Here is a 111,908-nt window from a genome sequence, read left to right on the forward strand (position 1 = left end):
ATAATCAGCCATATTGCGCCCGATGGCCGATACGGCCTGTCCAAACGATGACAGTAACAGACCAGCAAAATCGTCTTTGCGCCTTCGCGCCCTTGCGTTGAAACAACCCCGACCATGACGAAACCCGTTCTCTATTCCATCGTCGAATCGCCGGCCCATCCGGATTTTTCGGATCTGTACGCTCGTCTGGGCTACGAGGCGCTGCGTTTCACATCCATGCGCCAGGCCATGGCGAAGCTCAAGCGCACGCCGCCCGAGGTGGTGGTGGCCGAGTTCTTCTACGGCTGGGGCAACAACTATGCCGGCGTGAACATCAGCAATCTGGACGTGCTGCTCTACAGCCTGCAGAAATACGCGCCGCGGGCAAAGGTGATCGCGATGGTGGAAAAGGCCGAGCGACAGTACGTGGACAAGCTGAACGCCATCTTGCCCCTGCACGGGGTCCTCGTCCACCCCGTCCCGGTCGAGGCGATGGAAGCCCTGCTGGAATGAGATGAGCACCGGCGCCCCCTTCTGGCTGAACTTCGCCGATCCGGAGGATTTCCCGGCGGTGGAGTTCGCCCTGCGCGACCCGGACGGGCTGCTGGCGGTGGGCGGCGATCTCACCGTCACGCGCCTGCTGGCGGCCTACCGCCGGGGGATCTTCCCCTGGTACAGCGACGATCAGCCGATCCTGTGGTGGTCACCCGATCCGCGCATGGTGCTGTTTCCGGAAAAACTGCATCTCTCGCGGAGCCTGCGCAAGACCCTGCGGCATAACCGATTCCGGCTCACGGTGGATCACGACTTCGAGGCCGTGATCCGCGCCTGCGCCGAGCCCCGTCCGCACCAGCCTGGCACGTGGATCACCCCCGAGATGCGCGCGGCCTACCTGCGCCTGCACCGCACCGGCCACGCCCATTCGGTCGAAGCCTGGCTGGACGGCGAACTGGCCGGCGGGCTCTATGGCGTGGCCATCGGCCGGGTGTTCTTCGGCGAATCCATGTTCACCCGCGTCACCGATGCCTCCAAGGTGGCCTTCGCCGGCTTCACCCGCTTTCTGCAGGCCGCCGGCTTCGGCCTGATCGACTGCCAGGTGCACAGCGAACACCTGGCCAGCCTGGGCGCCGAGCCAATCCCCCGCCCACGCTTCACCGATCTGCTGACACGGCTTTGCAGCGCCCCCTCCCCGGTGACACAATGGCGAAGACGGCTGCCGGAGACCGCCTCCTGCCTGAGCGCCGCGGACGTGCCGCGATGAACGACGAAAACCGCCTCTTCCAGACCCTGAACCGCCTGCGCTTCTTCGTGAGCCTGCCCCACGAATGCGGCTACCTGCCGGAAGAGGAAGCCACCAGCCTGTTCGTGGACCCCACCCTGCGCCTGGACATGGCGCTCTATGGCGAACTCTCCCGGGCCGGCTTTCGGCGCAGCGGCGAACACGTCTACCGGCCCCACTGCGCGCGCTGCCGCGCCTGCATTCCGGTGCGCATTCCCGTGGCCGACTTCCGGCCCGATCGCAACCAGCGCCGCTGCCGCAAGCGCAACGCCGACGTGACACTGACCATCCGCAACGCCGGCTTCGAGCCGGAACACTTCCGCCTCTACCGCACCTACATGCAGGCCCGCCATCCCGGCGGCAGCATGGACGACGACGATCCGGCCATCTACCGCCGCCTGATTGGCGCAAGCTGGTCCGACACCTGCCTGTTCGAATCCCGCCTCGGCGACAGGCTGCTGGCCGTGGCCATCGTCGATCGCCTGCCCGACGGCCTCTCGGCCGTCTACACCTTCTTCGATCCGGCCGCAGCAGAGCGCAGCCCCGGCACCCTGGCCATCCTGCAACAGGTGGAACAGGCCCATGCCGAAGGGCTGGATTACGTCTATCTCGGCTTCTGGAACCCCCGCTCAGACAAGATGGCCTACAAGAGCCGCTTCCGACCGCTTCAGTTCTACGACGGCCGGGCCTGGCGAGACGAAGCCCCCAAGGAGTAGGAGCGGCGCAAGCCGCGAAAAAACAGGGCCGAGGGACGAGTGGCGAGGGACGAGGTTTTCGAAACCAGGCATAAGCGTTTTTCCTCGTCCCTCGGCCCTCGCCACTCGTCCCTGCATGTTCGCGGCTTGCGCCGCTCCTACAAATATTCAACAGGTTACAGCTTATATTTCATGTTGTTTCACGATTCGGCTATCGCGCCTTCTGCACCTGGCTAAAGCCCCCGTCCTTTCCCGCCGCTAGATCGGATGAGGCCGGCATTTGCCGGCATGGCTTCCCGGAGGATGCCATCATGCTGAGCTTCATCTATCGCCTGGCCCGCGAGTACGAGCGGGAACACGGCCATTCCCCCAATCTCCTGCGGCTCAATCCCGGCCATTTCGCTCTGCTGCGCGCGGAGCTGGAACGGATCCCGGATCTCGGGGCCCTGCGGCGTTTTCTGGGCATGGAGATCGTCATCGACGGGGATCTCGTGCATCCCCACGTGAGCTGGAGCGCCGTGGACTGGGGCCGGGCGCTGGCGGTTTGAGGTGTCTTGCCGCCCGGGCTTGAAAAGCATCGGCGGCGAACCCATCGAGGGGCTCAGAGCCGCGCATGGCGAGCCGAGTGGATCGCGCGGCTTGGCTTCGGCAGGGTTTTCAGGCATCATTCGCGCCTGCGATTTTCACCGAGTACCCCGACAGGATGGCAAAAGAAGAACACATCGAAATGGAAGGCACGGTCATCGAGACCCTGCCCAACACCATGTTCCGCGTGAAGCTGGACAACGGCCACGTGGTCACCGCCCACATCTCGGGCAAGATGCGCAAGCACTACATCCGGATCCTCACCGGCGACCGGGTCACGGTGCAGCTGACGCCCTATGATCTGAGCAAGGGGCGGATCGTGTTTCGGGGGCGCTAGGCGCCTTCTGTCGCGGCTTGCGCCGCTCCTGCAGCCAGGCAGAAAAAAGCCCCGAATTTCGGGGCTTTTTTGATGGGTATCGCGGCTTGCGCCGCTCCTACAGGTTCTCTGCGGTTCAGGTCGTCACGGCCTTCTTGCCCTTCATCTCGAAGGCCAGTTCCTCGTCTTTCACCGTGATCCGCAGGTGCCCGCCGCCGGCCAGTTCGCCGAACAGCAGGGCCTCGGCCAGGGGCTTCTTGATCTTCTCCTGGATCAGGCGGGCCATGGGCCGGGCGCCCATGTCCGGATCGTAGCCGTGCACGGCCAGCCAGGTGCGGGCCTCCTCGTCCAGCTCCAGGGTCACGCCCTTCTCCTCGAGCTGGCCTTCCAGTTCGAACACGAACTTGTTGACCACCTGGCTGATGGTTTCCGGGCCGAGCTGGCGGAACTGGATGATGCCGTCGAGCCGGTTGCGGAACTCGGGCGTGAAGCTGCGCTTGATCACTTCCATGGCGTCCGAGGAGTGATCCTGCCGGGTGAAGCCGATGGAGGCGCGGTTGAGCTGATCGGCGCCGGCGTTGGTGGTCATCACCAGGATCACGTTGCGGAAGTCGGCCTTGCGGCCGTTGTTGTCGGTCAGGGTGCCGTGGTCCATCACCTGCAGCAGCAGGTTGAACACGTCCGGGTGGGCCTTCTCGATCTCGTCGAGCAGCAGCACCGCATGGGGATGCTTGTTGATGGCCTCGGTGAGCAGGCCGCCCTGGTCGTAACCCACATAGCCGGGCGGCGCGCCGATCAGGCGCGAGACGGTGTGCCGCTCCATGTACTCGGACATGTCGAAACGGATCAGCTCGATGCCCATGATCCGCGCGAGCTGACGGGTGACCTCGGTCTTGCCCACGCCGGTGGGACCGGCGAACAGGAAGGAGCCGATGGGCTTTTCCTGGTTGGCCAGCCCCGAGCGGGACAGCTTGATGGCCGCGGCCAGGGATTCGATGGCCTCGTCCTGCCCGTAGATCACCATCTTCATGTCGCGCTCGAGGTTCTTCAGCACCTGCATGTCGTCGCTGGAGACGGTCTTGGGCGGGATGCGGGCGATCTTGGCCACGATGGCCTCGATGTCCTTCACGCCGATGGTCTTCTTGCGCTTGGAGGGTACCTGCATGCGCTGGTTGGCGCCGGCCTCGTCGATCACGTCGATGGCCTTGTCGGGCAGGTGCCGGTCGTTGATGTAGCGATCGGCCAGCTCGGCGGCGGTGCGCAGGGCCTGGTGGGTGTAGCGCACCGCGTGGTGTTCCTCGAAGCGGCTCTTGAGTCCTTCGAGGATCTGCACGCACTCCTCCACGCTCGGCTCGGGCACGTCGATCTTCTGGAAGCGCCGGGCCAGGGCGCGATCCTTCTCGAAGATGCCGCGGTATTCCTGGTAGGTGGTGGAGCCGATGCAGCGCAGGTCGCCGGAGGCCAGGACCGGCTTGACCAGGTTGGAGGCGTCCATGGCCCCGCCGGAGGCGGCGCCGGCCCCGATGATGGTGTGGATCTCGTCGATGAACAGGATCGCGTGGGGCTCCTTGCGCAACTGGGCGAGCACCGCCTTGAGGCGTTTCTCGAAATCGCCCCGGTACTTGGTGCCGGCCAGCAGGGCGCCCAGGTCCAGCGAATAGATGACCGAGTCGGCCAGCACCTCGGGCACCTCGCCCTCCACGATGCGCTTGGCCAGGCCCTCGGCCAGGGCGGTCTTGCCCACGCCCGCCTCGCCCACGAACAGGGGGTTGTTCTTGCGCCGGCGGCACAGCACCTGGACGGTGCGCTCGATCTCGGCCTTGCGGCCGATGAGCGGATCGATCTTGCCCTGGCGGGCCAGTTCGTTGAGGTTGGTGGTGAACTGCTCCAGCGCGTTCTGCTGCGGGCCCTCGCCGCCTTCCTCGTCCTCGTTCTGCTGCTCGCTGCTCTCCTCGTCCTGGATCTTGGAGATGCCGTGGGAGATGTAGTTGACCACCTCCAGGCGGGAGATGTTCTGCTTCTTGAGGAAGTAGACCGCCTGGGACTCCTGTTCCGAGAAGATGGCCACCAGCACGTTGGCGCCGCTCACCTCGCGCTTGCCCGAGGACTGCACGTGGAACACCGCCCGCTGCAGGACTCGCTGGAAACCCAGGGTCGGCTGGGTCTCCCGCTCGTCGTCCGGCGGCAGCAGGGGCGTGGTCTCGTCGAGGAAGTTGGTGAGATCCCGCCGCAGCTCGTTGAGATCGGCGCCGCAGGCGGTGAGGATCTCGGCCGCCGAGGGGTTGTCGAGCAGGGCCAGCAGGAGGTGCTCCACGGTCATGAATTCGTGGTGCAGTTCCCGGGCCCGCTTGAAGGCCTGATTGAGCGCGCTTTCCAGTTCTTTGTTCAACATCGTTTACCTGCCTTTGCCGTTAGCTGTCGGCTTCCATCGTGCACAGAAGCGGATGCTCGTTCTGCCGGGAATAGTCGTTGACCTGGGCCACCTTGGTCTCGGCAATGTCCCGGGGATAGATCCCGCACACCCCTTTGCCCTGGGTGTGCACGTTGAGCATGATGTGAGTTGCCTTTTCACGATTCATGCCAAAAAACGCCTCGAGCACGTGCACCACGAACTCCATGGGGGTGTAGTCGTCATTGATCAACACCACCTTGTACATGGGCGGGCGCTTGAGCTTCGGCTTGGCCTCCTGCAGGGCCAGATTGTCGTCGTAACGGCCGGGAATGGACTTGTCGCTCATGGTTTCGATTCTAGCTGAACGGGGTGAAAACTGCCCACCTGCGCGATCTGTGGATTCCTTCACAGGCCGGCCGGCGGGGATTGTCTATATTTAGCACATCCGGCGGGATCGTCCGGATACGAAAATAGCATTAACCCTGTGATTCTAAACCTTTTTTCCGGAATGTACAGGGGGAGTTCCCAACCCAGACAAGGAGGCACGGAAGGTATGTCTATCGGTACTGTCAAGTGGTTCAGCAACGCCAAGGGCTACGGTTTCATCGCTCCCGCCGACGGCGGCGAGGACATCTTCGCCCACTTCTCCGCCATCGAGATGGAAGGCTACAAGACCCTCAGAAAGGGCCAGCAGGTGGAATTCGAATACATTCAGGGCCCCAAGGGCATGCACGCCACGGAAATCCGTCCCGTGCCGGAATCCGGTCAGGATTCCCCCTGACAGGCTTTTCTGCCCGCGCCGGTCTGCTCTCATCCTGTGACAGCGGGCACCGGAAATCATTCCCCGCCCAACGAAAAAGCCCCGCTCTCGCGGGGCATTTTTCTGCCGAGGGGCAAGCCGCTGCCGCTCACATGTGCGCGATGATGGCCTCGCCGAAACCCGAACAGCTCACCTCCGTGGCCTCGGGCATCAGCCGGGCCAGGTCGTAGGTCACGGTGCCGGCCCCGATCGCCGCCGACATGCCCTGGACGATGCGGTCGGCCGCCTCGGTCCAGCCCAGATGGCGCAGCATCATCTCGGCCGACAGGATCAGCGAACCGGGATTGACCTTGTCCTGGCCGGCGTATTTCGGTGCCGTGCCGTGGGTGGCCTCGAACAGGGCCACCGTATCGGACAGGTTGGCGCCCGGCGCGATGCCGATGCCGCCCACCTGGGCCGCCAGGGCGTCGGAGATGTAGTCACCGTTGAGGTTGAGGGTGGCGATCACGTCGTACTCCTCCGGGCGCAGCAGGATCTGCTGCAGGAAGGCGTCGGCAATCACGTCCTTGATGACGATTTCCCGGCCGGTATTGGGGTTTTGGAACCGGCACCAGGGACCGCCGTCGATCTCGGTGGCGCCGAACTCGGCCTTCGCCAGCGCATAGCCCCACTCCTTGAAGGCCCCTTCGGTGAACTTCATGATGTTGCCCTTGTGCACCAGGGTCACCGAGGCGCGATCGTTGTCGATGGCGTACTGGATGGCCTTGCGCACCAGCCGCTCGGTGCCCTCGCGGGAGACGGGCTTGACGCCGATGCCGGAGGTCTCGGGAAAGCGGATCTTGGTCACGCCCATCTCGTTCTGCAGGAAGTCGATGACCTTCTGCACCTCGGCGCTGCCGGCCGGCCATTCGATGCCGGCGTAGATGTCCTCGGAGTTCTCGCGGAAGATGACCATGTCGGTCTTCTCCGGCGCCTTCAGGGGGCTGGGCGTGCCGTCGTAATAGCGCACCGGGCGCAGGCAGACGTAGAGATCCAGATCCTGGCGCAGGGTCACGTTCAGGGAGCGGATGCCGCCGCCCACGGGGGTGGTCAGCGGGCCCTTGATGGCCACGCTGAACTCGCGGATGGCCTGCATGGTTTCGTCGGGCAGCCACACGTCGGGGCCGTAGACCCGGGTGGCCTTCTCCCCGGCGTAGATTTCCATCCAGGCGATCTGCCGCTTGCCGCCATAGGCCTTCTCGACCGCCGCATCGGTGACCTTGCGCATCACGGGGGTGATGTCCACGCCGATGCCGTCGCCCTCGATGAAGGGAATGATGGGCCGTTCGGGCACGTTCAGGGCCCCTTCGGCAGACACGGCGATCTTCTCGCCCTCTGCCGGCACTGCAATCTTCTCGTATCCCATGAAAACTCCGGAAATGCGTGTGGAAAAGGCAAAGTGGGCGGATTATAGCAGCAGGCGGGGACGGCCGTGGGCCGCTACAATGTGCCGCCATGGCCCGTCTCGTTCTCCTGCACAAGCCTTTCGGGGTTCTCTGCCAGTTCTCCGGCGATGACGACACGCCCCGGCTGGGCGACTTCGTCCCGCTGCGCGGCGTCTATCCCGCCGGCCGGCTCGACAAGGACAGCGAAGGCCTGCTGCTGCTCACCGACGACGGCCGCCTGCAGCACTGCATCAGTGACCCGCGCCACAAGCTGCCCAAGACCTACTGGGTGCAGGTGGAAGGCATTCCGGACGAGGCGGCCCTGCAGCGGCTACGCGAGGGCGTGGAACTGAAGGACGGACGCACCCGGCCCGCCTGCGTGGAACGCATGGCGGCACCGGACGTGCCGCCCCGCGACCCGCCCATCCGCTACCGGGCCGCGATCCCCACGTGCTGGCTCCGCCTGACCCTCCGTGAGGGTCGCAACCGGCAGGTGCGGCGCATGACCGCGGCGGTCGGCTATCCCACCCTGCGCCTGATTCGCTATGCTGTCGGCGACTGGACGCTGGACGGGCTCGCGCCCGGCCAGTGGCGCTGCCTCGACATCGATCCGGAGTCCGTCTGCCATGCCCAGCCCCGCCCATCCCGCCGTCCATCTCACCGTGGCCGCCATCGCCGAGCGCGACGGCCGTTTCCTGCTGGTCGAGGAACGGGTCGCTGAGCGCCTCGTGCTCAACCAGCCGGCGGGCCATCTGGAACCGGACGAGGATCTGCCCGCCGCCGTGGTTCGCGAAACCCGGGAAGAGACGGGCTGGCGGTTTCGCCCCACGGCGCTGGTGGGCATCTATCACTGGCGACATCCCGATTCGGGCGAACTCTATGTCCGGCACGCCTTCAGTGGCGAACTCGAGGCGCAGGAATCCGCTTCGCCGCCCGATCCCGACATCCGGCGCTGCCTCTGGCTGACCCGCGAGGAACTGGCCGCCCACCCCGAACGGCTGCGCAGCCCGCTGGTGCTGGCCGCGATCGACGACTACCTGGATGGACAGCGTCATCCCCTGGACCTGTTCCGCCACCTCGAAACCTGACCCCGCTTTCCCCCACCCGTAGGGTGTGCTTGCGCAGCGAGCGCACCAAATATCTGCGGTCGGCACATGAATGTTTCCATGAAAATGGCACGAAGCCCTCCGGGACAGAGCGTCGGTTCGTGACCGTCGGCCGCAGGGACGCGGCCGTCGAGCCTACAGGGATGTATTCACGGCGCGTCACGAACCGACGCTCTGTCCCGGAGGGCGGGGTTGGGGGTTGGCTACTCATCGGCTCCGAGCAACTCCGGTGCGCTCGCTGCGCGAGCACACCCTACGGGTTGCGCATGACGCCACCGACCCGCCACCCGAAAGGCTGCTGTTCTGGTAAAATGGCAGTCTTCCATCTCCAAACCGTTCGCGATGTCCTCCCCATCCGCCCAGCACGTGGTCGTCGGCCTGTCCGGCGGCGTCGATTCCTCCGTGGCCGCGCTGTTGCTGCAGCAGCAGGGCCATGCGGTGCAGGGCGTATTCATGAAGAACTGGGAAGGCGACGACACCGAGGACTACTGCGCTGCCGAGGCCGACCTGGCCGACGCCCGGGCGGTGGCCGAGGCACTGGGGATCCCCCTGCAGGCGGTCAACTTCGCCGATCAGTACTGGGATCGGGTCTTCGCCTATTTCCTGCGCGAATACCGCGCCGGCCGCACCCCCAACCCCGACATCCTCTGCAACCGCGAGATCAAGTTCCGCGCTTTCCTGGATTACGCCCTCTCCCTCGGCGCGGAGAAGATCGCCACCGGCCACTATGCCCGGATCGGCCGCGATGCCGACGGCCGTTACACGCTCCTGCGGGGGCTTGATCCGGCCAAGGACCAGAGCTATTTCCTCTATACCTTGGGACAGGCACAGCTCTCCCGCAGCCTGTTCCCCATCGGCGAGCTGGAAAAGCCCCGGGTCCGGCAACTGGCGGCCGAACGCGGCCTGGTGACCAGCGCCAAGAAGGACAGCACCGGGATCTGCTTCATCGGCGAGCGCCACTTCCGGGATTTCCTCAAGCGCTACCTGCCGGCCCAACCGGGCGAAATCCGTCTGCCCGAAGGGGAACGGCTGGGCCGTCACGAGGGTCTGATGTACTACACCCTGGGGCAGCGCCAGGGGCTCGGCATCGGCGGTGTGCGCGGCCACGCAGGCGCCACCTGGTACGTGGCGGGCAAGGACCTGGCCAACAACGTGCTGTGGGTGGTGGACGGCCATGACCACCCGCTGCTCTTCAGCCGCGAGCTGCGCGCCATCGATCTGCACTGGGTGGCCGGCGAGCCGCCCGCGCTGCCGGCACGCCTCACCGCCAAGACCCGCTACCGGCAAGCCGATGCCCCCTGCCGCATCGAGACCATCGAAGACGGCCAGGCCCGGGTCCGCTTCGACGAACCCCAGTGGGCCGTCACCCCGGGCCAGTCCATCGTCTTCTACGACGGCGAAACCTGTCTCGGTGGCGGCATCATCGACTGGACCGACAACCCGCTGCATCCGGCATGAGCACACTGCGCGACAGAACCCTGGCCCTTGCGGGCCTCTTCCAGGCCGCCAGCCTGGTGAAGGAAGTGGCCAACCGCGGCATGGCCGACCGCCACGACGTGGAGATGACCCTGCGCACCCTGTTCGTGACCGAGCCGCAGGACACAGACGACGTCTACGGGCGCGTGGAATACCTGCGCACCGGCCTGCAGACCCTCATCGACCAGCTCGAGGGCCACAGCGGCAAGCGGGATCTGGACATCGCCCGCTACGTGGTCGGCCTGCTGCACCTGCAGCGCAAGCTGAAGAAGAATCGCCCCATGCTCGCGCGGGTGGCCGAAGGCATCGAACGGGCCCGCCGCCAGAGCGAGCACTACGCCATCGACCACCCCAACGTGATCGCCAACCTGGCCGACACCTACTCGGAAACCCTCAGCACCCTGCATCCCCGGATCATGGTCTCCGGCGAGAGCCAGCACCTCACCCACCCCGACAACGCCAACCTGATCCGCGCCCTGCTCCTGGCCGGCATCCGCTCCGCCGTCCTCTGGGACCAGCTCGGCGGCAGCCGCTGGCAAATCCTCCTCCGACGCCGCCGCTTCGTGGACGAAGCCCGGCGCATCCTCGACGAGGAAATCCTGCGGCACTTCCATTGAACTGACAGCGGTGGAAGTAACGCAGAGGACGCAGAGACGCGGAGGACGCCGAGAGAAATCTTCTGAGTCAGCTTGAACATGGTTCAGGCAATTTCTCGGTTTCAAGCATACTCCTTTGATTTTATTGTCGATTCTGAAGTTGTTTGCTATTCCTGATCAGAGATCTCCGCGCCCTCTGCGTCTCTGCGGCCTCCGCGTTCTTTCCAGTCACCACGACCCTTGCCCCGTTTCGCGTATAATCCGCGCCTGTTTCGGCTCCGTCCGACCCCGAAGGAGATCCCATGAGCAACAGCTTCAACGCCCGTGACCGGCTCGAGGCCGGCGGCAAGTCCTATGAAATCTTCCGGCTCGATGCCGTGCCCGGCAGCGAGCGGCTGCCCTATTCCCTGAAGATCCTGCTGGAGAACCTGCTGCGCCACGAGGACGGGGTGAGCGTCACCGCCGACGACATCCGGGCGCTGGCGGCCTGGGCGCCGCAGGCGGAGCCGAGCCGGGAGATCGCCTATACCCCGGCGCGGGTGCTGATGCAGGACTTCACGGGCGTGCCGGCGGTGGTGGATCTGGCCGCCATGCGCGACGCCATGGCCGAACTCGGCGGCTCGCCGCAGAAGATCAATCCCCTGCAGCCGGCCGAGCTGGTCATCGACCACTCGGTGCAGATCGACGCCTTCGGCACGCCGAAGGCCGAGGAAATCAACGAGGAGAAGGAGTACACCCGCAACCGGGAGCGTTATGCCTTCCTCAAGTGGGGACAGAAGGCCTTCTCCAACTTCAAGGTAGTGCCGCCGGACACCGGCATCGTGCACCAGGTGAACATCGAATACCTGGCCCGGGTGATCTTCGGCCAGGAGAAGGACGGGGTGCTGCAGGCCTATCCCGACACCCTGGTCGGCACCGACTCCCACACCACCATGGTCAACGGCCTGGGTGTGCTCGGCTGGGGCGTGGGCGGCATCGAGGCCGAGGCGGCCATGCTCGGCCAGCCGGTCTCCATGCTGATCCCGCAGGTGGTGGGCTTCCGCCTCACCGGCCGCCTGCCGGAAGGCGCCACCGCCACCGATCTGGTGCTGACCGTGGTGGAGATGCTGCGCCAGCACGGCGTGGTGGGCAAGTTCGTGGAGTTTTTCGGTGAAGGGCTCGATCACCTCTCCCTGGCCGACCGCGCCACCCTGGCCAACATGGCGCCCGAATACGGCGCCACCTGCGGCATCTTCCCCATCGACGACGAGACCCTGAACTACCTGCGCCTCACCGGCCGCAGCGAGGCGGAGCTGGCCCTGGTGGAGGCCTACGCGAAGGAACAGGGCCTGTTCCGCGAGCCCGGCGCGCCCGAGGCCGAATACACCTCGGTGGTGGAACTGGACATGAGCAACGTCGAGCCCAGCCTGGCCGGGCCCAAGCGGCCCCAGGACCGGGTGCCCCTGAAGGACGCCAAACCCCGCTTCAACGAGGCACTGGCCGCCCTCAAGGCCGAGCGCGACATCGACAGCCGGCCCGCCAGCACCACCATCGACGGCCAGGAAGTCACCCTCACCGACGGCGCCGTGGTGATCGCCTCCATCACCTCCTGCACCAACACCTCCAACCCCTCGGTGATGCTGGGCGCGGGCCTGGTGGCGAAGAAGGCCGCCGAGAAGGGCCTGACCGTCAAGCCCTGGGTCAAGACCTCGCTGGCCCCCGGCTCGCGGGTGGTCACCGAATACCTGAAGCAGGCCGGCCTGCTCGACGATCTGGAAACGCTCGGCTTCAACGTGGTGGCCTACGGCTGCGCCACCTGCATCGGCAACTCGGGCCCGTTGCCCGCGCCGGTCTCGAAAGCCATCGCCGAAGGCAACCTCTCGGTCTGCTCGGTGCTCTCCGGCAACCGCAACTTCGAAGGCCGGGTGCATGCCGAGGTGCGCATGAACTACCTGGCCTCGCCGCCCCTGGTGGTGGCCTACGCCATCGCCGGCACCCTCGACATCGATATCCAGAACGACCCGCTGGGCGAGGACGCCGACGGCAACCCGGTTTATCTCAGGGACATCTGGCCCAGCCAGCACGAGATCCAGGAAGCCATCCACACCAGCGTCAACCGCGAGGAGTTCACCGAGGCCTACCACGAGGTCTACGCCGGTGCCGAACGCTGGCAGGCCCTGGCCTCGCCCGAGGGCGAACGCTTCGCCTGGGATCCGGCCTCCACCTACATCAAGAACCCGCCCTACTTCGCCGGCATGACCCGCGAGCCCGGCGAAGTGCAGGACATCCGCGGCGCCCGGGTGCTGGCCCTGCTGGGCGATTCGGTGACCACCGATCACATCTCCCCCGCCGGTGCCATCAAGCCCGACTCGCCGGCCGGCCAGTATCTGCTGGCACACGGCGTCAAACCCGAGGACTTCAACTCCCTCGGCTCGCGGCGCGGCAACCACGAGGTGATGATGCGCGGCACCTTCGCCAACATCCGCCTGCGCAACCTGCTGGCCCCCGGCACCGAGGGCGGCGTGACCCTGCACCTGCCCGACGGCGAACAGATGTCCATCTTCGACGCCGCCATGAAGTACCAGCAGGAGCAGGTGCCGCTGCTGGTGATCGCCGGCAAGGAATACGGCTCCGGCTCCTCCCGCGACTGGGCCGCCAAGGGCCCGCGCCTGTTGGGTGTGCGCGCGGTGATCGCCGAGAGCTACGAGCGCATCCACCGCACCAACCTGGTGTGCATGGGCATCCTGCCCCTGCAGTTCCGCGAAGGCGAATCGGCGCAAAGTCTCGGCCTCAGCGGCCGCGAGGTGTTCGACATCGAAGGCCTTGGCGACGGCACCGCGAAGGAGGTTACCGTCACCGCCACGGCCGAAGACGGTAACAAGACCACCTTCACTGCCCGCGTGCGCATCGACACCCCCAAGGAAGTGGAGTACTACCGCCACGGCGGCATCCTCCACTACGTGTTGCGCCAGCTCGCCGGCGCCTGAACCGACACGGCTCCTGCAGGCCGGCGCAAACGCGGCGGCGCCGGCCTGCACCGTCCTGTCCTCGCCTGTCGGGTGATCCGGTTCACGCTTCGGCAATCCATTCGGAAAGTCGTACCTTTTTCGTGAACCCCGGCACTCAAGTCGCTGTCCATCCGTCCGATAGTTCGTGTGGACACTGCCCGAAACCGATCGAATACCGACAGGAGAATGCTTCATGAACAAACCGGCCCTTGGCCCGCAAATCGGCTCCCACCTCGGCAAGCCCATCTACAAGACCGTGGAAAACGACGGCGTGACCTACATCTTCGACCGGCTGGCCGAATGCGACAGTGAAGGCTGTCCCCTGGATCAGCTCGCCAGCAACGAAATGCTGGTGCAGCCGGGCCTGATCTACCGCAAGGTCTCCTGACAGGCCGTCAGGCGAGCCGGGCGGGGCGCCAAGCCTCGCCACGGTTCATCCACGCCTGTAAAATAGCCGGCTCCTGCAACCCACGGAGCCGTCATGGAACTCAGTCCGCTTACCGCCGTCTCGCCCGTCGATGGGCGCTATGCCTCGAAAACCGCCGATCTGCGGCCGATCTTCAGTGAATACGGCCTGATCCGCCATCGCGTGCTGGTCGAGGTGCGCTGGCTGCAGAAGCTCTCGGAACATCCGGGGATCCCGGAAGTGCCGGCCTTCTCCGCCCATGCCAACGCCATCCTCGACGATCTGGTGGAGACGTTCTCGGAGGAGGACGCCCAGCGGGTCAAGAACATCGAGCGCACCACCAATCACGACGTCAAGGCCGTCGAATACTTCATCAAGGAAAAGATCGCCGGCAATGCCGAGCTGGACGCGGTCAGCGAATTCGTCCATTTCGCCTGCACCTCGGAGGACATCAACAACCTGGCCTACGGGCTGATGCTGCGCGAGGGCCGCAACCAGGTGCTCCTGCCCCTGTTCGACGAGGTGATCGCCGCCCTGCGGGAAATGGCCCACGAACTGGCCGACGCCCCCATGCTGGCCCATACCCACGGTCAGCCCGCCTCGCCCACCACCGTGGGCAAGGAACTGGCCAACGTGGCCGCCCGCCTGTTGCGCCAGCGCCGCCAGGTGGCCGACGTGGCCCTGCTGGGCAAGATCAACGGCGCCGTGGGCAACTACAACGCCCACCTGGCCGCCTACCCCGAGGTGGACTGGCCCGAATTCGCCCGCGAATTCGTCGAATCGCTGGGCCTGGAATGGAACCCCTACACCACCCAGATCGAGCCCCACGACTACATCGCCGAGCTGTTCGACGCCATCAGCCGCTTCAACACCATTCTGCTGGACTTCGACCGGGACGTGTGGACCTACATTTCCATGGGCTTCTTCCGCCAGAAGACCATCAAGGGCGAAGTGGGCTCTTCCACCATGCCCCACAAGGTCAATCCCATCGACTTCGAGAACTCGGAGGGCAACCTGGGGATCGCCATCGCCCTGTTCGAGCACCTGGCCCGCAAGCTGCCGGTCTCCCGCATGCAGCGGGATCTCACCGACTCCACCGTGCTGCGCAACCTGGGCGTGGGCTTCGCCCACACCGTCATCGCCGTGCACTCCACCCTGCGCGGCCTGTCCAAGCTGGAGGTCAACACCCCGCGCCTGAGGGAATTCCTCGAGGCCAACTGGGAAGTGCTCGCCGAGGCCATTCAGACCGTAATGCGCCGCTACGGCATCGAAAAGCCCTACGAGAAACTCAAGGAACTCACCCGCGGCCGGCGGGTGGACGCCGCCGCCATGCAGGACTTCATCGACGGCCTGGAAATCCCCGCAACCGAAAAGGCCCGCCTCAAGGCCATGACGCCGGCGGACTACACGGGCAACGCGGAAGAACAGGCCAGAAACATCTAAGGCGAGGGCAAGGTAGGTGCTATCCTGTAGGAGCGGCGCAAGCCGCGAAAACATCTCCCTTCGCGGCTTGCGCCGCTCCTACATTAAACAGGCTGTCGAAAAACCTTCCTCTTCGCCGGGTGGGCCAATCGATTGCAACGTCCCAGAGAAGTGATGTCATCGACTTGAAATCCGGGTTTACAAAAAACTTTTCAGCTTTCCCCCCATCCCGGTATCCTGACGTGCATGCCTGATCGCGCCCTCATCCTGCTTGGCGGACTGACGCCGGCCCGGTTCCTCGCCGAATACTGGCAGAAGAAACCCCTGCTGGTGCGTCAGGCCCTGCCGGGTTTCCGTTCGCCCCTCTCCCCCGACGAGCTGGCCGGGCTGGCCTGCGAAGACGGCGTGGAGGCCCGCCTGATCCTGGAACGGGACGGAGCACGGCCCTGGCAGCTCGAACACGGCCCCTTCCCCGAGGCCCGGTTCGCCAGCCTGCCGGAAAGCCACTGGACCCTCCTGGTGCAACGGGTCAACCAGTGGCTGCCCGAAGTCGCCGCCCTGCTCGATCACTTCGCCTTCCTGCCCGACTGGCGGCTGGACGACGTGATGGTCTCCTACGCGGCCGATCAGGGCAGCGTCGGCCCCCACACGGATCAGTACGACGTGTTCCTGATCCAGGGCCTGGGCCGGCGCCGCTGGCAGATCGATGCGACGGTCGGCGACGATGCGCCCCTGCTCGAGCACCCGGATCTGCGCATCCTGCGCGAATTTTCGCCCACCGAAGAATGGATCCTCGAACCGGGCGACATGCTCTATCTGCCGCCCGGCCTGGCCCATTACGGCGTCGCCCTGGGCGACGGCTGCATGACCTTCTCGGTGGGCTTCCGGGCGCCCACCCACCGGGAACTCGTCACCGCCTGGGTGGACGACGTGATCGCCCTGCTGCCGGACACCCTGCGCTTCGCCGATCCGGATCGCGCCCCGGCCACCCATCCGGGTGCCCTCCCCGCCGCCGACCGGCAGCGGATCCGCGAGATCATCCGCCAGACCTTCATGGACGATGAAACCATCGACCGCTGGTTCGGGCGCTACATCACCGCACCGGCCGGCGAGGCGCCCGCCACGGCGACGCGCGTGGCGCGCCTTGTCGGTGCGCTTCGCGACGGCCTGCCGGTGCGGCGCAGCGAAATGGTCCGCCTGGCATTCCTGGCAGAGGACGATCGCTTCCTTTTCTTCTGCAATGGCGAGGAGATCCCCGTTCCCGAACCGCTGCGTCCGCTGGCCATCCACCTCGCCGACGGCCGGCGGATCGACGCCAGCCTGCTGCCCCTGCTCGAGGTGCCCGCCGCGCGGGAGTGGATCACCCCCTTGCTGGAACAGGGCCTGCTGGAATTCGACGATGACAATGCGGATTGAAACCGTCGCGTTCGATGCCGAACCCGGCATCCGCCGGGTCCGCGAACAGGTCTTCATGCGGGAACAGGGCGTCCCCGAAGAACTCGAATGGGACGGCGAAGACGCGCATGCCATTCACGTGATCGCCCGCAACGACGATGGCGAGGTGATCGGCACCGGCCGCCTGTTGCGCAACGGCCACCTCGGCCGCCTGGCCGTCCTGCCACCCTGGCGCGGCCAGGGCGTCGGCAGCGCCCTGCTCCAGGCCCTGCTCGAAGCGGCCCGCGGGCTCGGTCTGAAGCAGGTGTATCTCCACGCCCAGCTCCAGGCGCTCGGCTTCTACGCGCGCCATGGCTTCAAGGCCACGGGCAACGTGTTTCCCGATGCCGGCATTCCCCACCGCTCAATGCGCCGGCCCCTCGACGCGGAGGCAACGCCGTGACGCCGCACGACAGCCCCTCGGGCGGGCCCGTGTCGCTCGAACGCCGTGCCGAGCACTACGCCACCGCGCTCGACATGCTGCGCCGCACCCGCCACAGCGTGCACATCTTCTCCCGTCAGCTCGACGGCAAACTCTACGACACCCGGGAATTCGCCGACGCCCTGGCCCGTCTGGCGACCCGCCAGCCGCGGGTGCGGATCCGCATCCTGGTCCAGGAGATCGCCCCGCTGATCGCCCACGGCCACCGCTTCATCGAACTGAGCCGGCGGTTGACCTCGACGATGGCGATCCGCCACGTGCATCCCGACTATCGCCGCTTCAACCAGGCCTTCATGGTTTTCGACGATCGGCGTATCATCCATCGGCAACTGGCCGATCGCTTCGAGGGCATCGCCTGCGACAACGATCCGGAGCGGGCCCGCCATTGGCTGACGTTCTTCACCGAGGTCTGGGAAGTGAGCCGGATCGATCCCAATCTGCGGAGACTGCATCTGTGAATCCCCTGCGCCTGCTGTGTCTGCTATGCCTGCTGCTGGCCCTGCCGGCGAACGCCGAAGAAGGCCTGTTCATGCAGACCGTGCGGCTGTCGCACCAGAGCGCCGACAACATCGTGCCCCTGGTCCGTGGCCTGCTGCCGAAAGGCGCCGCCATCGAAGGCCGGGGAGACACGGTGGTGATTCGGGCCCGCAAGGCCGAACTGCCCGCCCTGGTGGAACTGGTCGCCCAGCTCGACACCCCCCTGCACCAGTTCGAAATCCTGGTGTCCACCAATCCCGACGTGCTGCGGGAAAACCTTCCCGCCCCGCCGCCCCCCTCCCCCCCGGCGGAGCCGTCCGACGACCGGATCACCATCCGCAAACCGGCAGATCGGGAACCCGGCATCCGCACCTATCGCACCCGGGGGCGGAAACTGGCGCCGGACACCTACGCGGTGCAGGTGGTGGAAAACCGCTGGGCCGTGATCCGCACCGGCAAGGCCATTCCCGTGGCCAGCCGCCAGCGCAATCCCGACGGCACCGTGACCGAAATCATCGAATACCGGCAACTCGACAGCGGCCTGCGCCTCAGGCCCCGGCTCGTCGGCGGCAAGGTGCTGCTCGACATCGAACCTTTCGATGAAACGGAATCCCGCCGTGGCGGCGGCCGCCTGCAACGGCGCGGGGCCGCCACCACCGTCGCCGTCCGCCCCGGGGAATGGATCGCCATCGGCGCCGTGAGCGGCACGCCTCGGCAACGCCCCGCCGGCAAGGTGTACGGCACCCGGCGGGATCATCCCGACGACTACGATCTGTTTGTGCGGATCGATGTGATCCCCGGCACCTGATCCTCATTCAGCAAGCAACCGCCTCATGACCGATTCCGTCCACTACACGGTTCTCCCGGCCCGGCCGGAAGCCCACCTGTTTCGCCTCACCTGCCGTATCCCGGCCCCGGATCCGCTGGGCCAGCGCCTGAGCCTGCCGGCCTGGATCCCCGGCAGCTACATGATCCGGGACTTCGCCCGGAACGTGATTCGCCTCACCGCCCGCAGCGAAGGCCGGCCGGTGCCGGTGGAGAAGCTCGACAAGAGCACCTGGCAGTGCGCGCCGACCACCGGCGCGCTGGAGATCGAATATGAGGTGTATGCCTACGATCTTTCGGTCCGCAGCGCCCACTTCGATCACGACCATGCCTATTTCAACGGCACCAGCCTGTTCCTGCAGGTCCACGGCCGCGAAGCACAGGCCCACACGGTGGAACTGCAACCTCCGCCCCATACCGATCAATGGCAGGTCGCCACCAGCCTGCCGCGGGACGGCGCGCCCGAATGGGGATTCGGCCGCTACCGGGCGGCCGACTACGACGATCTGATCGATCATCCGGTGGAGATGGCCGCCTTCCGGCGGATCGACTTCCACGTCGCCGGCCGCCCCCATCACGTCATCATCAGCGGACGGCACCGGGTGGACGCGCCGCGCCTGGCCCGGGATCTGCAGCGGATCTGCGAGACCCAGATCGCCCTGTTCGGCGAGCTGCCAGCCGACATCGAACGCTATCTGTTCCTGGTCATGGCCGTGGGGGACGGCTATGGGGGGCTGGAACACCGCAGTTCCTGCAGCCTGCTGTGCAGCCGCGACGATCTGCCCCCGCCCGGCATGGACAGAATCACGGACGGCTACCGGCAGTTCCTCGGCCTGTGCAGCCACGAATACTTCCATCTGTGGAACGTCAAGCGCATCAGGCCGGCGACCTTCGTGCCCTACGATCTGTACCGGGAAACGCCGACCCGCCAGCTCTGGGCCTTCGAGGGCATCACCGCCTATTACGACGATCTGATGCTCGCCCGCAGCGGCGTGATCCCGCCCGAGAGCTATCTGGAATTGCTGGGGCAGACCATCACCCGGGTCCTGCGCGGTCACGGCCGGCACCTGCAGAGCGTGGCCGAATCCAGCTTCGACGCCTGGACACGCTTCTACAAGCAGGACGAGAGCGCGCCCAACACCCTCGTCAGCTACTACACCAAGGGCAGCCTCATTGCCCTGGCGCTCGACTTCACCCTGCGCCGGGAAACCGCTGGCAAGTACTGCCTTGATGACCTGATGCGCCGCCTCTGGCACGACTACGGCAAGACCGGCGAAGGCGTGCCCGAAGGCGGGATCGAAGCCCTGGCCAGCGAACTGGCCGGCACGGATCTGCAGGACTTCTTCGCCCGATACCTCCATGGCACCGACGATCTTCCCCTGGCCGATCTCTTTCGGCTGGCCGGGATCCATTTCGGCCTGCGCCCGGCCCGCAGCGCCGACGACAAGGGCGGCACGCCACCGAACCCCGACGAAGCCCCGCCCGTCGCCCTCGGCGCCCGCCTCGCCCGCGATCCCGCCGGCGCCCGTCTGACCCACGTCTTCGAAGGCGGCGCCGCCCAGGCCGCCGGACTTTCCGCGGGCGACATCATCATCGCCCTCGACGGCCTGAAAACGGAGCGCGAATCAATCGAAAAGCGCCTCGCCCGCTATCCGATCGGCGAGACGGTCGAGGTGCATTACTTCCACCGCGACGAACTGCACCGCACGGCTCTGGAAATCCGCGAAGCCCCCGCCGACACCGCCTGGCTGGCCATCGAAGCCGAGGTGACGGCCGAACAGCAGGCATTCCGGGAAGCCTGGCTGGGCATCCGGCGAAACGATCAGGCCGGATGAAGCCGGCCTGTCCCGCACCAAACGTCCGCCCCTCTGCAGGAGCGTCGCAAGCCACGTCAGCAATGCCATCGCCGGTTCAACCACTCGCTACTGCGTGGCCATGATTTTTCCCGCTCTCCCTTCTCTTACGTAGAAATTGTGCTGACACAAACGGCGCCGGTGCGGAGCGAATGTAGGCCGGCTCAAGCGCAGCGGAGCCGGCAAAAATCGTGTCATCCCGAGATGGCGGCTCCGCTACGCTTGAGCCGTATATGGTCTCCTCCCGTTTTGCAAGACGTTGTACCAAACTTCGACAGGGACAGGATTGCGCTCGTATATCCGGCCTGTTTGTGAGGCTTTTTGCGCCTCTGGCCTCGATGAGATCTGCGCGTATCGTCCTAATCGCCCTAGCGGCTTGTCCCAGCCTACGGCTCAAGCAGGTTTTCGATACGCCGGTCTGACCTGTTTGTCATCGCTCGCCACAGCGTCTTCGCAATCGTCGGCAGGCTAACTCTCCAAATCGTTCCTCGCGGGCCCTGCCCGCCTTCAGACCGGGCGGTAATCCGCCCGGTATTCCGTCTTGTTCCTCAATACCGCCCACCCCATCCGGGCCATCTTGTTGGCCAGCGCCACCACCGCCTTGTTGTAGCCGCGCTCCGCCCGGATCCGGTTGATCCAGCGGCTGAGCCGGTCATCCTTCCCCGCCGCCGCCTTCACCACCGACCGCGCTCCATGCACCAGCAGACTGCGCAGATAGCCGTCTCCCCGCTTGCTGATCCCCTGCAGCCGTTCCTTCCCTCCGCTACTGTGTTGGCGGGGCACCAGACCCAGGGATGCGGACACATCCCGTCCCCGCCGCCAGGCCCGGCCGTCGCCGATCTGGCTGTAGAAAACCGGCGCCACCACCGGCCCGTAACCCGGGATCGCCCGCAGCCGCTTCACCGCCTCGTTCCGGCGGCTGTAGCCTTCCAGTTCCCGGGTGTAAAACGCAATGTGCGCGTCCAGCTCCTGAAACCGCCGGTAACTCTCCCACAACAGCTGCCGAAACCACTCGCTCAGGCCATTCTCCGCCTCCGACAGCACCTCCGGCAGGCGACGCCGCAGCGTATTCACCCCCTTGGGCAGAACAATCCCGTATTCCCCCAGCAGACCCCGTATCTGGTTGACCAGCGCCGTGCGGTCCGCAAGACAGCGCTCGCGCAGACGGTGCAGCGCCTGGATGTCCTGCTGCTCCGGTGTCTTCACCGACACAAACCGCATTTCCGGCCGCACCACCGCTTCGGCTATCGCCAGCGCGTCGTTGTAATCGTGCTTGTTCCCCCGCACAAACGGCTTCACGTACTGCGGCGGAATCAGCTTCACCTCGTGGCCCAGTGCCTGCAGCTCCCGCGCCCAGTAGTGGGCGCTCGCGCAGGCTTCCATCCCCACCAGGACCGGCTCCAGGTTCGCAAAATACGCCAGCACCTGCCCTCGCCTCAGCATCCGCTTGCGCACCACCTTGCCCCGCTCGTCGCAGCACACCACGTGAAACACGTGCTTTGCCAAATCCAGTCCAACCGTCGTAATCTTGCTCATGGTCTCCTCCTCCTTCTTCGATGGATGGTGAAGTGCTTCCATCTTGGCGCATCGTGACGCCGTTTTTAAGGGGGGGAGGAGACCATCTCATCGCCCTACGGACGGGAGGTAAAACCGCTTTGAGACGATGAATAACCAATCCGCAGGCGTCCTCTCAGTCCGCCAGCAGGGGATCCAGCTCGTCGTCCATGTCCAGCTCGGCCAGATCGTCGAAGCCGCCCACGTGGCGGTCGCCGATGAAGATCTGCGGGACCGTGTTGCGGCCGGTACGCTTGATCATCTCGCGCAGGGCCGCCTGGTCGCCCTCCACGTTGATCTTGGTGATGGCCACGCCCTTCTTGGTCAGCAGCTTTTCGGCGCGCTGGCAGTAGGGGCAGGTTTCGGTGCAGTACATCACGACTTCAGGCATGGCGTCCTCCAGAAGAGACAAACGGTTCAAGGGATGTTCGGTTTCATACGGGGTGAATGCTGTTCACGTCCAGGCTGGCGAAATGGGGTTCCAGCCAGCGGTGGAGCTGGTGATCCACCCGTTCGATGAGCTGGGCTTCGGGCAGGGCCTTGCGCATCACCGAGGTGGCGATCAGGTTGATCCGCACCCGATCCGGCGTGTAGTGCTGGGCCAGTTCGTGCAGGGCGTTGGCCGCCCCGGGGCGCACGGTGGGCAGGGTGAAGGCGGTCACCTGCACGGTCTGAAAACGCAGGCTGGAGAAGATGGCGCGCAGGCGCCGGGTGATCTCCTCGCGCACCAGGCCGCTGACCAGCCAGCCGGTGCTGCGCGTGGCGTCCAGCAGATCGCTTTCCACGGCGTCGGTGTGCTCCTGAAAATAGTCCAGGGCCGGAAAGTAGCCCAGCCGGGTTTTCTGCACGTGGGCAATCACCTGGCGGGCCAGTTCCTGGCCGAGCACGTATGGCGAGGCGACCGAGTGCTGTTCCACCAGTCGCGCCTCCACCCGCACCCGCAGGCCGATGGCGACCCGCGCCATGTGCAGGTTCATGCGCCCCTGCCGGCCAGCATCGCGAGCTGCTCGAGCATGGGCCGGGTGACCGGTTCGATCTTGCGCCGCATCACGGTGCCGATGGCATCGGTGCGGGCGAAGATGGGATTGACCAGCGGCACGCCGACCCAGGACAGGGCGCGCATCGCCACCAGCAGCGGCTCGCTCTCGGGCAGGGCTGCCCGCACTGCGGCCCAGGGACCGGCGGTTTCGGCCTGCAACGCCTCACGGGCCGCGGCCACCAGGTCGGCCATTTCGACCGACGGGGACGGACCGGGGCGCACCGGCTGAAAGTAGCGTTCGATCCCCTCCAGCAACAGCACCACCACGTCCTGGGTCGCAGGCTTCTTGACCACCGTCGTCACGGTTTTCACGAAGGCCTGGCCCGCCGGCGACAGCACCCGCACAAGCTGACGGGCCACGGGATTGTCCAGCGCCGCGAGCGTTTCACGCCACTCGACAAGGCGGGGATGGGCCGCCGCGTCCATGGGCAGATCGTCGGGCACCGCGCGCAGAAAACCCACCAGCAGGGCATTCTTGCGCTGGCCCTTCGACCACAGGCTGTCTCGGGCCGCGGCATCGATAAGCCCCGGCTGCAACACCAGTTCCACCGAGCGGATCATGTCGCGCGGATCTTCCTCGAAGGGCAGGAATTCCACCAGGAACGCGGCCAGTTCGGGCCCCATCTTCCCTTCCACCACGGCCTGCTTCTCGAGCATCCGGCGGGCGTTCTCGGCGCTCGGCATGGCCCACCAGGCGCGCCGGGCCAGCTCGTCGGTCAGGCCGGCCGCATGCACCACCGCCACCACCGCTTCGGGCTCGCCGAGTTTCAGCAGCCGCTCCAGGCTGTCGTCCCGGGCCTGGCCCATGCGGGTCCAGCGGCGCAGGAAGATGGGATAGCCGCCGGGCGAACCCAGCACGTGGCTGGAGATCACTTCCTTGACCTTCTTGATGTACTGCTCGTCGCGGCAGTTGGGATTGAGCGGCACCCTGGCCTCGCCCTTCGGCGAAAGCCCATAGACGATCATCTTTGACTCGTCGATGCGAATGGCCTCGATGTCCTGGTTGAGCAGGACGTTCAGCCGCAGGCTGTCTTCGTTGCTGAGATCCATGACCGCGGTATCGTTATTCAGTTGAGCTGGATGCGCTGGCCCCAGGGCACCGGTTTGCGGCCCTTGATCAGCCAGATCACCGGAAACGGCGGGGCGTGGGCCGGAAACGGGCCCTCGGCATCGGTGAAATAGACCAGCAAATCCGGTTGCCGGTCAAGCCGTTCGGCCCATTCGAATACCGGCCGGAAATCGGTTCCGCCGCCGCCCTGAAGATCCGCCGGTTTGGCAAACTCTTCCCACGGTTCGTATTCCCACGGTCCCTTGCTCGCCAGCTTCGAATCGCAGGCCTGGAGGGTGATCCGGGCCCGCATCATGCTCTTGATGGCGTCGATCTCGGAGATGAACTCCTGGATCTCGCCATCGGAGATGGAGCCGCTGGTGTCCACCGCCACCACGAGGTTGATCTGGGCACTGCGCAGGCTCGGGTAGATGGCCGGATCGCCGCGCCGGGTGGAGGGCCGGGTGTAACTGTAGTCGTCTCGGGCCACGGCGGTCATGTAGCGGGCCAGCAGGCTGCGCCAGGGCAACTCCGGCTGCAGCAGGAAGTCGATCAGGCGCGCCATCTCCCCGTCGAGCTTGCCCGCCTGCATGGCCTGCTGGGCGGCGCCGGCCATGCGCTGTTTCCACTGCACGCTGAGATCCTCGCGCTCCTTGTGGGTCAGCGGCGGAGGTTGCGGCGCGCCCTGGCCTTCCAGGGGCGCCTCGCTCGGCTGCTGGCGGCCTCCACCCTGATCCTGTTCGGCGTCCTGCCGGCTGCCCTGCCCTTCGCCGCCCTGTTGCGGGTTGCGCTTTTCCTTGCCCTGATCGGGCTTGTCCTGCGGCGGGGGCGATTCCTTTTCCGGGGGCTGCTCGCCCTGGGGATTTTCGCCGCTTTCGTTTTCCTGATCGTAGACGTGCTGATCCATCGGCTCCTGGTTTTCGAACTCGTCCAGCAGCGGATAGATCTCCTCGGCGGTCATGCCTTCGTAGCTGCGTTCCACCCAGGCATTGGGCGGCGGCACGAGGCCGTCCTTGACCAGAATGGGATTGATGGCCAGGTCACAGGCCAGATCCCAGCGGTGCTTGATGCGATGCTGGCGCCGGGCGAAGTGGGACAGCGCACAGTGCAACGCCTCGTGGGCCAGCACGAACTGGGTCTGCTCGATGGTCAGCTCGGCGATGTAGTCGGGATTGTAATAGAAGGTTTTGGCATCGGTGGCGGTGGTCTTGCACCACGACGCGTCGGCCATCTCCATCGGCAGGCGCAACACCAGCGCGCCGAGAAACGGCTTGTCGATGATCAGCCGCGTGCGGGCTGCCGCCAGTTTGGTTTCAATGTCGTCAGTCATGATGAAACAAGTGACGAGGGACGAGTGGCGAGGGCCAAGGGAATCACTTGCAAGGCCAGGCTTTGCCTGACGCTCACTACGGCCATCCCCACCCTCCTCGTCACTCGGCCCTATCCATACAACATGATGTCGGCTACGGCGTTCGACCACTGGGCGAACTGGGGCACGCTGAACAGTTCCTCGCCGACGGCGCGGTGCATGTCGGAGACCAGCATCACCCCCATCTCCTTCTGCGGGAACACGCCGGCGTAGTCGAGGATGTGGCCGTAGACGGTCGGGGCCTCTTCGCTGCCCTTTGCGCGAATGGCCCGGCCCACCAGCGAGGAAGCCACGGCGTATTGAAGGTCGATTTCCTTCGGCGCCGGCACCTTTTCGCCGCGCAGGATGGCGTCGATGTCCGGGAGCTGATCCAGGTTGTCGATGAAGGCGTTGAGTTCGATGCCAGCCGCCGGCCCCACGCAGGCCTGCAGGGCGCCCAGCCGCAGCTCGCTGTTATGCTCGAACTTCTGCAAGGCCCGGTGGGCGAACTCCCAGGAGCGCGGCGAGGGGAAGGCCACCGGGTTGTGGGCCGGATCGAACTCGAACAGCAGCTCGGGCCGGAAGCGCACGAAGGCGATCACCCGGTCGTCCACGCCGTTGCGGTAGGCCCAGGCCACCCAGTCGTCCACGTTGACCTCGAATTCGAAATGAGAGAAGCGGTTGGCCAGCGGCGCGGGCATGGTGTAGGTCACGCCCCGATCGCCCTGGCGGTTGCCGGCGGCGAAGATGGCCCAGCCCTCGGGCACCTGGTAGTCGCCCAGGCGCCGATCCAGAATGAGCTGGTAGGCGGCGGCCGAGACGCTCGGCGGGGCCGAGGTGATTTCGTCAAGAAACAGGATGCCCTGTTCCCCATGCCGTTCGGCGTCGGGCAGCATGGACGGCACCGCCCACTCCACCCGCTCGCCCTCGCGGAAGGGGATGCCGCGCAGATCGCTCGGCTCCATCTGCGACAGGCGGATATCGATCAGCGGCACACCGTGGCGTTCCGCCACCTGGGCGACGATCTGGGACTTCCCCACCCCCGGCGGCCCCCACAGCATCACGGGCGTATGATGGCCCTCCAGGGTGGAGGTGAATTCCTTGTCGAGAACGGTGGCAAGCTGGGCTGGACGCATTTGAACTACTCTTGTTTGGAAAATACCGGTGGAAGGAACACGGAGGGCACGGAGGCACGGAGATCACTGAGACAGTCCGGTCAATATTTATCCGGCTTTCGTGAAACGGTTTCTCCGTGTTCTCCGTGCCTCCGTGCCCTCCGTGTTGATTGCACTAACTGCCGGACAGGCTCAGAAACCGGCCTTGGCGTACCATTTCTTCGCCTCTTCCGGATCCTGCTCCACGCCGTTGCCCTGTTCGTACATCATGGCCAGGGTGGTCATGGAGCCGGCCAGGCCCTGTTCGGCGGCCAGGCGGAACCATTTTGCGGCTTCCGCCGGATCCTTTTCCACGCACTCGCCTTCCAGGTACATGAAGCCCAGGCCGTGCTGGGCCAGGGCATGGCCCTGTTCGGCGGCGGCGCGCATCCACTTCACGGCCAGTTCCTCGTTGCGGGCCATGCCGAGGCCGTTCTGGTAGATGATGGCCAAACGGTGCTGGGCCTCGGGGTTGCCCTCCTCGGCGAAGGGGGTCAGCAGGGGGACGGCACGGGAGAAGTGCTTGGCCTCGAAGGCGGCCATGGCGCTGGCGAAATCGACGGCGTCGCTGGTTTCGGACATTGCTGGCATGACTCCATGGTTTGGGCACGGATGTGCAAGCGCGTTAGTATATCCTGAAGTTGATAACCTAGTCACTAACTCGGTTATTCATCCAATGGGAGAGTGGTGCCCAAAATTCCCCCCTCCATGGGGATATACAGCATCGCAAAGCCACTGCTGTATACTCCGGTTTCCCTGAATTATTCCGTATGGAATATAAGGTTATAAGCACTATGTCCACGCCTGCCGAAAAGGCCATGCGGGAAGCCATCCAGAAGGTGGCGACCGGCCCCGAGTACAGCAAGGATCTCAGTTTCGAGGAGGCCCGTGCCGCCATGCGTCACGTGCTCTCCGACGAGGCCGACGACGTGCGCACTGCTGTCTTCCTCATCGCCCTGCGCATGAAGCGGGAGACCGACGAGGAGAACCGGGGCATTCTCGCCGCCATCCAGGAGACCAACGTCACCGCCGAGGTGGACGTGGACGAACTGGTGGACGTGGCCGATCCCTACGACGGGCACAGCCGCGGCCTGCCCATGAACGCCTTCGTGCCGGCCGTGCTGGCGGCCTGTGGCGTGCCGGCCTTCTGCCACGGTCTCGACAAGGTCGGGCCCAAGTACGGCATCACCGCCCACAAGGTCCTCAGGAGCGTCGGCATCGACGTAGGCAGGAGCCCGCAGCAGGCCGCCGCCGACATTGCCGAACACGGCTGGGCCTACGTGGACCAGGCGGCCTTCGCGCCACGCCTGCATGCCCTGATTCCCCTGCGCGAGCGGATCATCAAGCGCCAGGTGATCACCACCGTGGAAGTGCTGACCCGGCCCCTCACCGCCCGCAGCAAGACCCATCTGCTCACCGGATACGTCCACAAGGCCTACCCGCCCATCTACACCTCGCTGGCCCGGGCCGCCGGCTACGACTCGGCCATGATCGTGCGCGGCGTCGAGGGGGGCATCATTCCCTCGCTGCAGCAACCGGCCCTGTTGCATCACTACCACGGCGAGCAGGACGCCGAAGTCACGGAACTGGCGCCCCAGGCCCTGGGCATCGAACAGACCACCCGGGCGGTTCCCCTGCCCAGGGATCTGCCGCCGGCACCGGCGGCCGACGCCATCGCCACGCCCTTCGACGTGGACGCCGCGGCCCGGGCCGCGGCGGAGGCCGGCCTGGCGGCCCTGCACGGCGAGAAGGGGCCCGCCTACGATGCGCTGGTCTATGCGGCCAGCATCGTGCTGCATCATCTCGGCCGGGCCGCAAGCCTGGCCGACGCCGGCGAACAGGTCCGGCACGTGCTCAACGACGGTCAGGCGGCGGCGCGCTTCGATGCGCTCGTGACCTGAGCGGAGATTTGAACCTTGGTCCTTTAACTGAGATAATTCACCGATTCACAGAGGAGACTTCGATGAACAAAGAATACTATGACGCCGTCACCAAGATGGAAGAAATGGGTGTGGATCCCGAATACATCCAGGGCTGGCAGGGCGGTTACGTCCACAACCCCAAGCGTGAAGAGCAGCGCCTGACCGAAGCCTACGAAGCCGGCTTCGAAGACGGTCGCGCCCGCACCACCGAAAACTTCGAAAAGTGGGTGAAGAAGTAAGCCCCCCGCTTGCCGAAACGTGAAAAGGGCTCCCTCGGGAGCCCTTTTTCGTTGCGCCGGGGAAAACCGGCGATTTCACATAAACAGATTCGGCACGGACCGCTTCAGGTGCGTCATGATTTCCGGCACCTCGATGTCGATGATCTGCTGGCTGACCCACTTCTCGTCCTCTTCGCCGAAGGCCTTCTTCAGCTTGTCGCCGAACAGGCGCTTCATGCCGAAACTCGGCCCCTCTTCCTCGCTGTAGCCGAATTCGGCATATTCCCCCATGCGCGCGTTGAGCAGATCGATGAACTCCTGGCCCCAGTTGCCGTCGCCGGCGAAATCGCGCTTGTTGTCGTCATAGTGGCCGGCCGTCTTGCGCGCCAGCTCGGTCATGAAGCGCAAGCGCTCCTCCTCGCTGAAGCGGTCGATGGTCATGCGATCGGCGATGTGGATGGCGAAAGCCAGAAACTCGGCGATGATGTTCAGCCGCTGCAGATTGGTCTCGGTCTGAAAACCGGCATTTTCCATGCTCAGCACCCCGTTGCCGCCCAGGCGCCAGATGATGAAAGCCAGGGCACCGGCGATTTCCTCGACGGTATGGGTCTTGTCCTTGCGGTTCCAACGACTCTTGACGCGCACGATAACCTCACTCAGGGTTCAGGGGCCGGGTATTATACGGCAGTGGCCTGACGGCGACCGCTAGCCCGGATGTTGCACCATGTCGAGGGCGGCTGTCCGGGTCAGGTGGCCAGCAACAAAATGACGCCCATTTGGGAACAGCCACCTAGCCATGGGCGCCACTATTCTGTACTATTTTACTCAGTTATTGATCGCGCTGACAAGCCGGAGCCACGCATGACCGCCAACGCCCCCGCCTGTGCCCTGCCCGAACTCCAGGCCGCGGTTCAGCAGAATTGCCACATCGCCGATGCCCTGCATGCCGGCAACTACACCCTCTGCGTCTACCTGCTGAAGATGCGCGAATTCTATCGCTGGGAACGCGGTCTGCCGTTCCAGCATCCGCTGGCCAACGACAGCGTGGGCGAATGGCTGCGGGAACGGGAAAGCCTCTGGGCTTCCCTGGAGTCGGCCGACTTCAGGCCAGTGCGGATCGGGGAGGCAGAGTTCGACCCCTTCGACAGCGCCGGCATCAATGCGGCGCTGGAAGCCCATGGCCTGATCTACAGCGGGGGCATCGGCGCCGCCGGCAAGCCGCATTTCTTCCTCGGCCGCCTGCACCGCCAGCACCGGCACCACGACTACACCGTGTACATCGCCGATCGGGAATATGCCCGCGATCTCGGCGCCCCGCCGGCCATGGCCCAGGGCCGCACCATCTGGCTGCGGCGCGAATCCCTCAAACGTTTCCTGTGGGAGAAGCTCGAGGAATGGCGCTGGACCCGGGCCGACAACGCCATGGCCCGCGCCATCGCCGGCTACGATTTTCCCGCCGACGTGGAAGGCGCCCTGGAGGCCATGACCGAGGCCGAACTGGACAGCGCCCTGCTCCACGAAATCGGCGAGGTGGAAGCCGGCCGCCGCCTCGGCCCCGACTGGGAAGCCCTGCTGGCCGAGCTGCCGCGCTCGCGCCTGGAGCTGCTGCTGCGCGCCGTGCGCGATCACCTCGCCGACAGCCTGACCACCCTCCCCGCCCTGCTCGATCCCGAGCGCAGCCCCTCCCTGCATTTCTGGATCGCCAACCTCAACGGCCTGCGCAAGACGCTCTGGCCCGGCATCGAAACGGCCTACCGCGCCTGGCTGGAAAGCGGCAAGACCCACGCCCTGGCGGCGGCGGTGGATGCCGGGCAACGGCACTGGCCGGCCCTGGCCGACGACGCCCTGCGCCTCTACCGCGAACAGGGGCTGGAAGCGCGCGAGGCGATCACCCGCTTGCTGGAAGACAACCCGCTGTAAGATACTATTGAGTGTCTCAAAATTGTGCTGACACAAACCGGTCCGGTATGGGGCGGGTGCAGGCCGGCTCAAGCGCGGCGGAGCCGGCAAAAATCGTGTCATCCCGACATGGCGGCTCCGCTACGCTTGAGCCGCCCTACGGGCGGGAGGTAAAACCCTTTTGAGACGAGGACTAGCGCACGGCGCAGCTCGTTTTGTCCCGGCAACCTTGCCGGTGCCCCTGCGCCCGGGCCGGCCGACAAAACCCATCCATTTCCGAGGCACGCCTCCGGCGTGAAAGCAGATCCCATGACCGACAACTCCCGCCCTCCCCTGACCACCCTCCGGGAAGTCAAACCCCTCTCCTTCATCTTCGAGAAGCGCCACGCCCTGCCGGCAGACGTCTGCCGCGACATGATCGCCCGCTTCGAGGCCCACGAAGAAGAACAGTATGCCGGGCGCATCGGTCAGACCGTGAGCCAGGATACCTCGGTGAAGAAGACCACCGATCTGGTGGTCTCCGGCAAGGAACACTGGAAGGACATCGACCAGGCCCTGTTCCGCTCCCTGGCTACCGCCATCAAGGAATTCCGGGAAACTTTTCCCTACTTCAAGGGTCCCTTCAAGGACATGGGCTACGGCATCCAGCGCTACCGGGCCGGCGAGTACTACCACTGGCACATCGACGGCGGCAGCCACGAGTTCAGCCAGCGGCAGCTGGTGGCCCTGTGGTATCTCAACGACGTGCCGGGACCGGGCGGCGAGACCGAGTTCCTCTACCAGGACGTGAAGGTCACGCCCACCGAGGGCACGCTGGTGCTGTTCCCGCCCTTCTGGACCCACGAGCATCGCGCTGCCACCGTCCAGCAGGGCGTCAAGTACATCGCCACCACGTGGGTGGTGTTCGCCTGAGGCCAGCCGAATACAAGGAGCCGCCATGCTCGACGATCTGCTGCAAAACAACCGCGCCTGGGCCGAGGACATCGAGTCCCGTCATCCCGGCTTCTTCCGCAAGCTTTCCCAGCAACAAAGCCCCGAATTTCTCTGGATCGGCTGCGCCGACTCGCGGGTGCCGGCCAACGAGATCGTCGGCCTGCTGCCGGGCGAGCTGTTCGTGCACCGCAACGTCGCCAACATCGTCACCCATACCGACTTCAACTGCCTGTCGGTCATCCAGTACGCCGTGGACGTGCTGAAGGTGAAACACATCATCGTCTGCGGTCACTACGGTTGCGGGGGTGTCGCCGCGGCCCTGACCAACCGCAAGCACGGCCTCATCGACAACTGGCTGCGCGAGATCAAGGACATCTACCGCCAGCATGAAACCCGCTTCCGGCCCCTGGACGAGGCGCGGCGCGTGGATCTGCTGTGCGAACTCAACGTGGCCGAGCAGGTGAAGAACGTCTGCCACACCACCATCGTGCAGGACGCCTGGGATCGTGGCCAGGAACTCGCCGTGCACGGCTGGATCTACAGTATCGAGGACGGGCTGATCCGCGATCTCGGCAAGACCATCACCGGCAAGGATCAGATCGAAGGCATCTACCGCACCCTCGACCCGCAGCCGCTTCCCGACGCCTCCTGACCGTGCCCCCTGACTGGCGCATCCTGCCACCGCGGACCGCCGCCGATTTCACTGCCCTCTACGATCTGCGCTGGCGCCTGCTGCGCGCCCCCTGGGGGCAGCCCCGGGGCAGCGAACGGGATGAACACGAAGCCACCGCCATCCACGCCCTGGCCCGCCACGCGCAAGGCGAACTCCTCGGCATCGGCCGCCTGCACCGCATCGCAGACGGCACCGGCCAGATCCGCTACATGGCCGTCCTGCCCGAGTGGCGCGGCCAAGGCATCGGTAGCGCCCTGCTCTGCTGGCTCGAAGAGCGTGCCCGGGAAGCGGGCCTTGCCGAAATCGTGCTCAATGCGCGGGAGCCGAGCGTGGCGTTCTACCGCCGGCTGGGCTACGTGGAGACCGGTGAAGGGCCGACGCTTTTCGGCGTGATCCGGCATCGGACGATGCGCAAGGCGTTGGCGGCGTCCTGAACGGCGCTCTCCTCAGCCGCCGATCCAGAGTGCGTTCTTGGTCAGCGCCACGCCCACCATGTAACCGAACACCAGCAGGGCAGCCGCCCCGCCGAGAAAACGGGCGCGTGGCGTTTTCGCGAAACGCATGACATACAGCCCCAGGCCGATATAGACCAGGAGCGCCGTGAGCTTGGCCGCGAGCCAGCCGGCCATGCCCGGAGACAGGCCGAGCTGCCAGGCCAGGCCGATCCCGAACAGGAACAGCAGGCTGTCGTTGAGATGGGGCAGCCAGCGCATCCAGCGCGGGCGGCGGGCCGGGTCGTGGCGCAGCACATACAGCCAGCGCCAGAGGAACAGGACGAGGGTGATGGCGACGGTGGTGACGTGCAGGGACTTGAGCAGCAGATAGCTCACGCGGCACCGTCAGCGCAGATCGGCAAAGCGGGACTCGAGGTAGCGGATGATGTCGTCCGATTCGTAGAGCCAGCGCACGGAACCGTCTTCACTGGTGATCTGCAGGCAGGGCACCTGCAGCTTGCCCCCCTCGGTGAGCAGGCGGGCCTTGCAGGCCGCATCGTTCTTCGCGTCACAGGTATCGATGTTCAGGCCCAGCCGCCGAATGGCCCGGCGCACCTTCACGCAGAAGGGACAGGCGAGATACTGGTAGAGCACCAGCGAGCGGGCCTGGGCGTCGGCCTCGGCCTGGGCCTCGGGAGAACGGATCATGGGTTTGGGGGCGGTGAGCCGATCCACCAGCAGGATGATCCGGCCAAGCAGCCAGCGAATGAACTTCACGTTGCGATACCTGTTGCGTTGCCGTGGGAGACGGAGGCGGCAATTCTACCACGACCGCTATTCGCGCGCGGCCGGTTCGTCGGCCTCCCCAGGCGCGGGAAACAGCACCGATTCGTAGCCGAAATGGTGCAGATCGCGAATGCGGAAAGGGTAAAGAATCCCATCGAGGTGATCCACCTCATGCTGCACCACCCGGGCGTGAAAGCCCTCGGCCTCCCGTTCGACCGGCTGCCCTTGCGGATCCCAGCCCGTATAGCGGATCCGCCGGGGCCGATAGACCAGGCCCCGCAGGCCCGGCACGCTGAGACAGCCTTCCCAGGCCCCTTCCTCCGTCTCGTCGAGCACGGTGATCTCGGGGTTGATCAGGACGGTGGTGGGTACCGGTTCCACCTCGGGATAGCGGGGATTGGCCTCCACGCCGAAGACGACCACCCGCAGGGAGACCCCGATCTGCGGCGCCGCCAGACCGGCCCCGTCGCAGGCGGCCATGGTGTCGAACATGTCCTGCACGAGCGCATCGAGTTCCGGCGTGTTAAAATTGACCACCCGCTGGGCCTTCTCATAGAGCAGCGGATGGCCCATTTTCAGGATTTCCTTGACAGCCATAACAGTCCTCCAGCGAAAAGCCTAGCCCGGATATTGCACCAAGGCGCCGGATGATTGCGGTCTTTGCAGCCGCGCTCGCGCCGCGCTGGAGCGAAAGGCGTAGCCAATGCTACGACTTTCGTGAAGCGCAAGCGAGCGCGAGCGAAAAGCCGCAAGGGCCGGCGCAGAGGACGGGCAGAACGAAGTGTCTTTGGTGAAATCGTCCACAAGTTTCAACAAGACCTTGTTATTCAAGGATTTGTTTGTCCGCCCGTCCTCGACTTGGTGCAATATCCGGGCTAGCATACTCCGAACCGACACCGAATCATCGCCTGCCGACAGGAATCACTCGTGAAAACCTCCCTGCTTGTCCTCGCCCTGCTGCTGCCCCTGACCCTGCCTGCCCAGGAAGAGGTACGCTACTACGACGTGGAAGTGATCCTGTTCGAGAACCTGGATCCGGCGGCGCGCGCCTCGGAGCACTGGCCCGAGAGCGTGGAACTGGAAATGGACGAGCGGACCATCGAAATCGGCCAGCCCTGGCCCGGCCCCATTCCGGCGGAATACGATCCGGCCCGCAGCTTCAAGCCCGTGCCGCCGGCCGAATACCAGCTGACCGAGCAGGCCCGCAAGATCGACGAGTCCCCTACCCGGCGCCTGCTCCTGCACACCGCCTGGCGGCAGCCCGGCATGCCCCAGGACACCGCCCTGAAGGTGCATTTCCGCCGGGAAATCCCGGCAGTGGCCGAACCCGCTCCGCTCACCGAGGCAGAGCCGCCCCTCACTGACGCTCAGCCGGGCATTCCCCCCGAGGCGGGCGAACTGGAGGGGCTGATCCAGGTCATCCTCGCCCGCTATCTGCACGTGAAGGCCGACATCGTTTTCCGCCCCGAAACGCCGCTCCCGTCACAGGACGAATCCCTTCCGGAAGGCTTTCAACCCCTGCCAGCCAACCGCTTCACGGACACCGGCGCCGAAACGACTGCGCCGGCGGAGGGGCGTCCCGAGGACGCGGAACCGATCGCCCCCGTCACCACGCCGCGCGCCGTGGTCTACCATCTGAACCAGATGCGCCGCCGGATGCGCAGCCGTGAACTGCACTATCTGGATCATCCGGTGCTCGGGATGCTGATCCGGATCACGCCGGTGGAGGAAGGCTAATTCGCCGCAGCCTCGCAGGCCGACTCGAGCGCAGCGGAGCCGCCGTGCAGCGTTTGCCGGCTCCGCTGCGCTTGAGCCGGCCTACGGCGTAGTGAAGAGCGATTCCTACAGCAACGGCAGGGTATATTCCACCAGTCGGCGCACCCGTTTCATGCCGGCACTGATGTGCTGTTCGATGTCGGCCATGCGGATCTCGCCGTCGCCGCGGCCGGCGGCCATGTTCACCACCAGGCAGATGCTGGCGTAGCACAGCTCCAGTTCCCGGGCCAGCACGGCTTCGGGCATGCCGGTCATGCCGACGATGTCGCAGCCGTCCCGTTCCAGGCGGTTGATCTCGGCCGCGGTTTCGAGGCGCGGGCCCTGGGTGGCGGCATAGGTGGCGCCGTCGAAGACCTTCAGGCCGGCCGGATCGGCGGCCGAGACCAGCCTTTCCCGCAATTCCCCGCAGTAGGGCTCGGTGAAATCCACGTGCACCACCGGATCGTGATCATGCTCGAAGAAGGTATTCTTGCGCGACCACGTGTAGTCGATGATCTGATCCGGGATCACCAAGCTCCCCGCTTCCATGTCGGCACGGATCCCGCCCACGGCATTGACGGCGATCACCTTCTCGGCCCCGGCCTCCTTGAGCACCCAGATGTTGGCCCGGTAGTTCACCGCATGGGGCGGGATGGTGTGACCGCTGCCGTGGCGCGGCAGAAACAGCACTTCGTGACCGGCGAAGCGGCCATGGATGAGCACGCCAGAGGGCTCGCCGAAAGGCGACTGGACCACTTCCCGGCCGGTGATTTCCAGCCCGTGCAGCGAGGTGAGGCCGGTGCCTCCGATGATGGCGATCCTGGACATGGTTCGTCTCTGCTCCCGAATTACAAGCCTTTCACCGCATGGATGCCGGGCACGTTGCGCAGATAGCCCTTGTAGTCCATGCCATAGCCGAAGACATAGCGATCCTCGACCTCGATACCCACGTAATCGGCACGGATGCCCTGTTTGCGCGCGTGGCGTTTCTCCACCAGCACCGCCGTGTGCACGCTGCGGGCGCCGCGCTCCCGGCAGTAGTCGACGATGGCCGCCAGGGTCACCCCCTCGTCGAGAATGTCGTCGAAGACGATGATGGCACGATCGGCGAAATCGATCCCGGGCTCGGTCTGCCAGTGCAGTTCCCCGCCGGTGGTCTTGTCGCCGTAACGGGTGGCGTGGATGTAATCCACCTGGAGGGGAAAGTTCAGCCGCGTGAGCAGGTGGCCGGCCGGAATCAGGGCGCCGGTCATCACCACCAGAAACACGGGGTTGGCCTCGGCGTGGCTGGCCGTGAGTTCGGCGGCCAGGCGATCCAGTTCCCGCTCCACCTCTTTGCGGGTATACAGGCAATCGGATTCGGCGAGCACCCGCCGGACTTCTTCGGGGCGGATGCTCATGCGCCCACCCGTACCGGCGCATCGGCCTCACCGGCAAGCCGCAGGGGATCGGGCAGATGCACGGTGGAGGTGGGGAAGGCGATCTCGGCCCCGTGGGCGGCGATGATGTCGCTGATCCGGAACAGCACGTCCTGCTTGACCTCGTGATAGCGGATCCAGTTGGTGGTTCGGGTGAAGGTATAGACGAAGAAGTCCAGCGACGAGGGGGCAAAGCTGTTGAAGTTGACGATCATGGTTTGGGTCTGGTCGATTTCCGGGTGTGCCTGGAGCATCTTCTTCACCTCGGCGACGATGGCCGGGAGCTTGTCGATGTCGTCGTAACGCACGCCGATGGTTTCGTAGATTCGCCGGTGGGTCATGCGCGAGGGGTTCTCGAGGGCAATGCTGGCGAACACCGAATTGGGCACGTACAGGGCACGCTTGTCGAAGGTGCGGATCTGGGTAGTACGCCAGCCGATGCGCTCCACCGTGCCCTCGATTTCCTTGTCGGGTGAGCGGATCCAGTCACCGATGGCGAAGGGCCGGTCCAGATAGACCATCAGGCCACCGAAGAAGTTGGCCAGCAGATCCTTGGCGGCAAAACCCACGGCGATGCCGCCGATGCCGCCGAAGGCGAGGATGGCCGAGATGTTCACGCCCAGGGTCTGGAGAATGACCAGGGTCGCGGTGATCAGTACCGAGACCCGCAGCAACTGGCTGATGGCGCTGGCGGTGGTCCGGTCCACCGGCGCGCCGGCCAGTTCCTGTTCGTGCAGGATGTTGCGCTCCATGAAACTGATGAAGCGGATCAGGAACCAGGTGATGGCGAGCATGATGCCCACCTCGCGCACCACCTCCGCCGCCTTCACCTGCATGATTTGCAGGGCAAAGGCCAGCCCCAGGATCCAGATGAGCAGCGACAGGGGCCGCCGCAGGGCGTGCAGCAGGGCGTCGTCCCAGCGGTTGCGGGTCTTGTCGAGCTGTTTCTGCAGCCGCTTCAGGAGCCGTTTCTGAATGAAGTCGACCAGCAGGGCGATGAAGACGATGGCGAAGATCTTGACGATCCAGAGCTGTTCACGATCGAACTGCGCGATCCATTGGCGGATTTCTTCCAGGCTCATTTTCGTGGTTCCCGTTACGTAACGGCCGTGGCCGCGTGCTCCCTTGACTCATCTATCCGGCTAAATACAAGTTCCAAATACTGGACCACTTGGGCAAGAGTGCCTGATTCCAACACCGCCCTCTGGGACGGAGAGTCGTTTCGTGACACGCCGTGAATACCTCCCTGTAGGCTCGACGGCCGCAGTCGCTTCGGGCATCCTGCCCTCTCGCGACACTTGTGCGTCCTGCACATCGTCCCTGCGGCCGACGGTCACGAAACGACTCTCCGTCCCAGAGGGCTCAGTGCCAATGAACCATGGTCTGATATTTGGAACTTTCATTTAGATTACTGTTCCGACATATCGATCAATCTTTGCGACAGTCCGTAGGGCGGCTCAAGCGTAGCGGAACCGCCATCTCGGGATGACACGATTTTTGCCGGCTCCGCTACGCTTGAGCCGGCCTACACCCATCCCCACACCGGCGCCGTTCGTGTCAGCACAATTTTGAGACGTTTAATACCTGAGCTGGGGCCGCCCTTGTGGCCGGAAGTGTCAAAAGTCGAACGCCAGGCTGGGATCATCCTGATATTTTTCCAGCGTGGCAACCGCTTCCTGCCACTTGCCCATGCTGTGGAGCTGCCGGCGGGTGATGTCGTGCCGGCCGTGCATGCGGGCCAGGCGCAGGTAGCTGACCGGGTCGTGGGGATCGCCGATGTGTTCCACCACTTCGATGGCCCCGGCCCGGTTGTTGCACACCAGCAGCATGTCGCAGCCGGCCTGGCGCGCCAGGGTGGCCCGATCGGCGAAGGTCTCTCCGCCCGCGGCCGCGCCGGCCATGTTCAGATCGTCGCTGAAGATGACCCCCTGGAAGCCGAGCCGCTTGCGCAGCACGTCCTGCAGCCAGAAGGCGGAGAAGCCGGCCGGCCGGGCGTCCACCTCGGCATAGACCACGTGGGCCGGCATCACCGCCGCCAGGCCGTGGTGGACCAGGCGCTTGAAGGGCACGATGTCGTGGGCATAGATGTCCTTGTAGTCGCGCCGGTCCACCGGCAAGTCGGTATGGGAGTCGGCCGCCACGGCGCCATGACCGGGAAAGTGCTTGCCGGTGGCCGCCATGCCCGCCTCGTGCATGCCCTTGATCCAGTGCCGGCCCAGATCGGTGACCACGTCCGGGTGGGCATGGAAGGCACGGTCACCGATGACTTCGCTGGCACCGTGATCGATGTCCAGCACCGGCGCGAAGCTGAAGTCGATGCCCACGGCGCGCAGCTCCACGGCCATCACCCAGCCGGCGGTTTCGGCCAGGCGCCGCCCGCGGTGGAGATCCTGATCGAACACCCGGCCCAGATGGCCGGCCGCCGGAATCAGGGTGAAACCGTCCCGGAAACGCTGCACCCGGCCGCCTTCGTGATCCACGGCCACCAGCAGGCGCGGGCGGCGCAGAGCGTGGATCTCGCTCACCAGGGCTTCGAGCTGATCCACCGAGGCGAAATTGCGCGAGAACAGGATCACGCCGCCGACGCCCGGATGGGCCAGCAGTTCCCGCTCTTCGGGCGTGAGTTCCACGCCCTCCAGATCCAGCATGATGGGGCCGAGCGACATGGGGGGTCGTGTCCTGTGCCTTATTCGTGAATCCAGACGCGGGTGCCCGCGGGCACGGCGTCAAAGACCCGAATTACATCATGATTTCGCATCCGGATACAGCCATGGGAGCCCGGAATGCCAAGCGGTTCCGGGTCCGGGCAGCCGTGGATGTAGATGAAGCGGCGCATGGTATCCACCTCGCCGAGGCGGTTGCGACCCGGCTCCAGGCCGCTGAGCCAGAGGATGCGGGTGAGGATCCAGTCCCGGCCGGGATGGCGGGCGGCGAGCGCCGGCGACCAGATCTCCCCCGTCGGCCGGCGGCCCACGAAAACCGCGCCGGGCGGCTGACCGGCGCCGATGCGGGCCCGCACCACGTGCCAGCCCCGCGGCGTCTGCTCGCTGCCGGCGCGCTCCCCGGGCCCGTTGCGGGCCGTGGAGACGGGAAAGCACTCCCGGGATCCGTCGTCGTGGTGAATCACCAGGAGCTGCCGGCCGATGTCCACCTCCAGATGCACGGCCTCAGCCCCATTCCGAGAAGGGATGCTTGCGCAGTTCGGTGTTGTAGTAGCGGGGATCGTCCGACACCTCCCTGCCCACCCAGGGTGGACGCACGAAGGCCTCGTGCTCGTCGGCCAGTTCGATTTCGGCCACCACCAGCCCCCCGTTGGCGCCTTCGAACACGTCCACCTCCCACTCGTGGCCCTCGAACCAGACCGGATAGCGGATCTTCTCCACCAGGGGTTTCGCGCACAGCGTCTCCAGGAGAATGCGCGCATCGCTCACCGGGATCGGATACTCGAACTCCTGCCGGCGCACACCCAGGGTGCGCCCCTTGATGTTCAGATTGGCCTGGTGCCCCGCCAGCCGCACCCGCACCGACGCCAGCCCCTCCCCCACCAGATACCCCTGCCGGATGGGAATGCCCTCCCCCGCCGAGGCACGCCAGCTGTCGTCGATGACCAGAAACTTGCGTTCAATTTCGATGGGCATGGGAATCGTCTCCTTGCATGGCTTCGATGGGGAGCTGTGGAAGGAACACGGAGGTCACGGAGGCACGGAGAACACGGAGAGGTAATATGCTCAGCATAATATATCGGTCACGCCCGAAACAAAGCCATGCCACCTGATCTGAACCGCAAACACCGTGGTCCGGCGCTCACGTCCATCAAGCCACCGCCCTTCACACGTTTCCCTGCAATACCAGCGATTGTGTCAAAAAACAGATTCTCCGTGTCCTCCGTGCCTCCGTGACCTCCGTGTTCCTTCCATCGACCGCTGCCGGTTCAGTCATCCCGCGTGAACAGGGCGACGGATTCGACGTGGGCGGTGTGGGGGAACATGTCCATCACGCCGGCCTTCTCCAGGGTATAGCCGTGTTCGTGGACCAGGATGCCGGCGTCCCGGGCCAGGGTGGCGGGATTGCAGGAAACGTAGACGATCCGTTTCGCGCCGATGTTGGCAACGAAGGGCAGGATCTCCACGGCCCCGCTGCGGGGCGGATCGAACAGGATCTTGTCGTAGTGCCGGCCGCGCAGCCAGGGGGCATCGGGATCCGGTTCCATGAGATTGGCCACGTGGAATTCGACGTTGTCGAGGGCGTTGCGCGCGGCATTGTCACGGGCGCGCTGGACCAGGCCCGCTTCGCCCTCCACGGCGACGATGTCAGCGCCGGAACGGGCCAGGGGCAGAGAGAAGTTGCCAAGGCCGCAGAACAGCTCCAGCACCCGCTCGCCGGACCGGGGCGCCAGCAGTTCCAGCGCACGGCGCACCATGCGGCGATTGATTTTACTGTTCACCTGGGTGAAATCGGTGGGCAGAAAGCGCAGGCGCACGTCGAAGTCGGGCAGGGCATACTCGAGCGGCGGCCAGTCGTCGCGCAGGGGGCGGGCCGTGTCGGGGCCGCCGGGCTGCAGCCAGATCTGGAAACCGCTCTGCTCGCCGAAGGCGGCCAGCTTCGCCGTGTCGGCCTCGCCCAGGGGATCGAGGTTGCGGAACACCAGTGCGGCTTGCTCGTCGCCGATGGCCACCTCGATCTGGGCGATGCGGCTGGCCGCTTCCAGTGAACCGATGAGGTCCGAGAGGGCTTCCAGGCGGTGACCCACCCGCGGGTCGAGCACCTCACAGGCGCGCATGTCGGCCAGGTACTGGCTGAACTTCTCGCGAAAGCCCACCAGCACCCGGCCCTTCTTCGGTACGTTGCGCACCCCCAGGCGGGCCTTCTGGCGATAGCCCCAGACCGGACCGGTGAGCGGTTCGAGCCATTCCTGCGGGGCCACCTTGCCGATGTGTTCGAAGGCGTCGGCCAGGGTCTGCTGCTTGAAGCGGATCTGCGCATCCGGGGCCATGTGCTGCAGGCTGCAGCCGCCGCACAGGCCGTAAAAGGCGCAGGCCGGCGCCACCCGCATGGGTGAGGGGTTTTCGAGCACTTCCTCGGCGATCCCCGCATCGAAGCGCTTGCCCACCGAGCGGTAGCGCAGGCGCACCGTCTCGCCGGGCAGGGCGTTGTCCACGAACACGGTCTTGCCCTCGAGGCGGGCGATGCCCCGGCCTTCGTGGCTCAGGGATTCGATGGTGGCGACGACGGGATCTTCCGGCAGGCGGGGCCGGCGGCGGCGACGGGCCATGCTCAGGAGGTCTCCGGCCAGTGGGCGAGAAACTGCTCGAAATGGGGCTTGTTCTCTGTCTTGAGAGTCTCGCGCACCCGTTGCAGCTCGTCGCGGTATTCGCCGGGGGTGAGATTGCCGTTGACCATCTCGAAGCGCAGGTACACGAGATAGGTGTTGAGCACGTCGGTCTCGCAGTAGTTGCGGATCCCGGCGATGTCGCCGGCCTGGTAGGCGTCCCACACGGCGCCGCCGCTCATGCCCATCTTGCCCGGAAAACCCAGCAGGGTAGCCACCTCGTCCAGGGGCGCCACGGCGCGCATCTCGTAGCCGGCGATCACGTCCATCAGATCCGTATGCCGGCGGTGATAGCGGCTCAGGTAGTTGTTCCAGCGAAAGCTCTGATCGGTATCGCCCGTCTCCCAGTAACGGGGGGCCTGGATGCCGTGCAACAGGGAACGGTAGTGCAGTACCGGCAGATCGAAACCCTTGCCGTTCCAGGAGACGATGGTGGGGACGTATTTCTCGATGCCGTGGAAGAAGCGCTCGATGATCTCCTTCTCGTCGGCGGACTCGTCGCCCAGCGACCAGACCGCCAGCCGGTCGCGGCTGCGCAGCACCACCGAGATGGCCACCACCTTGTGCAGGTGCAGGCGCAGGAATTCGCTGCCGGTCTCCTGGCGGCGCTTGTGGAACATGACATTGGCCACCTCCTTGTCGGAGAGGCCCTCCAGACCGTAGAGGCGACGACCGCCCTCCACGTCCGGCACGGTTTCGATGTCGAAGACGAAGACGTTCATGGAAATTTCCGCAAGGGCGCGCCGGCTCAGGCCGGAAACACGCCGGTGGACAGGTAGCGATCACCCCGATCGCAGATGATGGACACGATCACCGCGTTCTCCACCTCACGGCTCAGGGCCAGGGCGGCGGCCACCGCGCCGCCCGAGGAGATGCCGCAGAAGATCCCTTCCCGGGCAGCCAGGGCCCGCGTGGTCTCCTCGGCCTCTTCCTGGGTCACGTCCAGAGTGCGATCTACCCGCGAGGCGTCGAAGATGCTGGGCAGGTATTCCGGCGGCCAGCGGCGGATGCCCGGAATCTTCGCCCCCTCGGCCGGCTGCACGCCGACGATCTGCACCTCGGCGTTCTGCTCCTTGAGGTATTGCGCGGTGCCCATGATGGTGCCGGTAGTGCCCATGGCGGAGACGAAGTGGGTGATCCGGCCGTGGGTGTCGCGCCAGATCTCGGGGCCGGTGGTCTCGTAGTGGGCACGGGGATTGTCGGGATTGGAGAACTGATCGAGCACCTTGCCCTTGCCCTCGGCTTCCATCTGCTTGGCCAGATCCCGCGCGCCCTCCATGCTCGCCTCGCGGCTGACCAGGATGATCTCGGCGCCGTAGGCCTTCATTACCTGAACCCGCTCCACGCTCATGTTCTCGGGCATGATCAGCACCATGCGGTAGCCGCGAATGGCCGCGGCCATGGCCAGGGCGATACCGGTGTTGCCAGAGGTGGCCTCGATGAGGGTGTCCCCAGGCCGGATCTCGCCCCGCTCCTCGGCATGGCGGATCATGGACAGGGCCGGGCGATCCTTCACCGAGCCGGCGGGATTGTTGCCTTCCAGCTTCACCAGCAGGGTGTTGCTGGTCTCCCCCGGCAGACGCTGCAGACGCACCAGAGGCGTGTTGCCGACGAAGGCTTCGATGGTGGGAAATTCGTGCTCGCTCATCCGCCTAGTGTATCGGATCCGCCGTCCGTCAGGAAACGGGCGACAGCGATTGACGCCGGGCGGACGGTGGCGTAGCTTTTGGCTTCCCGGTTTGCGCGAGGCCGTGAACATGAGCGACGTGGTGGACATCTCCCTGGCCCTGGAACAGGCCGGCGGCAGCGCCGATCTGGCCCGCGATCTGTTCGGCATGCTGCTGGCGGATCTGCCGGATCTGCGTGACAAGGTGAACGCCGCCTTCGCCAGCGGCGACCGGGAAGCCCTGTGGGATCACACCCACAAGATCCACGGCTCCACCGCCTACTGCGGCGTCCCCGCCCTGCGCGAAGCCGCCCATGCCATGGAGCAGGCCATCAAGGCCGGCGACGGCGCCGATCTCGACACCCCCCTCGCCGCCCTCAACAGCGCCATCGACCAACTGCTGGAACAGGGCCCGGCCATCCTCGAATCGGGCGATTGGTCCTAGCATTTCGCCATCCAGGATCCGGTAACGGCATTTTCAGCGCAAAGGCGCGAAGGGAGACGTTTTCGCGGCTTGCGCCGCTCCTACGGGATAACCGCCTTGTCACGCTTGTTTGCCGGCTCCGCTGCGCTTGAGCCGGCCTACATCTGCACCTCGTCCCTTATCAGGATCACATAGGCAATGGCGTATTCGTCTTCGTCAGAGAGGCTGAGGTGGGCGGTGGCGATGGCGTTTTCCTGCATGAACTCGGCGGCCTTGCCGGTGAAGCTGAGCACGGGACGGCCAGCCGGTTCGTGGTCGACGGCAATGTGGTGGAAGGCGAGGCCGCCGGTGAAGCCGGTGCCCATGGCCTTGGCGGTGGCTTCCTTGGCGGCGAAGCGCTTGGCGAGGAAGTGGGCGGGACGGGCGTTGCGGCGGAAGGCGTCGAGTTCGTCCGGCCCGAGGAGGCGTTCGGCAAAGCGTTCGCCGTAGCGTTCGAGGTTCTTTTGCATGCGCGCCACGCGCACGATGTCGGTGCCGATGCCGAAGATCATCCGCGGCGGGCTTCCGTCATCAGGCGTTTCATCTCCCGCACCGCTTCCTCGAGGCCGGTGAAGAGGGCGCGGGCGATGATGGCGTGGCCGATGTTGAGTTCGCGCACGCCGGGGATGGCGGCGATCTCGGCCACGTTGTGATAGTGCAGGCCGTGACCGGCATTGACCTGCAAGCCGAGTTCCCGCCCCTGCGCCACCGCCTGCTCGATGCGTTGCAGCTCGGCCTGGCGGCTCGCCGCGTCGGGCGCATCGGCATAGTGCCCGGTGTGCAGCTCGATGACCGGCGCGCCGACCTCGGCGGCCGCGTCCACCTGTGCCGGCTCGGCGTCGATGAACAGGGAGACCCGCACGCCGGCCTCGGCCAGGCGCGCGCAGGCATCACGAATCCGTGTCCGCTGGCCGGCCACGTCCAGCCCGCCTTCGGTGGTCAGCTCCTCGCGCCGTTCGGGCACCAGACAGCAGTCGGCCGGCCGGATCCGGCAGGCGATGTCGAGCATCTCGGGCGTGACGGCCATCTCCAGGTTCATGCGCGTCTGCAGCATGCCGATCAGCATCTCCACGTCCCGCTCCTGGATGTGCCGCCGATCCTCCCGCAGATGCAGGGTGATGCCGTCGGCCCCTGCCTGCTCGGCCAGCAGCGCGGCCTGCAGCGGTTCCGGGTAACGGGTGCCACGTGACTGGCGCAGGGTGGCCACGTGGTCGATGTTGACGCCAAGAAGAATGGGATCGGATTGGTTCATGGGTCAGATTCCGGTTCAGAGCAGGCGCTGGCGGCGGTAGAGTTCGCGGGATTGTAACGGCCGGTCTCCCAGATGAACAGCCAGGGCGGCGCGCATGAGGCGTTTGGCCTCGCGCCGGCCTTCGGCGTCGAGTTCCCCGTCGCGGGCCAGGGCCAGCAGGGTGTGGCCATGCACACGCACGCCCCGGGACTCCCCTTCCCCCGCCGGCACCGGGCCCTGCTCCGGCAGGTAGTCGTAGAGGCGCCCGGGGGCCACGGGGGCGCCGCTGCCGGCTTCCCGTTCGAGCTGCAGGCCATAGCCGATTTCCTGCAGCAGCAGACGTTCGAAACGGCGCAGCACGGCCTCTTCGTCGGTGCCCTGGCCGAGGAGCGCCAGGGTCTGGCGATAGACGTCGAACAGGTGCGGATGGGGGTCGCCCCGGTGCAGGAGGCGGATCAGCAATTCGTTGAGATAGAAGCCGCTGAACAGCCCGCCCGTGGCCGGCAGCAGGGCGAGGCCGGCGGGCTCGGCCGCCGTGAGGGTGGCCAGTTCCCCCTGGCCCCGCCAGCTCAGCAGCAGCGGCGCGAAGGGCTGCAACTGTTCGGCCAGGCGCTTGCGGCCCCGGCGGGCGCCCCGGGCCACCAGGCCGAGGCGGCCCTGCTCGCGGCTGAAGACTTCCAGCAGCAGGCTGGTATCCCGGTAGGGCCGGCTGTGCAGCACGAAGGCCTCCTCCAGGCTGGCGGCGTGGACGCTGCGGCGCGGAGCAGACATGGCCGTGGGGCTATTCGAACTCGTTGCGGTAACCGAGGCTCTGCAGGGCCCGTTCGTCGTCGGACCAGCCTTCCTTGACCTTGACCCACAGCTCGAGAAACACCTTCTGGCCAAGCATGGCCTCGATGTCCTTGCGGGCCTGGGTGCCGATCTGCTTGAGCCGCTCGCCGTGGCGGCCGATGACGATGGCCTTCTGGCTGGGCCGGTCCACCCAGATCAGGGCGCCGATCCGCACCAGCCTGCCCTCCTCCTCGAAGCGTTCGATTTCCACGGTGAGATCGTAGGGCAGTTCCTGGCCGAGGCTGCGCATCAGTTTCTCGCGCACGATCTCGGCGGCCAGGAAGCGCACGCTGCGATCGGTGATCTGATCTTCCGGAAACATGGGCTCGGCGACGGGCAGCAGGCGGTACAGCTCGTCTTCGAGATCGGCGAGATTGTCGTGCCTGAGGGCGGAGACCGGCACCACGGCGGCAAAATCGTGCTTGCCGCCCACCTCGGCCAGGAAGGGCAGCAGGGCCGGCTTGTCTTCCAGGCGATCCACCTTGTTGACCACCAGAATGGTGGGCAGGCCGGCCCGTTTCACCTGCTCAAGCACCAGATCGTCTTCCTCGGTCCAGCGCAGGGCCTCCACCACGAACAGCACCACGTCCACGCTGGGCAGCACGCTGCTGGCGGCCCGGTTGAGATAGCGGTTGAGGGCCCGCTTGCCCTGCCTGTGCAGGCCCGGCGTGTCCACGAACACGAACTGGGCCCGCGCCGTGGTCTTGATGCCAAGGATCTGGTGGCGGGTGGTCTGGGGCTTGCGCGAGGTGATGCTGAGTTTCTGCCCCAGCAGATGATTGAGCAGGGTCGACTTGCCCACGTTGGGGCGGCCGACGATGGCCACCAGGCCACAGCGATAGGATGCGGATGGGGTTTGCGCGTTCATGCCTGTTCCAGTCGGGCCAGGGCCGCGGCCGCGGCGGCCTGCTCGGCCTTGCGGCGGTTGCTCCCGGTGCCCCGGGTCGGTTCGTCCAGGCCTTCGACGTGGCAGGCCACTTCGAACACCTGATCATGGGTCTTGCCGCGGATGGCCGTGACCCGGTAACGGGGCAACGGCCGCCCCCGGGCCTGCAGGTATTCCTGCAGACGGGTCTTGGGGTCCTTGAGGATGCCGGTCGGATCGAGTTCCCCGATGCGCTCGCCCAGGTGGCGCAGCACGAACTCGCGGGCCGCCGCCAGTCCGCTGTCCTGGTAGATGGCGCCGATCAGGGCTTCGACCGCGTCGGCCAGGGTCGATTCGCGCCGGTAGCCGCCGCTCTTGAGTTCGCCGGATCCCAGGATCAGGTATTCCCCCAGATCCAGATCACGGGCGATGCCGGCCAGGGTTTCGCCCTTGACCAGGCTGGCGCGCATGCGGCTGAGCTGCCCCTCCGTGGCTTCGGGAAAGCGCTGGTAGAGGGCTTCGCTGATCACGAAACCCAGAATGGCGTCGCCCAGGAATTCCAGGCGCTCGTTGTTGCGCCGCCCGGCGCTGCGGTGGGTCAGCGCCGTCTCGAGCAGGGCCGGCTGGCGGAACCGGTAACCGAGCGCCGCCTCCAGCCGATCCAGGGCGGCGCTCAACGCACGGGCACCTCGATGGACTTGTCGAAACTCACCACCACGTCGAGGTTGCCGAGGAGGTTGCGCCGCACTTCGTAGTCGAAGCCAATGACCATCGAATCACCGGTGCGTTCCACGTAGATGTCGTCATTGGTCACGCCCTCGACCATGTTGATGTCGAGCCGCTTGCGCAGGGTGCGCACGACCTCGCCCGGCGACATGGCACCGGTTTCCGGTTCCGCCTCCAGATCCTTGAGGATGCTCACCGCCTTGAAGCTGTCCAGGTAGATGGGGACGATCTTCAGGGTGATGAGCGTGAAGAAGGCGATCAGCAGAAAGACCAGAATCCAGCCGATGGTGGTCATACCCTGCTGGCGATGCAAAGACCTCATGCGGCACCTCGCGTGTCGGTTCATTCGATGACCGTACCGATGCGTCCCGGCTTCGGCCAGTGGCCCCATTGCCAGTTCATCCAGATGAGCATGGCCTTGCCCACCAGGTTCTCGTCCGGCACGAAGCCCCAGTAGCGGCTGTCACGGCTGTTGTCGCGGTTGTCGCCCATCACGAAATAGCGGTTCGGCGGCACCTTGACGATGAAGTCGCCGGCCGGCACCATCTCGTTGACCAGGATGTCGTGCACCACGCCCGTGAGATCCTCCCGCCGGCGCTGAATGTTGGGGAAGGCCGGATCGTAGGGCCCCAGCGGTGTCTGCTCTGCCGGTTTTCCGTTGATATACAGAACCTTATTATAGTAGCCGATTTCATCTCCCGGTACCCCGACCACCCGCTTGATGTAGTCCACGGAAGGGTTCTCCGGGTAACGGAAGACGATCACGTCGCCCCGCTGCGGCTGGCCCAGGTCGAGGACCCGGCTGTGGGCCACCGGCAGGCGGATGCCGTAGGCGAACTTGTTGACCAGGATGAAATCGCCCACCTCCAGGGTGGGCAGCATGGACCCGGACGGGATGCGGAAGGGCTCGGCCACGAAGCTGCGCAGCACCAGCACCACCAGCACCACCGGGAACAGGAAGCGGGCGTATTCCACCAGCAGGGGTTCCCTGCGCGCCGCCTCGCCTTCTTCCGCACCAGACGACGCCTGGCGATGGCGGGCGAAAAACAGGGCGTCGATACCCCACACGATGCCGGTGGCGAAGGTCAGCACCACCAGCAGCAGTTCGAAGTCGAAATCCATGGTCTATTTTTCCTTGCCGACGGAGAGCACGGCGAGAAACGCCTCCTGGGGAATCTCCACCTTGCCCACCTGTTTCATCCGGCGCTTGCCGGCCTTCTGTTTTTCCAGCAGCTTGCGCTTGCGGGTCACGTCGCCCCCGTAGCACTTGGCAGTGACATTCTTGCGCAGGGCCTTGACCGTGGTGCGGGCCAGGATCTTGGAGCCCACCGCGGCCTGGATGGCCACGTCGAACATCTGCCGGGGGATGATTTCCTTCATGCGTTCGGCCAGTTCCCGGCCCCGGGACTGGGCCGCGTCGCGGTGCACGATGACCGAGAGGGCGTCCACCTTCTCGCCATTGATCAGGATGTCCAGCTTGACCAGATTGGCGGCCTGGAAGCGGGCGAACTCGTAGTCCAGCGAGGCATAGCCCCGGCTGACCGACTTGAGGCGGTCGAAGAAGTCCAGCACCACCTCGTTCATAGGCAGCTCGTATGTCAGCGCCACCTGGTTGCCCAGATACTGCATCGACTTCTGCACGCCGCGCTTCTCGATGCACAGGTTGATCACGTTGCCCACGTAGTCGGGCGGGACCAGAATGTGCGCCGTGATGATGGGCTCGCGGATCTCGTCGATGTGGTTGGGCTCGGGGAGATCGGCCGGGTTGTCGATGCGGATGGTCTCGCCGGCGGTGGTGAGCACCTCGAAGACCACCGTGGGGGCGGTGGTGATGAGATCCAGGTTGTATTCCCGCTCCAGCCGCTCCTGGATGATTTCCATGTGCAGCATGCCGAGAAAGCCGCAGCGAAAGCCGAAGCCGAGCGCCTGGGAGGTTTCGGGCTCGTAGAACAGCGCCGCGTCGTTGAGGCGCAGCTTGGAGAGCGCCTCGCGCAGATCCTCGTAGTCGTCGCCCTCCACCGGGAACAGGCCGGCGAACACCTGGGGCTGGACCGGCTTGAAGCCGGGCAGCGGCGCTTGCGCCGGCCGATCCACGTGGGTGATGGTGTCGCCCACCGGCGCGCCGTCGATCTCCTTGATGCCGGCAATCACATAGCCCACCTCGCCGGCCCGGAGCATCTCCGTGTCCTGGCGCTTGGGCGTGAAGATCCCCACCTTGTCCACCTGGTGGTTGCGGCCGGCGGCCATCACCCGGATCTTGTCCTTCTTCTTCAGAGTGCCCTGCACCACCCGCACGAGGGAGATGACCCCGAGGTAGTTGTCGAACCAGGAATCGATGATCAGGGCCTGCAGGGGCGCCTCGCGATCGCCCTCGGGCGGCGGCACGGCCGCGACGATGCGCTCGAGCAGATCCGGCACGCCTTCGCCGGTCTTGGCCGAGACCCGCACGGCGTCCTGCGCCTCGATGCCGATGATCTCCTCGATCTCGTTGATGACCCGCTGCGGATCGGCCGCCGGCAGATCGATCTTGTTGAGCACCGGAATCACTTCCAGCCCCTGGTCGATGGCCGTGTAGCAGTTGGCCACGCTCTGGGCCTCGACGCCCTGGGAAGCGTCCACCACCAGCAGGGCGCCCTCGCAGGCGGCCAGGGAGCGGGACACCTCGTAGGAGAAGTCCACGTGGCCGGGGGTGTCGATGAAATTGAGCTGGTAGGTCTGGCCGTCGGCGGCGGTGTATTCGAGGGTGACGCTCTGGGCCTTGATGGTGATGCCCCGCTCGCGCTCCAGATCCATGGAGTCGAGCACCTGCTCGGCCATCTCCCGCTCCGTCAGTCCGCCGCAGATCTGGATCAGCCGGTCGGCCAGGGTGGATTTGCCATGATCGATGTGGGCGATGATGGAAAAGTTGCGGATATGGGTCAGATCGGTCACGGCGTTCTGCGATGCATGGAGTCCGGTGTCAGTGCCCGATACGGAAAAAGGCGCCTGCAGCGCCTTTTTCCACCCGGGTTCGGGAGTGGGGATTGTAGCCGATTTCAGCCCTGGCCGAAATAGCGGCGCAGGGCCGTCTCGTCGAGGAAGTAATAGCAGATCTCGCCCCGCTCGCCGGCCAGCACGGGGATTCGGCTGCCGTATTCGGCCTCCAGGGCCTCGTGGCCGAGAATGTCCACCACCTCCAGCCGGAAATCCCGCTCCGTGCGCAGCCGCTGCAACTCCTGGAGCATCTGCTCGCACAGATGGCAGCCGCTGCGCACGAAGACGGTGAGCCGCTCGGCCACGGGGCCTACTTCGGGATCTTCAGGGGCAGGAACACGGGCGCATCGCCGCGCTGTATCAGCACCGGCACCGACCGGCCGGCCGGGAGCGACTTGACCAGCTTGCGGAACTGCGCGGGATCGGTCACGTCCTGGTTGTTGATCATCAGGATCACGTCCCCGGGGCGGATCCCCGCCTCGCGGGCCGGCCCCTTGCCCACCTTGCGCACCAGCACGCCACGCTTGCCGGTGCCCAGATCCTTGCGCTGGGCCTCGCTGAGTTTCTCCACCACCAGTCCCAGGCGATCGGTCTTGACCTTGTCCGGGTGGGGTTTGCCGGCCTTCCCGGCCAGTTCCTCTTCGGCGGGCAGTTCGGCAATGGTGACCTTCAGGGTCTTGCGCTTGCCTTCGCGGATCACCACGACCGGCACCGTGCGGCCCACGGGGGTGCGGCCCACCTCCAGCGGCAGATCCGACGACTGGTGGATCCGCTTGCCGTTGTATTCGATGACCACGTCACCCACCTGCAGGCCGGCCTTGGCCGCCGGACTGTCGGGCATGACCTTGAGCACCACCGCGCCTTCCGGGCGATCCATGCCGAAGGATTCGGCCAGTTCGCGGTTGACGTCCTGGATCAGGATCCCCAGCCAGCCACGGACCACCTTGCCGTGGGCCTTGAGCTGCTTGACCACGTCCATGGCCACGTCGATGGGAATGGCGAAGGACAGCCCCATGAAGCCGCCCGTGCGGCTGTAGATCTGGGAATTGATGCCCACCACCTCGCCGGCGCCGTTGAACAGCGGCCCGCCCGAGTTGCCGGGGTTGATGGCCACGTCGGTCTGGATGTAGGGCACGTAGTTCTCGGAAGGCAGGTTGCGGCCGATGGCGCTGACCACGCCGACCGAGACCGAATGATCGAAACCGAAGGGCGAGCCGATGGCCATCACCCACTCGCCCACCTTGAGCTTCGCCGAGCTGCCAATCCTGACGATGGGCAGATTGTCGGCCTCGACCTTGAGCAGGGCCATGTCGGAGCGGGGATCGGTGCCCACCAGCTTGGCCTTCAGCTCCCGCCGATCCGACAGCCGCACGATGATCTCCTCGGCGTCCTTGACCACGTGATTGTTGGTGATGATGTAGCCGTGGGAGTCGATGATGAAACCGGAGCCGAGCGACTGGCTCTCCATCTCCGGCGCCTCGTCATCCCCCTGCTCGCCGAAGAAGCGGCGCAGCAGATCGCCGAAGGGCGAATCCTCGGGGATGTCGGGCATTTCCATGCCCGGCGGCAACCGATGCGGATGCCTGACCTTCTGCGTGGTGCTGATGTTCACCACCGCGGCGCTGTTCTGCTCCACCAGTTTGGTGAAATCGGGCATGCAGGCGCATTTGGCCTGATCGTCCTTGCCGAAACTGAATGCGCTCGCCTGGCCGGCGACCAGCAACAGCAACAACAGCCAGAAGGGGCGGAAACGGATTGCCTTCGGATTCATGGCGTCCTCGAAGTGATTGCTGATGACGGGAGATGACGTTGACTGTCCTTCAACCAGGGAAGGACTGTACCGCAAAGCCGCCCGGTTGCAAACGTCGCAGAATCACGGGCTGATAGCGGGGATCGCGGCGGATCCGCCGGTGGAAGCGGCGCAGCCAGAACAGGCCGGCGAGGAAACCGAGCACGCCCCCGGCCACGGCGGCGCCCTCCCCCTGCGCGGCCAGCAGCCCGGCACCGGCGATGAGGGTCAGCAGGGGCACCAGATAGACGGCCACCGCGCCCCGCAGCATGGCGCTTTCGTCGAGCCCGACGATCACCCGTTCGCCCGGCTGGGCCTGGAGCGGATTCAGGGCACAGAGGTTCACCGCGCGCCGGCCCAGAACACCGGCCAGCACGGCCGTGCCGCAGCCCTTGCGCAGGGAACACTGGCCGCAACTGCTCTCCCGCTCGGCGGTGATCCAGGCCCGATCGCCCTCGAGGCGGACCACGGTGGCATACTGCTCAATCATCGTCCTGCTTCAGGCGTACCGCGGTGCTGATCTTTTGCACGGTGAGATGGGGTACCTCGCCCACCACGGTCACGTGATAGTCCCCCAGGGAACGGCCATGGGCATTGACGGCCCCCATGCGGGTGGCCCCGATCAGATTGGCGGCATCCCGCTCCACTTCCTCCTCGAGGAACACCGACACCGAGGCGAGGCCGTCCGAGTAGACCAGGTGTTCCACGGGATGGCTGCTGGCCGGCAGCCGCTGCATGCGCTGCATGTCTTCATGGAAGCCGGGCGGCATCCAGCCGATGATCACGTCGGGCGGGTTGTCCATCTCCAGCGGCGCATCCCGGCGGGCCTCGTAGCGGGTGAAGCGGCTGGCGTCCACGGCCGGCTGCAGCCACGCATCGGGCACCTGCTCCAGGAAACGGATGCGGGTGAACATGAACTGCTCGACCGGCTGGCCCTGCTCGTCGACGAGGTGGGTCTTGAGCAGCAGGCCCGTCTCGCGGTCGATCCACAGCCGGTGACCGTAGCGGTAGGCGTCGCGGGGCTGGATGTCGATGCGCTGGGTGGTGCGGCCGGCCACCTGCTGCTCGCCGGCCAGCCGGAAACGGTAGATGGCCGTGAGGTTGTCGATGCGCATGGGAAAGGCGGGCGGAAACTGCTTGCGCGGCCGCTTCGACTCCACCACCACCGACTGGGCATCGGGCATGATGCAGGCCACGCGGTCGTCGTTGCGCACCACCTCGCGGCCGCTGCCGTCGAGGGCGATCAGGCGTTCCTGTTCACCCTGTTCGTCGGCGCGGTGGATGATCCGCATGGAAGTGAGATTGTTGTCGTGGCCGTAGACGAAGGTGCCTTCGTAGTTGAGGGTATGGGCGGCCCGCTGCATCTTCTGCAGCCAGGCTTCGACCTCTTCCAGCGGCTCGGCCGCCAGGACCAGAATCGGAAACAACAGGCCCAGGGCCAGGAGGGACGACCGGGACGACGGCATGCTATTGACCATTGACGACGGCATTCTCGATGCGCGGAGCGGAACGGGGCGGCGGCGCGGCTTCGGGCGGGTTGGCGCTGACGATGCGCATGTAGGGCAGGACGCCCTGCATGTTGGAGGTCACCGAGTATTCGTTGTGGTTGACCAGGTAGTTGCTGAGCTTGGAGCGCACGGCGGGGTTGAGTTGCCGGTTCTCGGGGACGAACTGCACCACCCGGGCCGGCGGGGTGCGTGCCACCAGGCGGGCGTTGCCGGCCACCTGGGCCACGGCCGGCGCGGCCTCCTGGGCGCCGCGCTGCTGCTGGACGGTCATGACCGTGACCGCGGAGACGGTGGCGGCGATGGCCAGGCCGGCCACCTGGCGGGCCACCCGGCGGGCGCGGGGCGGCAGCTGCCAGCGGCGCGGCGCAAGCACCGTGGGCTCGTTCTCCAGGGCGGCGCTGACCCGGCCGGCGATGTCGAATTCGGCATAGGTCAGGTGCTCGGTCATGGCATCGCGGATCAGGTGATAGCGGCTCCAGCGGGCCTGCAGCTCGGGATCGCGGGACAGGCGTTCGGCCAGGCGACGGGCATCTTGCACCTCGTCGTCCATGAAGGCGGAGAGTTCTTCGTGGAGCTTGTCGTTCATGTTGATCACCTGCTGACGCTTCGCAACGGGATGTTCGGATCTTGCGCTTCCGGCTATTCCAGCAGGGGGCGCAACTTCTTGTCGATGGCCTCGCGGGCCCGGAAGATCCGCGAGCGCACCGTGCCAATGGGGCATTCCATGGCATCGGCAATCTCCTCGTAGCTCATGCCTTCCAGTTCCCTGAGCGTGATGGCGGTCTTCAGATCCTCGGGCAGTTCGTCGATGGCCCGGAAAACCGTCTCCTTGATCTCGTCCCGCAGGACTTCCCGTTCCGGCGAGGCATATTCCTTGAGCGCCGATTCGCCTTCGTAGGTCTCGGCCTCGGTCGCGTCGATGTCCGACTGGGGCGGCCGCCGCCCCTGGGACACGATGTAGTTCTTTGCCGTGTTGATGGCGATGCGGTACAGCCAGGTGTAGAAGGCGCTGTCACCGCGAAACCTCGGCAGGGCCTTGTAGGCCTTGATGAAGGTTTCCTGGGCGAGATCCTGGACCTCCATGGGATCGCGCACGTAGCGGGAGAGGACTTTCATGATCCGCTGCTGGTACTTGCGCACCAGCATGTCGAAAGCCCGCTTGTCACCCCGCTGGGCGCGCTCGACCAGAGCCTGATCCGATTCGAATTCGCCCATCCGGGCTGCTTCCTTCTCTAGCTGTGACAGAAAGGCCGCCCGGAACCTACCCACATTGACCGTATAATCCGGGTGGAGTTCGCACGGCGGAAGATTTTTTCGTTATAGTGCGGTGAAACGACGGCTCATTCTAAACCCATCCCGGCGGGAAACAGAAATGGCATCCCCCGGTGCTGGGAACCGCCTGCGGGGAACGGCATGCAGATCGAAAGCGACGTCCTCATCATCGGCAGCGGCGCCGCCGGCCTCTCGCTGGCCCTGCGCCTTGCGGACACGCATCATATCTCATTGATTTCAAAAGGGAAGCTGGCGGACGGTTCGACCCTCTACGCCCAGGGCGGGATCGCCGCGGTGCTGGGCGACGACGATTCCATCGAAGCCCACATCAACGACACCCTCAATGCCGGTGCCGGCCTGTGCGATCCGGAGGTGGTGCGCTTCGTGGTGGAACGGGCCGCCGGCAACATTCGCTGGCTGCTCGAGACGGGGATCCGCTTCAACCTCGATCCCGACGGCACCGGCTTCGATCTGACCCGCGAAGGCGGCCATTCCCACCGCCGCATCGTGCATGCCGACGATGCCACCGGTCGGGCGGTGGAGACCACGCTCGAAGACAAGGTGCGCGCCCACCCCAACATCGACATCCACGAACACCACATCGCCGTGGATCTGATTACCCGCGCCAAGCTGGGCCTGCCCGGCAACCGCTGCCTGGGCGCCTACGTGCTCGACAAGGCCGACGACACGGTGCGGGTGTTCCGCGCCGCCAACGTGGTGCTGGCCACCGGCGGGGCCAGCAAGGTCTATCTCTACACCAGCAATCCCGACACCTCCACCGGCGACGGCATCGCCATGGGCTGGCGGGCCGGCTGCCGAGTGGCCAACCTGGAATTCAACCAGTTCCATCCCACCTGCCTCTACCACCCCCGGGCCAAGAGTTTCCTGATCAGCGAGGCGGTGCGCGGCGAAGGGGGCCGCCTGCTGCTGCCCGATGGCCAGACCTTCATGGAGCGCTTCGATCCCCGCGCCGAACTGGCGCCCCGGGACATCGTGGCCCGGGCCATCGACCACGAGATGAAGCGCCTGGGGATCGAGCACGTGAACCTGGACATCAGCCACAAGCCGGCCGAATTCGTCAAACGCCGCTTTCCCACCATCTACCGGCGCTGCCTGGAGTTCGGCATCGACATCACCCGCGAGCCCATCCCGGTGGTCCCGGCCGCCCACTACACCTGCGGGGGGCTGGTGACCGATCTGCGGGGCCGGGCCGATCTGGACAGTCTCTATGCCATCGGCGAGACGGCGCACACCGGCCTGCACGGAGCCAACCGGCTGGCCAGCAATTCCCTGCTCGAATGCCTGGTGTTCGCTGAGGCCGCCAGCGAGGACATCCGGGCCTGCGCGCGGCCGCGGCCCACCGAGACCATTCCCGAATGGGACGCCAGCCAGGTGACCGACTCGGACGAGGAAGTGGTGGTGAGCCACAACTGGGACGAGCTGCGCCGCTTCATGTGGGACTACGTGGGCATCGTGCGCACCGACAAGCGCCTGCAGCGGGCCGCCCACCGGGCCGCCCTGCTGCTGGCGGAAATCGAGGAGTACTACGGCGACTTCGTGATCACCGGCGACCTGCTGGAGCTGCGCAACCTCGCCCTGGTGGCGGATCTCATCATCCGCTCGGCCAGCGCCCGCAAGGAGAGCCGCGGGCTGCACTACACCCTCGACTACCCCGAGCCGGACACCCGCCATCCGCCGCGCAACACGGTGCTGGCGCCGGACAACTATCCCGGCAGCGACGAGACTCCGCTCTCCGCCGAGGCCTGACGCAGGCGCACCCGCAGGCGCCGGAACGTCTCGGCGTCGAGGTTGTCGGGCAGAATCACCACGTTCAGCGGCCGCCCGCCCTGCGCGCGGGCGAAGCGCAGCACCGCCATCCCGCTCCCCAGCCAGGAATCCCCGCGCAGCCGCAAGGCCTCCCGCTCGCCGTCCGCCCCGAGGCGGAACCAGCGATCCTCCGCATCCAGCAGCAGGTGATGCACCCGGGAGAGGGTCTCGTTGCGCGACAGGGAAAACAGGCTGATCCCCAGCAGCACGAACAGCCCCACCCGCAGCCACAGGGGCACGCCCAGCGGATAGGCCAGCACCATCAGGGCCAGACCATGCACCAGAAACTGGGCCCGCAGCAGCAGGCGGGAGGGCTGGACTTCCAGCCGCAGAATGCGGCCTTCCACGAAACGACGCGCCATGCACGACCTCCTTGTCCGATGAACCTGTAACAGGCTGTTGAAAAACAGCGTTTTTCGACAGCCTGGCAACCAAATTGAAGCGCAGATCGGCGCCCTCCGCTGTCGGACAATTCCGACAGGCGTGTCGGAAAACGCGATCAATCCATGGCTGCGCGGATCTGCCGGGCCAGGGCGGCGAGTTCGGGATCGGCCGGGATCACGCGGCCCAGCAGGTATTCGATCAGCAGGGGATCGGGGGTTCTGAGCAGGCGTTCGAAGGCCCGTTTTCCGGCGTCGTCCAGATCGGCATGGCGGCGTTCGACGAAGTTGCTCAGCAGGGCGTCCAGTTCGGCCATGCCGCGGCGGCACTGCCACAGCAGACGCGCCCGTTCCCGATCCGGCCCGGGCGGCATATCAGATCATGTCCTTGACCATCAGGCGCTTGATGGTGTTGATGGCGGCAGTGGGATTGAGGCCCTTGGGGCACACGTTCACGCAGTTCATGATGGTATGGCAGCGGAACAGCCGGTAGGGCCCCTCCAGATCCTCGAGCCGCTCGGCGGTGGCCTGGTCGCGGCTGTCCACCAGGAAACGGCAGGCCTGCAACAGGGCGGCCGGCCCCCGGAACTTCTCCGGGTTCCACCAGAAGGAAGGACAGAAGGTGGTGCAACAGCCGCAGAGGATGCATTCGTACAGGCCGTCGAGCTTTTCCCGCTCCTGCGGGCTCTGGCGGAACTCCACTTCCGGCTCGGGATCGTGAACGATGAGATAGGGCTTCACCGAGCGGTAGTGATGATAGAACTGGCTCATGTCCACCACCAGGTCGCGGATCACCGGCAGTTGCGGCACCGGGCGGATCTCCACCGGCTCGCGCAGGCCGGCCAGCGGGGTGATGCAGGCCAGGCCGTTGGTGCCGTTGATGTTCATGGCATCGGAGCCGCACACGCCCTCGCCGCAGGAGTGGCGGAAGGTGAGGGTCTCGTCCTGTTCCTTGAGCCGCAGCAGGGCATCGCGCAGCATCATGCCGGGCTGCACGTCGTCGAGGACGAAATCCTGCATGTACGGCTCGGTGTCCGTCTCCGGGTTGTAGCGGTAGATCTGGAAGCGCATGCGGGCCATGGTCAATAGACACGCTCCTTGGGCGGGAAGGATTCGACCGACAGTGGCTTGAGGGTCACCGGCTTGTATTCCAGCCGCCGTCCCTCACGGAAGAACAGCGTATGCTTGAGCCAGTGCACGTCGTCCCGCTCGGGATAGTCGATGCGCGAATGGGCGCCGCGGCTCTCCTTGCGGGCCTGGGCGCTGACCACGGTGGCCACGGCGATGGCCATCAGGTTCTCCAGCTCCAGGGCCTCGATGCGGGCGGTGTTGAACACCTTGCTGTGATCCTGCAGGCGCACGTCGTCCATCCGCCGCTCCAGTTCCAGCACCTTGGCCACGCCCGCGTCGAGTACCTCCTGGGTACGGAACACGCCGCAATATTCTTCCATGGTGGCCTGCAGCTCGGCGCGCAGGCCCGCCACCGTCTCGCCATCGCCCTTCGCGTCCCAGCGCGCCAGCCGCGCCAGGGCCCGGTCCACCGTTTCCGGCGGCAGGGGCCGGTGATAGCGGTTCTCCCTGAGGTAGTCGATGATGTGGTTGCCGGCGGCGCGGCCGAAGACCACGATGTCGAGCAGGGAGTTGCCGCCCAGGCGGTTGGCGCCGTGCACCGAGACGCAGGCGCATTCGCCGGCCGCGTACAGGCCGGGAATGACCTCCTCGCCCTGCTCCACCGGGGCCACCACCTGGCCGTGGCGGTTGGTGGGGATCCCGCCCATGGTGTAGTGGGCGGTGGGGAACACGGGCACCGGCTCCTTCGCCGGATCGATGTGCAGGAAGGTGTGGATCAGATCCAGGATGCCGGGCAGGCGCTTCTTCAGCACCTCCTCGCCCAGGTGATCGAGTTTCAGGAGCACGTGGTCGCCGTTGGGCCCGCAGCCGCGCCCTTCGCGCACCTCGGTGGCGATGGCCCGGCTGACCACGTCGCGGCTGGCCAGATCCTTGGCATGGGGGGCGTAGCGTTCCATGAACCGCTCGCCATCCCGGTTGATCAGGTAGCCGCCCTCGCCCCGTGCGCCTTCGGTGATCAGCATGCCCTTGCCGGCGATGCCCGTGGGATGGAACTGGAAGAATTCCATGTCCTGCAGCGGCAGGCCGGCCCGCAGGGCCATGCCCAGGCCATCACCGGTATTGATCCGCGCATTGGTGTTGGTGCGGAACAGCTGCCCCGCCCCGCCGGTGGCGATGAGGGTGGTCTTGGCCTCGATCACCAGCGGTTCGCCGCGCTCGATGTCGAGCACCAGGGCGCCGAGAATGAAGCCTTCCTCGTCGCGCAGCAGATCGATGGCGAAGTATTCGTCGAAGAAGTGGGTCTTGGCGCGGATGTTCTGCTGATAGAGGGTGTGCAGCATGGCGTGGCCGGTGCGGTCGGCCGCCGCGCAGGTGCGCGCCGCCTGTTCGCCGCCGAAGTTCATGCTCTGGCCGCCGAAGGGCCGCTGATAGATCTTGCCGTTATCCAGCCGGCTGAAGGGCACCCCGGCATGTTCCAGCTCGTAGACCAGGTGCGCCGCGGCCCGGCACATGTACTCGATGGCATCCTGATCGCCCAGGTAGTCGCTGCCCTTGATGGTGTCGTACATGTGCCAGTGCCAGTTGTCGGGCAGCACGTTGCCGAGCGCGGCGTTGATGCCCCCCTGGGCGGCCACGGTATGGGAACGGGTGGGAAACACCTTCGATACCACGGCCACGTTGGCCTCGGCCCGGGCCAGTTGCAGCGCCGCCCGCAGGCCGCCGCCACCGGCGCCGATGACCAGGGTGTCGAAACGGCGGTATTCGGGTTTCGTCATGGCAGATAGACCGAGATGAGAATGAGGGCGCTCCACACCGCCAGGCCCATCAGCAGCAGCGCCACGGCCACGAGCAGCAGCAGGCGCAGCTTGAGATTGGGCACGTAGTCCATCAGCACGTCGCGGATCCCCACCCAGGCATGGAAGAACAGTGACAGGAAGAACAGGGCGAAGGCCACGCTGACCACCGGCCGGCCAAGCAGCGCGCGCCAGCCCGAATAATCCGCGCTGCCGCCCGTGGCCAGCCAGAGCACGGCCGCGAGCACGAACAGGGCCAGGTAGGCGGCGCTGAAACGCTGCAGCAGCCAGGCCCGCATGCCCTGGGCACGGAAGGTCATGCCAGCCTCCACGTCAGCAGGAGGAAGAACACGGCCACGATGGCGAACACGCTCCAGGCCGTGGCCCGGGCCGTCTGCAGCCGCAGGCCGAGATCCAGATCCAGCAGCAGGAAGCGCAGGCCGGCGAAGAAGTGGTGCAGGATGGCCCAGCCCAGCAACAGGCCGAGGAGTTTCATGCCGGGCAGGGCGAGCCAGTGCAGGACGCGCTGATAATCCCCTGCGCTGCGCAGGGAAAGATGCAGCAATCCGACGGCGAAAGGCAGGGAAAGAAACAGCAAGACCCCGCTGATCCGGTGGGTAATGGAGACCAGCGCCGTGATCGGCTGGCGGATCTGGAACAGGTTGAGAAATCTTGGCCGTGCGCTTCGGCTTGGCATTATAATTGTCGCTCGCGTTCGGTTCCGCTGAACATCCGATTCCCTTTCTTCAACCTTACGACCGTTGTCGCGGCTCTGCAAGTATAGCCGACATCGTATCAGGAGTTTCCATGCACCGAGACTGGCAGCAATTCCTCGAAACCCAGGGCGCCCGGATCACATCCGGCCGGGTGACGGACTTCGGCGATCCTGCCGCCGAACGGCAGGCCGCCGCACAGGGCGAGGTGATCGCCGATCTCTCCCACTATGGCCTGATCCGCGTCAGCGGCGAGGACGCCCGGGAATTCCTGCAGAACCAGTTCGGCAACGACGTCAATGCCGTGAGTGACAGCCAGGCGCAGCTCTCGAGTTACAGCAATGCCAAGGGCCGGATGCTGGCCATCTTCCATCTCTTCCTGCGCGATGGCGACTACTTCCTGGTGCTGCCGGCCGACATCCTTGACGCCACGCTCAAGCGCCTGCGCATGTTCGTGCTGCGCAGCCAGGTGAGCCTGGAGGAGGCCAGCGACGCGCTGGCCCGTTTCGGCCTCGCCGGCGCGCGGGCATCGACGCTGCTGGCCGACATCGTCGGCAGCGTGCCCGAGCGGGACTGGCAGGTGCGGCACCAGGACGGCCTGAGCGTGCTGCGTCTGCCCGGCCCCCTGCCCCGCTTCGAAATCCACGGTCCGGCCGAGGCGGTGGTGGCCCTCTGGCAGCGTCTGGCCCGCCAGGCCACCCCGGTGGGCGCGGCGGTCTGGACCTGGCTCAACATTCGCGCCGGGCTGCCGGATCTGCATGCCGAAACCGTGGAAGCCTTCGTGCCCCAGATGGCCAACCTCGAGGCCCTGGACGCCATCAGCTTCAAGAAAGGCTGCTATCCGGGCCAGGAAGTGGTCGCCCGCATGCACTATCTGGGCAAGCTCAAGCGGCGCATGTACCTCGCCCATGCGGACACCGCCGAGCTGCCCGCTCCCGGCAGCGCCGTCTTCGCCGAAGGCGAGGACCAGGCCGCGGGCAAGGTGGTGGAGGCGGCCCCGGCCCCCGCAGGCGGCGTGGATCTGCTGATGGTGGTGCAGATCGCCAGCGCAAAGAACCCTCTGCACCTGGGCGCGCCGGCGGGACCGGCCCTGACCCTCGAGGCGCTGCCCTACACCGTGCTCGCCGACTGAGAAAATTCCGCCTTCACGCCCTCAAGACCCGCGCCCGGCAGCCGATATCGTCACTGACGCAGGCGGTTGAAAAACCCGGTCTTCAACGCGGCTGACGGGAAGTCCGGGTGGTTTCGCCCTTCCCCGCCTGCGTCCACCCCTGCGGCCCGCGCCGGCGGGCCGGGCGAAACCCGACAAGGAGCCCCCATGTCACTGGAAGCGAACTTTCTCAACGAACTGCTGGCGGATCTGGAGAACGACAAACTGGTGCTGCCCACCCTGCCGGAAGTGGCGCTCAAGGTGCGCGACACCCTCGAGGACGAGGACGCCTCCATGATGGACGTGGCCAAGGTAATCACTTCCGACGCCGCCCTCTCCGCCCGCCTCATCCAGATCGCCAACAGCCCCCTGCTGCGGGCCAGCCGCCAGATCGAGAGCGTGGAGGCCGCGGTGACCCGCATGGGCAGCGACATGGTGCGCAACCTGGTGACCAGCATCGCCATGGAGCAGATGTTCCAGGCCACCACCGACGCCACCGACAAGCGCCTGCGCCAGACCTGGGAACACAGCACCGAAGTGGCGGCCATCAGCCAGGCCCTGGCCAGCCAGTTCTCGGATCTCAAGCCCGACCAGGCCCTGCTCGCGGGGCTGGTGCACGACATCGGTGTCCTGCCGATCCTCACCCGCGCCGAGGACTATCCCGAACTGCTGGCCGACGAGGCGATGCTGGATCGGATCATCCGCAAGGCCCACACCCGCCTGGGCGCGGCCATCCTTACCAAGTGGCTGTTCCCCCCGGAACTGGTGGCCGTGGCCGCCGATCACGAGGATCTGGAACGGGACCCGGGCGGCGCGGCGGATTACGTGGACGTGGTGATCGCCGCCAACCTGCAGAGCGTGTTCGGCAGCGATCACCCCCTGGCTGCGGTGGACTGGTCCAGCGTGCCGGCCTTCGCCCGTCTGGGGATCGCCACCGACGTGAGCGTGGTGGAAATGGACGAGACCAGCGCGCAGATCGAGGACGTGCGGGCGGCGCTTTCGGGGTGAGGCGGGATACCAGCCACCAGCTACCGCATAATCGCGGCGGGGTCGCCGCGCCTGCGGAAGGGGTCATTCATCGCGGCTTGCGCCGCTCCTGAACAAAAAATCCCTTTGCGTTGAAAACCCCGGCCGCACCGCGGCACTTCGGTAACGGCCTTCAGCCTTCCTCGTCCCTCGGCCCTCGTCCCTCGCCACTGCGCCCGGCGGCCTCCGCCGGGCGCATGTGGGGGAACAGCAGCACGTCGCGGATGGAGGGCGAATCGGTGAACAGCATCACCAGGCGGTCGATGCCGATCCCCTCGCCGGCGGTGGGCGGCATGCCGTGTTCGAGGGCGGTGATGTAGTCCTCGTCGAAGAACATGGCCTCCTCGTCACCGGCGGCCTTCTCTTCCACCTGCTTGCGGAAACGCTCGGCCTGATCCTCGGCGTCGTTGAGTTCGGAGAAGCCGTTGGCGATCTCGCGCCCGCCGACGAAGAACTCGAAGCGGTCGGTGACGAAGGGATCGGCGTCGTTGCGCCGGGCCAGGGGCGAGACCTCGGTGGGATAGGCGGTGATGAAGGTGGGATCCATCAGCCGGTGCTCCACCGTCTTCTCGAAGATCTCGATCCAGACCTTGCCCAGCCCCCAGTTGTCCTTCAGCGGAATGTCGAGCCGTTCGGCCACGGCGCGGGCCCGGTCCAGATCTTCCAGATCGGCCTCGGTGACGTCCGGGTTGAAGTGCAGGATCGACTCCTTCACCGTCATGCGGGCGAAGGGCTTGCCGAAGTCGTAAAGCTCGCCCTGATAGCTGATCAGGGTCTTGCCCAGCACCTTTTCGGCGGTGTCGCGCAGCATGGCTTCGGTGAGATCCATCAGATCCCGGTAGTCGGCATAGGCCTCGTAGAACTCGAGCATGGTGAATTCGGGATTGTGGCGGGTGGAGAGGCCCTCGTTACGGAAGTTGCGGTTGATCTCGAAGACCTTCTCGAAACCGCCCACCACCAGGCGCTTGAGATACAGCTCGGGCGCGATGCGCAGGTAGAGTTCCATGTCCAGGGCGTTGTGATAGGTGATGAAGGGCCGGGCCGTGGCGCCGCCGGGGATCACCTGCATCATCGGCGTCTCCACCTCGAGAAAACCCCGGTCGATGAGGAAGCGGCGCAGGTGATCGATGATCCGGGTGCGGATGCGGAAGGTCTCGCGGGAGACCTCGTTCATGATGAGGTCCAGATAGCGCTGGCGGTAGCGTGCCTCGGTGTCGGTGAGCCCCTTGAACTTCTCCGGCAGGGGACGCAGTGACTTGGTGAGGAGGCGCAGGTTGTCCACCCGCACCGACAGCTCGCCCTTCTTGGTCTTGGTGAGCACACCCTCGGCACCGAGGATGTCGCCGATGTCCCAGCTCTTGAAGGCCTGGTACTGTCCCTCGGGCAGCGCGTCACGCTCGATCCAGAGCTGGATGCGGCCCGACATGTCCTGCAGGGTGGCGAAGCTGAGCTTGCCCATCACCCGCTTGAGCATCATGCGGCCAGCCACGGCCACCCGCCGGGGTTCGGCTTCCAGCTCCTCCAGCGACTTGTCGTCGTACTCCGCGTGCAGCTCGCCGGCCATCACGTCGCGGCGGAAGTCGTTGGGGAAGGCGACGCCCTGCTCCCGCAGGGCCTGGAGCTTGGCCCGGCGCTGGGCGATGAGCGCGTTTTCGTCCTGCTTGTCGGTCATGTCGGTTCTCTTGATGGTGTCGTTTTTCAACGCCAAGACGCGAAGGCGCAGAGGAGACGAAGATTGATTGTCCGTCTCATCATTGTTTTAGATCCTCCCATCCTGTAGGAACGGCGCGAGCCGCGATGAGCTGGATTTCGCGGCTCGCGCCGCTCCTACGGAAAATCGTGACAACTTCGCGCCTTTGCGTTGGCTGTTCCAAATGCTCACAATCCCTGCTTCAGGGCCGCTTCGATGAAGGCGTCGATGTCGCCGTCGAGGACCGCCTGGGTGTTGCTGGTCTCGACGCCGGTGCGCAGATCCTTGACCCGGGACTGGTCCAGCACGTAGGAGCGGATCTGGTTGCCCCAGCCGATGTCGGCCTTGGCGTCTTCCTGGGCCTGTTTCTCCGCCAGCTGCTTCTGCAGCTCCATTTCATAGAGCTTGGCGCGAAGCTGCTTCATGGCGTGGTCCTTGTTCTGGTGCTGGGAGCGTTCGCTCTGGCACTGGACCACGATCCCGGTGGGAAGGTGGGTGATGCGCACCGCCGAATCGGTGCGGTTCACGTGCTGGCCGCCGGCGCCCGAGGCGCGGTAGGTGTCGATGCGCAGATCCGCCGGGTTGATCTCCACCTCGATGCTCTCGTCCACCTCGGGATAGACGAACACCGAGGCGAAGGAGGTGTGGCGGCGGTTGCCCGAGTCGAAGGGCGACTTGCGCACCAGGCGGTGCACGCCGGTCTCGGTGCGCAGCCAGCCGTAGGCATAGGGGCCGGTGAACTTCACCGTGGCGCTCTTGATGCCGGCCACCTCGCCCTCGGAGAGTTCGACGATCTCGGTCTTGAAGCCGTGCTTCTCGCCCCAGCGCAGGTACATGCGCAGCAGCATGTTGGCCCAGTCCTGCGCCTCGGTGCCGCCAGAGCCGGCCTGGATGTCCATGAAGGCGTTGTGGGCGTCCATCTCGCCCGAGAACATGCGCTGGAACTCGAGCTGGGAAAGCTGCTTTTCCAGCGCGTTCAGATCCGACTCGATCTCGCCAATGGTGTCCTCGTCCTGCTCCTCGACCGCCATCTCGAGCAGCTCGGCGGCCTCGCTCAGCCGCGTGCCCAGCTCGTCCAGGCCGTGGACGATTTCCTCCAGCTTGGCCCGCTCCCGGCCCAGCTCCTGGGCCCGTTCGGGGTCGTTCCAGACGTCCGGATCCTCGAGTTCGCGGACGACCTCGTCCAGACGTTCGCGCTTGGCATCGTAGTCAAAGATACCCCCTCAGGGCATCCACGCGCCCTTGCATGTCCTGGATTTTCGCACGGATGGGATTGACTTCGAGCATGGATTCCTCACCACGGTAAAAGTCCGCAATTCTACACCAAAAGCCAGGGACGGTTGTGTTCAGCCATGCTGATGCATTGCTTCACAAACACACTCTGAGGTCTGGGCGGTGGCGGCCCCCTACCAATGAGCCGTTCCGAATTCCAGGAAATCTGCTTGTCGCGTGCACAAAGCCCGTGAGTCCGGGGAGGCCTTTCGTGACACGCCGTGAATACCTCCCTGTAGGCTCGACGGCCGCATCCCTGCGGCCGACGGTCACGAAAGGCCTCCCCGGACTCTCGGGCGTGCCCGATGCAGTGACAATATCGAAAAATGTTTCGGGAATTCGGAACGACCATTGCCCCTCTACCCGCCAGTCTCAAAGCGGTTGTATGTGCTGGATGATGAGTTGCAGCGAGCGCTGGCCGCGGTATTCGTTGACGTCCAGCCGGTAGGCGGCCTCGATGTACTGGGTCTCCGGCGGCCAGTCGCGATCGTGGGTGTGGAAGGCGATGGCATCCACCAGCCGCCCGGTAACCAGGGTGCGCAGGGTCAGCTTGAGATGCCGGTCACCCACCACCCGGCGGTTGACCAGCTCGAACTTGCCGTCGAACAGCGGCTCCTCGAAGCCCTGTCCCCAGGGGCCGGCGTTGCGGATCGATTCGGCCGTGGCCAGCTCGAATTCGTCCTCCGGCAGGCCGCCGTCGGTCAGCAACACGCCGTGGAGGTCGGACTCCGCCAGATGGCGGCGCACCTCGGCATCGAAGGCGGCGGCGAAATCGGCGTAATGTTCGGCCGGCAGGCTCAGCCCGGCGGCCATGGCGTGGCCGCCGAAGCGGGTGATGAGCCCCGGATGCCGGGCCGCCACCGCATCCAGGGCGTCGCGGATGTGCAGGCCCCGTACCGAGCGGGCCGAACCCTTGATCTCGCCGTTGTCGCCGGTGCGGGCGAAGGCGATCACCGGCCGGTGGAGGCGGTCCTTGAGCCGGGAGGCGACGATCCCCACCACGCCCTCGTGCCAGTTCTCGTCGAACAGGCACAGCCCCACGGGCAGGCCCTCGTCGTCGAGTTGCATGTCGCGCACCAGGGCCATGGCCTCGCGGCGCATGTCGTCCTCGATGTCGCGCCGCTCGCGGTTGAGGCGATCCAGGCGGTTGGCCAGTTCCCGGGCCGTGGCGGGATCGGGGCTGAGCAGGCATTCGATGCCCAGCGACATGTCGTCGAGCCGGCCGGCGGCATTGAGCCGCGGCGCCACGCAGAAGCCCAGATCGCTGCTCACCAGGCGCGCCGGATCCCGCCCGCCGGCCTCCAGCAGGGCGGTAATGCCGGGCCGCCCGTGGCCGGCGCGGATTCGGGCGAGGCCCTGGGCGACCAGGATCCGGTTGTTGTAGTCGAAGGGCACCACGTCGGCCACCGTGCCCAGCGCCACCAGGTCCAGCAGCACCGCCAGGTTGGGCTCCTCGCGCCGGTCGAAGGCGCCCTGTGCGCGCAGGGTCGCGCGCAGCGCCAGCATCACGTAGAAGATCACGCCCACCCCGGGCAGGGCCTTGCTGGGAAATTCGTCGCCGGGCTGGTTGGGATTGACGATGGCCGCCGCCGGGGGCAGCGTGTCGCCGGCCAGGTGGTGGTCGGTGATCAGCACGTCGATGCCGGCCGCGTTGGCCGCTTCCACCCCCTGAATGCTGGAGATGCCATTGTCCACGGTGATGATCAGATCGGGCCGGCGTTCGGCGGCCACCTCGACGATGGCCGGGGTGAGGCCGTAGCCGTACCGGAAGCGGTTGGGCACCAGGTAGTCCACCTGATCGAGCCCCAGCATGCGCAGGGCCTGGATGGCCAGCGCCGTGCTGGTGGCGCCGTCCACGTCGAAATCGCCCACCACCAGCACCCGCTGCTGCTTTTCGAGAGCCCGCACCAGCAGGGCCACGGCGGCGTCGATGCCCTTGAGCGACTGCCAGGACAGCAGGTTGGCCAGGCCGTACTCCAGCTCCGCGGGCGAGGTCACGCGCCGCGCGGCATACAGCCGCCGCAAGACGGGATGCAGATCCCCCAGATCCGGCAGGGGGTCGGGAACCGTCCGGCGAACGAGGCGTGGCGAACCGGTCATGGGCGGCCCAGGGTCTCGATGGGGCGCGCGCGGCGCCACAAGCGCCAGCGCTGCCGGGGGCTCAGATGGAACCGGCGGCCATGTTCGTCGTGCAGCCGCATGGCAAACTTCTCTTCGTTCATTCTTCTTGTCAGAACACGCAGTATCTCGTCGTTGAAACGGGCCACCCCCGCCAGCCAGGCCAGCGGATCGCGGCGCACATCGGCCGGCCACAGCCGGGTGTCCAGCACCAGGGCCTTGCCGGGCGCGGCGCTCGTCCCGAGCGCTTCGAGGGGATGGTGGGCCATACCGAAGCCGGCCGCCACGGCGGCAAGCACCGGATCGTCCGTGAAGATCCGCTGCCAGCGGGGGGCTGGCGGTGGCGCCCAGCGCCCCGCGCCCCAGAACCACACGCTGTTGACCGGCAGCAGGCCCCGGGCCTCCCGTTCGCGGTTGACGGGGTGATCGTGCAGGCACATCTGGATGCCGTTGAGCCGCTGGCGCCACGGCCCGGCCGCGGGCAGATGGGCGGCGATGTCCTCGCCGGCCACTTCGGGCAGCGGCGCGCCGACCGCCGGGATCTCGCCCTCGCCATGCAGATACCAGCGCCCGGGATGGGGCGCGGCGATGTGCCAGCCCTCCGCGGCCAGATAATCCCGGATCGCCGCCACCAGCGCCGCGGCCTCGTCGGCCGAAAGCCGGGGGCGGGCATCGACCAGGCGCAGGCAGTCCCGATCCGGCAGCAGGCACACGGGATCGGCCCGCAGCCACACGCCACTCTCCCCGCCCAGGCCATCCTGGCGGGCGGACAGCGCCGCCAGCGGCAGCGGCCCTTCGGGCTGGCCGAACAGGCGGGCCAGCATGCCGCCGACACTGTCCGGCGCGGCGCGGAACACGTCGGCCCGGGCCAGCGCCGTCTCCAAATCGCCGAGATCGGGCCGCTCGGCCGCCGGCAGGGCGCGCAGCGCCGGTTGCGGCGTGAACAGGCCGGGGACGAAGATCTCGAAGCGGGCGGCGGCCTCAGGCACGATGCAGCCGAATCGCAACCGGCGGGAACATCAGGCCATGTTGTCGAGAATGGCCTTCTTCACCTGGTCGAGCGTGGCGTCGATGGTCAGCATGGGGCCGTCGCTGCTCTGGCGGATCGCGGTGTCCGGATCCTTGAGGCCGTGGCCGGTCAGGGTGCAGACGATGCGGCTCCCCTCGGGGATCCGGCCTGCCTTGATGTCCTTGATGGCGCCGGCCAGCGAGGTGGCCGAGGCCGGCTCGCAGAACACGCCTTCCTTCTCGGCCAGCAGTTTCTGCGCGGCGAGGATTTCCTCGTCGGTGCATTCGTCGAACCAGCCGTCCGATTCTTCCTTCACCTTCCAGGCCTTGTCCCAGCTCTGGGGGTGGCCGATGCGGATGGCGGTGGCCACGGTCTCGGGGTTGTCCACCATCTGCCCGCGCATGAAGGGCGCGGAGCCGGCGGCCTGGTAACCGACCATACGCGGCTTGCTGTTGACGATGCCATGGTCGTGGTATTCGGTATAGCCCATCCAGTGGGCGGTGATGTTGCCGGCATTGCCCACGGGAATGCAGTGGAAATCGGGCGCCGTGCCCAGCTCCTCGAGGATCTCGAAGGCGGCGGTCTTCTGGCCCTGCAGGCGATAGGGGTTGATGGAGTTGACGATGGTCACCGGCGCTTCCTCACCCACCTCCTTGACCAGCTGCATGCCGGCATCGAAGTTGTCGCGGATCTGGATCACCACCGCGCCGTGCATCATGGCCTGGGCCAGCTTGCCGAGGGCGATCTTGCCGTCGGGGATCAGCACGAAGGCGCGGATCCCGGCGCGCGCCGCATAGGCCGCGGCGGCGGCCGAGGTGTTGCCGGTGGAGGCGCAGATGATGGCCCGGCTGCCCTCTTCCACCGCCTTGGTCACGGCCATGGTCATGCCCCGATCCTTGAAGGAGCCGGTGGGATTGAGGCCCTCGTACTTGACGTAGATGTCCACCTCCGCGCCGATCTCGCGGGGGATGTTGTTGAGCCGGATCAGGGGCGTGTTGCCCTCGCCCAGGCTGATGATCCGGGTATCGTCGTGCACCGGCAGGCGATCGCGGTACTTGTCGATGAGGCCGGTGTAGCGGTTGCGAAATGGCATGTCGTTGGCTCCCGAAATGATGATGGCCGTTGCTGGCCAGGCGCATTGTGCGCGTATGGTCGATCCCTTGCAGGAGCGGCGCAAGCCGCGATCCAGGGGGAACAGGTTGCGGGTGGCTGGTAGACGTTTTTACCCGCTACCCGTTCCCAAGCTACCCGCTACCGCATGATCGCGGCTTGCGCCGCTCCTACAGGGTTGTCCTGTGCCTTTGCGTTGAAACCGTTTCTTCAGTCCCGCCCGAGGCTTTCCACGCGGATGCGCACCACCTTGTCGTGGATGGTGGGCAAGCCTTCGATGGCGTCGATGGCGGCGTTCATGCTGGCCTCACGCACCCGGTGGGTGAGAAGGATGATGTCCACCTTGTCGGTGCCGGGGCGCGGTTCCTTCTGGATGATGGCTTCGATGCTGATCCCGGCATCGCCGAGGATGCGGGTGACTTCGGCCAGCACGCCGGGGCGATCCTCGGCCAGCATGCGCAGGTAGTAGGCGGTCTCCACCCGGGCCATGGGCAGGATGGGCAGATCCGAGAGGGCGTTGGCCTGGAAGGCCAGATGCGGCACGCGGTTCTCCGGATCGGAGGTCAGCACCCGCACCACGTCCACCAGATCGGCCACCACCGCCGAGGCAGTGGGTTCGGCGCCGGCGCCGGCGCCGTAATAGAGGGTGGGCCCCACGGCGTCGCCCATCACCAGCACGGCGTTCATCACCCCGTCCACGTTGGCGATCAGGCGCCGTTCCGGGATCAGGGTGGGATGCACCCGCAGTTCCACCCCTTCGTCCGTGCGCCGGGTCAGACCCAGGTGCTTGATGCGGTAGCCCAGCTCCTCGGCGTAGGCCACGTCTTCGCGGGTGATGGTGCTGATCCCCTCGGTGTAGGTGGCCTCGAACTGCAGGGGAATGCCGAAGGCGATGGAGGCGAGAATGGTGAGCTTGTGGGCCGCGTCGATGCCTTCCACGTCGAAGGTGGGATCGGCCTCGGCGTAGCCCAGTTCCTGGGCCTCCTTGAGCACGTCGGCGAAGTCACGCCCCTTGTCGCGCATCTCGGTGAGGATGAAGTTGCCGGTGCCGTTGATGATCCCGGCCAGCCATTCGATGCGGTTGCCGGCTAACCCCTCGCGGATGGCCTTGATGATGGGAATGCCGCCGGCCACCGCCGCCTCGAAGGCGACCATCACCCCCTTTTCCTGGGCGGCGGCGAAGATTTCGTTGCCGTGTTTGGCGATCAGCGCCTTGTTGGCGGTGACCACGTGCTTGCCCTGCGCGATGGCCTGCATGACCAGCTCCCGGGCCAGGCCGTCGCCGCCGATCAGTTCCACCACGATGTCGATGTCGGGGTGGTTGACCACCGCGAAGGGATCGGTGGTCAGATCGATGCCGGTGGTCTCGCAGATTCGGGGCTTGTCCAGATCGCGCGCGGCGGCCTGCACGATGCGGATGCCGCGTCCGGCGCGGCGGGTGATCTCTTCTGCATTGCGCGCCAGCACGGTGACCGTGCCGCAGCCCACCGTGCCCAGTCCCAGCAAACCGACCTTTACCGCTTCCACGTGTTCTTCCTCTTTGCCTTATTGCGCGTTTGAATGGGGTTGCCCGGTGCGGCGGAACATGTCGCGGATGCCGCGGATCGCCTGCCGGGTGCGATGTTCGTTCTCGATGAGGCCGAAGCGCACGTGATCGTCGCCGTATTCGCCGAAACCGATGCCGGGCGAGACGGCCACCTTGGCCTCCTTGAGCAGGAGCTTGGAAAACTCCAGCGAGCCCATGTCACGGTAGGCTTCGGGGATCTTGGCCCAGACGAACATGGTGGCCTTCGGCTTCTCCACCTGCCAGCCCACCGACTCGAGGCCGTCGCAGAGCACGTCGCGCCGCTTGCGGTACATCTCGGCGATCTCCCGCACGCAGTCCTGGGGGCCTTCCAGGGCGGTGATGGCCGCCACCTGGATGGGCGTGAACATGCCGTAGTCGAGATAGGACTTCATCCGTGCCAGGGCCGCCACCAGCTTGGCGTTGCCCGACATGAAGCCGACCCGCCAGCCGGGCATATTGTAGCTCTTGGACAGGGAGTAGAACTCCACCGCCAGATCCTTGGCGTCCGGCACCTGGAGGATGGAGGGGGCCTGGTAGCCGTCGAAGACGATGTCGGCATAGGCCAGGTCGTGCACCACCCAGATCCGGTGCTCGCGGGCGATGGCCACCACCCGCTCGAAGAAGGCCAGATCCACACACTGGGTAGTGGGATTGCCGGGGAAGTTGAGCACCAGCATCTTGGGCCGCGGCCAGGAATCCTTGATGGCCTTCTCCAGTTCCTCGAAGAAGTCCATGTCCGGCACCAGCGGCACGTGGCGAATGTCGGCGCCGGCAATGATGAAGCCGTAGGGGTGGATCGGATAGGCCGGATTGGGCACCAGGACGGCATCGCCGGGGCCTACGGTGGCCAGGGCCAGGTGGGCGAGGCCTTCCTTGGAGCCGATGGTGACGATGGTCTCGGTTTCGGGATCGAGTTGCACGTCGTAGCGGCTCTGGTACCAGTTGGCGATGGCCCGGCGCAGGCGCGGGATGCCCCGGGACAGGGAGTAGCGATGGGTATCGGGCCGCTGGGCCACTTCCACCAGCTTGTCGACGATGTGCCGTGGGGTGGGCTGGTCGGGGTTGCCCATGCCGAAGTCGATGATGTCTTCGCCTCGGGCACGGGCGGCCGCCTTCAGCTCGTTGACGATGTTGAAGACGTACGGCGGCAGACGCTTGATTCTGGGAAAATCGTCGTTCAAGAGGAACCCGGCTGAAAATCAATGACTTGAGCGCATGACGGCCCGGATCGGACAGGTGGCGGGCCGCCTCCACAAAAGCTGGTAACATTACCGGCTGACGGGCGGCAGGTCAATTGCCGCCTTGCTTTCCGGCAGGGAGTGAAGATGAAATTCGTCCTCGACAATTCAGCGGAAATCCGCGTCCAGGGTTACGAGGCGGGCGCCATCCGCTTGGCCCTGCCCCGTCAGCTGGCCGGCGATCTGCCCTACGATGCCGAAACGGGCCTGGCAACCGCCGCCACCAGTTGCCTGCTGGGGCGCCATTTCGTGGATCCGCACTGGCCGCCGGGCGATTTTGCCGCCCTCGAGGCCGACCACCTCGCTGCCCTGCTGGCCCACGAACCGGAGGTGGTGCTGATCGGCACCGGCACCCGCCTGCGCTTTCCGGCGCCCGAGGTGCTGCGCCCCCTGCAGGCCGCCGGCATCGGCTTCGAGGTGATGGACACCCCCGCGGCCTGCCGCACCTTCAACATCCTGGCCGGCGAGGACCGTCTGGTGCTCGCCGCCCTGCTGCCGCCGGACGGCTGATCGCCGGTTAACCCGGATATTGCACCAGGGATTCGATTCTCAGGGCGAAGGTGGCAAAGCAGGCGCAAATCGTAGCCTGCCATCCATGGCCTTTCGGACGGACATTGCTCGGAAGATACCGAACCCAACCCGTTCAAGTCGGCCGCCTTGGTGCAATATTCGGGTTAATCCGGTGTCGGGAGGGTGAAACGGAACACGGCCCCCTCCCCCGGCGCCGATTCGGCCCAGATCCGGCCGCCGTGGCGCTCGATGACGCGCTGCACCGTGGCCAGGCCGATCCCCGTGCCGGGAAACTCGTGCTCGCCGTGAAGACGCTGGAAGGGCATGAACAGTTTCTCCGCATAGCGCATGTCGAAACCCACGCCGTTGTCCTGCACGAAGAAGACCTGCGCCTCGCCCAGCGTCTCGCTGCCGAAGACAATCGTCGCGGCCGGCTCGCGACACGTGTACTTCCAGGCATTCTCGAGCAGATTGCGCAGGGCCACGCCGATGAGATCGGGATCGGCCTCGGCCACGAGGTTGGGCTGAATGCGGATCTCGACCTGGCGTTCCGGGGCCTGGCGGGCCAGTTCCGCCAGGATTGCCTCGGCCCGTTGCGACAGATCCACCGACTCGCGCGCCAGCGAGGCGCGGGTGGAACGGGACAGCTTGAGCAGATCGTCGATGATCATTTCCATCTGCGCGGCCCCCTTGCGGATCCGCTGCAGGAAGTCCTGATGCTCGGCTTCCAGCCGCTCCCGGGTTTCTTCGATGACGATGTCGCTGTAGTGATACATGGCCCGCAGGGGCGCGCGCAGATCGTGTGAAACCGAGTAGATGAAGGCCTCCATCTCGCGGTTGGCCCGTTCCAGTTCCTGCATGTGCACCTCGTTCTCGCGGCACAGCTCCCGCACCCTGCCGAAATTGCGCAACACCGGCGTGAACATGGTCGTCAGCGGGGCCTCGCTGGCCACCGGACGGGTGGCCAGCAGGAGGAAGGCGCTACGTGCGTCGATCGGCAGCTTGAGGGCGACCCGCCAGCCGCCCGCCGCGCCGAACGCGGCATCCAGCAGCGCCCTGTCGCTGTGCAGCTCGGCGGCGCCCTGCACCAGGGCTTGCGGCAGTTCCAGGAACCGCCCGTGCTGGTCCGCCAGCCGCGGATCGCCGATCACCGTGTCCAGGCGGGCCCGGACCCGGTCGCTGTCCCCGAGCACGTCGATGTCGCGCAGGTAGAGGCCGCAGGGAAACCCGGTGTGGAACAAAAGCCGTTGGAGGAAGCGTTCGGTGAGGGGACGGGCACGCACTTCGCCGCTGAGAATCATGGCCAGTTCATAGAGGATGCCCAGAATCAGTTCCTGGTTCATGCCCGCTTCCAGTCGGCGCAGACCAGGGTGGCATTGTGGAACAGCGGATAGCCGTCCCGCGTGGAACTGCCGATCTCGCCCAGCGAGAGGGCGCCGGCCAGGGGCACCGCGCTTTGCGCGGCCAGCTGCGCAAGTTCCTGCCGCGCCTTGGCGGCATCGTGCAGGCGCCGGCCGGCGCAATAGAAGGTGAGGCGGAAATCCTGGCCTGCGCCCCCGAGTTCGCCGATCAGATGGTTCACGGTCGCCTCGGGCGAGACGGCCTCGGCCGACAGCAGGGTGAGCATGGCGTTTTCGGGCACCTCGCCGATGCACACCAGCGCCCCGGCCTCGTCGATGGCCACCGGAATGCGCACCAGCACCTCGCCGCTGGCCCGGATGATGCCGAAGGGGAAATGCACGCCGTATTCGTAGAAGTTTTCCGGGGTGATGGTCACGCCATAGCGCTTGCGGGCCAGGCCGCGGTAGACCTCGAGGGCCGGATGCCAGTCGATGGTGATGATCCGGTTGCCCTCGGTGGCGGTGGCCGTGATGAGCTGCCGCGTAGGCTGATAGCCGTGCTGCAGCACGCCGCCCGGCAGGGTCGGCAGGGCCAGGACCAGGACGGCATCGGTCACCACCCGCTCGGCATCGAACAGGCAGGGCATGGGCTGAAAGGTTTCGCTGCCGGCATTGGCGCCCAGGTAGTGCACGCCGCGCCCGAGGCGGCGGTAGAGGGCAGCCAGCCAACTTTCGATGTTGGGCACCAGGGCGTCGAACAGGAGCATCAGGGTGCCGCGGGGCGTGGGCCCGGAGACCGCGTCGGCCACCTTCAGCATGGCCTCGAGGGCCGGGGAGTCCGCGGGCGGGCTGGCGGTGAGACCTTCCACCAGCGCCCAGGCCGGCAGCGCCTCCAGGTGGATCAGGAGCAGCCCCTGGCGGTGCAGCCTGTCGCCGAACACCAGTTCGGGAAACAGGGCGCCCACCAGGGGCAGGCCGGTTTCCCGGCAGAGCGCTTGCAGGCCGGGGATCGCTTCGCGCGCCGTCTCGGCCACGAAGGCCAGCACGGCGCCCTCGGGCTTCGCCCGGGCCCAGTCTTTCAGGGTCTGTCCAATCTCGGCCGACGCAAACGTTTCGAAGTGACAAATGGCTGGCATGGGCCTGTCCGGGCAATGTCGCGCGTGGCCACCGGAGCCGGCTCCCCCGCCCGCGCGATCGGGTATCTGAATAATGCCTTTGTCGGCCAAAAACCCGGAGGCTGAAGTGTTGCGCAGCGAAATCCGGGTTACTTGAACAGGGCTTCGACCGAGAAGCCTTCCTTCTCCAGAATGTCGCGCAGCTTCTTCAGCGCCTCGATCTGGATCTGGCGCACCCGTTCCCGGGTCACGCCGATGCTGTTGCCCACTTCCTCGAGGGTGGAGACGTCGTAGCCGTGCAGGCCGAAACGGCGCTCGACCACCTCGCGCTGCTTGTCGCTGAGCTGGTTGAGCCACTTGTCGAGGTTGGCGCGCACGTCGTCGTCCTGCAGGAGGATCACCGGATCCACGTTGTTCTCGTCGGGAATGGCGTCGAGCAGGGGGTTGTCGGCATCGTGGCCCATGGGCGTGTCGACCGAGGCGATGCGCTCGTTGAGGCCGAGCATGCGCTTGACCTCGTCGATGGGCTTGTCGAGCATCTCGGCGATCTCTTCGGCCGAGGGTTCGTGGTCGAGGGTCTGGGCCAGGTGGCGGGCGGCCCGCAGGTAGATGTTGATTTCCTTGACCACGTGGATGGGCAGGCGGATGGTGCGGGTCTGGTTCATGATGGCCCGCTCGATGGTCTGGCGGATCCACCAGGTGGCATAGGTGGAGAAACGGAAGCCCCGTTCCGGATCGAACTTCTCCACCGCCCGGATCAGGCCCAGGTTGCCCTCTTCGATGAGATCCAGCAGCGCCAGCCCGCGATTGAGATAGCGCCGGGCGATCTTCACCACCAGCCGCAGGTTGCATTCGATCATCTTCTGGCGAGCGGCCATGTCGCCCTTGAGGGCCAGACGGGAGTAGTGTTTCTCTTCCTCGGCGGTCAGCAGGGGGGAATAGCCGATTTCGTTGAGATACAGGCGGGTGGCATCGAGCTGGCCGTCGGGGATGGCCCCCGGGGCGTAGCGGACCGGGTCTTCCTCCACCGCCGCTTCCTCGGCGACGGGCGGAATGACGTCTTCGGTCTCGTCGGCGAGCAAGGGATCGGTGGCCCCTTCCGGCAGGACGTCCACCTCCGTGTCCTGCCCGTCGGCGGGCTTGCCCGAGTCTCCTGTTTCCATGACCATCGACTCTCCTCTTTACCCTTCTGGTGGCAGGTAGCGAAGCGGGTCCACCGGTTTGCCGTTGCGGCGAATTTCGAAGTGCAGCTTGACCCGATCGGTTCCCGTGGAACCCATGTCGGCAATCGTCTGCCCGGCCTTGACTTCGTCGTTCTCGCGAACCCGGATTCGCCGGTTGTGCGCGTAGGCACTGAACCAGATATCGTTGTGCTTGATGATGACAAGGTTACCGTAACCGCGCAATCCATTGCCACTGTAGACCACCTTGCCGCCGGCCGCGGCGCGCACCGGCGTGCCGGCACGACCGGCGATGTCGATCCCCTGACGGCGGGGATCCCCGGCCTTGAAACGGCGAATCACCTTGCCCCGTACCGGCCAGCGCCAATGCAGCGGTTTGGCGGTTGCGCTGGCCGGGGCGCGGCGGGGGGCCGCCTTGGCAGAGCGGGCCGGTTTCGCCTTTGCGGCGGTGGATTTTGTGACGCGCTTCGCGCTTTTCGCGGCGCGCCTGCCCGCCTTCACCCGCAGGCGCTGGCCCGGATAGATGGTGTAGGGCGGTCGGATGCCGTTGCGCGCGGCCATGGTGCGGTAATCGAGGCCGTACTGCCAGGCAATGGAATAGAGCGTCTCGCCCTTGCGCACCGTGTGGTAGTCGGGCTGGGGAAGCCGGCCCCGGGGCGGCATGGCGCCGCGCGTCGCCGTGGCCGAACGGGCATGGCGGTTCGAATAGCCTTCGCCGTAATCGACGAAGCGGGTGCTGCAGGCCACAAGGGACAGGAAAAGCGGTAGCAGCAGAAGGGGCCAGCGTGCCATCAAATCCCGTAGACGAGGAAGACCACTGCGCCGGCGGCCACCAGGATCCAGCCCACGCGATCGATGTAGCGGTGGATGATGGCCTCCATGCGCGCCCCGCCCAGCTTCATCAGCCAGGCGACCAGGTAGAAGCGTGCGCCGCGCCCGATCAGGGAAGCCAGCACGAAGGGCAGGAAGCTCATGGTCACCACCCCGGCGGTGATGGTGAACAGCTTGTAGGGGATGGGCGAAAAGCCGGCCAGGAACACCACCCAGATCCCCCAGGTGTCGAACCACTCGCGCACGGCCAGATACTTCGGCCAGTAGCCGGCCTGGTGCAGCAGCGGTTCCACCAGCTCGAAGGCGAACATGCCGATCAGATAGCCGGCCACCCCGCCCAGCACCGACATCACGGTGGTCACGGTGGCGAAGAACCAGGCGCAGCGCGGCCGGCGCAGGGCCATGGGGATCAGCATCACGTCGGGCGGAATGGGGAAGAACGACGATTCGGCGAAACTCAGGCCGCCCAGATACCAGGTGGCATGGGGATGTTCGGACCAGCGCAGCACCTTTTCCATCAGCCGGGAGAACAGTTTCATTCGGTAGCTCCCGCCCGCAGGGGCACGAAGGTCACCCAGCCGAGGAAACGCTCCTCGTAACTGTCGCCGTGGCGGGTGAACAGGCGCAGGCGCTGCTGGCCCGGCGGCCCGCTGGGGATCACCAGGCGGCCGCCATCGGCGAGCTGCTCGAGCAGCTCCCGGGGCACTTCCTCCGGGGCCGCGGCGACCAGGATGCCATCATAGGGCGCGTGTTCCTTCCAGCCCCAGGTGCCGTCGGCATGCTTGTAATGGACGTTGCGCAGGCCGAGCCGGCGCAAACGCTCCCGGGCCTGATCCTGGAGCCCGGCGATGCGCTCCACCGTGTACACCTGGGGCACCAGTTGCGCCAGGATCGCCGTCTGGTAGCCCGAGCCGGTGCCCACTTCCAGCACCTTCTGCGGCACGCCGTCCTCGAGCAGGGCTTCGGTCATGCGGGCCACGATGTAGGGCTGGGAGATGGTCTGGCCGAAGCCGATGGGCAGGGCGGTATCCTCGTAGGCGCGGCTGGCCAGGGCCTCGTCGACGAAAATGTGGCGCGGGGTGGTGGCGATGACCTCCAGCACCCGCTCGTCACGGATCCCGGCCTCGCGCAGGCGCCGGACCAGCCGGTCGCGGGTGCGCTGGGAGGTCATGCCGATCCCCTGCAGATCCTGCGAGGAATTCATGCCAGGGCCTCCAGCCAGTCGCCCAGGGGGGGAATGCTCTCGTGACGGGTGAGATCCACCTGCAGGGGGGTGACCGAGACGTAGCCGTGGCGCAGGGCGTGGAAGTCGGTACCGGGCCCGGCATCCTGCTCGGCACCGGCCGGCCCCACCCAGTAGATGGGCCGGCCGCGGGGATCGGTCTCCCGGATCACCGGCTCCGACTTGTGGCGATGGCCCAGGCGGGTGGCCTGGATGCCCTGGATGCGATCCAGCGGCAGATCGGGCACGTTGACGTTGAGGATGGTGTCCTGCGGCAGGGGATGACGGCGCAGATTCTCCACCAGGCGCAGGACGATTTCAGTGGCGGTGTCGTAGTGGCCCGCCTCGGCGCCGACCAGGGAGACGGCGATGGCCGGCAGGCCGAGGAAACGCCCTTCCATGGCCGCGGCCACGGTGCCCGAATAGAGCACGTCGTCACCCATGTTGGCGCCGGCGTTGATGCCGGAGATCACCATGTCGGGCTCCTGGGCCAGCAGACCGGTGATGGCCAGGTGCACGCAGTCGGTGGGCGTGCCGTCCACCCGGATCACCCCGTCGGGCATCTCCCGGGCGCGAATGGGCCAGTCGAGGGTCAGGGAATTGCTGGCGCCGCTGCGATCCCGATCCGGGGCCACCACCGTCACTTCCGCCACTTCCCGGAGCCGGGCGGCCAGGGCGCGGATGCCCGGCGCCTCGTAGCCGTCGTCGTTGCTCAAGAGTATCCGCATGCTGGGTGAATCGTTCCTGCCGGGCGTTCGTCGCCAGCAACTATACCGGAAAACCTGCCGCCGCTCATCGCCGCCGGGGCTTTGATCCCGAACGCCGGATGGGGCAACATGGGCGGCCCTCCGGCCACCGCAGCTTCCCCATGTCCGACGACAAGATCAGCGACGAGGATCGCGCCCTGTTCCGCCAGGCGGTGGCCGGCACCCGGCGCCTGGAGGCCGCGCCGCGGATCACGGCCCGCAAGCGCCGCCCACCGCCCCGCCCGCTGCAGCGCGAGCGGGACGAGGCGCAGGTGATCGACGATCTGCTCTCCGAACCGGTGGATCCGGCCGATCTCGAAACCGGCGAAGAACTGCTGTTCGCCCGCAGCGGCCTCCAGCACAAGCTCCTGCGGCGCCTGCGCCGCGGCGAACTGGCCATCGAGGCGGAGCTGGATCTGCACGGCCTCACCCGCCTCGAGGCCCGCCAGGCCCTGTCGGAATTCCTGCACGCCTGCCGCGCCCGGCGCTGCCGCTGCGTGCGCATCATCCACGGCAAGGGCCGCGGCTCCCACCAGAAAAGGCCCATTCTCAAACAGTACGTGGATCACTGGCTACGCCAGGTGGACGCGGTGCTGGCCTACTGCTCCGCCATTCCGGCGCATGGCGGGACGGGGGCGATCTACGTGTTGCTCAGGCGGGGATAGCCGAGGCCAATCAAGGGTGTATTTTCAGCGCAAAGGCGCAAAGACGCGGAGAACGCAAAGCGCTGTAGAGCGATGAGATGGTCTCCTCCCCCCCTTAAAAACGGCGTCACGATGCGCCAAGATGGAAGCACTTCACCATCCATCGAAGAAGGAGGAGGAGACCATGAGCAAGATTACGACGGTTGGACTGGATTTGGCAAAGCACGTGTTTCACGTGGTGTGCTGCGACGAGCGGGGCAAGGTGGTGCGCAAGCGGATGCTGAGGCGAGGGCAGGTGCTGGCGTATTTTGCGAACCTGGAGCCGGTCCTGGTGGGGATGGAAGCCTGCGCGAGCGCCCACTACTGGGCGCGGGAGCTGCAGGCACTGGGCCACGAGGTGAAGCTGATTCCGCCGCAGTACGTGAAGCCGTTTGTGCGGGGGAACAAGCACGATTACAACGACGCGCTGGCGATAGCCGAAGCGGTGGTGCGGCCGGAAATGCGGTTTGTGTCGGTGAAGACACCGGAGCAGCAGGACATCCAGGCGCTGCACCGTCTGCGCGAGCGCTGTCTTGCGGACCGCACGGCGCTGGTCAACCAGATACGGGGTCTGCTGGGGGAATACGGGATTGTTCTGCCCAAGGGGGTGAATACGCTGCGGCGTCGCCTGCCGGAGGTGCTGTCGGAGGCGGAGAATGGCCTGAGCGAGTGGTTTCGGCAGCTGTTGTGGGAGAGTTACCGGCGGTTTCAGGAGCTGGACGCGCACATTGCGTTTTACACCCGGGAACTGGAAGGCTACAGCCGCCGGAACGAGGCGGTGAAGCGGCTGCGGGCGATCCCGGGTTACGGGCCGGTGGTGGCGCCGGTTTTCTACAGCCAGATCGGCGACGGCCGGGCCTGGCGGCGGGGACGGGATGTGTCCGCATCCCTGGGTCTGGTGCCCCGCCAACACAGTAGCGGAGGGAAGGAACGGCTGCAGGGGATCAGCAAGCGGGGAGACGGCTATCTGCGCAGTCTGCTGGTGCATGGAGCGCGGTCGGTGGTGAAGGCGGCGGCGGGGAAGGATGACCGGCTCAGCCGCTGGATCAACCGGATCCGGGCGGAGCGCGGCTACAACAAGGCGGTGGTGGCGCTGGCCAACAAGATGGCCCGGATGGGGTGGGCGGTATTGAGGAACAAGACGGAATACCGGGCGGATTACCGCCCGGTCTGAAGGCGGGCAGGGCCCGCGAGGAACGATTTGGAGAGTTAGCCTGCCGACGATTGCGAAGACGCTGTGGCGAGCGATGACAAACAGGTCAGACCGGCGTATCGAAAACCTGCTTGAGCCGTAGGCTGGGACAAGCCGCTAGGGCGATTAGGACGATACGCGCAGATCTCATCGAGGCCAGAGGCGCAAAAAGCCTCACAAACAGGCCGGATATACGAGCGCAATCCTGTCCCTGTCGAAGTTTGGTACAACGTCTTGCAAAACGGGAGGAGACCATATACGGCTCAAGCGCAGCGGAGCCGCCATGGCGGGTTGACATCAACTTTTGCCGGCTCCGCTGCGCTTGAGCCGGCCTACCCCCTACCAAAGGTACGTACCCGGCACTTGCCGAGACAAAAACCTTTGCGCTCTTTGCGCCTTCGCGCCTTTGCGTTGGATCTTCCTCACCGAACCTCGATGATTTCACGCAGCACGGTGGTCGCATAGGCACCGGCGGGAAGGCCAAAGGTGAGGGTGAGCGTGCCGGCGTCGGGATCGTGAGACCATTGCAGATCGGGGACCGGCAGGCGCAGGGGGCGGCGTTCCTGCTCGAGGCCGGCCTGTTCGAGGCCGGTGCAGAAAATGGGATGGCGCTCCGGCAGGCCGGCCTCCAGGGCACGCGCCTCGCTGCGGGTGGGCAGTTCGCCGCGGCCCCACAGCGGGCCGCTGGTGTGGAGATCGAAGGCGGCGATGCGCCGGGCGATTTCCTCGTCGTCCGGGCTCTCGAGCAGGAAGTGGCTGCGGCTGCCTTCGAGCATCAGCACCTCACCGGCAAGCGGCCGGTTCCAGGTGCCGGCGGCCACCCGGCTGGCGAGGAGATGGTTGAACAGGAAGGCCCGGGCGGCGGACAGATACAGGCCACGCTGGTGCCGGTCGCGGACACGCCGACCGCGGAACATGGCCTCGGCGGCCGGCAGGTTGCCGCCGTCGCGGCCGAAGCGCTGTGCGCCGAAGTAGTTGGGCACGCCGCCGTGGCGCACCGCCTCCAGCCGGGCCCCCAGGATGTCGGGATCGGCCGCCACTTCCCGCACCACGATCCGGAACCGGTTGCCCGCCAGCGCGCCGCGGCGCAGCTTGCGCCGGTGGCGCTCGGCGCGCAGCACCGTCACGCCCTCAATCGCCAGCGCCGACCAGTCGGGCGCGTCGCGCCCGGCCAGATCCACGCTGAACCACTGGCGGGTGAGCGCCCGGCGGTCCTTGAGCCCCGCATAGCCCACGTCGCGGCGCTTCACGCCGGCAAAACGGGCCAGTTGCCCCGCCAGCCAGTCGGTATTAGCGTTGCACTTTTGTACCCACAGCAGCACGTGCTGGCCCTCGCCGTCGGGCGCGAAGCCGGCCACCTCCTCCACCTCGAAATCCTCCGGCGCGGCGCGCAGGAGGCCGGTGCCGGCGGGACCGCCGTGGGCATGCGGGAGGCTGTCGGAGCGGGCGATGTCGTCAGGCATCATCGAGCAGAACCACGGCCAGCACGGCGATCCCTTCCTTGCGGCCGGTGAAGCCCATGTGCTCGGTGGTGGTGGCCTTGAGGCCCACGCGGTCGGGCGTGGTTTCGAGATCCTCGGCGAGGATGACCTGCATCTGCGGCAGATGGGTGGCCAGCTTCGGGGCCTGGGCGATGATGGTGATGTCGGCGTTGACCAGGCGGAAGCCCCGCTCGCCCACCAGGGAAACCACGTGGCGCAGCAGGATGCGGCTGTCGATGCCGGCATACGCCTCGCTGCTGTCGGGAAAATGCTGGCCGATGTCACCCAGGGCCAGGGCGCCGAGCAGGGCGTCACACAGGGCGTGGATCACCACGTCGCCGTCCGAATGGGCCTCCAGGCCGTGGGTGTGGGGGATGGTGACGCCGCCGAGCACCAGCCGTCCGCCCTCGCGGAAGCGGTGCGCATCGAAGCCCTGGCCGATCCGGATCATGCGCCGGCCTGCCGCTGCAGGAAAAACTCGGCCAGGGCCAGATCCTCGGGCCGGGTGATCTTGATGTTGTCGCCGTGGCCCTCGACCAGGCGGGGCCGGTAGCCGGCCCGCTCCATGGCCGCCGACTCGTCGGTGACCAGTTCCTCGGCCTCGATGGCCTCCTCCAGGGCATGGCGCAACAGACCGAGGCGGAACATCTGCGGCGTGAGGGCATGCCACAGGCCTTCCCGTGGCTCGGTGGTCACCACCCGGCCGTCGGGCTCGGCGCGCTTCATGGTGTCGCGCACCGGCATGGCCAGCAGCCCGCCCACCTCGTCGGCCTCGAGGGTGGCGAGGAGCTTCTCCAGATCGTCATGGCGCACGCAGGGGCGCGCGGCGTCGTGCACCAGTACCCAGTCCTCGTCGGCCGCGTGCAGGCCCAGATCGGTCAGGGCGTTGAGCACCGAATGGCAGCGCTCGACACCACCGGCGCAGGTCCACAGGGGCACAGGCAGGGACAGGTCGAGCGCGGGCCAGTATTCGTCGGTCTCGGAAATGGCCACCATCACGCCCTGCACGCCCGGCAAGGCCGCCAGGCGTTCGATGGCATGCACGAGAATGGGCTTGCCCTGCAACGCCAGATACTGCTTGGGCACGTCGGCCCCCATGCGCCTGCCGACGCCAGCGGCGGGGATGACGATCCACAACGGGGTCATGGCTGCGAGTTCCGGACCAGGGGGTTTAACGCAAAGGCGCAAAGACGCAGAGAACGCAAAGGCTGGTTTTTTGTGGCGAAGACGCTATTCCGTAGCCCGGATGCAGGCCCGAAGGGCCGGAATCCGGGAAATACCGTTCGGTGTTCCCGGATTCCGGCCCTTCGCGCCATCCGGGCTACCTGGTCACCGTTCATCTCCTCGTCCCTCGTCACTCGGCTTTGGCATCCTGCGTCGCCCTACCTCCTGCCTCCCTGCAGTCGTCGTCCCTCGGTCCTCGATAACCTGGATGTAGGTCTCGCCCTCCTTCACCATGCCCAGTTCGCTGCGGGCGCGTTCCTCGATGGCTTCGGTGCCGGTCTTGAGATCCCGCACTTCGGCCTCGAGGGCGCGGTTGCGGGCCTCGAGGGTGGCGTTTTCCGCCTGCTGGGCCTCGATGGCCTTTTGCAGGCGCCATACGGTGGCCAGGCTGCCCTCCCCCACCCACAGATCGTACTGCAGGAGCACCAGCAGGATCAGCAGGGTGGCAACCAGCCAGCGCATCTCAGCCGCGCTGGCCGAAGGCGTCCCGGCCGGGATAGGCCGCCTTGTCGCCCAGCCGCTCGGCGATGCGCAGCAACTGGTTGTACTTGGCCACCCGATCGGAACGGGACATGGAGCCGGTCTTGATCTGGCCGGTGCAGGTGGCCACGGCCAGATCGGCGATGGTGGTGTCCTCGGTCTCGCCGGAGCGGTGGGAGATGACGGCGGTGTAACCGGCCTGCTTGGCCATCGCGATGGCGGCGAGGGTTTCGCTGAGGGTGCCGATCTGGTTGACCTTGATCAGAATCGAGTTGGCGATGCCCTTGTCGATGCCCTGCTGGAAGATTTCCGTGTTGGTGACGAACAGATCGTCGCCCACCAGTTGCACCTTGCCGCCCAGGCGCTGGGTGAGCAGGGCCCAGCCGTCCCAGTCGTTCTCGTCCATGCCGTCTTCGATGCTGATGATGGGATACTTGTCCACCCAGCCTTCGAGCAGATCGACGAACTCGGCGGCCGAGAGCGACTTGTTCTCGGAAGCCAGCACATAGCGGCCGTCCTGGTAGAACTCACTGCTGGCGGCGTCGATGCCGATGGCGATGTCCTCGCCCGCGGTATAGCCGGCCTTGTCGATGGCTTCGAGGATGATTTCGATGGCCTCCTCGTTGGAGGACAGATCCGGCGCGAAACCGCCCTCGTCGCCCACGGCGGTGTTCATGCCCCGGTCGTGCAGCACCTTCTTCAGGGTGTGGAACACCTCGGCGCCATAGCGGATGGCCTCGGCCATGCTCGGTGCGCCCACCGGGATGATCATGAACTCCTGCAGATCCACACTGTTATCGGCATGGGCGCCGCCGTTGATGATGTTCATCATGGGCACCGGCATGCGGAAATCCTCGCCGGTGTGCAGGTATTCGTAGAGGGCCTTGCCGTCGTCGGCGGCCGCGGCGCGGGCGCAGGCCATGGACACGGCGAGAATGGCATTGGCGCCGAGGCGCGCCTTGTTGGGCGTGCCGTCCAGATCGATCAGGGTCTGATCGAGGCCGGCCTGATCGGCGGCATCGCGGCCCAGCAGGGCTTCGCGGATCTCGCCGTTGACGTTGCCCACGGCCTTGAGCACCCCCTTGCCGCCATAGCGTTCCGGATCGCCGTCGCGCAGCTCGATGGCCTCCCGCTCGCCGGTGGAAGCCCCCGAGGGCACCGCCGCCCGGCCCATGACGCCCGACTCGAGGATCACGTCGGCCTCCACGGTGGGGTTGCCCCGGGAGTCGATGATCTCGCGGGCAATGATGTCTTTGATCATGCTGCTGGTGTTGGACATGAATGCTCCTGGTTCACAATCGAAGGTTTTGGGTTCTTGTTGAATCTTTCGGGCAGGAGCGGCGCGAGCCGCGACACGAAAAACGGCGTAGGTCGGGCTTTGGCCCGACTTGTCGGCCTGAAGGCCGACCTACCGTCGCGGCTCGCGCCGCTCCTGCAAACTGTTCCGGTTCGTTACAGCGTCTCCTCGATGAAGCCGCGGGCCTTGACCGTCTCGTCGATCACCTTGAGGGTCTCGAGCAGCTCGCGCAGGCGCGGCAGGGGCCAGGCGTTGGGACCGTCGGAGAGGGCCTGGTCGGGATCGGGGTGGGTCTCCATGAACACGCCGGCCACGCCGGCGGCGACGGCGGCGCGGGCCAGGACCGGGACGAACTCGCGCTGCCCGCCGGACGAGGTGCCCTGCCCGCCCGGCTGCTGGACCGAGTGGGTGGCGTCGAACACCACCGGGCAGTCGGTCTCGCGCATGATGGCCAGCCCGCGCATGTCGGAGATCAGGGTGTTGTAGCCGAAGGAGACGCCCCGCTCGCAGACCATGATCTGCTCGTTGCCCACCTCACGGGCCTTGGCCACCACGTTGGCCATGTCCCAGGGCGCCAGGAACTGGCCCTTCTTGATGTTCACGGGCTTGCCCTGGCGGCAGACGTTCTGGATGAAATTGGTCTGGCGCACCAGGAAGGCCGGGGTCTGCAGCACGTCCACCACGCTGGCCACTTCCTCGAGCGGCGTGTCTTCGTGCACGTCGGTGAGCACCGGCACGCCGATCTCGTCCTTCACCTTCTGCAGGATGCGCAGGCCTTCGGCCATGCCCGGGCCGCGGTAACTGCGGCTGGAGGTGCGGTTGGCCTTGTCGAAGGAGGACTTGTAGATGAACGGAATCCCCAGCGCATCCGTGATCGCCTTGAGTTCGCCGGCGGTATCCAGGGCGAGCTGTTCGCTTTCGATGACGCAGGGGCCGGCGATCAGGAACAGGGGCCGGTGTATGCCGACCTCGAAACCGCAGAGTTTCATTCGTTGGCCGCCTGCTGGACGTGCTGTTCGCCATGGGCCCGGGCCGCCTGCACGAAGCCGCTGAACAGGGGATGGCCGTCCCGTGGCGTGGAGGTGAATTCGGGATGGAACTGGCAGGCGATGAACCACGGGTGATCGTCCAGCTCGATCACCTCCACCAGGCTGTCGTCCAGCGAGGTGCCGACGATCTGCAGGCCGGCGCGCGCCAGCGGCTCGCGATAGTTGTTGTTGAACTCGTAGCGGTGGCGGTGGCGCTCCACGATCACGTCCTTGCCGTAGATGTCATGCACCTTCGAGCCCGGCTTGAGCTTGCAGGGCTGGCCACCCAGGCGCATGGTGCCGCCCAGGTCGGAGTTCTCGTCGCGCTGCTCCACCCGCCCGTCGTGGGTGATCCATTCGGTGATGAGCGCGATCACGGGGTGGCGGGTGTCCTTGTCGAATTCGCTGCTGTGGGCGTCTTCCAGCCCGGCCACATGGCGGGCGTATTCGATCACCGCCACCTGCATGCCCAGACAGATGCCTAGGTAGGGCACCTTGTGTTCGCGGGCGTACTGCGCCGCGGCGATCTTGCCTTCCACGCCCCGCTCGCCGAAGCCACCGGGCACCAGGATGGCATCCACCTTCTCGAGACAGCCGGTGCCTTCGCGCTCGATGTCTTCCGAATCCACGTAACGGATGTTGACCCGGGTGCGGGTGTGGATCCCGGCGTGGATCAGCGCCTCGGAGAGGGACTTGTAGGCCTCGGTGAGATCCATGTACTTGCCCACCATGGCGATGGTGGTCTCGCCGGTGGGATGCTCGAGCTTGTCGATCACCGCCTGCCACTCGGAGAGATCGGGCGGCGGGGCGCTCAGGCGCAACTTGTCCACGGCAATCTCGTCCAGCCCCTGCTCGGAGAGCAGCATGGGGATCTTGTAGATGCTGTCCACGTCCAGCGCGGCGATCACCGCCCGCTCCTCCACGTTGGTAAACAGGGCGATCTTGCGCTTCTCGTCCTCGGGAATGGGCCGGTCGGCCCGGCAGATCAGGATGTCGGGCTGGATGCCGATGGAGCGCAGCTCCTTCACCGAGTGCTGGGTGGGCTTGGTCTTGAGCTCGCCGGCGGTGGGAATGTAGGGCAGCAGGGTGAGATGGATGAACAGGGCATTGTCGCGCCCCTCCTCCACGCCCATCTGGCGGATGGCCTCGAGAAACGGCAGCGACTCGATGTCGCCCACCGTGCCGCCGATCTCCACCATGGCCACGTCGTGCCCTTCGGCCCCGGCCCGGATGCGGCGCTTGATCTCGTCGGTGATGTGGGGGATCACCTGCACGGTGGCGCCCAGGTAGTCGCCCCGGCGCTCCTTGCTGATCACGTGTGAATAGACCCGCCCGGTGGTGAAGTTGTTCTTCTGGGTCATGGTGGTGCGCACGAAGCGCTCGTAATGGCCCAGGTCGAGATCCGTCTCGGCGCCGTCCTCGGTCACGAACACCTCGCCATGCTGGAAGGGACTCATGGTGCCCGGATCCACGTTGATGTAGGGATCGAGCTTGAGCAGGGTGACCTTGAGCCCCCGGGCTTCGAGGATGGCAGCCAGCGAGGCGGAGGCGATGCCCTTGCCCAACGAGGAGACGACACCGCCGGTGATGAAGACGTATTTGGTCATGAAAGGCCCAGCCGGTTGCGGGAAAGAGGGACGCCGGGGGTGGTGCGGAACCGGCGCCGTCGCCGGGGGGATATTGTCGTCGTTTTCGGACAGGGTTTCAATCGCGTTCGCCGCTGCGCACCCTGATCACCAGCCCGGTTTCCCCCGCCCCGGCGGCGAAGGGCGCACAGACACAGTAACCGGGCACGGCGGCGATGGCCTCGCCCACGTAGAGCAGCGGCAGGCGCGCCCGCTCCCAGGGGGGCACACGCCATTCCTGAAGCAGTTTCTTCAGGGCATGATGGCGTTCTCCCCGCCCCGCCGGGCGCAGGCGCTCGCCGCCCCGGCGAAAATCAATGCGGATATCCTCCCGTCCGCGCAGATCGGCGCGCAGGCCCTCGCCCGTGATCTCGCGCACTTCCAGACAGCGGCCATCACCGAGCAGCAGGGGCTGGCGCAGGTCCCAGGGCTGCATGGGCGGCATGGCCGGCGGCGTCTCCGGCAACAGCCAGAGCCTGCCGTCATGGCGCCGGATCCGGGCGCCGCGCCAGCGCACCTCGGGCATGGCGTCAGGGGCGGCGGTCAGCACCTCGTCCAGGATCCGTTGCAGGTGCCGGACATCGGGCAGCGGCCGGGCGTTGATCCGGCCGATCCAGTAGCGCAGCAGACGCCGCTGCCGGACCGCCGGCAGGGCCCGGAGTGGGGCCACGGCGATCCGATCGGGCTGCGTTTCGGCCAGGCTTGCCCAGTCGGCCGCCGCCTGCCGGGCCAGGTCATCGGCGGCCTCCCGCTGCAGGCGGGCAGCCCGCACCAGCGTGGCATCGGCCGCCGGCCAGCGCGAACGCAGGCGCGGCAGAATCTCGTGGCGCAGGAAGTTGCGATCGGGATCGGTGCCGGCGTTGGCCGGATCCTCGATCCACTCGAGCCCTTCACGCCGAGCCCAGGCCTGCAGGTCGGCGCGGGTGAAGTCCAACAGGGGCCGGTACAGCTGGCCCGCCCCCAGCGGCCGGGTAACGGGCATGCCGGCCAGCCCCTCGGGACCGGCGCCGCGCAGCAGACGCAGCAGCACCGTTTCGGCCTGATCGTCGCGGTGATGGGCCAGCAGCAGATGGTCGCCCGCCGCCAGCACTTCGGCAAAGGCGGCGTAGCGCGCCTCGCGGGCGCGCGCTTCGGGACTCTCGCCCGGACCGGGCGCGGCATCCACTTCGATGAGCCGGAAGGGAATACCTCGCGCCGCGGCGAAGCGCCGACAATGCTCGGCCCAGGCCGAGGCATCGGGATGGAGGCGGTGATTGACGTGCAGGGCCCGCAGTTCGACCGTGGGGGGGCGCAGGCGGCTCAGGGCATGGAGGAGAACGGCGGAATCACAGCCGCCGCTGAAGCCGATCCACCAGCGCCCTTGCCGGGGCAGGGGTTCGAGGGCGGCCTCGAGGCGGCTCAGGCTGAAGCCCGGGCGCGGCATCCTACTCGTTGTAGTTGCCGTACTTCATCAGGCGCTCGTAACGCTGATCCAGCAGCTTGTCGATGGGAATGGTCTCGAGCCGCTCGAGCGACTCGAGGAGCGCCGTCTTCACCGCTGCGGCAGTGGCATCCGGATCGCGGTGGGCACCGCCGAGGGGTTCGTTGATGATGAAATCCACCAGCCCCAGCTCTTTCAGGCGCGGCGCCGTCAGGCCCATGGCCTCGGCGGCTTCGGGGGCCTTCTCGGCGCTCTTCCACAGTATCGAGGCGCAGCCCTCGGGCGAGATCACCGAATAGGTGGAATACTCGAGCATCATCAGCCGGTCGCAGACCCCGATGGCCAGGGCGCCGCCGGAGCCGCCCTCACCGATCACGGTGCTGACGATGGGTGTCTTGAGGGCCGCCATCACGTACAGGTTGCGGGCGATGGCCTCGCTCTGGCCCCGCTCCTCCGCGTCCACGCCGGGATAGGCACCGGGGGTATCGATGAAGGTGAGGATGGGCAGCTTGAACTTCTCGGCCATCTCCATCAGGCGCTTGGCCTTGCGGTAACCCTCGGGGCGGGGCATGCCGAAGTTGCGGCGCACCTTTTCCTTGGTGTCGCGGCCCTTCTGCTGGCCGATCAGCATCACCGGCCGGCCCTCCAGCCGGGCCATGCCGCCGACGATGGCCGCATCGTCGGCGAAGGCCCGGTCGCCGTGCAATTCCTCGAAGTCGGTGAAGATCCGCTCCACGTAGTCGAGGAAGTAGGGGCGCTGGGGATGGCGGGCGAGCTGGGCGATCTGGGCCGACTTGAGATTGGCGAAGATCGACTCGGTCAGTTCCCGGCTCTTGGCCTGCAGGCGCTGGATCTCCTCGCTGATGTTGATCTCGCTGTCGGAGCCCACGTAACGCAGCTCCTCGATCTTGGCTTCCAGCTCGGCGATGGGCTGTTCGAAATCCAGGAAGTTGAGATTCATGAAAAGGTTCCGGGTATGAATATCAATGGCTTACCGGATATTCCTCCGGCAATTTGTGAAAATATGGCGCATCCTGGGCAGATTCTATCACTTCCTGTCACGGAACACAGGCCGCGGTTCACGCGGGAAATCCCCGTCCGAATTGAGCTTGATCAAGGTTCCGGCCGGGTTTTTGCCTGACAGTTCTGCCATGAAGCCGGAGGGGGGCTCCGGCAGAGGCACCACCCGGGAGGATCGCATGAAAGAGAAGACTCGCCATTGGCTCGTACCCGCCCTGCTGCTGTTCTCGGCGGCAGTGTTGTTCCATGCCGGCCAGGCCCATGCCTGGACCAAGGAAATCGACAAGCTCAAGGACGTAAACATGATCTGCGAATGGAAACCCGAGTCCCAGTGCTCCTGGGCAGTGCGGATCGGCGCCAATCAGCCCGGCGTGGACATGCACGGCGCTTCCATGGCCTCCATGCGGCTCGACAAGGCCAACCTGCAGCGCGCCAATCTCGAGAAGGCCATCTTGCAACTGGCCAGCATGGAAGAGGCCAACCTGATGCTGGCCAACCTGCGCGGCGCCCATCTGCACGGGGTGAACTTCCGCCATGCCGATCTGCGTTTCGCCGATCTGCGCAACGCCAACCTGCTCGACGCCGATCTCTCCGGCGCCAACCTGCTCGGCGCCAACCTGCAGAACGCCATCCTCATCCAGGCCCGCTTCGACGGCGCCATCTGGACCGACGGGCGGCGCTGCGGGAAGGATTCGATCGGGGGATGCCGGTAAAGGGGCTTCGGCAAGCCGTCTGCAAATAACGCAGAGGGCGCAGAGACGCAGCCCGTAGGGCGGCTCAAGCGTAGCGGAGCCGCCATCTCGGGATGACACGATTTTTGCCGGCTCCGCTGCGCTTGAGCCGGCCTACACCCTACAGGTCGGCCTTCGGGCCGACAAACTGTTTGATTACGAGAGTAATGTCGGGCTGCAGACCGACCTACCTCAATGTCCTGATATTGGCGCACGTTTCGGCGATCCCAACAACACACTCTGCGTTCTCTGCGTCTCCGCGTCCTCTGCGTTTTCTTCCACCGATTCCATCGAAGCCGTGAATCAGTACTCCACCCGAACCCCCTCCTCGCCCACCATTTCGCGCAGGCGATTGAGGAGTTCGTCCGCCGGGCGCACGCGCCAGTCACGGCCAAGGACGATTTCGGCACGGGCGTCCGCAGCGCGGTAGTCGAGCACCACGGGGCAACCCCCTTCGCGGTAGGGGCCGAGGGCGGCCTGCAGGCCGGGCACGAAACCGTTGCCGGCGCGGCGCTCGTCCACCGCCACCACCAGCTTGCGGGCGAAGTGTTCGCGGGCCTGTTCCAGATCGAACAGGTTGCGGGCGCTCATCTTGTAGCCACCGCTGTATTCGTCCACGCTCACCTCGCCTTCCACCACGATCAGCTTGTCCTTGGCCAGCAGGTGACGGTGGCGCTGATAGGCCTCGGAGAACACCGCCAGTTCGATGCGGGCGCTGCGATCGTCGATGGTGATGAAGGCCATGCGATCGCCGCGGCGGGTGTTCATGGTGCGCATGGCGATGATGAGGCCGGCCACCACCACGGTCTGATCCCGGTCCGGCTTGAGATCGACGATGCGGCAGGTGGTGAACTTCGCCAGTTCATTCAGATGGCGATCGATGGGATGGCCGGTGAGGTACAGGCCCAGGGTCTGCTTTTCGCAGGCCAGGCGCTGATCCTCGTGCCAGTCGGGCTGGCGCAGGTACTGGCCCGATTCGGCATCCACCACCGGAGCGGCCATGCCGAACAGATCGTCGATGCCCGCCTCGCGGTTGCGGCTCTGCTGCTCGGCCAGCTTGAGGGCCGCCGGCAGGGAGGCCATGAGGGTGGCACGGTTCTCGCCGAACACGTCCAGCGCCCCGGCCATGATCAGGGCCTCGAGGGTGCGGCGGTTGACCTTCTTCAGCTCGATGCGCTGGCAGAAGTCGAACAGATCCCGGAACGGACCGCCCGACTCTCGTTCGTGGATGATGGCCTCGATGGCCGCCTCCCCCACACCCTTGATGGCGCCGAGGCCGTAGATGATGGTCTGGTCGCCGCGCACGGTGAAGCGGTGCTGGCACTGGTTGATGTTGGGCGGCTCCACCGTCAGCTGCATGTCGTGACACTCGTCGATGAGGGTCACCACCTTGTCGGTATTGTCCATGTCGGCCGAGAGTACCGCGGCCATGAAGGCGGCCGGGAAATGGGCCTTGAGCCAGGCGGTCTGGTAGGAGACCAGGGCGTAGGCGGCCGAGTGGGACTTGTTGAAGCCGTAGCCGGCGAACTTCTCCATCAGGTCGAAGATGTGGGTGGCCACCTTCTCGTCCACGCCCCGCTCCAGCGCGCCCTTGGTGAAGATTTCACGCTGCTTGGCCATCTCCTCCGGCTTCTTCTTGCCCATGGCGCGGCGCAGCAGATCGGCGCCGCCGAGGCTGTAGCCGGCCAGCACCTGGGCGATCTGCATCACCTGCTCCTGGTAGAGGATCACCCCGTAAGTGGGCTTGAGGATGGGCTCCAGATCCGGATGGGGATATTCGACCTTCTGCCGGCCGTGCTTGCGGTTGATGAAGTCGTCCACCATGCCCGACTGCAGCGGGCCGGGGCGGAACAGGGCCACCAGGGCCACGATGTCCTCGAAGTTGTCAGGCTGCAGGCGCTTGATGAGATCCTTCATGCCGCGGGATTCGAGCTGGAACACCGCGGTGGTCCGGGTCTCCTTGAGCAGGCGGAAGGCCGCTTCATCGTCCAGGGGAATGGCCGAGATGTCCACCGCCGGCTCGGAGCGGGCTTCGCGCTCGCGGTTGATGGTCTGCACCGCCCAGTCGATGATGGTCAGGGTGCGCAGGCCCAGGAAGTCGAACTTGACCAGGCCCACGGCCTCCACGTCGTCCTTGTCGAACTGGGTGACGACGCTGCTGGAGCCCTGTTCGCAGTACAGCGGGGTGAAATCGGTGAGCTTCGAGGGCGCGATGACCACGCCCCCGGCGTGCTTGCCCGCGTTGCGGGCCAGGCCTTCGAGGGACTTGGCCAGATCGATGAGGGCCCGCACCTCCTCGTCCTGCTCGTAGAGCTCGCGAAGCTGCTCCTCCTGGGCCAGGGCCTTGTCCAGGGTCATGCCGATCTCGAAGGGGATCAGCTTGGCGATACGATCCACGAAGCCGTAGGGGTGGCCCAGCACCCGGCCCACGTCGCGCACCACGGCCTTGGCGGCCATGGAGCCGTAGGTGATGATCTGGGAAACCTTCTCGCGGCCGTAGTGCTCGGCCACGTACTCGATCACCCGGTCGCGGCCCTCCATGCAGAAGTCCACGTCGAAGTCGGGCATGGAAACCCGCTCCGGGTTGAGGAAACGCTCGAACAGCAGATCGTAGGCGATGGGATCGAGATCGGTGATGGTCAGGGCGTAGGCCACCAGCGAGCCGGCCCCCGAGCCGCGCCCCGGCCCCACCGGAATGCCATGCTCCTTGGCCCAGCGGATGAAGTCGGCCACGATGAGGAAGTAGCCGGGGAAGCCCATGGAGTTGATGACTTCCAGCTCCGTCGCCAGCCGCTCTTCGTAGATCCGCCGGCGTGCCCCGGCGTCGGGCGCGGCCGGATCGAGGATCCGTTCCAGGCGCTTCTCCAGGCCGCGCCGGGCCTCCTGGGCCAGGAACTCGCCGGGCGTCAGCCCCTCGGGAATGGGGTAGTCGGGCAGGTAGTTCTTGCCCAGGGTCAGCTCGAGATTGCAGCGGCGGGCAATCTCGACCGTGTTCTCCAGCGCCTCGGGAATGTCGGCGAACAGCTCGGCCATCTCCTCGGGCGTGCGCAGATACTGCTGTTCGGAGAAACGCCGCGGCCGGCGGGGATCGTCCAGCACCCGCCCGTCGTGGATACAGACCCGCGCCTCGTGGGCCTCGAAGTCCTCCGGCCGAAGAAAATGCACATCGTTGGTGGCCACCACCGGCAGCCCCCGCTCGATGGCCAGATCCACCGCCGCGTGCAGGTGATCCTCGTCTCCGGGGCGGCCGGTGCGCTGCAATTCCAGATAATAATGGTCGGGAAAGTGGGTCTGCCAGAAATCGAGGCGCTCCCGGGCCAGATCCCCGTTGCCAGCCAGCAGCGCCTGCCCCACATCGCCCCCTTTCGCCCCGGAAAGCACGATCAGCCCCTCCCGGTGCTCGGCCAGCCACGCCTGGCGCAGGATGGGCATCCCCCGTTCCTGACCCTCGATGTAGCCGAGGGAGACCAGTTCGGTCAGGTTCCGGTAACCCACCAGATCCTTGCACAGCAGCACCAGCCGGAAGGGCTGCCCCCCCTCCTCCGGATTCTCCAGCCAGGCATCCACCCCCACGATGGGCTTGATCCCCGCCGCCTGCGCCGCCCGGTAGAACTTGACCATGGCGAACAGGTTCCCCTGATCGGTCACCGCCACCGCCGGCATCCCCGCCGCGGCCACGGCCTGCACCAGCGGCTTGACGCGGATCAGGCCGTCGACCAGAGAATACTCGGTATGCAGGTGGAGATGGATGAAGGAAGACGTCATGCGGTAGAGTTTCGGAGGAAAGGCCTTCTGAAGCAACAGCTCACGTCAAGACCGGCGAAATTTGCGGAAAATCTGACGCTGACCCACCCGGGATGAGCGCCACTCCAGGCCAATCATGTCGTCGTGGCGTCTGATGCTGCCGAATGGCCTATTTTACAACAGTCCGCAAATAGCTAGGATGCAATCGATTACAAGGGACAAACCACGGCCGGATGATCGTCAAAACCTCGGCTTGCCGGGTATCTGATTTCCGGTCTGCCTGCACGACTGTACGCCAACAAACCCATTGTCGTCGGCGCAGCGCGCTGAGAGTCTTCGTGTTCACGACATCGATGAGGCATTTCCGGCACACAGGCGTGACGACAAAGACAACGGACTCCGGATTTCGTCCCCACCCACAGCAGAAATATGGCAATCGCGGTTAGGACGACGGCCGGTTACGAGACGTTCCTGCGTCCCGGAAGCACGAAGGCAGGCTGATATTTGGAACTCGATTGAGTATCAAATGACATCACGTGTTGCACAACCCAATATGCATGACAGGCCAAACCCCTTTGTCGCGATAACAGATACATCCTTGCCGCAGTGCCCGGCACGGCCGACACTCGATTCTCAAGATGCGATATAAAATCGTTCAGACACAAAAGAAAAACGGCGTTTCAATTTCGATGGCGATTTTTCTGCCTCTGTAGCTCGACCGCATTCAACACAATAGCCACGACATCCAGACAACCCACAAGACTATTCGCCCCGCAGCATGACTACACCCCGAATACAGACGCCCGATACTCGGAATAATCTTTACCTGTTCGTCACGGTAACCTAGAAGATGTGCGGCCTTTTCGGATTTTACACCCCAAATGCGACATTCAATCTTGAGGCGATCACCCACAAAATGAGCGCCAGTCTGCATCACCGCGGCCCTGATGATGAAGGGATATTCATTTGCCGCAAAACCGGCGTGGTGCTTGGCCATAGACGACTGGCCATTCAGGATCTCAGTGGTTCCGGCCGCCAGCCAATGACTTCTGCCAGCGGCCGATACACCATTGTCTTTAATGGCGAGATATACAATTACTTGTCTCTCAGAAAAATCCTGACCAGGAAAGGCTACACCTTCTGCGGCCACTCCGACACGGAAGTTCTGCTGGCGTCACTCGAAGCATGGGGGATACCGGTTGCGTTACAAAAAAGTATTGGCATGTTTGCTGTTGCCATTTGGGACAACACAGAAAATGTTCTTCATCTAGCACGCGACCGAATTGGAGAAAAACCCCTGTATTACGGCTGGCAGGGAAAAAGTTTTCTGTTTTCATCCGAACTGAAACCCTTGACATTCCATCCCGACTGGATTGGCAGCATCAACCGAAACGCTCTCGAGCAATATCTTCTTCACAGCAATATCCCGGCCCCTCTCTCCATTTATCAGAACATCCATAAACTGCTACCAGGGTGCTTTCTGTCGATCCCGCTGTCTAGCCTGATCCAAAAATTGACCCCAAAACCACAAAAATACTGGAACCTCGAAGAAATTGCTGCCCATGCAAATATGCACCCCTATTCCGGGACAGAAGATCAGGCCATCGACGAACTGGACACCCGATTGCGCGACACCATCAGCAACATGATGATATCCGATGTTCCGCTGGGCGCATTCCTGTCCGGAGGGATTGACTCATCACTTGTCGTCGCCCTTATGCAACAGGAAAGCGCACAGCCAGTCAGGACGTTCACCATTGGGTTTCACGATAAAGATTTCAACGAGGCCATTTACGCGAAAAAAGTTGCACATCACCTGGGCACGGACCATACCGAACTTTACATTACCCCGGAAAACGCACTCCAGGTCATCCCCGATTTGCCCACAATCTACGATGAACCCTTTTCCGATCCTTCACAAATCCCGACTTTTCTGGTTTCCCGCCTGACTCGACAACACGTAACTGTTGCGCTTTCCGGTGACGGCGGAGATGAAATCTTTTGCGGATATCCAAGATATGCGTTTGCCAATTCTACGTGGAGGAACGCGCAGCGGATACCATCAGCACTTCGCAAGGGATTGGCTGCCTGCTTGAATATCGTCCCACAAAAACTTTGTCCCAAACCCGGAAAGATTGCAGATTTCTTGCGGCATGATAACGTATCGGACCTGTATCGCCATGTCGTCACGCATCACGCGTGGCCTCGCGGAACCGTTGTCTCACATGGCCCATGTTCCGGAGGAGGTATTCGGAATAGTACTCACAGAATGGATATCGTCAGCCAATTGCAGATTATTGATATCGAGAACTACCTTCAGAATGACATCTTGGTCAAAGTGGACCGGGCAGCAATGTCCAACAGCCTGGAAACGCGCGCTCCGCTGCTTGATCACAGAATCATTGAATTTGCGTTTCGCCTCCCCTTGTCAATGAAAATCCGCCATAACAAAGGTAAATGGATCCTGCGGAAACTTCTGGAACGGTATGTTCCAGACAGCTTGTTTGAACGTCCCAAAATGGGGTTTAGCGTTCCGATTGGTTCATGGCTGCGCGGTTCACTGCGCGAATGGGCGGAATCGCTTCTGGACGAAGACCGATTAAAGCAGGAAGGATATTTTTCTGCGCCGGTTATCAGACAAATCTGGAATGAGCATCTTGCCAATAAACAGAATTGGGAATATTATTTATGGGATGTTCTGATGTTTCAGGTCTGGCTCGAACGTTCGAAGAACCAAGGTCATTCGACATCCGCACCATGAGCGCTTTCATGGCCATTAGACAGCGCAGGCAGGAATCGTCATGAACATCATGGAAGTTATATTCACGTTTCAGATAGGCGGCTCGGAAAGATTGGCCGCCAATATCGCAAAAAAGCTTTCCCGGAGAGGATACCAGATTTCAGTTTGCGCGACACATTCGGGAAAGGGACCGATCAGCGACGATCTTGAAAACTCGGGGATTGAGTGCTTTGCCATTGATGCCGAAAAAAAGAACCGCATCAAACGGCGATACGATCTATTTAGAACATTCCGCGACAACAAGATCGACACTATCCACGTACATCATGTTGGCATATTTTCTCTGATCTATCTTCCTGCCAAACTGGCCGGCGTGAGGAAAATTGTTGTTACTGAACATAACGAGATCGACCTGCTGAACAATGCTCGATTGCGGCGATTTGCCAGACGTACCCTTAACCGCGTGGACTCCGTGACAGCAATACATAACAGGCTTGCTGATTATTTTCAGGACACTCTTGGCGTCGCCCCTGATCGGTTACATGTAATCTATAATGGAATTGACACCGAGCGGTTCCGGCCCGCCGAACCAGAACCCAGTCATCCCCGCGAGCCGGGATCATTCAAAGCCGTGTTTGTTGGCCGACTTCACCCCCATAAGAACCTTGACATGCTGATAGATGCCGTCTCTCGAATCAACAAGACTAGCAAAATATCTCTGAGACTTGACATCATCGGAACAGGCCCTCTAAAAAAGGCGTTATGCAATCAGGCACGGCAAGACGGCATCGAAGATTACGTCCGTTTTCTTGGAGAGCAGACAAACATACCGCAATTGCTGACATCGTATGACTTCCTGGTGATGAGCTCAATTACCGAAGGGGTGCCGCTTGTTATTCTTGAGGCCTTGAGTTCCGGACTCCCGTGCCTGGCAACCGATGTCGGAGGTATAACTGAAATTCTACCCGAAAACGTTGGAATCATCGTCCAGCCAGGAAACATGGAGGCACTCGTTGCCGGTATGCGGAAAATGATGAGCCCTGAGCGACTAGAAGATTTTCGGCGTCACGCACGAGAGCATGTCATCCAGAATTTCTCTGAAAAAAGGATGCTTGATGACTATATACGGATCCTGACATCGTGAATTGCAATATCGTTCGTGGGAAACACCGGAACACAAGTCGAAATCCTGAAACCTCACAGAACAGACTAATCGTCTCATCACTATGCCGATCGCAATTTTCCGATTGTCGCCTGCAAGCGCGGAACAAGCCGTGATGCTTTGCCTTTTCACGGCTCGCGACGGTCCTGCATGGAATTTTCGTCAAAACGATTTTGAGACATTTTGACATTCTCGTTCACCGAACGACTCCAGCATCAACAGCGTACATATCAATAGGCATTGATGATATCAAGACAGAGTTGCTTGTCTGCTGCGCCAACCTGGCTATCCGGAACCCCGCTGAGGTCAAGGGTATTCACATCAAAACCAAGCGCCTTGTACAGGCTGAGCGCAACCATAAGATTACCAAGCCCGGTATAGTGTCGTCCAATACTGTTATTTGAGTCGCCCCACACCGCCTGCTGTCCTGCAGTGAAACCGAGTTGGGCGCGCTTGCGCGCGACAAGCTCCTTGATATTACGATCCACCTCTGCCAGGTGAACGACAATACCTTCACTGGCAAGTTGCGCAATCTTCGTGCGCATTTCGATATTGTAGGTGGTCCAGTCTCTGCATGGCTCATTTTCCGCTTCAAAAGAATAGGCAGTTTCCGTAGAAATCACAGCGCCCGGAGTCGTCGCCGCAATATCTCGTACAAAATTTTCGAAAGCGGTGATGAATTTGGCAGGCGTGTCCTCATCGGAAAACTGGCATCCAGACTCCTGAAAATGCACCCAGCTTGCATTGCTCCGCGCTGTCGTCGTCCGATAACTTTGATAGGTTTGAGGAAGAGTTCTCCCGCCAACACCATCGATATAGGGAGAAACAGATTCCCCGTATGTAGCTAGCCAGATATTCCGAAATGCAATGGCATGCGAAATGGCGTCTGGCTCGTTGGCTCTGCCCGCAGTCTGGCTATCTCCGAAAAACATCCACGCACTGCCAAGTGAGAGATTACCGGTTAGTTGGATTGAATCGCTTCCCGCCGTGGAAATATTGCCTGCTGCATCCTTGACCCAGACATAAACTGTCTTCACCCCAAGCGTTTGCGACAGCGTGTAGCTAACCACAGTACTCAAGTTGCTGGTCGGATAAATAGTTGTCCAGGCCGCATCATTCAAGCCGGGAACGGAGGAATTTTCCGATATCAGGAAACCGACAACGCCATAGTCGTCAACCGCATTGAATGCGACGGACACAATATTCGTCGCCGTGGTTCCGACCCCGCCATTGATGGAAACACTGTTGACAAGAGGCGCCTGGGTATCCATAATTTGATAGGTTATCGTATCGGATACAGGCCCCGACATATTGCCATAGGCATCCCTCAGCCACATATAAATCGACCTGTCTCCTGAACCGGTTGCAGCAGAAAACTGAAACCGGTCCGTGAAAGAGAGTCGAGTTTGCGGCGCCACTGATACCCAGCGGGAATCAAGCAGAGAAGGATTGTTCGGTTCCTCCGAGAGCAAATAGGCTGTAACCCCAACGTCATCGACGCCTTCAACACGCACGTCTACAGTAGACGTAGTGGTGAGCGACGCCCCGCCATTGATCAGGATGTCCGTTGCACTGGGCGGACTCGCATCTTCCCGCAAGTAGGAAAATGAACGCGAAATTGCCGGATAGACATTATCGAACACATCGACCAGCCAGACATACACGGTCTTCGACACCGTAATCGCCGGCGACTCGTCACGCAACAGTATCCGGCTGCTTTCACTGACGGAACGAGCAGCATTTTGAAACGCAATCCAAGTGGCATCTCCATTCTGAAGTGCGACGTTGTCCTCCGATACATACATTCCCTTTATTGCATACGGAAACGTTCCGGCGAGCCTCAGCTCCGGATCGCGCATGCGCACCGGCTCATCCCCGCCATTGACGATCAGTTCAGCCACAAGGGACGACTCAGGGGCACCAAGGTCGTGCTCGATATCCTGGCACCCCACGAATGAAAAGACGATTAACTGTGAGAACAAAATCCATATTATGAATCGCATCATATTGTCTTGTGTTTCATGAATCGTCATGTTGATTCTCACGAATATGGCCTCGCCGGTGCGACATTGTCATTACTTGAGACGCGCATAACCTGCCTGGCGCCATTTGACATAGTCGATACTCCACCGATAGCTCTGATTGTATTGTTTTGCGGACCAATCGACCGCAGCCAGCGCCACTCCTCCTGACCAGATAAGATCGCCGCGTTCAATGTACTTGATGTCACCGAAATGCTTGAACAGCCATGCGTAGGCCGGCGCAATCAGAAGATTCAAGTCCGGGGCCGGCTTTGCCGCATTCTTGTCCTCGTAGCGAAATGCCCCGTATCCTGTTCCGCCCTGTTCGTTCCAGGCGCCGGGCGTTCCACCAACATCCGGAATCCACATTGGCTTGCCCGCATGAATCCCGCTTTGCACGGTGGCTTGTTCCCACAGATAGTCTGCCATGGCCTTGAGCGCATTGGGAATGGTTTCATCAATCGGATGTCCCTGCTCGACCTCCCATTCATAGTAATGAATCAACGCCTCGGCGGTGAGTCCAAACATGAATGGGGCCAGACGATGCTCGTCCGTATTGGGGTTTGCGTAATTTTGCGTCAACCACTCCTGTATGTGATTAAGCGCCATGGCAACATATTTATCCACCCGCACCTGGTCTCGGGGATACCCTGCCCGTTCTGCCCACACATGCGAGTCGAGCGAATAGGCAATCTCCCGGGAATAGACCTGCCAGTACCAGGCGGTGTCTGCACGCGAGTAAGTATCGGCATTGGAAAAGGCTGGGTTGTCCCTGATCAGTCGAATCCCGTCATACGAAACGGTATCGCCGGTCTTGATATAATCGAGATAGATACCTTCAGAAAATCGCCAGTAACCCGGAATCAGATAATTGTTGGCAATCGCATAATCGTCGCGATAGACTTTTTCAGCTGCCTCGGCATACCGATACCAGGGATCCGTATTCCCTGTGAAATCTGCGATTTGATAGAATACCCGCTCGGCATCATAATAGGATGCCGATAACGCATAATCCCCAGCATTGGCCGGATTGCTGATATATTCGCCCCATTTACGCCCGTATCGATCCATGTTATCCAGCCAACGCCCGTACAAGGGCGGATAGTCGGTTCGAGAGGCGGTTGAAAACTGCACGATAACGTCCCTGTTCATCGTCTCACCCTGCAGACTGGTCACGGAACGATCGATCCTGATTGTGTAAGAAACAGCCTCATGCAACGTTCCCGAAGGAGCAATCCGGACAATATCGTTTTCGACAGTATAGGTATAACCAACCGTTGCCCCCCCCGGGCCCAATATCTCGATACGGGTCGTATCGACCGAGGTCGCATTGACAGGTTTGTTGAACTGAACGACGATTGTCGCATCCGTGGACACGGAAATTTGCCCATCGTAAGGCTGCGTGTATGCGACATCGAAGCCGGATGCAGCGGAACCAGCTTCCAAACCGGGCGACGTCAAGGCAATGTTGGTTGCGCCACCTTCACCGCCTCCGCAGGAGGCCAACCCCCCCACAAAGATCATTGCCGTTGCGATCATTGAAATTTGTCTTACAAAAAATCTGTACATGCCTTGTGCCTCTCAAAATTCTGCAGATACGACTCACACGCCTGAAATATCAATTTCATGCAGTATGAACCCTTCTTTCGGCAGGCATAAGATTTTCAACAGACAAATTTCCGTATCTGTGACAGACCTCAACAATCTTCGTCAACCGGCTCACATACATACAGTGAACTGGTTCACAACAACGCCATTTCCTCAATAAAAAATATTTAAACAACAATCTGGACAAGGTCTTGGAATATCTCTGCTTTCCGCAGCCAGTGTTGACAACGCAATAACGACTCACCAACGTCAACGCTGGATTACCGGGACAAGAAGCACCGTTTCCCAGCGAAAACACAACGTCATTAACGCGGCACGCCGAGTTTGACTAAACGCCCCACAAAACAATTACGGGTCTTCCCCAATTCGTGTGGGTAGCTTAGGGTACTTCTCATGAGAGATCGAGACCTGTACGCCCGGATTCTGGGTATTGAGAGCCCTTGGCAGGTGCAGGATGTGGAATTGCACCTGAGCGAGGGGGAGGTGACCGTTTACGTGGGGATTGAACTGGATGCGAAGCTTGTCTGCCCGCATTGCGGCAAATCCGCCCCTCGTTACGACAAGCGGACCCGAAAATGGCGTCATCTGGATACCTGTCAATACCGGACGGTCCTGTGTGCGGAGGTTCCCCGTGTATCCTGCCCCGAGCACGGTGTCTGCCTTATCCAGGTTCCCTGGGCCGAGTCCGGCAGCCGCTACACGGCCCTGTTCGAGGCCTTGGTCATTGACTGGCTGAAAGAGGCTGCCCCCAGCGCGGTAAGCCGGCAGCTGGGTCTGAGCTGGAATGCGATTGACGGCATCATGCAACGGGCGGTGGAGCGAGGGCTCGGGCGGCGTGATGCGGAAAAGTGCCATGCCCATTTGTGCGTGGACGAGACCACTTTTCGCAAACGGCATGACTACGTCACGGTCGTGACCGACCGGGAGACGGGCGAAGTCATTCACGTGGGTGACGACCGCAAGAAAGAGACGCTGGAGGCGTTTTACGCGGGGCTGGATGAAACCCGGAAGACGGCGATTGAGAGCGTCTCCATGGACATGTGGCCGGCCTACATCCAGGCCACGCTGGCCGCGATTCCCGGTGCGGCGGAGAAGATTGCCTTCGACAAATTTCATGTCGCCAAGGCCCTGGGCGAGGCGGTGGACAAGGTGCGCCGCCAGGAGCACAAGGCGCTGCTTCGCGAGGGTAATGCCATTCTCACGGGCAGCAAGCACGCCTGGCTGGCCAACCCCGAGAACATGAGTCGCAAGCAGTGGCGAGATTTTTCCACCTTGCGAAACGCGAACCTCAAAACGGCTCGGGCCTGGGCCATCAAGGAGCAGGGCATGAGCCTGTGGCATTACGTGCATCGGACCTGGGCCGAGAAAGGCTGGAAGCGCTGGTATGACTGGGCCATTCGCAGCCGCCTGGAGCCGGTGAAGAAAGTTGCCAGAATGGTCAAGACGCACCTGTGGGGGATTCTGAATGCCATTATCCTCAAGGCCTCCAACGGGCTGGCAGAGAGCACGAACAGTCGCATCAAACTCATCAAGGTTCGTAGCCGGGGCTTCCGCAACAAGGCGCGATTCCGGGCTGCCATCTACTTCCACCTGGGCGGGTTGGATCTCTATCCTGAGGCCGCCAAGGCGTTACGGACCCACACGAATTGATGAAGAGCCCCATTTTTCTGCTCGTGTAATTCACGTAAAAGATATGGCCCCCTCTGTCAGGATAGATGTCGCCTCCCCGATGTGGGACTCTAAGAGACCTTGAGGGGGCGGAACGAGGAGCAACTATGCGCTATACACCCGAACGCAAAGAGGCGGTACTGAGGAAGATGCTGCCTCCGTACAACCGCAGCATACCGGAGCTGGCCGAGGAAGAAGGCATCTCGGAGGCCACCCTGTACAACTGGCGCAAGGCCGCCCGGGCCGAGGGCCGCCTGCTGCCCGATGGTGACCAGAGCCCCGAGGGCTGGAGCGCGGCGGACAAGTTCGCCGCTGTAGTGGAAACGGCTGCCCTGAACGAAGTCGAATTGTCCGCCTGGTGCCGGGAGCGGGGCCTGTACCCGGAACAGGTGCAGGCCTGGCGCCGGGCCTGCGAGCAGGCCAACGACTGGGACCGGCAGCAGGCCGACCGCCTCAGAGCCGAGCGCAAGACCGACCGGGAACGGCTCAAGGCCCTGGAGCGGGAGCTGAAAAAGAAGGAAAAGGCCCTGGCCGAGACCGCCGCCCTGCTGGTGTTGTCAAAAAAAGCCGAGGCGATTTGGGGGGAAGGCGAGGACGCATGATCAGCACCCCGAATCGCCGCCGAGCCCACGAGCTGGTCGAACACGCCATGGCCCACGGCGCCCGGCAGGAAAAGGCCTGTGCGCTGCTGGGGATCAGCGCCCGCACCTATCAGCGCTGGACCCGGGAAGGCGGCATCGAGCCCGACCGCCGGCCTGAAGCGCCCCGCCCGGTGCCGGCCAACCGCCTGAGCGAGGCCGAGCGCAGGCATATCCTCGAGTTGTGCAACCGGCCGGAATTCGCCAGCCTGCCCCCGTCGCAGATAGTGCCCCTGCTGGCGGATGCGGGCGAATACGTGGCCTCGGAATCGACCTTCTACCGGGTACTGGGCGAAGCCGGACAGCTTCACCGCCGGGGCCGGGCCCAGGTCCCAAAGCGGCCGTCGAAACCGAAGAGCTACCGCGCCACGGCGCCGAACCAGGTGTGGAGCTGGGACATCACCTACCTGGCCAGCGCCGTACGCGGCGCCTTCTACCGGCTCTACCTGGTGATGGACATCTACAGTCGCAAGGTCGTGGGCTGGGAAGTGCATGAGCAGGAATTGGCCGATTTGGCGACCAGGCTCGTCCGCAGGGCCTGTCTGGCCGAGGGGATCACCCACCCGGGCCTGGTGCTGCATGCGGACAACGGGGCGCCGATGAAGGGCGCCACCCTGATGGCGACCCTGCAGCAACTGGGCGTGGTGCCCTCGTTCAGCCGACCCTCGGTGAGCAACGACAACCCGTACTCGGAGAGCCTGTTCCGGACCCTGAAGTACACCCCGGCCTGGCCCGGCAAGCCCTTCGAGAGCTTGGAGGCGGCGCGGGAATGGGTGCATGATTTCGTTTCCTGGTACAACGGGACTCATCGTCACAGCGCCCTGAAGTTTGTCACGCCGAGCGAACGACATGAGGGGCGGGACAGGGCCATCCTGGCACAACGCAAGGCGGTGTACGAAGCCGCCCGACAGCGGCATCCGGCACGCTGGAGTGGCGCCACCCGTAACTGGGAGCCGGTTGGGGAGGTGTGGCTGAATCCCGACCGGCCCCAGGCAGAAGACGGGCCGGAAAACGAGAGAATCGCAGCTTGAAAATTGCGACAACTATCTTGACAAACACCGATAGCGCAGGATTTCGAAGTGCAGAACGAAAGAAATGGGTAACTGTATTAGTTCAGACCCGATCTGACACCTCACAGTTGAAAAAGTGAGGGTTACCGGTTTTGATGGGGGTGCGAACCCAACCCAATCAAAACACGACGGAGGTAACCCTCATGTTGCATAGTAGCGAACGAATCATCAAACACAAACTCGGCTTGCTGAATCTGGCCGAGGAATTGGGAAACGTCTCTCGAGCCTGCAAGATCATGGGGCTGTCCCGAGATACCTTCTACCGGTATCAGAAAGCGGTCGAGGAAGGCGGAATCGATGCCCTGCTGGAGCCGGACCGTCGGCGCCCGAACCCCAAGAACCGGGTGGCGCCGGAGGTCGAAGAGGCGGTGGTGGCGTATGCCATTGATTTTCCGGCCCATGGCCAGGTCCGAGTCAGCAACGAACTGCGCAAACGGGGGATCTTCGTCTCCCCCACCGGCGTGCGCAGCATCTGGCTGCGCCACGAGCTGGCCAACTTCCGGAGCCGCCTGAAGGCCCTGGAGGCGAAGATGGCCGCCGAAGAAGGGCTGATTCTGACGGAAGCCCAGGTCCAGGCGTTGGAGAAGAAGAAACTCGACGAGGAGAACCACGGCGAGATCGAAACTGCCCATCCCGGCTACCTGGGCTCACAGGATACCTTCTACGTGGGCACCCTCAAGGGGGTAGGCCGTATCTACCAGCAGACCTACGTGGACACCTACGCCAAGGTGGCCCACTGCAAGCTGTACACAACCAAGACGCCGATTACGGCCGCCGACCTGCTGAATGACCGGGTACTGCCCTTCTACGAAGCCCAGGGCCTGCCTGTCCTGCGGGTCCTCACTGACCGGGGTACCGAATACTGCGGCAGGCCCGACACCCATGACTATGAGCTGTTCCTGGCGGTCAATGATATCGACCACACGAAAACCCGGGCCAAATCTCCGCAGACCAACGGGATCTGCGAGCGGTTCCACAAGACCATTCTCCAGGAGTTCTATCAGGTGACCTTCCGGAAGAAACTCTATGAGAATCTGGCATCGCTCCAGGCCGACCTGGATGAATGGCTGGAGTACTACAATACGGAACGAACCCACCAGGGCAAGATGTGTTGTGGGCGTACCCCCATGGCAACGCTGGAGGACGGCAAGAAAATCTGGCAGGAGAAGTTCGTAGGCTGAGCTTGACCTGACAGTCGCCCCCGGAAAAACCGGTAACTGTCAGATCAAGTCTGAACTACTACAGGTAAACTTGCGCATCGAAACTAGCTCAGCTCGTAACCATCGACCTTCAAGAGCCGCGCAATTTCAGCGGGCCTGTAATAGAGCGCGCACCCAAGCGCGAAAACTGCCCGGAATTTGCTGCCATATTTGTAATGCATATAGGCAAAATCCTTCCAGGTTTTGGCCAATTTCTTCCGTACGGCAGACCGGGGTATGAGTCTTCCTGAAGGCGTCTTTCGCCCCCATCGCCTCAATGCCTTCCGTATTGACATCGCGGCGTAATTCACGTTTCCCGGATTGAATGTAACGCTCTGAGGGTTCATTCTATACAATGCCAGCGTTCTTTCCAGTTTGTGGATACGAGTGTGCCACGCCATACGCAGCCAATAATCGTGATCTTGCCCCTTTCTCATCGTCAAATCGAACTTTCCCGTATTCTCGACAACCTCTCGTCTCATCATGATTGACATAGTTGAAATTGGATAGGAATGAAAAATATCATCATAGTAAATTTCGGTGAAGGTATCTGTTTCATCTCCGGGAAACGACTCGTCCGGATTTGGATAGACACCATCCTGTACAGGCCAGTAATATTTAATCTTCGATGCAACAACACCGACATCAGGATTCTGTTCAAGATGTTCGACCTGTATTGAAAGTTTTTCGGGATGCCAATAATCGTCGCCATCAATAAAGGCAATCAATTCACCGAAGGCATTATCCAGAGCCCTGTTTCTTGCCGCAGCCGAGCCGGCATTCTCCTGATGGAACAGCCTGATTTTGGTCGAGTGATTCTTGAGGATTTCGGGCGTTCGATCCGTGGAGCCATCATCAACCACAATGATTTCAATGTTCGAATAGGTTTGCTGGTAGACGCTGCGCAATGCCTCTTCAATATATTGCTCGCAGTTATAGACGGGGATGATTACGGAAACTAGAGGTTGCCGAACTTGTTTCATGACAATCATTCCTCCGACACCAACTGCTGCAATCGTTCTGCATAACGTTCACCGAGGATAATCGTGCCTCTGGTGGTAAGATGGACCTCATCCTGCAGCGGCAAATCATCCGTATACACCAAGGCCACATTGGTCAGTTTTTTTGAGGCGCGCTCCTGTGATTTCCTTACGGTTTTCCAGTTCACGTATTTCCGGGGATTGCCGTTTCGCCCCATGCGGGTGTACACGACAGGCAAGTTTGCCACGCCAGAATCCCTTCTGAAGCCCTCGATAAATCGTATGAACATCTCATCCCACTGATGTGGCCTGGGTTGCCGAGGGAAGAGGCGCTCAGGATCAACCGCATCGGATTCCCCTTGCTGAAACAATAGTGCAAGAGGCTGCCCATAACGCATTGCCATCCTGAACCGGAAAAGACATGAACCGTACAGACTGTCGCGATTCCGGTTCCGCTGCCACTCCTCAATCAGGGAACCGCCTTTTGCACATGGAATGAGCACGATACGTTTGCCAGGCGCCAGGTCAAGATATGCTATTGCAAAGGCCGTCCCGGGACTGACAGCAGCATTCGAATCGACAGAAACGGCATCGACCTGATTGCGCCCGTCATCGATGGGTTCATGGGCGTACCTCCATCGGTAATCGTTTCCGAACAACAAGATATCGTTGCGGCAGGTGCGGAACCGATCGGGCAAATCAGTTAATGTTCCGCGCCCGGACATGATGGATTGACCAGCAAGCACCACAAGCAAAAGATCACTTCCTTGAACAGAGGACGGATCTTCAACCTCAGCACACGGTGTTAAAGAATCAGAGACGAGGGAAGCATGATCGAATTGATTCATGCATCCACTTTCGACCAAAAGAATGCCCGCCATCCAACTCATCAATACGACAAGTTTCGGCGCCCGCTTCAGTGGTGTTTTTTGCATCATTTTGAACCAGAAACTCGTGTTAGGCATTTCGTGTTATAACTTTGTATTTATATTGCACACATGATCTCTACTGAATCAAAATGGCCTTGCCTTATGATTGTATAATCTCACAACGATTTTTGATAGAATTTAAACATGTCTTTGCAGAAACTAAAGCAAAACCCGCTCGCTCTCAAGGCGGCCATTCATCTGTACCGATACGCCATTCCATCACACACGGAATCATACGTATTTGTTGCAACAACGGGCCGTAGCGGCTCCAATACACTGGCAAACCTTTTCACATCCGTACCAGATGCCATTTGCCTTCATGAACCACACCCTGTTCTTTACAATCCTGATTCCAAGGAGCTTGCCAATGAGAGATATTTCCGTACGCAATACTTGTTGAAGAGCCTCTATGTCAGGCGCACAGCCAGAAAATATCGCTACTACATCGAAACAAATCATCAGTTCATAAAACGCCTATCTCGGTTTTCCATTCTTGAGTTTGCCAAAAAACTCAAAGTCATTCATTTGGTGAGAGAGCCGGTTGGTACAGCCATCTCGTTCTACCGAATCGGCTCCATTCCGGGCAAGACTGAAGTCGGAAAACGATACCTCATTGACCCCAAAAATCCGGATAATCTGGTAAACGCGCAGATTCTCTTCAATAATAAAGCGTTCAAACATGATTTTTACCGTTGTCTCTGGTACTGGTATGAAACAGAATTTCGCATCCGACAGTTCAGCATGGATTATCCGCATATACCTCTATTCCGAATAAAAACCCATGAACTGAATGACCTTTCAACAGTTAGGGCGATGCTGGACTATCTCAACATGGAGTACGATATTGTCGCCCTGAAAGCCCTTGTTGGCAGAAGAGACAATCGAAAATCAGATAAAAATTTCAACACGATTGAAAGAACGAAGGCCATCGAAATGAACGAGCGGCTTCTGAGTGCGATGCCTTCGCTTCGAACCGTAGTCGATGAAAATTGAAGATGAACAAAAAGCTCCGCTTCCCTGCATTACGCACGCTCTATTGGGAGTTGTCAAATAAAGTCACCCGTTTTCAATATCTCAATGCATTGGTATATCGTATTCCCGGCTCGTTTGGACAACACATTCGCGCCAGATTGCTGTTGCCGCACTTCAAGCAGGCAGGCAAGGACATCGTAATCATGCAAGGCGTTCAATACCGCGGCCAGCAGGAGCTTTATCTGGCCGATGGAGTCCGCATCGGTATCGATTGTTTTCTTCAGGCATCCGGTGGACTCTATATCGACAAGAACGCCATGTTGGGACCCGGGGTTAAAATCTGGACGGTCAATCACAGGTTCGACGACCTTGAAAAACCCATTCACGAACAGGGTTACGAACTGAAGCCTGTGCATATCGGTGCAGGCGCCTGGATTGGTGCAAACAGTTTTATCATGCCCGGCGTTACGCTTCCTGAAGGATGTGTCGTTTCTGCCGGCTCCGTGGTTGGAATCAAACAGTATCCTCCCTATTCCATCATCAGCGGAAACCCCGCACGCGTTGTCGGGAAGCGAAACTAACTAGGGTTTCCTGAAAAATCGTTATCCCGCTATCGACCCGCTCCCACAGGCGTAGCTCACTCGCGCCTGCGCACCGGAAAGACGATGGTGGTCAGCGTGCCAGGCACGCCACACCTGCCCCTCCTCGGCCCTGTGCGCCAATTCGATGGGCACAGAGCAACGAAATCCAGGCCAAAAAAATCTGCCGCAGGCGTTTCTCCAAGTTCATCACGATGAAG

The 111,908-nt window shown here is 64.4% G+C and carries 112 protein-coding genes (1 of these 112 only partly in view); 40 read left to right on the plus strand and 72 right to left on the minus strand.

What is annotated here, in order from left to right; genetic code table 11:
- Nucleotides 1-114 precede the first annotated feature (114 nt).
- From ACZ5BH_RS13220 to infA, 5 genes are all read left to right on the plus strand, one after another.
- Nucleotides 115-492 carry a hypothetical protein gene (locus ACZ5BH_RS13220; protein WP_464889730.1) on the plus strand — a complete coding sequence of 126 codons (378 nt, stop codon included), beginning with the start codon at nt 115-117 and terminating at the stop codon, nt 490-492.
- A gap of 1 nt (nt 493) precedes the next feature.
- Nucleotides 494-1,240, plus strand: a complete 747-nt coding sequence (gene aat / locus ACZ5BH_RS13225) for a leucyl/phenylalanyl-tRNA--protein transferase (RefSeq protein ID WP_464889731.1) — start codon at nt 494-496, stop codon at nt 1,238-1,240.
- On the plus strand, nt 1,237-1,974 hold the full coding sequence (locus tag ACZ5BH_RS13230; RefSeq protein WP_464889732.1) for an arginyltransferase: 738 nt from the start codon (nt 1,237-1,239) through the stop codon (nt 1,972-1,974). Before aat ends, ACZ5BH_RS13230 begins: the two co-directional genes overlap by 4 nt.
- A gap of 290 nt (nt 1,975-2,264) precedes the next feature.
- Nucleotides 2,265-2,501, plus strand: a complete 237-nt coding sequence (locus ACZ5BH_RS13235; protein ID WP_464889733.1) for a hypothetical protein — start codon at nt 2,265-2,267, stop codon at nt 2,499-2,501.
- 155 nt (nt 2,502-2,656) lie between these two features.
- Nucleotides 2,657-2,875 (plus strand): translation initiation factor IF-1, encoded by a 219-nt coding sequence (gene infA / locus ACZ5BH_RS13240; protein WP_464889734.1) that lies wholly within the window; start codon nt 2,657-2,659, stop codon nt 2,873-2,875.
- Nucleotides 2,876-2,990: 115 nt separating this feature from the next.
- Here the strand turns inward: infA and clpA are convergent, their stop codons facing one another.
- Both clpA and clpS read right to left on the minus strand, forming a co-directional pair.
- Nucleotides 2,991-5,246 carry an ATP-dependent Clp protease ATP-binding subunit ClpA gene (gene clpA, locus ACZ5BH_RS13245; RefSeq protein WP_464889735.1) on the minus strand — a complete coding sequence of 752 codons (2,256 nt, stop codon included), beginning with the start codon at nt 5,244-5,246 and terminating at the stop codon, nt 2,991-2,993.
- Between the two features lie 19 nt (nt 5,247-5,265).
- On the minus strand, nt 5,266-5,592 hold the full coding sequence (clpS, locus tag ACZ5BH_RS13250; protein ID WP_464889736.1) for an ATP-dependent Clp protease adapter ClpS: 327 nt from the start codon (nt 5,590-5,592) through the stop codon (nt 5,266-5,268).
- Between the two features lie 207 nt (nt 5,593-5,799).
- On the opposite strand from clpS, the gene ACZ5BH_RS13255 reads away from it, so the two are divergent.
- Nucleotides 5,800-6,027 (plus strand): cold-shock protein, encoded by a 228-nt coding sequence (locus ACZ5BH_RS13255; RefSeq protein WP_464889737.1) that lies wholly within the window; start codon nt 5,800-5,802, stop codon nt 6,025-6,027.
- Between the two features lie 127 nt (nt 6,028-6,154).
- Here the strand turns inward: ACZ5BH_RS13255 and icd are convergent, their stop codons facing one another.
- Nucleotides 6,155-7,411 carry an NADP-dependent isocitrate dehydrogenase gene (icd, locus tag ACZ5BH_RS13260; RefSeq protein WP_464889738.1) on the minus strand — a complete coding sequence of 419 codons (1,257 nt, stop codon included), beginning with the start codon at nt 7,409-7,411 and terminating at the stop codon, nt 6,155-6,157.
- Nucleotides 7,412-7,500: 89 nt separating this feature from the next.
- On the opposite strand from icd, the gene ACZ5BH_RS13265 reads away from it, so the two are divergent.
- From ACZ5BH_RS13265 to ACZ5BH_RS13320, 12 genes are all read left to right on the plus strand, one after another.
- A complete protein-coding gene (locus ACZ5BH_RS13265; protein WP_464889739.1) occupies nt 7,501-8,151 on the plus strand; it encodes a pseudouridine synthase in 651 nt (216 codons plus the stop codon).
- Nucleotides 8,057-8,518: an NUDIX hydrolase gene (locus ACZ5BH_RS13270; RefSeq protein WP_464889740.1), complete on the plus strand. Its 462-nt coding sequence runs from the start codon at nt 8,057-8,059 to the stop codon at nt 8,516-8,518. The genes ACZ5BH_RS13265 and ACZ5BH_RS13270 overlap by 95 nt, the downstream gene beginning before the upstream one ends.
- Nucleotides 8,519-8,878: 360 nt before the next feature.
- Nucleotides 8,879-9,994 (plus strand): tRNA 2-thiouridine(34) synthase MnmA, encoded by a 1,116-nt coding sequence (mnmA, locus tag ACZ5BH_RS13275; RefSeq protein ID WP_464889741.1) that lies wholly within the window; start codon nt 8,879-8,881, stop codon nt 9,992-9,994.
- Complete coding sequence (hflD, locus tag ACZ5BH_RS13280; protein WP_464889742.1) at nt 9,991-10,629, plus strand: high frequency lysogenization protein HflD; 639 nt, start codon at nt 9,991-9,993, stop codon at nt 10,627-10,629. The genes mnmA and hflD overlap by 4 nt, the downstream gene beginning before the upstream one ends.
- 281 nt (nt 10,630-10,910) lie before the next feature.
- Nucleotides 10,911-13,574 (plus strand): aconitate hydratase AcnA, encoded by a 2,664-nt coding sequence (acnA, locus tag ACZ5BH_RS13285; protein WP_464889743.1) that lies wholly within the window; start codon nt 10,911-10,913, stop codon nt 13,572-13,574.
- A 214-nt stretch (nt 13,575-13,788) separates the two neighbouring features.
- A complete protein-coding gene (locus tag ACZ5BH_RS13290; RefSeq protein ID WP_464889744.1) occupies nt 13,789-13,983 on the plus strand; it encodes a hypothetical protein in 195 nt (64 codons plus the stop codon).
- A gap of 93 nt (nt 13,984-14,076) precedes the next feature.
- A complete protein-coding gene (purB, locus tag ACZ5BH_RS13295) occupies nt 14,077-15,444 on the plus strand; it encodes an adenylosuccinate lyase (RefSeq protein ID WP_464889745.1) in 1,368 nt (455 codons plus the stop codon).
- A gap of 225 nt (nt 15,445-15,669) precedes the next feature.
- A complete protein-coding gene (locus ACZ5BH_RS13300) occupies nt 15,670-16,839 on the plus strand; it encodes a ribosomal protein uL16 3-hydroxylase (RefSeq protein WP_464889746.1) in 1,170 nt (389 codons plus the stop codon).
- Complete coding sequence (locus ACZ5BH_RS13305) at nt 16,823-17,260, plus strand: GNAT family N-acetyltransferase (protein WP_464889747.1); 438 nt, start codon at nt 16,823-16,825, stop codon at nt 17,258-17,260. Before ACZ5BH_RS13300 ends, ACZ5BH_RS13305 begins: the two co-directional genes overlap by 17 nt.
- Complete coding sequence (locus tag ACZ5BH_RS13310) at nt 17,257-17,757, plus strand: DUF7931 domain-containing protein (protein WP_464889748.1); 501 nt, start codon at nt 17,257-17,259, stop codon at nt 17,755-17,757. Before ACZ5BH_RS13305 ends, ACZ5BH_RS13310 begins: the two co-directional genes overlap by 4 nt.
- A complete protein-coding gene (locus tag ACZ5BH_RS13315; RefSeq protein WP_464889749.1) occupies nt 17,754-18,584 on the plus strand; it encodes a hypothetical protein in 831 nt (276 codons plus the stop codon). Before ACZ5BH_RS13310 ends, ACZ5BH_RS13315 begins: the two co-directional genes overlap by 4 nt.
- Before the next feature lie 25 nt (nt 18,585-18,609).
- Nucleotides 18,610-20,436 carry a M61 family metallopeptidase gene (locus tag ACZ5BH_RS13320; RefSeq protein WP_464889750.1) on the plus strand — a complete coding sequence of 609 codons (1,827 nt, stop codon included), beginning with the start codon at nt 18,610-18,612 and terminating at the stop codon, nt 20,434-20,436.
- Nucleotides 20,437-20,961: 525 nt separating this feature from the next.
- On the opposite strand, the gene ACZ5BH_RS13325 is transcribed toward ACZ5BH_RS13320, so the two are convergent.
- The 7 genes from ACZ5BH_RS13325 to ACZ5BH_RS13355 form a co-directional block, all read right to left on the minus strand.
- The gene (locus ACZ5BH_RS13325) at nt 20,962-21,990 is read right to left on the minus strand and encodes an IS110 family RNA-guided transposase (protein ID WP_464891200.1); all 1,029 of its coding nucleotides are present in this window, start codon (nt 21,988-21,990) and stop codon (nt 20,962-20,964) included.
- A gap of 154 nt (nt 21,991-22,144) precedes the next feature.
- Complete coding sequence (grxC, locus tag ACZ5BH_RS13330; RefSeq protein ID WP_464889751.1) at nt 22,145-22,399, minus strand: glutaredoxin 3; 255 nt, start codon at nt 22,397-22,399, stop codon at nt 22,145-22,147.
- Nucleotides 22,400-22,442: 43 nt separating this feature from the next.
- Complete coding sequence (locus tag ACZ5BH_RS13335; protein ID WP_464889752.1) at nt 22,443-22,985, minus strand: hypothetical protein; 543 nt, start codon at nt 22,983-22,985, stop codon at nt 22,443-22,445.
- Complete coding sequence (locus tag ACZ5BH_RS13340; RefSeq protein WP_464889753.1) at nt 22,982-24,097, minus strand: sulfur reduction protein DsrS; 1,116 nt, start codon at nt 24,095-24,097, stop codon at nt 22,982-22,984. The genes ACZ5BH_RS13335 and ACZ5BH_RS13340 overlap by 4 nt, the downstream gene beginning before the upstream one ends.
- A gap of 17 nt (nt 24,098-24,114) precedes the next feature.
- Complete coding sequence (locus ACZ5BH_RS13345) at nt 24,115-25,425, minus strand: vWA domain-containing protein (RefSeq protein WP_464889754.1); 1,311 nt, start codon at nt 25,423-25,425, stop codon at nt 24,115-24,117.
- 110 nt (nt 25,426-25,535) lie between these two features.
- Nucleotides 25,536-26,579, minus strand: a complete 1,044-nt coding sequence (locus ACZ5BH_RS13350) for an AAA family ATPase (protein WP_464889755.1) — start codon at nt 26,577-26,579, stop codon at nt 25,536-25,538.
- Nucleotides 26,580-26,750: 171 nt separating this feature from the next.
- A complete protein-coding gene (locus ACZ5BH_RS13355; protein WP_464889756.1) occupies nt 26,751-27,179 on the minus strand; it encodes a tetratricopeptide repeat protein in 429 nt (142 codons plus the stop codon).
- A 212-nt stretch (nt 27,180-27,391) separates the two neighbouring features.
- Between ACZ5BH_RS13355 and ACZ5BH_RS13360 the strand changes: the two genes are divergently transcribed.
- Nucleotides 27,392-28,498: an anthranilate phosphoribosyltransferase gene (locus ACZ5BH_RS13360; protein WP_464889757.1), complete on the plus strand. Its 1,107-nt coding sequence runs from the start codon at nt 27,392-27,394 to the stop codon at nt 28,496-28,498.
- A 62-nt stretch (nt 28,499-28,560) separates the two neighbouring features.
- The gene (locus ACZ5BH_RS13365; protein ID WP_464889758.1) at nt 28,561-28,758 is read left to right on the plus strand and encodes an Alvin_2107 family globule sulfur oxidation protein; all 198 of its coding nucleotides are present in this window, start codon (nt 28,561-28,563) and stop codon (nt 28,756-28,758) included.
- Between the two features lie 75 nt (nt 28,759-28,833).
- Here the strand turns inward: ACZ5BH_RS13365 and ACZ5BH_RS13370 are convergent, their stop codons facing one another.
- Nucleotides 28,834-29,382: a hypothetical protein gene (locus tag ACZ5BH_RS13370; protein WP_464889759.1), complete on the minus strand. Its 549-nt coding sequence runs from the start codon at nt 29,380-29,382 to the stop codon at nt 28,834-28,836.
- Nucleotides 29,383-29,598: 216 nt separating this feature from the next.
- On the opposite strand from ACZ5BH_RS13370, the gene ACZ5BH_RS13375 reads away from it, so the two are divergent.
- The 4 genes from ACZ5BH_RS13375 (at nt 29,599) to ACZ5BH_RS13390 (ending at nt 32,676) form a co-directional block, all read left to right on the plus strand.
- Entirely contained in the window at nt 29,599-30,657 is a 1,059-nt protein-coding gene (locus tag ACZ5BH_RS13375) for an Sfum_1244 family protein (protein WP_464889760.1), read from the plus strand.
- Between the two features lie 288 nt (nt 30,658-30,945).
- Nucleotides 30,946-31,548, plus strand: coding sequence for a 2OG-Fe(II) oxygenase family protein (locus tag ACZ5BH_RS13380; protein ID WP_464889761.1), 603 nt, complete (start codon nt 30,946-30,948; stop codon nt 31,546-31,548).
- A gap of 25 nt (nt 31,549-31,573) precedes the next feature.
- On the plus strand, nt 31,574-32,221 hold the full coding sequence (gene can / locus ACZ5BH_RS13385) for a carbonate dehydratase (protein ID WP_464889762.1): 648 nt from the start codon (nt 31,574-31,576) through the stop codon (nt 32,219-32,221).
- Nucleotides 32,222-32,223: 2 nt separating this feature from the next.
- Entirely contained in the window at nt 32,224-32,676 is a 453-nt protein-coding gene (locus ACZ5BH_RS13390; RefSeq protein ID WP_464889763.1) for a GNAT family N-acetyltransferase, read from the plus strand.
- Between the two features lie 12 nt (nt 32,677-32,688).
- Here ACZ5BH_RS13390 and ACZ5BH_RS13395 read toward each other — a convergent pair whose 3' ends face one another.
- The 3 genes from ACZ5BH_RS13395 to def are packed head-to-tail and all read right to left on the minus strand — an operon-like array spanning nt 32,689 to nt 34,059.
- On the minus strand, nt 32,689-33,072 hold the full coding sequence (locus ACZ5BH_RS13395) for a SirB2 family protein (RefSeq protein ID WP_464889764.1): 384 nt from the start codon (nt 33,070-33,072) through the stop codon (nt 32,689-32,691).
- A gap of 9 nt (nt 33,073-33,081) precedes the next feature.
- Entirely contained in the window at nt 33,082-33,453 is a 372-nt protein-coding gene (locus tag ACZ5BH_RS13400) for a glutaredoxin family protein (RefSeq protein ID WP_464889765.1), read from the minus strand.
- 57 nt (nt 33,454-33,510) lie between these two features.
- A complete protein-coding gene (gene def, locus ACZ5BH_RS13405) occupies nt 33,511-34,059 on the minus strand; it encodes a peptide deformylase (RefSeq protein WP_464889766.1) in 549 nt (182 codons plus the stop codon).
- Nucleotides 34,060-34,389: 330 nt separating this feature from the next.
- On the opposite strand from def, the gene ACZ5BH_RS13410 reads away from it, so the two are divergent.
- Nucleotides 34,390-35,199, plus strand: coding sequence for a CsiV family protein (locus ACZ5BH_RS13410; RefSeq protein ID WP_464889767.1), 810 nt, complete (start codon nt 34,390-34,392; stop codon nt 35,197-35,199).
- Between the two features lie 105 nt (nt 35,200-35,304).
- Here ACZ5BH_RS13410 and ACZ5BH_RS13415 read toward each other — a convergent pair whose 3' ends face one another.
- From ACZ5BH_RS13415 to cysM, 9 genes are all read right to left on the minus strand, one after another.
- The gene (locus ACZ5BH_RS13415) at nt 35,305-36,045 is read right to left on the minus strand and encodes an S-methyl-5'-thioinosine phosphorylase (RefSeq protein WP_464889768.1); all 741 of its coding nucleotides are present in this window, start codon (nt 36,043-36,045) and stop codon (nt 35,305-35,307) included.
- A 20-nt stretch (nt 36,046-36,065) separates the two neighbouring features.
- The gene (locus ACZ5BH_RS13420) at nt 36,066-36,617 is read right to left on the minus strand and encodes a hypoxanthine-guanine phosphoribosyltransferase (RefSeq protein ID WP_464889769.1); all 552 of its coding nucleotides are present in this window, start codon (nt 36,615-36,617) and stop codon (nt 36,066-36,068) included.
- Entirely contained in the window at nt 36,614-37,717 is a 1,104-nt protein-coding gene (locus ACZ5BH_RS13425; RefSeq protein ID WP_464889770.1) for a mechanosensitive ion channel family protein, read from the minus strand. The genes ACZ5BH_RS13420 and ACZ5BH_RS13425 overlap by 4 nt, the downstream gene beginning before the upstream one ends.
- Before the next feature lie 534 nt (nt 37,718-38,251).
- Nucleotides 38,252-39,301: a beta-N-acetylhexosaminidase gene (gene nagZ, locus ACZ5BH_RS13430; RefSeq protein ID WP_464889771.1), complete on the minus strand. Its 1,050-nt coding sequence runs from the start codon at nt 39,299-39,301 to the stop codon at nt 38,252-38,254.
- 20 nt (nt 39,302-39,321) lie between these two features.
- Nucleotides 39,322-39,798 carry a L,D-transpeptidase family protein gene (locus ACZ5BH_RS13435; protein ID WP_464889772.1) on the minus strand — a complete coding sequence of 159 codons (477 nt, stop codon included), beginning with the start codon at nt 39,796-39,798 and terminating at the stop codon, nt 39,322-39,324.
- 4 nt (nt 39,799-39,802) lie between these two features.
- Nucleotides 39,803-40,273, minus strand: coding sequence for a CYTH domain-containing protein (locus ACZ5BH_RS13440; RefSeq protein WP_464889773.1), 471 nt, complete (start codon nt 40,271-40,273; stop codon nt 39,803-39,805).
- Nucleotides 40,274-40,566: 293 nt separating this feature from the next.
- Nucleotides 40,567-41,907, minus strand: coding sequence for a 23S rRNA (uracil(1939)-C(5))-methyltransferase RlmD (gene rlmD, locus ACZ5BH_RS13445; protein ID WP_464889774.1), 1,341 nt, complete (start codon nt 41,905-41,907; stop codon nt 40,567-40,569).
- A gap of 2 nt (nt 41,908-41,909) precedes the next feature.
- The gene (locus ACZ5BH_RS13450) at nt 41,910-42,686 is read right to left on the minus strand and encodes a 3'-5' exonuclease (protein WP_464889775.1); all 777 of its coding nucleotides are present in this window, start codon (nt 42,684-42,686) and stop codon (nt 41,910-41,912) included.
- Between the two features lie 26 nt (nt 42,687-42,712).
- Nucleotides 42,713-43,612: a cysteine synthase CysM gene (gene cysM / locus ACZ5BH_RS13455; RefSeq protein ID WP_464889776.1), complete on the minus strand. Its 900-nt coding sequence runs from the start codon at nt 43,610-43,612 to the stop codon at nt 42,713-42,715.
- A 109-nt stretch (nt 43,613-43,721) separates the two neighbouring features.
- On the opposite strand from cysM, the gene ACZ5BH_RS13460 reads away from it, so the two are divergent.
- Complete coding sequence (locus ACZ5BH_RS13460) at nt 43,722-44,075, plus strand: Hpt domain-containing protein (protein ID WP_464889777.1); 354 nt, start codon at nt 43,722-43,724, stop codon at nt 44,073-44,075.
- A 137-nt stretch (nt 44,076-44,212) separates the two neighbouring features.
- On the opposite strand, the gene acpS is transcribed toward ACZ5BH_RS13460, so the two are convergent.
- The 14 genes from acpS to rpoE form a co-directional block, all read right to left on the minus strand.
- Nucleotides 44,213-44,605, minus strand: a complete 393-nt coding sequence (gene acpS, locus ACZ5BH_RS13465) for a holo-ACP synthase (RefSeq protein ID WP_464889778.1) — start codon at nt 44,603-44,605, stop codon at nt 44,213-44,215.
- A complete protein-coding gene (pdxJ, locus tag ACZ5BH_RS13470; RefSeq protein ID WP_464889779.1) occupies nt 44,602-45,345 on the minus strand; it encodes a pyridoxine 5'-phosphate synthase in 744 nt (247 codons plus the stop codon). Before pdxJ ends, acpS begins: the two co-directional genes overlap by 4 nt.
- 15 nt (nt 45,346-45,360) lie before the next feature.
- Nucleotides 45,361-46,095, minus strand: a complete 735-nt coding sequence (recO, locus tag ACZ5BH_RS13475; protein WP_464889780.1) for a DNA repair protein RecO — start codon at nt 46,093-46,095, stop codon at nt 45,361-45,363.
- A gap of 10 nt (nt 46,096-46,105) precedes the next feature.
- Entirely contained in the window at nt 46,106-47,023 is a 918-nt protein-coding gene (gene era, locus ACZ5BH_RS13480) for a GTPase Era (RefSeq protein WP_464889781.1), read from the minus strand.
- The gene (gene rnc, locus ACZ5BH_RS13485) at nt 47,020-47,697 is read right to left on the minus strand and encodes a ribonuclease III (protein ID WP_464889782.1); all 678 of its coding nucleotides are present in this window, start codon (nt 47,695-47,697) and stop codon (nt 47,020-47,022) included. The genes era and rnc overlap by 4 nt, the downstream gene beginning before the upstream one ends.
- Nucleotides 47,694-48,068, minus strand: coding sequence for a DUF4845 domain-containing protein (locus ACZ5BH_RS13490; protein ID WP_464889783.1), 375 nt, complete (start codon nt 48,066-48,068; stop codon nt 47,694-47,696). Before ACZ5BH_RS13490 ends, rnc begins: the two co-directional genes overlap by 4 nt.
- Nucleotides 48,069-48,088: 20 nt before the next feature.
- Complete coding sequence (lepB, locus tag ACZ5BH_RS13495) at nt 48,089-48,868, minus strand: signal peptidase I (protein ID WP_464889784.1); 780 nt, start codon at nt 48,866-48,868, stop codon at nt 48,089-48,091.
- A gap of 3 nt (nt 48,869-48,871) precedes the next feature.
- Nucleotides 48,872-50,677: a translation elongation factor 4 gene (gene lepA, locus ACZ5BH_RS13500; RefSeq protein WP_464889785.1), complete on the minus strand. Its 1,806-nt coding sequence runs from the start codon at nt 50,675-50,677 to the stop codon at nt 48,872-48,874.
- A gap of 104 nt (nt 50,678-50,781) precedes the next feature.
- Nucleotides 50,782-51,024 carry a glutaredoxin family protein gene (locus ACZ5BH_RS13505; RefSeq protein WP_464889786.1) on the minus strand — a complete coding sequence of 81 codons (243 nt, stop codon included), beginning with the start codon at nt 51,022-51,024 and terminating at the stop codon, nt 50,782-50,784.
- 5 nt (nt 51,025-51,029) lie between these two features.
- The gene (locus ACZ5BH_RS13510) at nt 51,030-52,490 is read right to left on the minus strand and encodes a DegQ family serine endoprotease (protein ID WP_464889787.1); all 1,461 of its coding nucleotides are present in this window, start codon (nt 52,488-52,490) and stop codon (nt 51,030-51,032) included.
- Nucleotides 52,491-52,539: 49 nt separating this feature from the next.
- Nucleotides 52,540-52,998 carry a SoxR reducing system RseC family protein gene (locus ACZ5BH_RS13515; protein ID WP_464889788.1) on the minus strand — a complete coding sequence of 153 codons (459 nt, stop codon included), beginning with the start codon at nt 52,996-52,998 and terminating at the stop codon, nt 52,540-52,542.
- The gene (locus ACZ5BH_RS13520; RefSeq protein WP_464889789.1) at nt 52,991-53,974 is read right to left on the minus strand and encodes a MucB/RseB C-terminal domain-containing protein; all 984 of its coding nucleotides are present in this window, start codon (nt 53,972-53,974) and stop codon (nt 52,991-52,993) included. The genes ACZ5BH_RS13515 and ACZ5BH_RS13520 overlap by 8 nt, the downstream gene beginning before the upstream one ends.
- Before the next feature lies 1 nt (nt 53,975).
- Entirely contained in the window at nt 53,976-54,602 is a 627-nt protein-coding gene (locus tag ACZ5BH_RS13525) for a sigma-E factor negative regulatory protein (protein WP_464889790.1), read from the minus strand.
- A gap of 53 nt (nt 54,603-54,655) precedes the next feature.
- On the minus strand, nt 54,656-55,231 hold the full coding sequence (rpoE, locus tag ACZ5BH_RS13530; protein WP_464889791.1) for an RNA polymerase sigma factor RpoE: 576 nt from the start codon (nt 55,229-55,231) through the stop codon (nt 54,656-54,658).
- Between the two features lie 198 nt (nt 55,232-55,429).
- On the opposite strand from rpoE, the gene nadB reads away from it, so the two are divergent.
- On the plus strand, nt 55,430-57,055 hold the full coding sequence (gene nadB, locus ACZ5BH_RS13535) for an L-aspartate oxidase (RefSeq protein WP_464889792.1): 1,626 nt from the start codon (nt 55,430-55,432) through the stop codon (nt 57,053-57,055).
- Here nadB and ACZ5BH_RS13540 read toward each other — a convergent pair.
- The 6 genes from ACZ5BH_RS13540 to sdhC form a co-directional block, all read right to left on the minus strand.
- Nucleotides 57,013-57,477 carry a protein YgfX gene (locus ACZ5BH_RS13540; protein WP_464889793.1) on the minus strand — a complete coding sequence of 155 codons (465 nt, stop codon included), beginning with the start codon at nt 57,475-57,477 and terminating at the stop codon, nt 57,013-57,015. The two genes, nadB and ACZ5BH_RS13540, sit on opposite strands and share 43 nt — an antisense overlap.
- A 137-nt stretch (nt 57,478-57,614) precedes the next feature.
- A complete protein-coding gene (locus ACZ5BH_RS13545) occupies nt 57,615-57,869 on the minus strand; it encodes an FAD assembly factor SdhE (protein ID WP_464889794.1) in 255 nt (84 codons plus the stop codon).
- 1 nt (nt 57,870) lies between these two features.
- Nucleotides 57,871-58,566: a succinate dehydrogenase iron-sulfur subunit gene (locus ACZ5BH_RS13550; RefSeq protein WP_464891222.1), complete on the minus strand. Its 696-nt coding sequence runs from the start codon at nt 58,564-58,566 to the stop codon at nt 57,871-57,873.
- An 11-nt stretch (nt 58,567-58,577) separates the two neighbouring features.
- Nucleotides 58,578-60,341, minus strand: coding sequence for a succinate dehydrogenase flavoprotein subunit (gene sdhA, locus ACZ5BH_RS13555; protein WP_464889795.1), 1,764 nt, complete (start codon nt 60,339-60,341; stop codon nt 58,578-58,580).
- Nucleotides 60,338-60,679: a succinate dehydrogenase, hydrophobic membrane anchor protein gene (sdhD, locus tag ACZ5BH_RS13560; protein ID WP_464889796.1), complete on the minus strand. Its 342-nt coding sequence runs from the start codon at nt 60,677-60,679 to the stop codon at nt 60,338-60,340. The genes sdhA and sdhD overlap by 4 nt, the downstream gene beginning before the upstream one ends.
- A complete protein-coding gene (gene sdhC, locus ACZ5BH_RS13565; RefSeq protein WP_464889797.1) occupies nt 60,676-61,056 on the minus strand; it encodes a succinate dehydrogenase, cytochrome b556 subunit in 381 nt (126 codons plus the stop codon). Before sdhC ends, sdhD begins: the two co-directional genes overlap by 4 nt.
- A 110-nt stretch (nt 61,057-61,166) precedes the next feature.
- On the opposite strand from sdhC, the gene ygfZ reads away from it, so the two are divergent.
- On the plus strand, nt 61,167-62,204 hold the full coding sequence (gene ygfZ / locus ACZ5BH_RS13570; protein WP_464889798.1) for a CAF17-like 4Fe-4S cluster assembly/insertion protein YgfZ: 1,038 nt from the start codon (nt 61,167-61,169) through the stop codon (nt 62,202-62,204).
- A gap of 186 nt (nt 62,205-62,390) precedes the next feature.
- The gene (locus ACZ5BH_RS13575) at nt 62,391-63,230 is read left to right on the plus strand and encodes an HDOD domain-containing protein (RefSeq protein ID WP_464889799.1); all 840 of its coding nucleotides are present in this window, start codon (nt 62,391-62,393) and stop codon (nt 63,228-63,230) included.
- A gap of 151 nt (nt 63,231-63,381) precedes the next feature.
- Here the strand turns inward: ACZ5BH_RS13575 and lysS are convergent, their stop codons facing one another.
- The 7 genes from lysS to alaC form a co-directional block, all read right to left on the minus strand.
- A complete protein-coding gene (lysS, locus tag ACZ5BH_RS13580; RefSeq protein ID WP_464889800.1) occupies nt 63,382-64,920 on the minus strand; it encodes a lysine--tRNA ligase in 1,539 nt (512 codons plus the stop codon).
- Between the two features lie 206 nt (nt 64,921-65,126).
- Nucleotides 65,127-66,225, minus strand: a protein-coding gene (gene prfB / locus ACZ5BH_RS13585) for a peptide chain release factor 2 (protein ID WP_464889801.1) whose coding sequence is annotated in 2 segments (ribosomal slippage) — nt 65,127-66,149 and nt 66,151-66,225 — 1,098 coding nt in all. Because the reading frame shifts where the segments join, the coding sequence is not laid out codon by codon here.
- A 357-nt stretch (nt 66,226-66,582) separates the two neighbouring features.
- Entirely contained in the window at nt 66,583-68,310 is a 1,728-nt protein-coding gene (gene recJ, locus ACZ5BH_RS13590) for a single-stranded-DNA-specific exonuclease RecJ (RefSeq protein WP_464889802.1), read from the minus strand.
- Entirely contained in the window at nt 68,307-69,317 is a 1,011-nt protein-coding gene (locus ACZ5BH_RS13595; RefSeq protein WP_464889803.1) for a hypothetical protein, read from the minus strand. The genes recJ and ACZ5BH_RS13595 overlap by 4 nt, the downstream gene beginning before the upstream one ends.
- A 30-nt stretch (nt 69,318-69,347) precedes the next feature.
- Nucleotides 69,348-70,430, minus strand: coding sequence for a threonine synthase (gene thrC / locus ACZ5BH_RS13600; protein ID WP_464889804.1), 1,083 nt, complete (start codon nt 70,428-70,430; stop codon nt 69,348-69,350).
- Between the two features lie 227 nt (nt 70,431-70,657).
- Nucleotides 70,658-71,974, minus strand: coding sequence for a homoserine dehydrogenase (locus ACZ5BH_RS13605; protein WP_464889805.1), 1,317 nt, complete (start codon nt 71,972-71,974; stop codon nt 70,658-70,660).
- Nucleotides 71,975-71,992: 18 nt separating this feature from the next.
- Nucleotides 71,993-73,195, minus strand: a complete 1,203-nt coding sequence (alaC, locus tag ACZ5BH_RS13610; protein WP_464889806.1) for an alanine transaminase — start codon at nt 73,193-73,195, stop codon at nt 71,993-71,995.
- A gap of 144 nt (nt 73,196-73,339) precedes the next feature.
- Here alaC and ACZ5BH_RS13615 point away from each other — a divergent pair, with 144 nt between their 5' ends.
- Nucleotides 73,340-73,762, plus strand: coding sequence for an Mth938-like domain-containing protein (locus tag ACZ5BH_RS13615; protein WP_464889807.1), 423 nt, complete (start codon nt 73,340-73,342; stop codon nt 73,760-73,762).
- Between the two features lie 164 nt (nt 73,763-73,926).
- Here the strand turns inward: ACZ5BH_RS13615 and ACZ5BH_RS13620 are convergent, their stop codons facing one another.
- From ACZ5BH_RS13620 to surE, 7 genes are all read right to left on the minus strand, one after another.
- The gene (locus ACZ5BH_RS13620) at nt 73,927-75,105 is read right to left on the minus strand and encodes a sensor histidine kinase (protein WP_464889808.1); all 1,179 of its coding nucleotides are present in this window, start codon (nt 75,103-75,105) and stop codon (nt 73,927-73,929) included.
- Nucleotides 75,102-76,238: an FIST signal transduction protein gene (locus ACZ5BH_RS13625; RefSeq protein ID WP_464889809.1), complete on the minus strand. Its 1,137-nt coding sequence runs from the start codon at nt 76,236-76,238 to the stop codon at nt 75,102-75,104. Before ACZ5BH_RS13625 ends, ACZ5BH_RS13620 begins: the two co-directional genes overlap by 4 nt.
- A gap of 128 nt (nt 76,239-76,366) precedes the next feature.
- Nucleotides 76,367-77,380 (minus strand): RNA polymerase sigma factor RpoS, encoded by a 1,014-nt coding sequence (rpoS, locus tag ACZ5BH_RS13630; RefSeq protein ID WP_464889810.1) that lies wholly within the window; start codon nt 77,378-77,380, stop codon nt 76,367-76,369.
- Nucleotides 77,381-77,398: 18 nt separating this feature from the next.
- Nucleotides 77,399-78,190 carry a peptidoglycan DD-metalloendopeptidase family protein gene (locus ACZ5BH_RS13635; RefSeq protein WP_464889811.1) on the minus strand — a complete coding sequence of 264 codons (792 nt, stop codon included), beginning with the start codon at nt 78,188-78,190 and terminating at the stop codon, nt 77,399-77,401.
- Nucleotides 78,190-78,768, minus strand: a complete 579-nt coding sequence (locus ACZ5BH_RS13640) for a YqaA family protein (RefSeq protein WP_464889812.1) — start codon at nt 78,766-78,768, stop codon at nt 78,190-78,192. The genes ACZ5BH_RS13635 and ACZ5BH_RS13640 overlap by 1 nt, the downstream gene beginning before the upstream one ends.
- A complete protein-coding gene (locus ACZ5BH_RS13645; protein WP_464891223.1) occupies nt 78,765-79,406 on the minus strand; it encodes a protein-L-isoaspartate(D-aspartate) O-methyltransferase in 642 nt (213 codons plus the stop codon). Before ACZ5BH_RS13645 ends, ACZ5BH_RS13640 begins: the two co-directional genes overlap by 4 nt.
- 23 nt (nt 79,407-79,429) lie before the next feature.
- Nucleotides 79,430-80,179 carry a 5'/3'-nucleotidase SurE gene (gene surE, locus ACZ5BH_RS13650; protein ID WP_464889813.1) on the minus strand — a complete coding sequence of 250 codons (750 nt, stop codon included), beginning with the start codon at nt 80,177-80,179 and terminating at the stop codon, nt 79,430-79,432.
- 140 nt (nt 80,180-80,319) lie between these two features.
- Here surE and ACZ5BH_RS13655 point away from each other — a divergent pair, with 140 nt between their 5' ends.
- Together ACZ5BH_RS13655 and ACZ5BH_RS13660 are read left to right on the plus strand one after the other, a co-directional pair.
- Entirely contained in the window at nt 80,320-80,862 is a 543-nt protein-coding gene (locus ACZ5BH_RS13655) for a Smr/MutS family protein (protein ID WP_464889814.1), read from the plus strand.
- Nucleotides 80,863-81,025: 163 nt separating this feature from the next.
- Nucleotides 81,026-82,054, plus strand: a complete 1,029-nt coding sequence (locus ACZ5BH_RS13660) for an IS110 family RNA-guided transposase (RefSeq protein WP_464891200.1) — start codon at nt 81,026-81,028, stop codon at nt 82,052-82,054.
- A 440-nt stretch (nt 82,055-82,494) separates the two neighbouring features.
- Here ACZ5BH_RS13660 and truD read toward each other — a convergent pair whose 3' ends face one another.
- From truD to ACZ5BH_RS13705, 9 genes are all read right to left on the minus strand, one after another.
- Nucleotides 82,495-83,538, minus strand: a complete 1,044-nt coding sequence (gene truD, locus ACZ5BH_RS13665) for a tRNA pseudouridine(13) synthase TruD (RefSeq protein WP_464889815.1) — start codon at nt 83,536-83,538, stop codon at nt 82,495-82,497.
- Nucleotides 83,528-84,004, minus strand: a complete 477-nt coding sequence (gene ispF / locus ACZ5BH_RS13670) for a 2-C-methyl-D-erythritol 2,4-cyclodiphosphate synthase (protein WP_464889816.1) — start codon at nt 84,002-84,004, stop codon at nt 83,528-83,530. Before ispF ends, truD begins: the two co-directional genes overlap by 11 nt.
- Complete coding sequence (gene ispD, locus ACZ5BH_RS13675; RefSeq protein WP_464889817.1) at nt 84,001-84,699, minus strand: 2-C-methyl-D-erythritol 4-phosphate cytidylyltransferase; 699 nt, start codon at nt 84,697-84,699, stop codon at nt 84,001-84,003. The genes ispF and ispD overlap by 4 nt, the downstream gene beginning before the upstream one ends.
- A 183-nt stretch (nt 84,700-84,882) precedes the next feature.
- Nucleotides 84,883-85,239 (minus strand): cell division protein FtsB, encoded by a 357-nt coding sequence (ftsB, locus tag ACZ5BH_RS13680; RefSeq protein ID WP_464889818.1) that lies wholly within the window; start codon nt 85,237-85,239, stop codon nt 84,883-84,885.
- A gap of 1 nt (nt 85,240) precedes the next feature.
- On the minus strand, nt 85,241-86,536 hold the full coding sequence (eno, locus tag ACZ5BH_RS13685) for a phosphopyruvate hydratase (protein ID WP_464889819.1): 1,296 nt from the start codon (nt 86,534-86,536) through the stop codon (nt 85,241-85,243).
- A gap of 173 nt (nt 86,537-86,709) precedes the next feature.
- A complete protein-coding gene (kdsA, locus tag ACZ5BH_RS13690; protein WP_464889820.1) occupies nt 86,710-87,543 on the minus strand; it encodes a 3-deoxy-8-phosphooctulonate synthase in 834 nt (277 codons plus the stop codon).
- A complete protein-coding gene (locus tag ACZ5BH_RS13695; RefSeq protein ID WP_464889821.1) occupies nt 87,540-89,189 on the minus strand; it encodes a CTP synthase in 1,650 nt (549 codons plus the stop codon). Before ACZ5BH_RS13695 ends, kdsA begins: the two co-directional genes overlap by 4 nt.
- A gap of 97 nt (nt 89,190-89,286) precedes the next feature.
- Nucleotides 89,287-90,630 carry a tRNA lysidine(34) synthetase TilS gene (tilS, locus tag ACZ5BH_RS13700; RefSeq protein WP_464889822.1) on the minus strand — a complete coding sequence of 448 codons (1,344 nt, stop codon included), beginning with the start codon at nt 90,628-90,630 and terminating at the stop codon, nt 89,287-89,289.
- Nucleotide 90,631: 1 nt separating this feature from the next.
- On the minus strand, nt 90,632-91,588 hold the full coding sequence (locus ACZ5BH_RS13705) for an acetyl-CoA carboxylase carboxyltransferase subunit alpha (RefSeq protein WP_464889823.1): 957 nt from the start codon (nt 91,586-91,588) through the stop codon (nt 90,632-90,634).
- Between the two features lie 238 nt (nt 91,589-91,826).
- Here ACZ5BH_RS13705 and ACZ5BH_RS13710 point away from each other — a divergent pair, with 238 nt between their 5' ends.
- A complete protein-coding gene (locus ACZ5BH_RS13710; protein WP_464889824.1) occupies nt 91,827-92,360 on the plus strand; it encodes a pentapeptide repeat-containing protein in 534 nt (177 codons plus the stop codon).
- A 321-nt stretch (nt 92,361-92,681) separates the two neighbouring features.
- Here the strand turns inward: ACZ5BH_RS13710 and dnaE are convergent, their stop codons facing one another.
- Complete coding sequence (gene dnaE, locus ACZ5BH_RS13715) at nt 92,682-96,143, minus strand: DNA polymerase III subunit alpha (protein WP_464889825.1); 3,462 nt, start codon at nt 96,141-96,143, stop codon at nt 92,682-92,684.
- An 829-nt stretch (nt 96,144-96,972) separates the two neighbouring features.
- On the opposite strand from dnaE, the gene asnB reads away from it, so the two are divergent.
- On the plus strand, nt 96,973-98,883 hold the full coding sequence (gene asnB / locus ACZ5BH_RS13720; RefSeq protein ID WP_464889826.1) for an asparagine synthase (glutamine-hydrolyzing): 1,911 nt from the start codon (nt 96,973-96,975) through the stop codon (nt 98,881-98,883).
- A gap of 40 nt (nt 98,884-98,923) precedes the next feature.
- A complete protein-coding gene (locus tag ACZ5BH_RS13725) occupies nt 98,924-100,006 on the plus strand; it encodes a glycosyltransferase (protein WP_464889827.1) in 1,083 nt (360 codons plus the stop codon).
- 248 nt (nt 100,007-100,254) lie between these two features.
- On the opposite strand, the gene ACZ5BH_RS13730 is transcribed toward ACZ5BH_RS13725, so the two are convergent.
- Both ACZ5BH_RS13730 and ACZ5BH_RS13735 read right to left on the minus strand, forming a co-directional pair.
- Nucleotides 100,255-102,057, minus strand: coding sequence for an SGNH/GDSL hydrolase family protein (locus ACZ5BH_RS13730; RefSeq protein ID WP_464889828.1), 1,803 nt, complete (start codon nt 102,055-102,057; stop codon nt 100,255-100,257).
- A gap of 42 nt (nt 102,058-102,099) precedes the next feature.
- Nucleotides 102,100-103,614 (minus strand): Ig-like domain-containing domain, encoded by a 1,515-nt coding sequence (locus tag ACZ5BH_RS13735; protein WP_464889829.1) that lies wholly within the window; start codon nt 103,612-103,614, stop codon nt 102,100-102,102.
- A 432-nt stretch (nt 103,615-104,046) separates the two neighbouring features.
- Between ACZ5BH_RS13735 and ACZ5BH_RS13740 the strand changes: the two genes are divergently transcribed.
- The 3 genes from ACZ5BH_RS13740 (at nt 104,047) to ACZ5BH_RS13750 (ending at nt 108,210) form a co-directional block, all read left to right on the plus strand.
- Entirely contained in the window at nt 104,047-105,303 is a 1,257-nt protein-coding gene (locus ACZ5BH_RS13740; protein WP_464889830.1) for an ISL3 family transposase, read from the plus strand.
- Between the two features lie 125 nt (nt 105,304-105,428).
- Nucleotides 105,429-106,990, plus strand: a protein-coding gene (locus ACZ5BH_RS13745) for an IS3 family transposase (protein WP_464889831.1) whose coding sequence is annotated in 2 segments (ribosomal slippage) — nt 105,429-105,891 and nt 105,891-106,990 — 1,563 coding nt in all. Because the reading frame shifts where the segments join, the coding sequence is not laid out codon by codon here.
- A gap of 182 nt (nt 106,991-107,172) precedes the next feature.
- Nucleotides 107,173-108,210 carry an IS481 family transposase gene (locus tag ACZ5BH_RS13750; RefSeq protein ID WP_464889278.1) on the plus strand — a complete coding sequence of 346 codons (1,038 nt, stop codon included), beginning with the start codon at nt 107,173-107,175 and terminating at the stop codon, nt 108,208-108,210.
- Between the two features lie 83 nt (nt 108,211-108,293).
- On the opposite strand, the gene ACZ5BH_RS13755 is transcribed toward ACZ5BH_RS13750, so the two are convergent.
- Nucleotides 108,294-109,211, minus strand: coding sequence for a glycosyltransferase family 2 protein (locus ACZ5BH_RS13755; protein ID WP_464889832.1), 918 nt, complete (start codon nt 109,209-109,211; stop codon nt 108,294-108,296).
- 5 nt (nt 109,212-109,216) lie between these two features.
- On the minus strand, nt 109,217-110,146 hold the full coding sequence (locus tag ACZ5BH_RS13760; RefSeq protein WP_464889833.1) for a sialate O-acetylesterase: 930 nt from the start codon (nt 110,144-110,146) through the stop codon (nt 109,217-109,219).
- A gap of 135 nt (nt 110,147-110,281) precedes the next feature.
- Here ACZ5BH_RS13760 and ACZ5BH_RS13765 point away from each other — a divergent pair, with 135 nt between their 5' ends.
- Nucleotides 110,282-111,130, plus strand: a complete 849-nt coding sequence (locus tag ACZ5BH_RS13765; RefSeq protein WP_464889834.1) for a sulfotransferase domain-containing protein — start codon at nt 110,282-110,284, stop codon at nt 111,128-111,130.
- A gap of 2 nt (nt 111,131-111,132) precedes the next feature.
- Nucleotides 111,133-111,690 carry an acyltransferase gene (locus tag ACZ5BH_RS13770; RefSeq protein ID WP_464889835.1) on the plus strand — a complete coding sequence of 186 codons (558 nt, stop codon included), beginning with the start codon at nt 111,133-111,135 and terminating at the stop codon, nt 111,688-111,690.
- Nucleotides 111,691-111,781: 91 nt separating this feature from the next.
- On the opposite strand, the gene ACZ5BH_RS13775 is transcribed toward ACZ5BH_RS13770, so the two are convergent.
- Nucleotides 111,782-111,908, minus strand: the 3' portion of a protein-coding gene (locus ACZ5BH_RS13775) for an IS5 family transposase (RefSeq protein ID WP_464889836.1). 1,394 nt of this gene lie beyond the right edge of the window; 127 of the gene's 1,521 nt are visible here — the last part of the coding sequence; the start codon falls outside the window, past its right edge; its stop codon occupies nt 111,782-111,784.

It is taken from the genome of Thioprofundum lithotrophicum, from assembly GCF_055387065.1.

Coding starts and splice junctions, on each gene's coding strand:
- ACZ5BH_RS13220 (WP_464889730.1), top strand. CDS start 115: ATGACGAAACCCGTTCTCTATTCCATCGTCGAATCGCCGGCCCATCCG.
- aat (WP_464889731.1), top strand. CDS start 494: ATGAGCACCGGCGCCCCCTTCTGGCTGAACTTCGCCGATCCGGAGGAT.
- ACZ5BH_RS13230 (WP_464889732.1), top strand. CDS start 1,237: ATGAACGACGAAAACCGCCTCTTCCAGACCCTGAACCGCCTGCGCTTC.
- ACZ5BH_RS13235 (WP_464889733.1), top strand. CDS start 2,265: ATGCTGAGCTTCATCTATCGCCTGGCCCGCGAGTACGAGCGGGAACAC.
- infA (WP_464889734.1), top strand. CDS start 2,657: ATGGCAAAAGAAGAACACATCGAAATGGAAGGCACGGTCATCGAGACC.
- clpA (WP_464889735.1), bottom strand. CDS start 5,246: ATGTTGAACAAAGAACTGGAAAGCGCGCTCAATCAGGCCTTCAAGCGG.
- clpS (WP_464889736.1), bottom strand. CDS start 5,592: ATGAGCGACAAGTCCATTCCCGGCCGTTACGACGACAATCTGGCCCTG.
- ACZ5BH_RS13255 (WP_464889737.1), top strand. CDS start 5,800: ATGTCTATCGGTACTGTCAAGTGGTTCAGCAACGCCAAGGGCTACGGT.
- icd (WP_464889738.1), bottom strand. CDS start 7,411: ATGGGATACGAGAAGATTGCAGTGCCGGCAGAGGGCGAGAAGATCGCC.
- ACZ5BH_RS13265 (WP_464889739.1), top strand. CDS start 7,501: ATGGCCCGTCTCGTTCTCCTGCACAAGCCTTTCGGGGTTCTCTGCCAG.
- ACZ5BH_RS13270 (WP_464889740.1), top strand. CDS start 8,057: ATGCCCAGCCCCGCCCATCCCGCCGTCCATCTCACCGTGGCCGCCATC.
- mnmA (WP_464889741.1), top strand. CDS start 8,879: ATGTCCTCCCCATCCGCCCAGCACGTGGTCGTCGGCCTGTCCGGCGGC.
- hflD (WP_464889742.1), top strand. CDS start 9,991: ATGAGCACACTGCGCGACAGAACCCTGGCCCTTGCGGGCCTCTTCCAG.
- acnA (WP_464889743.1), top strand. CDS start 10,911: ATGAGCAACAGCTTCAACGCCCGTGACCGGCTCGAGGCCGGCGGCAAG.
- ACZ5BH_RS13290 (WP_464889744.1), top strand. CDS start 13,789: ATGAACAAACCGGCCCTTGGCCCGCAAATCGGCTCCCACCTCGGCAAG.
- purB (WP_464889745.1), top strand. CDS start 14,077: ATGGAACTCAGTCCGCTTACCGCCGTCTCGCCCGTCGATGGGCGCTAT.
- ACZ5BH_RS13300 (WP_464889746.1), top strand. CDS start 15,670: ATGCCTGATCGCGCCCTCATCCTGCTTGGCGGACTGACGCCGGCCCGG.
- ACZ5BH_RS13305 (WP_464889747.1), top strand. CDS start 16,823: ATGACAATGCGGATTGAAACCGTCGCGTTCGATGCCGAACCCGGCATC.
- ACZ5BH_RS13320 (WP_464889750.1), top strand. CDS start 18,610: ATGACCGATTCCGTCCACTACACGGTTCTCCCGGCCCGGCCGGAAGCC.
- ACZ5BH_RS13325 (WP_464891200.1), bottom strand. CDS start 21,990: ATGAGCAAGATTACGACGGTTGGACTGGATTTGGCAAAGCACGTGTTT.
- grxC (WP_464889751.1), bottom strand. CDS start 22,399: ATGCCTGAAGTCGTGATGTACTGCACCGAAACCTGCCCCTACTGCCAG.
- ACZ5BH_RS13335 (WP_464889752.1), bottom strand. CDS start 22,985: ATGAACCTGCACATGGCGCGGGTCGCCATCGGCCTGCGGGTGCGGGTG.
- ACZ5BH_RS13340 (WP_464889753.1), bottom strand. CDS start 24,097: ATGGATCTCAGCAACGAAGACAGCCTGCGGCTGAACGTCCTGCTCAAC.
- ACZ5BH_RS13345 (WP_464889754.1), bottom strand. CDS start 25,425: ATGACTGACGACATTGAAACCAAACTGGCGGCAGCCCGCACGCGGCTG.
- ACZ5BH_RS13350 (WP_464889755.1), bottom strand. CDS start 26,579: ATGCGTCCAGCCCAGCTTGCCACCGTTCTCGACAAGGAATTCACCTCC.
- ACZ5BH_RS13355 (WP_464889756.1), bottom strand. CDS start 27,179: ATGTCCGAAACCAGCGACGCCGTCGATTTCGCCAGCGCCATGGCCGCC.
- ACZ5BH_RS13360 (WP_464889757.1), top strand. CDS start 27,392: ATGTCCACGCCTGCCGAAAAGGCCATGCGGGAAGCCATCCAGAAGGTG.
- ACZ5BH_RS13365 (WP_464889758.1), top strand. CDS start 28,561: ATGAACAAAGAATACTATGACGCCGTCACCAAGATGGAAGAAATGGGT.
- ACZ5BH_RS13375 (WP_464889760.1), top strand. CDS start 29,599: ATGACCGCCAACGCCCCCGCCTGTGCCCTGCCCGAACTCCAGGCCGCG.
- ACZ5BH_RS13380 (WP_464889761.1), top strand. CDS start 30,946: ATGACCGACAACTCCCGCCCTCCCCTGACCACCCTCCGGGAAGTCAAA.
- can (WP_464889762.1), top strand. CDS start 31,574: ATGCTCGACGATCTGCTGCAAAACAACCGCGCCTGGGCCGAGGACATC.
- def (WP_464889766.1), bottom strand. CDS start 34,059: ATGGCTGTCAAGGAAATCCTGAAAATGGGCCATCCGCTGCTCTATGAG.
- ACZ5BH_RS13415 (WP_464889768.1), bottom strand. CDS start 36,045: ATGTCCAGGATCGCCATCATCGGAGGCACCGGCCTCACCTCGCTGCAC.
- ACZ5BH_RS13420 (WP_464889769.1), bottom strand. CDS start 36,617: ATGAGCATCCGCCCCGAAGAAGTCCGGCGGGTGCTCGCCGAATCCGAT.
- ACZ5BH_RS13425 (WP_464889770.1), bottom strand. CDS start 37,717: ATGAGCCTGGAAGAAATCCGCCAATGGATCGCGCAGTTCGATCGTGAA.
- nagZ (WP_464889771.1), bottom strand. CDS start 39,301: ATGTCGCTCGGCCCCATCATGCTGGATCTGGAGGGCGTGGAACTCACG.
- ACZ5BH_RS13440 (WP_464889773.1), bottom strand. CDS start 40,273: ATGCCCATCGAAATTGAACGCAAGTTTCTGGTCATCGACGACAGCTGG.
- rlmD (WP_464889774.1), bottom strand. CDS start 41,907: ATGGCCCGTCGCCGCCGCCGGCCCCGCCTGCCGGAAGATCCCGTCGTC.
- ACZ5BH_RS13450 (WP_464889775.1), bottom strand. CDS start 42,686: ATGAACGTCTTCGTCTTCGACATCGAAACCGTGCCGGACGTGGAGGGC.
- cysM (WP_464889776.1), bottom strand. CDS start 43,612: ATGAGCGAGCACGAATTTCCCACCATCGAAGCCTTCGTCGGCAACACG.
- ACZ5BH_RS13460 (WP_464889777.1), top strand. CDS start 43,722: ATGAGCGACGTGGTGGACATCTCCCTGGCCCTGGAACAGGCCGGCGGC.
- acpS (WP_464889778.1), bottom strand. CDS start 44,605: ATGATCTTCGGCATCGGCACCGACATCGTGCGCGTGGCGCGCATGCAA.
- pdxJ (WP_464889779.1), bottom strand. CDS start 45,345: ATGAACCAATCCGATCCCATTCTTCTTGGCGTCAACATCGACCACGTG.
- recO (WP_464889780.1), bottom strand. CDS start 46,095: ATGTCTGCTCCGCGCCGCAGCGTCCACGCCGCCAGCCTGGAGGAGGCC.
- era (WP_464889781.1), bottom strand. CDS start 47,023: ATGAACGCGCAAACCCCATCCGCATCCTATCGCTGTGGCCTGGTGGCC.
- ACZ5BH_RS13490 (WP_464889783.1), bottom strand. CDS start 48,068: ATGAGGTCTTTGCATCGCCAGCAGGGTATGACCACCATCGGCTGGATT.
- lepB (WP_464889784.1), bottom strand. CDS start 48,868: ATGGATTTCGACTTCGAACTGCTGCTGGTGGTGCTGACCTTCGCCACC.
- ACZ5BH_RS13510 (WP_464889787.1), bottom strand. CDS start 52,490: ATGAATCCGAAGGCAATCCGTTTCCGCCCCTTCTGGCTGTTGTTGCTG.
- ACZ5BH_RS13515 (WP_464889788.1), bottom strand. CDS start 52,998: ATGATTGAGCAGTATGCCACCGTGGTCCGCCTCGAGGGCGATCGGGCC.
- ACZ5BH_RS13520 (WP_464889789.1), bottom strand. CDS start 53,974: ATGCCGTCGTCCCGGTCGTCCCTCCTGGCCCTGGGCCTGTTGTTTCCG.
- ACZ5BH_RS13525 (WP_464889790.1), bottom strand. CDS start 54,602: ATGAACGACAAGCTCCACGAAGAACTCTCCGCCTTCATGGACGACGAG.
- rpoE (WP_464889791.1), bottom strand. CDS start 55,231: ATGGGCGAATTCGAATCGGATCAGGCTCTGGTCGAGCGCGCCCAGCGG.
- nadB (WP_464889792.1), top strand. CDS start 55,430: ATGCAGATCGAAAGCGACGTCCTCATCATCGGCAGCGGCGCCGCCGGC.
- ACZ5BH_RS13540 (WP_464889793.1), bottom strand. CDS start 57,477: ATGGCGCGTCGTTTCGTGGAAGGCCGCATTCTGCGGCTGGAAGTCCAG.
- ACZ5BH_RS13545 (WP_464889794.1), bottom strand. CDS start 57,869: ATGCCGCCCGGGCCGGATCGGGAACGGGCGCGTCTGCTGTGGCAGTGC.
- ACZ5BH_RS13550 (WP_464891222.1), bottom strand. CDS start 58,566: ATGCGCTTCCAGATCTACCGCTACAACCCGGAGACGGACACCGAGCCG.
- sdhA (WP_464889795.1), bottom strand. CDS start 60,341: ATGACGAAACCCGAATACCGCCGTTTCGACACCCTGGTCATCGGCGCC.
- sdhD (WP_464889796.1), bottom strand. CDS start 60,679: ATGACCTTCCGTGCCCAGGGCATGCGGGCCTGGCTGCTGCAGCGTTTC.
- sdhC (WP_464889797.1), bottom strand. CDS start 61,056: ATGCCAAGCCGAAGCGCACGGCCAAGATTTCTCAACCTGTTCCAGATC.
- ygfZ (WP_464889798.1), top strand. CDS start 61,167: ATGCACCGAGACTGGCAGCAATTCCTCGAAACCCAGGGCGCCCGGATC.
- ACZ5BH_RS13575 (WP_464889799.1), top strand. CDS start 62,391: ATGTCACTGGAAGCGAACTTTCTCAACGAACTGCTGGCGGATCTGGAG.
- lysS (WP_464889800.1), bottom strand. CDS start 64,920: ATGACCGACAAGCAGGACGAAAACGCGCTCATCGCCCAGCGCCGGGCC.
- recJ (WP_464889802.1), bottom strand. CDS start 68,310: ATGACCGGTTCGCCACGCCTCGTTCGCCGGACGGTTCCCGACCCCCTG.
- thrC (WP_464889804.1), bottom strand. CDS start 70,430: ATGCCATTTCGCAACCGCTACACCGGCCTCATCGACAAGTACCGCGAT.
- ACZ5BH_RS13615 (WP_464889807.1), top strand. CDS start 73,340: ATGAAATTCGTCCTCGACAATTCAGCGGAAATCCGCGTCCAGGGTTAC.
- ACZ5BH_RS13620 (WP_464889808.1), bottom strand. CDS start 75,105: ATGAACCAGGAACTGATTCTGGGCATCCTCTATGAACTGGCCATGATT.
- ACZ5BH_RS13625 (WP_464889809.1), bottom strand. CDS start 76,238: ATGCCAGCCATTTGTCACTTCGAAACGTTTGCGTCGGCCGAGATTGGA.
- rpoS (WP_464889810.1), bottom strand. CDS start 77,380: ATGGAAACAGGAGACTCGGGCAAGCCCGCCGACGGGCAGGACACGGAG.
- ACZ5BH_RS13635 (WP_464889811.1), bottom strand. CDS start 78,190: ATGGCACGCTGGCCCCTTCTGCTGCTACCGCTTTTCCTGTCCCTTGTG.
- ACZ5BH_RS13640 (WP_464889812.1), bottom strand. CDS start 78,768: ATGAAACTGTTCTCCCGGCTGATGGAAAAGGTGCTGCGCTGGTCCGAA.
- surE (WP_464889813.1), bottom strand. CDS start 80,179: ATGCGGATACTCTTGAGCAACGACGACGGCTACGAGGCGCCGGGCATC.
- ACZ5BH_RS13655 (WP_464889814.1), top strand. CDS start 80,320: ATGTCCGACGACAAGATCAGCGACGAGGATCGCGCCCTGTTCCGCCAG.
- ACZ5BH_RS13660 (WP_464891200.1), top strand. CDS start 81,026: ATGAGCAAGATTACGACGGTTGGACTGGATTTGGCAAAGCACGTGTTT.
- truD (WP_464889815.1), bottom strand. CDS start 83,538: ATGATGCCTGACGACATCGCCCGCTCCGACAGCCTCCCGCATGCCCAC.
- ispF (WP_464889816.1), bottom strand. CDS start 84,004: ATGATCCGGATCGGCCAGGGCTTCGATGCGCACCGCTTCCGCGAGGGC.
- ispD (WP_464889817.1), bottom strand. CDS start 84,699: ATGACCCCGTTGTGGATCGTCATCCCCGCCGCTGGCGTCGGCAGGCGC.
- ftsB (WP_464889818.1), bottom strand. CDS start 85,239: ATGCGCTGGCTGGTTGCCACCCTGCTGATCCTGCTGGTGCTCCTGCAG.
- eno (WP_464889819.1), bottom strand. CDS start 86,536: ATGTCCAACACCAGCAGCATGATCAAAGACATCATTGCCCGCGAGATC.
- kdsA (WP_464889820.1), bottom strand. CDS start 87,543: ATGAAACTCTGCGGTTTCGAGGTCGGCATACACCGGCCCCTGTTCCTG.
- ACZ5BH_RS13695 (WP_464889821.1), bottom strand. CDS start 89,189: ATGACCAAATACGTCTTCATCACCGGCGGTGTCGTCTCCTCGTTGGGC.
- tilS (WP_464889822.1), bottom strand. CDS start 90,630: ATGCCGCGCCCGGGCTTCAGCCTGAGCCGCCTCGAGGCCGCCCTCGAA.
- ACZ5BH_RS13705 (WP_464889823.1), bottom strand. CDS start 91,588: ATGAATCTCAACTTCCTGGATTTCGAACAGCCCATCGCCGAGCTGGAA.
- ACZ5BH_RS13710 (WP_464889824.1), top strand. CDS start 91,827: ATGAAAGAGAAGACTCGCCATTGGCTCGTACCCGCCCTGCTGCTGTTC.
- dnaE (WP_464889825.1), bottom strand. CDS start 96,143: ATGACGTCTTCCTTCATCCATCTCCACCTGCATACCGAGTATTCTCTG.
- asnB (WP_464889826.1), top strand. CDS start 96,973: ATGTGCGGCCTTTTCGGATTTTACACCCCAAATGCGACATTCAATCTT.
- ACZ5BH_RS13725 (WP_464889827.1), top strand. CDS start 98,924: ATGAACATCATGGAAGTTATATTCACGTTTCAGATAGGCGGCTCGGAA.
- ACZ5BH_RS13730 (WP_464889828.1), bottom strand. CDS start 102,057: ATGACGATTCATGAAACACAAGACAATATGATGCGATTCATAATATGG.
- ACZ5BH_RS13735 (WP_464889829.1), bottom strand. CDS start 103,614: ATGTACAGATTTTTTGTAAGACAAATTTCAATGATCGCAACGGCAATG.
- ACZ5BH_RS13740 (WP_464889830.1), top strand. CDS start 104,047: ATGAGAGATCGAGACCTGTACGCCCGGATTCTGGGTATTGAGAGCCCT.
- ACZ5BH_RS13750 (WP_464889278.1), top strand. CDS start 107,173: ATGTTGCATAGTAGCGAACGAATCATCAAACACAAACTCGGCTTGCTG.
- ACZ5BH_RS13755 (WP_464889832.1), bottom strand. CDS start 109,211: ATGAAACAAGTTCGGCAACCTCTAGTTTCCGTAATCATCCCCGTCTAT.
- ACZ5BH_RS13760 (WP_464889833.1), bottom strand. CDS start 110,146: ATGATGCAAAAAACACCACTGAAGCGGGCGCCGAAACTTGTCGTATTG.
- ACZ5BH_RS13765 (WP_464889834.1), top strand. CDS start 110,282: ATGTCTTTGCAGAAACTAAAGCAAAACCCGCTCGCTCTCAAGGCGGCC.
- ACZ5BH_RS13770 (WP_464889835.1), top strand. CDS start 111,133: ATGAACAAAAAGCTCCGCTTCCCTGCATTACGCACGCTCTATTGGGAG.